Below are 115,343 nucleotides of genomic sequence, written 5' to 3' on the forward strand. Positions count from 1 at the left end.
TGAGAGCCGTGCATTTCATGTGAGGCAGGACGGCCGAACCGTCAAGAAAGCCGTTTATGTTGCTATTGGGACAAGACTGGACGGGCATCGTGAAGTCCTTGGCCTGTGGGTCGGCGGAAATGAGAGCGCCAAGTACTGGGTCGGTGTCCTTAACGAGATCCGTAATCGCGGTACCGAAGATATTTTCATTATCTCCGTCGACGGCCTGACAGGCTTTGCAGATGCGATAAGCGCCGTATATCCCAAGGCCGAAGTCCAGCGCTGCATCGTCCATCAGATCCGTTACACGACAAAATTCGTCTCTTACAAGGACATTAAGGCTTTTATGAATGATTTGAAGGGTGTCTATCAGGCTCCTACACTGGAGCAGGCCGAGGAAGGGCTTGACAGACTTGAAGAGAAGTGGGGCTCGAAATACCCGTCTTCGGTAGCGAGCTGGCGGAACAACTGGCCTCAGTTATCCGCTTATTTCAAGTATCCCTATGAGCTGCGCCGGATGATCTATACGACAAACCAGATCGAGAACTACAACCGGCAGCTCAGGAAAGTGACAAAAACACGTACGATCTTCCCCTCAGACGACGCCCTTCTCAAGCTCCTTTATCTTGCGACGATGGACATCACTGAAAAGTGGACCGGCAGGGACAGGGACTGGAGTAAAATTCTGTCACAGCTGTGCATTTACTTTGAGGAACGCATAGAACCCGGAGATCTGGAATAGCCCTAAACGCCTATAAGAAAAGTCCGGGCTGCAGTCCATTGACAGCCCGGATAGCGTATGTCATTATGGTGATACTGAAGCAGTAACGGTAACCCTTTGATGTCTTACATCGATCCAGGGGCAAGGGGTTTACACAGAATAAGTTACACTACCAAAAATCCATTCTTTTTTGCTTTTTGTCAAGGTGCGCAACTCTGTTTTCGAGAGTAATCTTCGTTAATGTCAATAAAATCGGCTCCCATTTTTAATTAAGACTGAGGTTTGCAATTTTTCTCCGCAAACTATTTTCACACCACTATTATATCGGACTCATCATTTTTAGCATAGCCCATTCTGATAATTTCACAAGTTTTTGAAAGGCGGAATATCATCACACTGTCACTCTGGGAAAATTTCGGTTCAAATTTGTGTGTGATTTCCGCCTGGATATTCGACAGTATTTTTTCGCTGTTGTCGATTTCAAAAACAGAATATTGCAGCCTGTGTCCGAACTTTGAGATATACTTGAAAAATTTTGTCCGCAGCTTGTCGTCTGAAATATCATAACTGACAAGTATCATTCTCCTTCATCCCTATCTATGTTAAAGTAAGGAAAGTCTTCCGCTTGTGATCCTTTCATAAATTTTCTGTAATAACCCTGTATGTAGAGGAATATTTCTCTTTTATGCTCAAGTATTGGTTTCATCAGAAAATAGATGTAGTCTTTATTTTTATCCCATGACAAAACATTGCGGCCGTCAATAACCTGAAAATCTTCAGCTTTGCACTGTCCAAGGTTTATTGATTTTTTTATCTGAATGTCGATCAGCGGACGCAGCGGCTCCACCAAATCGCATACAAGCGATTTTCTCATGTAAAACTGGCGGTGAAGCACCCCCTGATAGAGGTCAAAGCCATAAAGCTTTAAAAGAGATTCCACAATGCCGAATAAAATTGTGTAGCCTATATCCAGCGTGCTGTTCACGTAATCACTTTTTATGCGAGGTTTTCTCCCCTTCCATTCAACGTTATTGAAGTGGTTTTTGAAATAGATTCGTGCGGCTGAGCCTTCAAGACCGATAAGCCCAGGCAGTTCACCTTCGTATGTTCTAACTTCAGCTGTGTGTTTTTCAATTTGTTCGATCGCTTCTTTTATCTCATCGGTTTTGTTCCTCTGCCGCGCGAGAGCTGAGCGCTGATTCACTAGTTTATTTTCCACAAAGTGTTTCGCAAGCTCAAGTCCTGTATATGAATATTGCTTCCTGTGGAGTATTACATTTCCTTCCATCCTGTTTCCGATAACGTCGTACGGCCGCATCGTATACGTCATAAGGATGATAGGAAAGCCGAATTTATGCGAACGCTGCAGTATCCCGCTTGTCATCGTGAAGTTACCTATGAGGAACAAGGCAAAGATTCTGTAGCAGGTCGACTGGTGTCTGATTTCACCGTCCCTGTCTTTTACGATTATATTGTCGTTGGCAAAGGAAAGGCTTTCCCCGAAATTCAAAAATATGAACAGTATCTGCTTTTTTTCGAATTCGTTGACGTTTATCATTGCGCCAAAGCGCTCCTATCGCATGCTGGCTCGTAGATACATCTCCCGCATTTTGCCGTGTTGGTCTGAATAAAGCCCTCAGGCTGAAATTCGCGCAGAGCTTTGATCGTATTTTCAAACCTTGCAAGCATTTCGGTATCTTCATTGGGCGCTTTTACCTGAAATACTTTGTTGTCGTCAAGGCTGTAGAGGCGTATCTGCCTGATTGCATATCCTGCTTCCGTCAGAGAAAAATACTGCGCGTAAAGCTGAAAGATGTAGCCGTCGTATACAGTCGTTATTTTCTTTTTGCGTTCGGTCAGAATACCTTTGTCAATGTCGAACGTGTCGAGTTTGCCGCAGAGCCGGTAGCGTTCGCAGTACAGGGAGGCGCCTTGAAGTATCTTCTTTTTTGTGGAATATCTCCCTTTGTCTATCGCCTCATGCGCGTTTGTCCCGTTGATTTGGTCGGTGTTCTGAAAAAGCATTGTGTCCATCTTCCCGTAAAGGTTATGAAAGTATATGGAAATAGGGCAGAATATGAAGTCGTTAAGCTGAGAAAATAGGATTATATCGTCCATATTCCGCCCCACTCCGTTAAAAGTCAAATTTTCTCGTCTGCATAAATTCAAACCATTTCGGGTTGGAGACCGCCATATCCTTATAATCTATTCTTCCGTCCTCTTTCAGCTTTTCGTCTATGGCGTCGAGAACAAGTGAGCCTTTGAGCGCGATATGATACGCACCGTTTGCGTCCGCGTCGATCGGAAGCGCGGCATCTGTTTTTCTGCTGTCGAAAAAGCGGCCTTTGGCGTTAAGTACGGGCGATATTATGAAGTCTTCGCCGGTATCTCTTTTGCTGTTCCTCATCTGCAGAGTGTTTTTGAAAACGTAAAAGATTTCCGACGCAAGGCTTTTATCTCTGCTAATCACATCAGGGAGGATGTCCTCTCCGGCCTTGTAAGCGAGAGCATACTTGTTGAGAATATTTTTCATATCTTCTGTCAATAATCTATCATTCATGCGGAACTTTCCGTCTTTGTCTTTTTCTCTTACGATTCTTTTGCCGTTCGTCCACACCGCCCATTTTTTACGGTATGAGGTCTGATATGTCCTGAATTTATCGTAGTCGAATTCAAAAGTGAACATATCCCTTTTGGCGTCAAAGCGTATGCTGTCAAGCTTTCCGATAAAATCCTTCTGTTTTTCTTTTGAAGAGACGTCGTTTATGTTGAATAGATTTACAAACCCCGTAGTCGGGTCGATCTTTGAGGTGTAGCCGGCGGGTATGTAAAAAATTATTCCGCACTGCTTTCCCAACTTCGTAAAACTTTCGAACTTTTCAGTAAGCTGCAGGCCTTTCAGTATTCCGCACGGGGCGTCATACCCGGCGTCTTTGAAAACGAGATAGTTCAGCTTATCTATAAGCATCTTTTCAAATTTTTGATAAACCTGCTTTTCGACCTTGAAGCGGCCGCGCTTGAAGCCTATATTAAGGTCTTCCATGACAATCACGGCGTTGTTGTCGACCGCCAGCCTGACTATCTCATGCACGACCTGAGAGAGGTAGCCTTCTTTTAGCTCTTTTATCGTACCTATTGTTTTCCAGCTTTTGCGGGCGGTGTCGCGCTCCTTTTCCTTCTGGTTAAGCTTCGCGTGATAGTCCATTCCGCCGATAATGTTGAAGTCCTTCTGTAACTTTATGTGCCCATCCCTGTCGATAAGGGAGACATAGACGAGATTGCGCTCGCCGCGGTCGATGCCGATTATATTCACGTCTTTGTTATTCCTGAGGAAGAGGTTGACATCGCTGTTGATATTGCCCTGCCCCTGTGCCTTAAAATTTATGGTGAAGGGAACGTGGAAGAAATATTTGTCTATAGTGTAGCGCTTGTCTTTGACAAGCTCATGCTTTACTTCTGTTATGCGTACGAGGCCGCTCTCTATGAGCCCGCGCGCGCCGGCGTTCAAAGAAGCCATATCCCTTTTGCCGTTGGCATAGCCGCATATTTCGACATACGTACCCTCGTCGATAGGATTGCCGTCGATATCGCGCCTGTTGACCTTCATCGAACCTTTCGCATGCACAGCAGGCTTATCGATGCTCTTTCTGCGGAAGAAGAGCTCGGCTTCTCCGTTGAGCTTCAACACCACGTCCTTTAGATTCTCTTCCGAGAATATAGCTTTCCAGTAGAGCGTGTGCAGATTCGGGCTTCCCTGCGCGCCGTCCGCAAAATCTTTGTTGTATATCTGGAATAGGAAGAGTCTGCCTTCCTCTACCCACTTATCGATTTTCTCCGCTGAAAGACGCGTGAAGGTGAGCTTATAGCCCTGATCCTGAACTTCCATGTAAAAATCGCTGATGTCTTCATATGAATCGGTATCGGAAAAATCAAAGCCAAACGTCCTCCAGTCTTTGTGTTTATTTATGGAGTCTTTAAAAAAGTCAATCAGCTTGTGACAATCTGTTCTGTTAAAGTTTTTGTCTTTTATAAATGTCTTATTTTCTTTTATCAGAAGAATCTCACGCGATGGGTTGTAGCGCTTAGGAGCTCTTTTCGGGAGAAAGACTTTTGGCAACTCCATATGAGGAGTTGGAATAAATTTATAATTCATTTTCATATAGCCGTAGGCACTGCCGTCATCGGCCAGATCGTCCGCTCTGAGCTTATTGTTTTTGTCAATCACGCCAAGGTAATATTTTCCGTCTTTCATCAAAATTATAGCCGTGTTGTTCTGTTCTTTATTCTTGTCCCATCCTTTGGCAAGAGCCGGGTTTTCAAAGTTCAGCTTGAACTTCTCAGTACTGAATGGTTTTTGCGTTGTGTAATTTCTGACCGCGTTATAGACGGGGATCACATCCTTTACGCTGTCATATATCTCGGCAAAGGCCGAGTAGAATTCAGTATCGATATCAGAGATGTCCTCTGTCTCAAACGGCTTCAGGCAGTGAAGGATGTCGTTCAGGCTGTCCAGGTAAGCCTTTATGATTTCCGTTTTGCCGTCGTCCCCGCGAAAAGCCTTGCTTTCCGCGGCGAAGTAGCTGAATTTTCGCCCATTTTCAGCCGCCGTCTCGATTAGGTTTGTGAACTTAGCAAAGTAACTGGCTGAAGGAGCTGAAGATATATCGGCGGAAACCTGTTCGCTGTAGGATTTGACAGCAGCGTCTATATCAGCAAATGAGAAGTATTTTGACTTGAGCCATTTCTCTGCCTTCTTGCCCGCGCTTCTTGCGCCGTTAAATTCATTTTCTTTAAATTCTTTCAGCGCGTCTTCAATAAAGCTCCAGTTTTTGAACAGCTCATTGGAGAACGCGGAAATAGAGCTGTTTTTTATCCAGATTTTGTCTAAAGAATATAAATTATTTTTGCCGAAGAGCCTTTTTATTCTGTTAAAGATATCGTTGCGTTCGAGCTCCGAACGAAGGCCGTCCACGGCATTGATCGCCTGTTCGTCGTCTTTCAGCGCCTCCGGCACGAATGAGAGCGTAGTTCTGTCGCTGAGGATCTGTTTGTACAGCGGAACCATCTTAATCCGCAGACTTGCCACTTCTGGATGCTGCTGTCTGTAAAGGTTTGAGAACTCGTTAACGCCGCGGAGCTTTTTGTCTCCGGCCTTGCCTGATACGCCGCCGATTATCTGGTTGTAGTAATCGATCTTGTCCTGAGTCAGGACATTGTTGAAACTCTCAATGCTGAATATGTCATCAAGCGTTTTGCCGCCTAATATCCCGGAGAGCTCTTTCTGCGCTTTGTCTATGACCTCCGGCGCCCTTTCTTTAATTAAAGTGTACGCACGGACGTTCGCCAGGAACTTTGGAAAGTTCTGATGTACGATACGGAATGCGATAGATGTGCTGGTATCTTTCTTTGAATAAATGTTTTTCCGGTTTTCATGGAATCCTGTAAAGTACGTAGAAAATTTATCAAAAGACTTAACCGCGTCAAGCTGCGCCTGTTTTTCCAAGTCGGAGACAAGCTCGGACTTTATCATTTCCGGAAGCAGTTCGGAGAAAAGCTCTTTTTTAAACAGCTTCTTATAAACCGCCTGAGACGTAAACATACTTATAATTTTTTCGCGCATCTCTTTTTGTTCTGCCGGCAAAGCCTTGTTGTTTTTGCTACCGCTCTGAATGAGTGCCTCCGCCAAAGGATTCCAGTCAAAATGAGCGGGGTCGAGCGTCTCATGTATAAATTTCCTGTGGTAATCGTCGATGAGTTTCGTTACGCTTTTATAATCTTCACCGCGTTTTTCATCGTGCATTATGATAAGTTTCCGGTTTATATGTTCTTCCGTCTTTCCTATAGGCTTCAGTTCGAATCTCAACGTTTTGCTGAGCTGGTAAATGTTTGTGAAATCCTTGAGACTATTCGCCATATTTTCCATCCCTTCTCTGATAGGCGTTTTATCGTAAAAATTGCAATGCTGAACAAAAGAAAAAATTATCCTGTCCAACTATATCATGATTTGTCGTTTTGTGTAAAAATTTATTCGAATTGTTGACAAAAAAATTATGCCACGCTGGCTTGAAGCTCTGGCAGAGAAGGTTTTGAGGATTTCAGGCGTTTTTACAGAGGCCAGCCGCCGATATTTTTTATGTGAATTATGCGCAGCCGGTCAGTAAGGCTTTTGCTCACGCGAATACCGACTGCACGAGCCACATGTAGAGCAGCGTCCCCCCCAGCACCGAGAGGAGCATGTTGCGCTTCCACCTGTGTAGGAGGACGACCACGGCGAGCGACAGCGCCTCCGGCGCTCCGTGCGGCGCGGCGAGAAGCGAAACGTTTTTAAGGCAGTAGACGACGAGCATGCCCATTATCGCGTACGGCAGCACGCCGCTCAGGTAAATTACCGCCGGAGGCGTCTTTCTGCGAAAGAGTATGAAAGGCAGGAAGCGCGTCAGCATCGTCACCGCGGCTATCACGAGCGTCATCGAGAGGATGTATGAATCAGCCGGCATCGTGCGCCCTCCTCTCGATGAGCCGCCTCTCGGCGGAGAGCGCGGCGGCGATCAGCAGCAGCGCCGGGATGAGGAAATTCGCCGGGCCGAAGAGAAGAAGCGAGAGCAATGAAAGCGCGAGGCCGGTGAGCGCCGGGAGGTGCTCCTTCGCGCCCTCCCACTGTTCGACGAATATCACCGTGAAGAGCGCCGTCATCGCAAAGTCGACGCCCTCAGCGTTGAAGGCGAGCGCGCCGCCCAACAGGCCGCCGAGGAAGCTGCCCGCCACCCAGTAGGATATGTCGAGCAGCGTAACGAAGAGGTAGTAATCCTTCAGGTTGACTTCCTCAGGCATATCTGCGGAGCAGACGAGAGAGAAGGTCTCGTCGCAAAGCCCGAATATCAGCACGGGCTTTCGCGCGCCCGTGTTTTTATATTTTTCCAGCATCGAGACGCCGTAAAAGATGTGGCGGAAGTTCACCATCAGCGTCATAAGCGCGGCAGAAAGCAGGGAGGCGCCGCTCGCTATGAGGTCCGCCGCGACGAACTGCATCGAGCCGGCGAAGATCAGGAGGCTCATAACGCCCGGCCACGCCCAGCCGACGCCCTTGCTGCGCATCAGAACCCCGTAGCCTGCGCCGAGCACGAGAAACGCCGTCATAACGGGAAACGTGTCCCTTGACGCGTATTTAAAAGCCTTCCTTGTCCCCTCAGAAATTTCCATGATCGATCCCTTTTCGCAAATTTTCAAAATTATAATGTAACGGACGACGAAAGTAAATCTGATGCAGCAAGTAAAACTCGCGGTAGAACTCGCCGCAAAGGCTTTTTTATTTCGTGAGAAGCGCAGCCCAAAAGAAGGAACCGGCGAGGGCGCGCCGGTTCCTTACGTTGCCGCGCTGCTCAGGCGCGGCGATCCGATTGGGAGAGCTGTTTGGCAGTTTTATTCTTCGCGCATGAAGGGATACTTGAAATCATGCGGAGGAAGAAGGTTTTCCTTTACCGTCCTCGGCGAGCACCAGCGCATCAGATTGAATTTGCTGCCAGCCTTGTCGTTCGTGCCGGATCCCCTCGATCCGCCGAAGGGCTGGAGCCCTACGCTGGCGCCCGTCGTCTTGTCGTTGATGTAGAAGTTGCCGGCAGCGTACCTCAATATGTCGTCCGCCTTCGCGAGCGCCTCGCGCTCCGTGCAGAAAACGGAGCCGGTAAGGCCGTAGGGCGAAGTCTCGTTGCAAAGCTTCAGCGTCTCTTCGTATTTGTCGTCGTCGTAAACGTATAGGGTGACGATCGGGCCGAATATCTCCTCTTCCATCGTACGGAAGCGGGGATCCGTCGTCTTGATGATCGTCGGCTGCACGAAGTAGCCTACGCTCTTGTCGCCCGCGCCTCCGAAAAGTATCTCGGCGTCGTGCGCGCTCTTCGCGTAATTGAGATACTCCATGCAGTTGTCGAACGAGCTTTCGTCGATGACGGCGTTGACGAAGTTGCGGAAGTCGCGCGGGTCGCCGACCTTGACCTCGGCCATCATCGACTTGAATTCGGCGTAGAGTTCATCCCAGCGGCTCGCGGGGACGTACGCGCGCGACGTCGCGGAGCACTTCTGTCCCTGATACTCGAAGGCGCCCCTGAGTATCGCGGCCGCCGCCGCTTTGATGTCGGCGGAGTTGTGGATGAATACGAAGTCCTTGCCGCCCGTCTCGCCTACGATGCGCGGATACGAACGGTATAGCGAAAGATTATCGGCGACGCCCTTCCAGAAGCTGTTGAAAACCTGCGTCGAGCCGGTGAAGTGGATTCCCGCGAGCTCTTTGCTCGCGAGCACGACGCCGCTCCCGACGGAGCCCGGCCCCGGCATGAAGTTCAGCACGCCGGCCGGCACCCCGGCTTCCATGAATATTTTCATCAGATACCAGCTCGAGAGCAGCGAAGTCGTCGCGGGCTTCCAGACGACCGTGTTGCCCATCATCACGGGGGCCATCGGCAGGTTCGCCGCGATCGCGGTGAAGTTGAAGGGGGATACGGCGTAGACGAAGCCTTCGAGTGGCCTGTATTCGATGTGGTTGATGACGCCTTCCTCCGAACTCGGCTGCTCGCTGTATATCTCCGTCATGCAGTGCGCGCCGTAGCGTAAGTAGTCGATAGTCTCGCTCGCAGCTTCGATCTCCGCCTGCCACGCCGTCTTGCTCTGTCCCATCATCGTCGCCGCGTCCAGGATATAGCGGTACTTTTTATCGATCAATTCGGCTATTTTCAGCACTATAGCGGCGCGCTCAGTCCACGGCACTGTGCCCCAGCTTTTATGCGCGCCGTTCGCCGCCTCGACCGCGCGTCGCATATCCTTCGCTCCGGCCTTGTGGTAGACGGCCAGTACGTGCGCGTGGTCGTGAGGCATCACGACCTTCCCTTTGTCTCCGGTGAATACCATTTCGCCGTTGATTACGAGTGGGATCTCCGCGACCTCGGATTCGATCTTTTTGATAGCCTCTTTGAGCAGCTTCCTCTCGGCGCTGCCCACGCAGTAGCTCCGGGAAGGCTCGTTGCTCGGCTTGGCAAATTTCATAACTGCATTGTTCATATCAGTACCTCCGTCACTATTTTAACGCAATATTGTTGCAAATCAAGAACGACACGGTTTTCAATCGCAACTTTGTTGCATATAAAATATATCACATTATATTCGGACGGACAACACTGAAATGCGAACAAAAATATTCTTTTTACGAACAATAGTGAAAAGAATAAACGGAAAACTTTTACATTTAAAAACGGCCCTCTCTGAACGGGAAGGCCGCTGCGGTATCCGGCTGCAATTGTTTTATCGGCTTTATGCTCTGTTGAATTTCATTTTTATGTCCTCGGGCTTCCCGAAGTAGACCCATGACGTCACGAGGATGTCGGCGCCGGCCGCGGCGTACTCGGCCGCGTTCGACGCGTTTATGCCGCCGGCCGCTGCGATGATCGCACGCGGGAATTTTTCCCGCGCCTCTTTGACGAACGCCTCGAGTTCGGCCGGAGAGAAGCGCTCACACTGCACGACGTCGGCGCCGGCGCGGAGGAATGAGAGGGCTTCGTAGGCGTCCTCGGCTTCCGCTTCGATTTTTTTCTCGGGGAACGCCGCGGCCATTTGGGGGATCAGCGAGAAGAAGTCGTCGCTGAAGACGCGGTGCTGGGCGAATGCGAGAATGGAATCGGAGAGCCCGAGGCGGTGCGGCGACGCACCTCCGGCGAGGGCCGCTTTCAGCGAGAGGGCCTTAGCTCCGGGGAAATGCTTGCGCGTCACCGCGATGTGGATTTTAGGATTCACGGCGCGGGCAGCTTCGAGCATTTTGGCTGTTCGCGTCGCTATGCCGCAGGAATATTCCATCACGTTCTGCGCCAGCTTGTAGCACGCGTGGAGCGCCCCGGCTGCGCCGCGGGCCGAGAGGCAGACTTCGCCGGCGCGCAACGCGGAGCCGGAGGCTCTTTTAATTTCGGCCCTGGCGCCGCACTTTTCAAAGATGCGCGCGGCCTCCTCGACGCCCGCCGCGACGCAGTCGTTTTTTGGGGAGCATTCGACGACCCCGGGCGCGTCCTCTATCCCCATCGCCATCACCGTGAGGTCCATATGTTGAAGGTCCTCCTGTATCAGCTCTTCAAGATATCTGTCGGAAATGTAGAACATGCATCATCTCTCCTTTTGAAGTCTCTCCAGCGCGGCGTACGCGGCAAGGCCCAGCATGGCGAGTATCGCGCATAGGGAGGCAGCTTCGTCGAAATCGCCGCGCGAAACGCAGTTGAATATCTCAAGCGATAGAGTGTTCGTCCGTCCGGCGATGTTTCCTCCGAGCATCATCGTGATGCCGACCTCGCCCGCGGCGCGCGTGACGGAAAGCAGCAGCCCGCCTAAAATGCTCTTTTTCGCGAGCGGCGCCGTGACGAAGAAAAATGTTTTCACGGGACCGCAGCCGAGGACGCGCGACGCCTCCTCAAACCTTATTATAGCAGCAGAGCCGAACGCCGCCTGCACTGGGCGCACGAAAAGCGGCAGCCCCGCGACGAAGGCGGAGAGCGCGACGGCCGCGCGCGTGAAGACGAGGCGCACGCCCAGATGCTCAGCGAGCGGAGAGCCAATAACGCCGTTCCTTCCGAGCAGCACGAGCAACATATAGCCCAGCGCGATCGGCGGGAAGACGAGCGGCAGCGTGACGAGGAAGGCCGCGGCCTTCGCGGCGAAGGAACGCGAACGCGCGAACCACAGCGCGGCGGGCAGCCCGAGCAGGAGAAATAGAATGAGCGCAGCGCCGCAGCCCGCCGCGGTCAGCTTTATCGGAAAGGAAATAGCGGAGAATATATGAGCGTTGATTTTATATCTTCCTCAGCGCACCCCGTGCTTGTCCATTATTGCCTTGGCCTTCGCGCTCCCTAAGAAGCCTATGAAGTCGGCGACGGCTTCGTTCTTCTCTTCGCCGGCGACCACCGCCGCGATCATCACGATCGGCGGGTAGCCGGAGGGGATTTCGAGCGAGCCTCCTATTTTGTCGCCGCCGGCGCGCACGACGACGCGGTTCACGAAGCCGGCGTCCATTTCGCCTGAGACGAGGTAGGAAAAGACCTGCGGCACCGTCGAGAGCTGGCTGACCTTCGGCGCTATCTTTTTGCCCAACCCCGTGTTTTCAAGGTACTTCGACGCCGCACGCCCGTAGATTGCGGCCTTCGGGTCGGGGTAGGCTACAGACTTCACGCCGTCGGAGACGAGGTCGTTCGGCGACGATATTTCGACGCCTTTGCGCCAGGCGAGGACGAGAGCCGTCGCGCCGAGAGGCTGCGTCTGCGAGAATTTCACATCCGTCTTGATGCTTTTCAGCGTGCCCCTGTCGCTGATCACCACGTTGACGCCGTTCCCGGCCGAGATCTGCGCGAGCATCTGCCCGAGGTTGCCGCCGTATACCTCGGTTATCTCCTTCCCGCCGCCCCTGTAAACAAGGGCGAGCTCCCTCACCATCTTCATATAGCCGGCTCCAGTCGTGACCGAAAGCGGCGCCGCGATCGCCGCGCCGCGGCAGAGGATAAGAACGAGAAGCGCCGTCAAAAACTTTTTCATCGCACTACTTCCTTTCGTTTTTTTATAAAAAGGGCGCTAAGCGTCGCTTTTCATCATTTCAGCCGCTGAGCCGCTTTTTTCGACGCGGCCTTCCTTTACGATCACGGCTTTCTCCGCCAGGCGGAGCACCTCGTCTTTCGAATGTGTGATATAGATGATCGGGAAGCCGAAGAGCGGCGGAATTTTTTCTATATAGCCGAGCAGGTCGTCCTTCAAAGCTTCGTCGAGCGACGAGAGGGGCTCGTCCATTATGATGAAATTCTCCGCCGCGAGTATTGCGCGCGCCAGCGCGGCGCGCTGGCTCTCGCCTCCGGAGAGCGACGCCGGCTTCCTATCCAGCAGTGGCGTGATGCCGAAGACCTCCGAAATTTCTTCGACCCCGCAGCACGGCCTGCGCCCTCCGGCGACGCGCCCAAAGGATAAATTTTTATAAACGCTCATATGAGGGAAGAGCCTGTGCTCCTGAAAAAGAAAGCCGACACCGCGGCGCTCCGGCGGAAGATCCACGCCCTTCGCCGAATCGAAGAAGGCCTTATCCTCAAAGGCAATGCGCCCTCTCTCCGGCGCGCATAAGCCGGCGATTATCTTAGCAAATGTGCTCTTGCCCGCGCCGGACGGCCCGAAGAGCGCGGTAATGCCCGGGTTTTCAATTTGCAAAGAAATTTCCAGCGCAAAAATTCCCAACTTCTTTGAAACGTCGACAGAAAGCATGTCAACCCCCTCTATATTGCAACTATATTGTGTTGCAATTATAGCAGAAAAATGGGGATTATCCAAAAGCCCGGCGGATAAAAACGTTTTTGAGCGATGTAAGTTCTGATGGAGTCAGCGCCTTTTTATGACGCCACCCTCCGGCAGATATTTGATAGGATTAAGGGGCGTCCCCTTGGCGTTGCGGACCTCGAAGTGAAGATGGTATGTCGTCGCGCGTCCGGTCATGCCTACGGTCGCTATAACGTCGCCCTGTTTCACGCGCTGTCCGACCTTTACATTGTTCGTTGTGTTGTGGGAGTAGAGGGTCCACAGCTTACCGCCGTGGTTTATCAGAACGACCTTGCCGTAGCCGCGGAAGCCGGCTCCGCCGTTCGATACGATCTCGACGATGCCGTCGAGCGCCGCGAGAACGGGTGTCCCCTTCGGCGCTATAAGGTCGAGTCCCGAATGCCCTCCGCGCCTGAAACCGCGGCTCAGTGTGAAGCTTTTCAGCGGCCATTTCATATCTTTTATGATATCCGGTGCGCCGCCAGTTATCATTTCTTCCCTGTCCCAGTCGATGCCGCCCGGCGAGGCAAGCTTCTTTATCGCGGTCTCGAGCGGGTCCTCCTGAAGCTCCTGATAATCCACCGCGGCCGCGGCGGGCGGGCTGGACGAAAAGAGAATCAAGAGGATGAGAATCATCTCTGCTGCGAAAAATCTCATGTGGCTAACAGCAAGGCGAGCATTTCGTCCATGATCTTCGCGTCGCGGCGTCCGCCGCGTATCTTCAGCGAATGGTCCGCCCCCTCTATCGCAAAATATTTTTTGCGCTCAGCCGGCAACCCTATCGCATCTATCAGATCGCGACAGGCTTCGTCGGAGAATATCGCGTCGTTCGTCCCGCGAAAGAGAGTCGTGCTTTCCGCCTTGATTTCCCTCAGCATTTCGGGGGAGAGATTTTCGCGCAGCGTCGAGAGTATCGGAAGCAGGATCATATCGCGCTCGGCGTCCGGCGCTGAGACGAGCCCGGTGCCGCTCATTATTACCCTCTCCACCTCGTACTTCGCCGCGAGCGCCAGTGCTATCACGCCTCCGAGCGAAAAACCCCAGAGCCACGTCTCATGCGGCTTATGCAGCGCAACGTGCGAGAAGGCTCCCTCGCAGTCGGCGAGCTCGTCGGGGAAGCTCTTCCCGCCGAACGCGTCCGTTATCCAGCCCCGGAGGTTGTCCGGATAATCGTCGCGGCTCACCTGCCTGCGGCTCGTCTCGCAGAGCCACGGGGTTATCCCGCGCTCTGCTAAGATATGGGCGAGATGGCTGAACTTGTTGTGCGGAGAGAGGTTCGCGGAGCTGTGCACGCCGTGCAGCAACAGCACGTGTACGCCGTTCGGGACGTTGGGGAAAAGACGGCTGAGCTTTACCTCACGGCTGCCGAAAGAGCCGGGAAGGGTTATGACTTCTGAGTGAAATTCGTCCGACATGGCGAAAAGGGCGCGAAAAAAACCGGGGCCTGCCGCGCTGGGCACGGCAAACCCGGGTAATTTCACGCCGTTATTGCGTCACTTCGCCTGATGCGCCGCGAGCGTTACCGCGGAAGCGATAGAAAGGAGCTTAGTCTCCGCCGAGTCGGCGCGGCTCGTCAGGACGATCGGGGCCTTCGTGCCGAGCACGATGGCGGCCGTCTTGTTCTTGGAGAAGTAGACGATCGACTTGACGAGGATGTTGCCGGATTCGATCTCCGGAACGATGAGCACGTCGGCGCGTCCGGCGACTTCGGACTTGATGCCCTTGTGTTTCGCCGATTCTTCCGACACCGCGTTGTCGATCGCAAGAGGTCCGTCGATCGTGCAGCCCTTGATCTGCCCGCGACGGCTCATCTGAGCGAGCGCCGCGGCGTCGACCGTCGGCGGCATGTCGGGGTTCACGACTTCGACCGCCCCGAGGACTGCGACCTTGGGATTATCAAGCCCGAAGGCGTGCGTGAGAGCGACGACGTTCTTCACTATCGAAATCTTCGCCTTGAGGTCCGGATAGAGGTTGAAAACGCCGTCCGATACGAAAAAGAGATGGTCGTAGCCTTCGATCTGGTGGATATACGCGTGAGAGAGGAGCGCTTTGCCGTTGCGCAGCCCGACTTCCTTGTTGAGCACGCCGCGCAGGAAGTCCGCGGTCTCGAGCATGCCCTTCATGAGCACGTCCGCCTGCCCTGTAGAGACGAGCTCGACGGCCCTGAGCGCCGCCGCCGCGTGGCCGCGCTTTTCGTCGACGATCTCGTAATTCGCCGCGTCGAGCCCCATCTTGTCGAGCACCGCTTTGATCTTCTCTCCGTTGCCGACGAGTATCGCGTCTACGATGCCGAGTGCGCGGGCCTCTTCTACGGCCTTCATGACGACATCGTCTTCGGCGCAGGCGACGCTTAACTTCTTCGGTCCCACTTCCCTGGCGTATACGAGAAGCTGATCAAGATTACGAATCTGTTCCATCTGCAGATAACCTCCTAAATTCACGGCGCGCTGCGCCGGTGCTTACAATACCATCTTTTTTATTATACACTGAAATTTTCTGTTTGTAGCTTCTATTCGTGTAATTCATTCTCCTATTTGAAGCCGAGCGAAATTATCTTTGAAAAGGCGGCCTCCGGCGTCATATCCATATACTCCACCGCCTCCTCGGGAATGAAAAATACCAGCCCAGTCGTCGGATTCGGCGACGTCGGTACAAAAACGGAGAGCTGCGCGCTTCCGTCCGGCAGCACCTTGCGCCGCGTGACGAAGCCTATCATATAGCCCCCGGCTGCGGCTATCTTCACAGTGCCGAGATAATTTTTGCCGTCGTCGGAGGTGAAGGTCTGTATGATGTCGCGAATCGTCGTGTAAAGCCCGCCTATTATCGGAATCTTTGAGATCACGAACTGTTCCAGCAGGTTCAGCAGGGAGCGTTCGTGCCTACGGAGCTTCCTGCCTATATAGATCGTGCCGAGCACGAGGAAAACGCTTATCGCCGCGGTCCTCTCGCGCGACTGAGTGATGCCGAAGATGACGGAGCCTACCGACTCGAAGAAGACCAGGAGGTAGAAGAACAGGATGATAAAAAGCGCCAGCGGCATCAGCGCCACGCAGCCCATGAAAAAGTCACGCCCTATCGTGCCGAGGATACTTTTTCTCTTTTTACTTTCTTCGCCGTTTTTTTCTTCGCCCATCGGGATATCGCCTCCCTTGTCAATCCCGCACGTCCTGCGTTATTCTATTATACAGAAAACGAGGGGGCTTCCGCATGAAATCTCAGAGAAATATCGTCTATCAGATAACGCGCTTCATCGTCTCGATATATTTCCACATCTACCACAGAATCTCCGTTTACGGCACGGAAAAAATTCCGCGCGGGCGCGCGGTGATCGTCGCGTCCAATCACGCGAGCTACCTTGACCCGCCGCTCGTCGGCTACGCCTTCTACCCGCGCTATCTGAAGTTCATCGCGTGGGACAAATTATTTTCCTTCAAACCCTTCGGCGCCTTTCTGCGCATCATGGGCACGCTGCCGGTGTCGCAGGAAAACAAAAACAGCTCCGCAGCGCTGCTGCGCCAAGCGATAGGCTACGTCAGCGGGGGCTTCGACCTCTTCATCTGCCCCGAAGGGCACAGGACGGAGGACGGGCTGCTGCACCCGCTCGAAGGCGGCGTCGCGATCATGGCGCTCAAGACCGGCGCGCCCGTCGTCCCGGTCTACTGCGCCGGCACATACCGCGCCCTTTCACCTCATATGAAATTTCCGCGCCCCTGCAAGCTTTCGGTGACATTCGGCGACGCGATCGATCCCGCGGGGATAGACGAAAATCTGCCCGACAAGGAGAAGCGCCGCTACATTTTAGACAGGATAGAAGAATTTTATAAAGCGGAAGACGCGAAGGACAAGGAAAAATATCCGCTCAAGCCACAGCGGGCGTAAAAAGGCAAAAAAACAGCGGCCGGCGCGCTTGAAGAGACTCCTTCAAGCGCGCCGCTTTCGTCTTGCTTGCAAAAAAATTTTTACTTTAACTGTCAATGTACACGAAACGCCGCAGCTGGCTGTTATCAGCACCGACGTTTGTTCTCCTATTAGACGCTAAGGTTTACTAAAATATATTTTTTGCTACAGGCTCTATGCTCTACTGTTCTCGCAGATTTCTTCCGTTGTGTTGGTTGGAGAAGGAATAAATGGCTCCCAATTTACAGGATCGTGTCTCTGTTGATATTTCGCGTACATATACAACAGCGCGCCTATGAAAAAATAAATGCCAAGGGCAATCCATGTAGCAGCATCCATGGCAACAACACATTGATATAAACAGTAGACACAGAATAGCATGGACTCAATACCCATAAAAACCCCAAACGGGCACACATACGGCCGCTTCCACTCCGGGTGCGTTTTCCTAAGTTTAAGGAAGGAGAGGGAGACAAAGAGGTATATAATACCTGCCGCGCCTACTGTTATTGTAAAAATATAGTTTATCCATGCTTCGGGTGCCATTATGCAAAAATAGAGCGAGCATATATAGACGACTAAATTAGCGACCCATGGCTGCCCCCATCTATTTATTTCTGCAAGTTTTTTTGGAACCTGCCTTTGAACGGCAGCGCCGAAAATTGTTCTTGATGCGGCTAACCAAAATCCAGACAGAGTTGTAACGCATGTGATAGCCCCCATAATTACAATGACCAGTGCAAGCCAGTGTATTCCAATCATGTCTGCGACTCTTGGATCGACAATATCTGCCTTTGCAATCCAATCATTTGAGACAATACCCGCAACGCCTACGATTGCCAATCCATAGACTAGAAAAGTACATAACATACTACCAACGAATCCTAAAATGATTTTCTTTTTAGAAAAATTTGATTCTTCTACAAGTTGAGGTATCAGGTCAAAGCCAATAAATTTAAACATTAATAACCCTAACCCTGCTGAAAGACCGGCCAGCCCCTTGGGGAACCACGGCGAAAGGTTCTTCCAATGCCACTGCTCATTGAAGATAAAAATCAAGGATGCTAACACTGAAATAACTAATGTGCTCCAAAACATCATATTTTGGATTTTCGCCAAATGTTTTATTTCTAAATTTACCATTATAAACCACAAAGATATAATAAAACACGCTAAAATTTTTAACTCAATGAAATTCAAAGGGTATAAATAGGATATCATGGTAGATATTCCAATAGTTACATTCGGCATTGCAGATAGGTATAGTAAAAACATAAACCAGCCTACAATCCAGCCTATATCCCAATTATATGCATTGCTCGTCCAAATATTTTCCCCTCCAGCAAATGGCAACATTGCCGTCATCTCCGTATAAATTAAACAAAGCGGCATTAATATAATGCCACATGCAAGAAGGCACAGTAACGAGCTAGGACCAGTGAGTTCAAACCAGTATCTGATTTCCACCATCCACGCTGCTATCATACCTCCAGCCGCCATGGCTATAATTTGAGACAGCGTTAATTCTTTCCTTAATACGTGAGCCACTTGTATTACCTCCTTCTAATCTATAAATATTTTGAATTTACTTTATTTTTCCTTCTATAATAGCTATTGTTTCATCTGTTGAAAGAACGTTGCAATAAATTATGTTCATTATTTTCAGTTCCATATGATGCAAGGTCATATCAGGCGCCGCACAACAATCTTCCACACATATCACTTTAAAACCATGGTCAGCTAGCACCCTTACTGTTCCTGCAACACATTGATCTGTAACAACGCCGGTAACAATGATTGTGTCAATACCCATATTTCTCATCAATTCCGAATAGTTTGTACCAAGACTGACACTATCAGTTGTTTTATTCACGACGATATCGTCTCCCTGCGGAGCTATATCATCCATCATTTCAGCGCCTTCAGAGGTGATTGGAACCAAAATATTATTCCACCCAGATGTGCTCTGCACACGAGCTCTGTCAGATCCATTGGCTTTTAGTGACGCGATTCTGCCGTATGTAACTTCTATTTTATGTTTTCTACAACATTCTATTAAGCGCTTATTATTAGGAATCGTTACCTTCTCTACATAATCAAAATATGGCTCCCAACGTTCCCACTCTCCCCTTTCCTTAAAAAGAAGGGCGTCAAAACCGTCTTTTGCAAGAAAATGCTTTTGCATGTCAACAATGAGCAGTGCCGTCCTTGAGGGAATAATTTCAATCTCTGGCAACTCACTCATCTCTTGATAGTAAAAGGAAAGATATTTTGTATTGGCTTTCATTTCCATCACCTCTATTTTTAGTATAGGCTTAAAATATAACACTGTAATACACATTTTTAGCTAAAATCAAACAAGAGTATTTGATTCTTGTTGTCATTTAACCAATTGAATACCTTGTATACCTAATGTTTAACAAAAGATATTACTTTTCATAATCAACAATACCCGCGCCGAAGACATATCTCTATCTGTACTTGAAAGTGTCACTTGCAGGTCATTTGCAGACGAATCATCCTCTTAGCTATACATATAGTTCTATGGTATAACGCGCTGATTAAGATAGGTTTCTATCCGGCCTTTTAATACAACCCCGCCGTTTCGCCGCCGTCTATGCGGATGTCGGCGCCGGTGATGTATTTCGCGTCGTCGGAGGCGAGGAAGGCGTAGAGCTTGCCTATCTCTTCCGGCTCGGCGTGGCGCTTCATCGGGATGCCCTCGTTGACCTTGGCGAGCATCTCTTCGGTGTATTCCGCCTTCTGCATCGGCGTGAGAACGTAGCCGGGACAGACGCAGTTCACACGCACGGCGGGAGCGAGTTCCAGCGCCATGCTTTTCGTAAGCAGGATGACTCCGGCCTTCGAGGCGTTGTAGTCGGCGTACCAACGATGTCCTTCGGTGCCGTTCGTGGATGCGGTCATGAGGATGACGCCGCTCTTCTGCCTGGCCATGCGGCGCGCCGCTTCGCGCGCGCAGAGGAACATCCCGTTGAGGTTTATGTCTATTACCTTCTTCCACTGTTCGTAGGAGATATCGACAAAGTCGCCCCTGATGCTTATGCCGGCGTTGGAGACGAGGACGTCAACGCCGCCGAGTTCGCCGTCCATCTTCTCGAATGCTCTCCGCACCTCTTCCTCTTTACTGACATCGCAATGGCAGTATCCGGCGAAGGAGGGGTTTTCCGCCATCGCCCTCTCCGCCGCCTCTCTGTTGTAGTCGACGACAAAGACTCTCGCAGCTGCTTCCGCGAACACCTGCGCGGTCGCAAGCCCTATGCCGCTTGCGGCGCCCGTGATCATTACCCTTTTTCCTCTCAGTTCTTCGTAGCGCGCCATTGTATCGCCCCCAGGTGAAAAATAAATTATGAGATTTTAACCATTATTTTCCTTGCCCTTCCGGTGACGACGGGAAAGTATCCTTGCAGCTCCTCGTCCAATGAACTGTCTCCCGTGTCAACGATCAGGCTTTTGCCGAAAAGCTGCGCCATCTTCGCGGGCGTCGCGATGACCGTGATATTTTCTTTCGGTATCATGCGGATGACGTCGGGGCTCAACTGCTGGTTGCCGCGTCCAAAAATATGTCCCTGTCCGCCGATCACGGTGACGATCAGAGCCCTCCTTTCTCTCTCGATTCCGGCGAGCAGTTTTTTTATCTCCGCCTCCGTCAAATCCCGCCCTGCCAGCCTTCCATCCATCACGGCATCCACGCCGAGCAGCGTTCCGTCGACTTCGAGGCGTTCCAAGAGCCGCATGGTTGTCGAGCCCGAGCCGACGAGGTATAGCGTACCTGGTTCCATGCAGCCCGCCACGTACGCCGCAAGCTCCGCAGCCTCTTCCGCCGCGGTGCCGCCGCTGCCGATTTTGCGGTCCTGCATGAATTCGCGGTCGTCCGGCACCTTCATGTAGCCGTAAAGCCGCGCGCGTACGACGTTGTCGCGGAAAGCCTCTTCGTCTATGTCGACGACTTCGGCGGAGGCGAAGCGCTTCGCCAGGCCGAGCAGGAATCTGCCGACGAGTATGCCCGCCGCGCCGGGCCGTTTCGCGTAAACGGCGGAGTGTATCTTCACGCCCGCGGGGATGCCGACTACAGGCACGCTTTCGCCGACTACTGCGCAGACGTCGCGCGCCGTGCCGTCGCCGCCGGCAAATACGATAAGAGCGACTCCGCGCTCCAACATCATTTTCGCCGCGCGCTTTGTGTCTGCCGGGGTCGTATGCGCGGATGGTTCAAAGAGCGGCTCCGTCCTTATCCCGTATTTCTTAAGCAGGTCGGCCCCCATCACGCCCGAGGGGCTGTAAAAGAGGCAGTCTCCCGCGCTTTCGGCGAACGCTTTCACGGCCTCCTCGGCGCGGGCGCCGGCCGCAGGCTCAGCGCCGAGTTCAAGGGCCCGGCGGAGGATGTCTTCTCCGTCGGTACCCTTGAGGGCTACCTTGCCCCCCATTCCTGCCACAGGGTTGATGAGGAAGCCGACCTTCATAGCCTATCTGGGCTCAAAGTACCCTTTGTACTTTTTGTTATAGGCGCGCCAAGTGATAGCATACTTTGCCGGGTCGTCAAAGTAGTCATGGTCGATATGGTGCACCGTGCTGTTGACGGGGGCCCGCCTGACCGCTTCCGGTTCTTCGTAGCACATGCGCGCTATCTCGGCGAGTACGGCGGTATAATCGTCGAGGTCCTGTTTTGAGTACGATTCGCTGGGCTCGATGGTGAAGGGCTCGGGTATTACCCAAGGCTCATGGCTCGACCAGTAGTGCGTGCCGAAGTCGGCGACGCAGCGCTGCACGTCGGCGGTGCCGAAGCCTGTGTCCTCCTTGAGCTTCTGCCAGCTGTAGCGGGCCTGTTCGACGCGCGGGCGGTGGTTCGGGAAGCTGATCGAAGCGCCCCTGATCGCGAGTATCTTCTTCATACAATAGTTGTTGTTGAGGACGGCGACGCGCGAGACCTCGCGCAGTCCCTCCGCTCCGAGGGACATGATCCAGGAGTAGGCTTTTACGACGACGGGAGCGATCCCCCAGAAGGATTTGATCTTGCCGCATGATTTCGGAAGATCGAAGTCAAGGTAATAGCCCTTCTCCGGCGAATGTTCGACGAGAGGGACCGGCATGTAGGGGCGCAGCTCTTTCTTCGCCGCCACCATTCCCGTGGCCGGGCCGCCGCAGCCGTGCGGCGCGCCGAATGTTTTGTGAAGGTTGAAGAAGGACATGTCGAAGTCCGCTTCGACGGTGCGCGTGACGCCTAACAGTCCGTTGGCGTTCGCCTGGTCGTAGCAGCAGAGGATCCCTCTCTCGTGGGCTATGCGGGTGAACTCTTTGATGCGAACGTTGAATATCCCCGTATCCTCGGGGTTGGTGAAGAATATCGCCGCCGTGTGGTCGGAAACGGCCGCCTTGAAGGCCTCTATGTCGGGGTATCCCTCGGCGTCGGGCTGGATTATCGTCACTTTGTAGCCTTTGACGATAGGGACGGCGCAGTCGGCGGGGTGTGAGAAGAGAGTAGTGATTATCTCGTCGCGCTTATTTTCCTCGCCCATGTCGCGCCAGTAGGCCCGGACGATCGAAGCAAGCGCAAGGACGCCGTGCGAGCCGCCGCCGGGCTGCATCGAGAAGACGTCGAGGCCGGATATCTCCTTGAAGAGCTCGCCGGTCCTATAGAACAGCTCAAGGATGCCTTGGGCGGTCCCTTCAGGCTGCAGCGGGTGCATCTCCGACAGCTTCGCATCTCCCGCGAGACGCTCGTTTACCTTCGGGTTGTACTTCATGGTGCAGGTCCCCTGGCCGATGTCGATGTTGCCGTCTACGCCGATGTTTTCCTGCGAGAGGTGGTTGTAATGGCGCACGAGCTGGAGTTGGGCGACTTCCGGAAGCTTGGGGCTTTCCTTGCGCAGCATGGCGGACGGCAGGGAGGCGACGGCCTCTTCCGCGGACGTGCATTCGCAGCAGGGGCCGGGCACAAGTACGGCGCGCGCGCCGGGTTCGCTTATCTCGTATATGATAGGTTCGTTCCATTTGGCCTGATGAAACCGCTTCATTCTTTCCAGATTGTTCATTGAAAGAGCCTCCTTTTACGCCAGAATCTCGTCCAGTGCCGAAGCAAGGGCCTTTATGTCGTCCGCCGAGGTCTGCTCTGTAACGGCGATAAGCATGCAGCCCTCAAGCTCGGGAAAATCTTTGCCGAGGTCGTAGCCGCCGAGGATGCCCCTTTCGAGCAGCTTTTCGTTGATCTCGGCCACCGTGCGGCCGCTCTCAGAGAAATCGGCGACGGCCTCCTGAAACGGTGTGCCCGAGAATCTGTCGAAGGAGAGTCCCTTCACGCCGGAGAGCGCCTTCTTAAGACAGCCCAGACGCTGCACTACGGCCTCGCCAAGCTCCCTCATGCCCTGAGGGCCCATGGCCGCTAAGTAAACGCCGGCCGCTATGCCCCAGAGCGCCGCATGGGTCCCGACGAATTCCTTGGCGCCGTCGCGGTTGGCGAAGGAGGTGCGCTCCCAGAGGACGTCGCCGAATCCCCATTCTTTCTCGCTCGTCGGCGCTATGCCGAAGAGGCGGGAGGGATATTCGTCGACGAAGCGCGGCTCGTCCTTCGTTGCGATGAAGCCCGCCACCCCTCCGCCGTAGTTCATGTGCAGCCCCAGCGCCTGGATGTCGCCGCAGGCTATATCGGCTCCGTACTGCGAGGGAGGCGCGAGCAGGCCCAGCGTCGAGGGTTCGACATAGGCCACCATGAGCGCGCCCTTGGCGTGGGCCATGTCGGCGATCTCCTGCGCCTTCTCTTCAATGATGCCGAAAAAGTTCGGATTCATCACGAGCACGGCCGCGACCTCCTCCGTCAGCTTCTCCTTGAGGCTGTCGAGGCAGATGCGTCCCGTTTTTGAGTTATAATCGACATAGGTGATTTCAACGTCGGGCTGTAGGTACGTCCGCAGCACCGCCAGCGTGTCGGGGTTGACGTTGCGCGGCACCAGCGCCTTTTTGCGACGGGCGATGCGCGCAGCCATGCGAAGAGCCGTGCCGACCGCCTGGCCGCCGTCGTAGCTGGGGACGTTGCAGACATCCATATCGAGCAGCTCGGCCATCATCGACTGGTACTCGAACATCGCCTGAAAGCGCCCGTGGTCTTCGTAGGGCTCGCCTGCGTAGGCGGTGAGGAATTCGGAGCGCCCCGCCACCTCGTCGACGACCGCGGGGACGTAGCGGTTATAGCAGCCGGCTCCCAGAAAGCAGACGAGCTCCCGCGCGGTTTTGTTTTTACCAAGCATCGCGCCGACGTGACGGGCGAGCCCGGCCTCGTCGCAGAACGGTTCGGGCAGCTTCATCGCCCGCTTCATGCGCATATCCTCGGGTATGTCGGCGATGAGCTCTTCGATCGAATCCACGCCGATAAATTTGAGCATCTCTGCCTGAACGGACGCCTCAGAGTTGGGAATGTAGGGGTACACCTTCTTTGACATGTGGAAACTCCTCCTATGCTATGCCGCCGCCGTCGACGACGAGCGATGAGCCTGTCACCCAAGGGGCCATGCCGCTGCAGAGGAAGAATACGCACATCGCGACGTCCCGCGGCTCGCCCAGGCGCGCCATCGGGCGCCGGGCGCACTCCTCCTTGTATTTTTCATCATACACGCCGCCTAACTGTTCGCACTCGCTCTTGAGCATCGGCGTGTCGATGTCGCCAGGGCAGACACAGTTCACGTTTATATTGTCGGGGCCGTGGTCTATGGCCATCGCGCGCGTCATATTCCACACGCCGCCCTTTGCGGCGCAATACGAAACGGCACGGTCTCCGCCCTTGAGCGCCCAGCCGGAGCCTATGTTGACGATCTTGCCGCCGCCGGATCTCTTCATGTGCGGCACGACATGCTTGCTCATGAGGAATACGCTTTTGAGCGTTACATCGAGCGCGAGATCCCAGTCGCTTTCGGAGAGCGTCTCCACAGTATGGCGGCGCGCGACGCCGGCGCAGTTCACAAGGATGTCGATCCTCGAATATCTTTTGGCGACGCCGTCGGCAAGCGTCCTGCAGTCGGCCTCCTTCGTAACGTCGCAGCTGACGAATTCGGCCTTCCCTCCTGCCTCTTTGATCTCACGTTCGACCTTGCGTGCAAGTTCATCGTTGATGTCGGCGATCACCACGGAGACGCCGGCGCTCGCAAAGAAGCGTGCGATACCCGCGCCGATACCCGAGGCGGCGCCCGTCACGATCGCCGTCTTGCCCTTCATTCCGCAAAGTTCGTTCAGATCCAACATATCGTTTTCTCCTTTGCAAATTTTTCGAAATCTATATGTATCCATTGTATACACTAACATCTGCCTAATTTATATATTATTTAGAGAAGATTGTCAATACTTTTGCGCGTAATTTAGATTTGGTTGTTAATTGCAAAACTAATTTAGACTCTTTTTAGTAATAGGGGCCGCGTTAACTTTCGCAAAAGGACTATAAGAGCGTAAGCGCGTTTGTATTGTAAAAATTCTTTTTATCCGCGGGCCATGCCCCTGAGTTTTATTTTTTCACTTGCAAATATTTCGGACACTATGTATATTTTAAGCTGGAAGCAAAGCTGGGGGCTGGTTGAATATGGTTGTTTCTTCTTCCGCCATACACACTGCGGCGGAGTTCGTCTATGATCAGTTGAGAAAAAAAATATTCGAGAAAGCGCTTACCAGCGGGCAGCGGCTGCCCGAGGTAGCCATAGCGAAAGATCTGAACGTGAGCCGCACGCCGGTGCGCGAGGCGCTGAGGCGTCTGGAGAGCGAGGGGCTTGTGCAGATAATACCCGGCTGGGGCGCGTGTCTCGCGTCGCCGTCGAAGCAGGAGATAATAGACACTTACGAGGTGCGCGAGGACTTGGAGACCATGGCTATACGCAAAGCTGCGAAGCGTATCACGCCGCTGCAGCTGTGCCGCCTGCAGGAACAGATCGACGCCGAGCGGGAGACGTTCGTCAACCGCGACCTCGAATCGTATCTGAAGGTCAACGACAATTTCCATATAATCATCGCGGAGTCCTCCGGCAACAGCACACTCGTCGGCTACGTAAAAAATATCCTCTCGCGGATATTCGTGCAGATGATTTTCTTTGAATCGTTCTTCGACTTCGACACAAATCCCAGCCTCGAAGAGCATATCGCCATACTTAACGCGCTGAAGGAACACGACGAGGCCGAATGCGTGCGCCTGATGAAGGAGCATCTGCGGCTGTCGATGGAGGGGCTGAAGGCTAAGTAAAATTCAGCGAGGTTGAGAGTCGTTTTGATTCGTTGCGCCGGGCGATGCGACGCGTTATAATAGCAGGTCGTAGATGTCCGCTTTTGGGGAGGAGTTCCGCAAAGGGGGAGGCTTATATAAACGCGCTCATCAGGGCCTTCCGGCGGGAGGCCCCTGTTTTTATATCGAGGAGGATGAGTCTCTGTGTGCGAGGCAAAGAAAGAAGAAAGCAGGATAGGTGTGGCGGCCGTCATCGTCGAGGACATGGATAGCGTGCGCGAGATAAACGAAGCCCTGCACGCGTTCAGCGACCTTGTCGTCGGCCGGCTGGGGATTCCCTACCGCGAACGCGGCGTCTCCGTCATCTCCATCATACTCGACGGAGACCCCGACAGGATAAGCGCACTTACCGGCAGGCTGGGAAAGATAAAATCCGTAACGGTCAAGGCCGTGATGTCGAAAAAGTAGGGCGCAGAGAGATGACTCAGCAGGATAGAGGTTTGCCTATGGACGGAGCCGAGGCGGCGTATCCGCGGCGCGGCTTCGGCCTGCGGATCAGCAAAGCCGGCGTCAGGAGGCCCGTGCGCAGGCAGGATTTTCTGCTTGGCAACGGATCGCGGCGCACGATAATCGACGATGTCAGAAAGCTGGTGAAGTAAATGGCGCTCACCGACACTCCGCGTTCGAACAGGCTGCATATCGCCTTTTACGGAAGGCGCAACGCCGGAAAATCAAGCCTGATAAACATGGCGACGGGGCAGGAGACGGCGCTCGTCTCGGAGTACGCGGGGACGACGACGGACCCTGTCATAAAGAGCATGGAGCTGTTGCCGCTCGGCCCTATCGCCGTCATAGACACGGCGGGGCTCGACGACACAGGAGAGCTCGGCGCGCTGCGCATCGAGCGCTCGAAAGAGATGATGAAGCGCACCGACCTCGCGCTGCTCGTCGTGGGCGCCGCTCAGGAGGAATTTTCTCTCGAAAAGGGGTGGCTAGCCGAGCTGCGTGCGCGCGGCGTCACGACGGCCGGCGTGCTGAACCAGATCGACAGAATTTTGCCGGAAGCTGCGGAGGAGAAGCGCGCGCTTCTCGAAGAGGAATTCGGCATCCCCTTCGCCTCCGTCTCGGCGCTGGATAAAAAGTACCGCCCGGCCCTGCTGTCGCTGATCGTCAAAAACGCCCCGACGGATTTCGAAGCGCCGACTCTCGCCGGCGACCTCTTCGCGCCGGGATCGGCGGTCGTGCTCGTCGCGCCGCAGGATATACAGGCGCCTAAGGGACGGCTGATCCTGCCGCAGGTGCAGGTGATGCGCGACATCCTCGACCATAAGGGCATGGCGCTGACCTGTACCGCGGACAATTTCCCGCGGATGCTCGCTTCGCTCAAGGAGCCGCCGGCGCTCGTCATCACGGATTCCCAGGTCTTTGCGAAGGTGAACGCGGCGCTGTCGCGCGAGGTGCCTTTGACCTCCTTTTCGATAATAATGGCGCGCGCGAAGGGGGAGCTCTCCGTCTTCATCGACGGCGCCAAGGCCATAGGCGCGCTGAAGCCGACCGACAGGGTGCTGATCGCCGAGGCCTGCACTCACGCGCCGCTGACGGAGGACATCGGGCGCGAAAAGCTGCCGCGCTGGCTTCGCGAACGCGCCGGCGCCGGGCTCAAAACCGAGGTGAAGGCCGGCCTCGACTTCCCGAAGAATCTGAAGGATTACGCGCTGATACTGCACTGCGGCGGCTGCATGTTCAACAGGAAACAGCTGATGAGCCGCATCATAGAGGCGCAGTCGGCCGGCGTGCCGATAACGAATTACGGCATCGCCATCGCCTATCTCGGCGGCATACTCGACCGCGTAACGGAAATGTTCAAATAGTGCCCTCCGGCGCAAAGCAGTATAAAACAGCAAATGCGGCGCCGTCAGATACATGAACATGGAACTTCTGAAAGGAGACTGAGGCGAAACCGAAACGGCCTAACGGTCAAACTGACACCGGCATATCAGCACAGGCAATTTGTGCTCTGAAAAAATGTGCGCATAATTCCTGACACAACCCAAAAATCAGTTGAGGCAGAGTATTAAGCAATCAGCGAATACAAATATCAATGCCGAAAACATTAAAAGCACTTTTATAAAATTGCCATCATTACCTGAACAGCAGAAGATTGGGGACTTTTTTGCTGAATTCGGCAACCTTATCACTCTTCATCAGCGTGAGCGCAATGATGAAGAGTGATTGTTATCAAGAGAGCCCGGACAAAGACCGCATAACAAGGTCTACATCCTGATTTTCGAGTTCTTGAATTATGTGCAAATATGTTTTCTGGGTTGTCGTCATGCTGGCATGGCCAAGTCTTCTTGCCACGCTTGCGATAGATACTCCGGCGAAGAGGAGCAAAGATGCATGGGTATGCCGTAGTCCGTGTATGGTAATGACTGGGATTCCTGCTTTTTTACAATGCCGGGCTAAAATACTATTGACCGTTGAATTGTAAACACATGGCTTTTTTACAAAGATGGGCTCGTCTTCCGGAATCTTTCGTACAAGTTCTGAGAACTGAATAACAGTTTGCCAGTCGATTTGTATTTTTCTAACCGATGACCTGTTTTTCGTTGGCAAAAAGCCTCCGTTTCCTTTATAGTCCCATGTCTTGCTTATAGAAAGAGTCTGGTGAGCAAAATCAAAATCTTTGGGCGTTAAAGCCAGCGCTTCTGAGAACCTCATTCCAGTCTTTGTTACCAATAAAATGAACCAATCCCAATTAATTTCTCCCTTTAGATTGAGCGAACTAAGAAGCGTGTGGAGCTCAAATTGGTTGATGTATTTATCCTTTTTTTCGGACGGTTGCTTTCCCTTGATTATAGCTTTACGGGTAGGGTCTTTTTCAATTAGTCCGTCGTCTACTGCATCTTGAATGGCGCCTTTCAACTGATGATGGAAATCCATTGTCGTCTGCCTTTCATGGTAGCGCGCATAATTGTTCAACAGCTGCTGATATGTTACTCTGTTCAACTCACATATCTGCAACTCCGGAATTAGTTTGACAATCCATGAATGGGACATCTTATATTTGTCCATCGTGACTTTTCTTACAGCGCCCTCTTTGTACACACTTATCCATTGGGCATAATAATCGCAAAACAAGTCGTTTCCTTTGATTTTACTTAACATTTTTTCCTCCAATAAATTCTAAAAATGCTCACGCTGATGAAGAGTGATAAGGTTGTCTATACCTCTGAAAAAGCCACTAATCCGAATCTGCTCTTCATGACTCGGATAGGATAAATCTATCTTTTCCAAGTCCGTATTATGAAGGTGAACAACCGACTTTCCTTGTGCCATTTTAGCCATATCGTTATGTGGCTTTCCATTAGAAATGCTGATAGCTAAAAATGCGGAATCAATATCTGTTGGTGGAGTGATGATATTAAGGTCGCCACCAAGCAAAACCCCTGATTTTTCAACGACTGAGGCGATTGAAATATCCTCTGCTGTTTCTCCAGAAGCAGGCACGATTACCTCACCGCCACGACTAAATACCGAACCAGGTTTTTCATCGGCAAAGGTATCAACATCAGCTATTACCGTTTCATACTTTGTATAGAGCCTGCCGTATAGGATGATGGGTGTCCCGGACTCCTTCAAGTCACCTTTGGAATAGCCTGTTCCTTTCGAGAACTGTACCATCTCGCCAAGCTTACGCTGTTCCCAAGCGATTGTAAAAAACTTTTCAATGCACTTGTAAAATTGAAATGAAAATGCCATAATAAAGCTATTAATATGCATAGGAGATGCGGGATGAATCTTTCTAATGAGATTAAGATAATTCGTCAAAAGGCTTTTATGACACAAGAAGCTTTTGCAAAGGCGCTGAATGTTGCATTTTCGACGGTAAATCGTTGGGAATCAGGGAAAACGCACCCTAATATGACAGCTATGAAGCAGCTGAAAATTTTCTGTGATGTAAATAATATATCTTTTGATGAACTTCAGAATGCATGGTTGAATAAATCGAAGGAGGTAAAATGATGGCCACAAGCAAGAAACTTGAGATCATTTATCACGATGGTCAGCCTGACGGCATTCGTTCAGTTCGCCGCCATCTTTCAACTGTTACGACCTATGTCATTCCTCGCACAATGCTTTCTGATGCAAAAAACATCTCCGGTATCAATCGCCCGGGTATCTATTATCTTATAAACGAAGATGAAGACAACAATATAGCTCAGATTTATATTGGTCAGACACGAAACGGCATCAGCAGACTGGACGATCATAACCGTTCAAAAGATTTCTGGAACAAGGCAATTATGTTCTTGGCGGATAATAAGACCTTTTCTTTGGATATCATAAGCGGCCTTGAAGAATATGCCATCTCCAAAGCATGGGAGTCAAAACGCTATAAGGTTGAAAACTCTGTTAAGCCTAAATACGACATTGATGAATACGATCTTGTTTCTATTGAAGAAATATACGATGAAATCAAGTTCGTGATGGCAACATTGGGCTATAAACTGGAAAATACGCAGGAGAACACAAAAAACGCTCAAATCCTTCATACCACCCGAAACGGAATAACCGCCCTTGGCGTTTATAGCGGCGACAAGTTCGATGTTCTCGAAGGCTCTGAAATCAATATGGACAAGCCTGTTCACCTACCGAAGTATAACAAGCAGAGGCAGGAGCTTTTGGACGATGGTCATATCATTTCAGAAAACGGAAAATCAATTCTGAAAATCACCCTGACATTCAACACCCCCAGCGGAGCGAGCAACTTTGTTCTTGGAGGATCAACAAACGGTTGGGCTGAATGGAAGAACAGTGATGGAAAAACCTTAGATGAACTTTTCCGCAAATCATAGCATAGTCCGTTTTTTGGTACATAAGATAAAATATAACCGTCAAATAATATTTTGGAGGAAGCCGTATGAATAAGCAGCAACTTGCTTCTAAGATCTGGGAATCAGCAAATAAAATGCGATCCAAGATTGAAGCGAATGAGTACAAGGATTATATTTTAGGCTTTATCTTCTATAAATTTCTTTCTGACAAGGAAATAAAATATCTGAAGCAGAACGACTGGACTGATGAAGATATCAAAGGTTTTCTGAATGAAGATGACAGAGAGACCGTTGAAAGTATTCATAAGAACGTGGGCTACTTTATCGCCTATGAGAATTTGTTTTCAACCTGGCTTGAAATGGGTTCGGACTTTAATGTGTCCAACGTCCGTGATGCCCTTTCCGCGTTCAGCAGACTGATTAACGCATCGCACAAAAAAGTCTTTGACAAGATTTTTGATACCTTGCAGACCGGTCTTTCTAAGCTGGGCGACAGCTCCGGTACCCAAACCAAGGCAATCAGCGATTTGATCCATCTGATTAAGGATATCCCGATGGATAGCAAGCAGGATTATGATGTGCTGGGCTTCATTTATGAGTATCTGATTTCCAATTTTGCCGCAAACGCCGGCAAAAAAGCGGGCGAATTCTACACCCCACACGAAGTATCGCTGCTCATGTCTGAAATCGTTGCTGACCACCTCAAGGATAGAACCGAAATCAAAATTTACGACCCGACCAGCGGCTCCGGCTCCCTGCTTATCAATATCGGTAAATGCGTTGCAAAATACATGGGCGACGGCGATAAAATCAAATACTATGCGCAGGAGCTCAAGGAAAACACCTATAACCTGACGAGAATGAACTTGGTCATGCGCGGTATATTGCCGGACAATATCGCCACGCGAAACGGTGATACGCTGGAGGAAGACTGGCCGTACTTTGATGAAAGCGACCCTGTTGGTACTTATGATCCTCTTTATGTGGACGCTGTTGTTTCCAATCCGCCGTATTCACAGAACTGGAACCCCGCAAATAAGGAATCAGACCCGCGTTACAAGTCCTATGGACTTGCCCCGAAAGGAAAAGCGGATTATGCCTTCCTGCTTCATGACCTTTACCATATTAAACCCGACGGTTTAATGACCATCGTTCTTCCGCACGGTGTTTTGTTCCGTGGCGGTGAAGAAGGCGAAATCCGTAAAAATCTTATTGAAAACAACAAGATTGATGCCATTATTGGTCTGCCTGCTAATATTTTCTTCGGCACAGGTATCCCTACGATTATCATGGTGCTGAAACAGCGCCGCAGCAATACGGACGTATTGATTATCGATGCATCCAAGGGCTTTGAAAAGGTTGGAAAGACCAATAAGCTCCGCGCTTCTGATATTAAAAAGATCGTGGACGCAGTAACTTCCCGTGTGAGCATTCCCAAGTTCTCCAGGGTCGTGAGCAGAGAAGAAATCCGTCAGAACGATTACAACCTGAATATTCCCCGCTATGTGGATTCTTCTGAAAAGCCAGAAAGCTGGGATATTTATGCCTCCATGTTTGGCGGCATCCCTGCCGGTGAAGTAAATGACCTGAGTGCGTACTGGGATGCTTTTCCCACACTCAAAAAAGCTTTGTTTGACGATGCTGATGCTCCCTATCTGCATTTCAATGTTGAGGACATCAAGAAAACTGTTTCGGAACATGCTGACGTTACCGCTTTTGAGGGAAAATTCAAATCCGCCTTTGACGGCTTTGATTCTTATCTGGCTGAAGAATTAATCGGCGGAATGGATGCCATCAACATTTCCAAGGAAGAAAGCGCTCTTTCCGCGAAGATATTCGACCGTCTTGACGGTATTCCGCTTGTTGACAGATACGAAGCATATCAGCTTCTGGACAATGAATGGAGCAGAATCGCAGTTGACCTTGAAATAATCCAGACCGAAGGATTTGACGCCGCAAAGAAAGTTGACCCCAATATGGTCGTCAGGAAAAAAGACGGCAAGGATACCGAAGTTCAGGATGGCTGGATCGGCCATGTAATCCCCTTTGAACTGGTTCAGGAAAAGCATCTGTCTGAAAAGCTTTCTGCACTCAAAGCAAACGAGACCCGCCTGACGGAAATTGCCGCCGGATTTGAAGAACAGCTCGACGAGCTGCCCGAAGAGGAAAAAGAAAAGGATTTTGTCAATGATGACAAAACAGCTTTTGTTGCCGCCGCAGTAAAGAAAGCAATCAAGGCGAAAGAGGTTGAACCGGAAATCCTTGACATTCTGAAAAAGGTCGATGCACTTGTTGCAGAGGAGAAGGCCGCCAAGAAGAAAGTCAAGGACGATTCCGCGGCACTTCATCTTGAAACAAAAGCAAAGATCGAACAGCTTTCTGACGATGAGGTAAAAGAACTCTTGAGGGAAAAGTGGATCGCACCCGTTGTAAACGGTCTTTCTAAGCTGCCCGGCGGCATTGTAAACGGGTTTGTTTCAAAGCTGGAAGCTCTCGCCAAGAAGTACGAGACAACTTTCTTTGAAGTCGAAGAAGAAATCCGCAATGTAGAATCCGACTTGGCCGGTATGTTGGAACAACTCACGGGCAATGATTACGACATGCAGGGGCTTGCGGAGTTCAAAAAGCTTCTTGGAGGTGAATAACATGGCCGAAACCGCGAAAAAGCCGGCAATTCGGTTCAAGGGATTCACAGGCGCTTGGGAACAGCGTAAGTTTGGCGATATTTCTGAAATAAAAACTGGTCCATTTGGAAGTACCCTTCATGCGGGCGATTACGTTACAGACGGTGTACCAATAATAACAACTGAGCATTTTAAGACTGGAACTTTGCAGAATGACAAGGAAGGTTTGCCACAAGTTTCTCAAGAAGATTATGAACGGTTGTTGTCTTACGTGCTAAACGATGGTGATGTTGTCTTTTCTCGTGTTGGTTCAGTTGATGTAAACGCTTTAATTACGCCGTTTCAAGACGGGTGGTTGTTCTCTGGGCGAGTTTTGAGGGTTCGTCCAAGTAGAGGGAGTGATTCTCAATTCTTACATACTTTATTAGAAACCGAAGATGTTAAAAATGATATTCGAGCAAGGGCTGTTGGCCAAACTATGCCAAGTATCAACACTGAAATCTTGAAAGCTACAATACTGTTGTTGCCAACATCTGAAACGGAACAGCGCCAAATCGGGGCATGTTTCCGACAACTTGATCACCTTATCACCCTTCATCAGCGTAAGTATGACAAGCTCGTGAATGTGAAAAAATCCTGCCTCGAAAAAATGTTCCCGAAAAATGGCAGTAATGTTCCGGAAATTCGATTTTCCGGATTTACGGAAGCTTGGGAACAGCGTAAGCTTAGAAACATCGCTGATAAAGTGACGGAAAAGAATGCCGATCTGGCGGTTTTGGAAACATTTACGAACTCTGCCGAATTCGGAATTATTAGCCAACGAGACTTTTTCGATCACGATATTTCGAACGCAGAGAATATCGGCGGGTATTATGTTGTGAAAAATGAAGATTTTGTCTATAATCCGCGCATCTCTGTTACTGCTCCTGTAGGCCCTATAAATCGCAATAAATTGGGCAGAAATGGCGTAATGTCGCCACTTTATACGGTGTTCCGCACACATGATATAGACACCACTTATCTGGAATGGTTTTTCAAGAGTGCTTCTTGGCACGATTTTATGCATTACAACGGTGACTCCGGAGCAAGGTCAGACAGATTTTCAATCAAAGATGCGGTCTTTTTTGAGATGTCAATTCCCTATCCAGAGATTGCTGAACAGCGGAAAATTGGTCGATACTTAGATCAGCTTGACAACCTTATCACCCTTCATCAGCGTGAGCTTGAAAAGCTTCAAAATCTGAAGAAAGCTTGCCTTGAAAAGATGTTCGTGTAAAAGAAGACAAAACGGAAGGAAATCATTAAATATGAGTATTGAAGACAAAATCAAAAATGTAAAAGGTTCTTTCGCAATGGAAGGGATCGAAATGACAAAAACCGATGAAATGAATGCGAATGAGATTATTTCCAAAAAGAGAGACGTGGAGGAAATAATCTCTGAATTGAAGCGCAAGTATTCGGTAGCGGGGAGTTCATTATGAAAGACATAGACTATTCTTATGAGTATAAGGATGACGATAACAAGTATTGTTATCCCGGAACGAATGTGCTGAAAAACAAACTCAGCATTAAAGACTCGGAGATGCTTTATAACGCAGAAAGAGAATTTTCGATGGCGAGATACGCCGCGCTTCAGGTCAAACCGATTAACGGTGACTTTTCGTTAAAGCATCTGCGAGAGATTCATAAGTATCTTTTTCAGGATGTTTATGATTGGGCTGGTGTTCTCCGAACCGTGGACATTTCAAAAGGGACGATCTTCTGTCTTGTACAGCATATCGAGGCACAGTTTGAAATCATTCACCAATGGCTGAAGAAAAGGAACTATCTGAAAGATGTTTCGGACAGGGTTGAGATGGCAAAAGATCTTGCTTATGTTCTTGGCGAAATAAATATGATACATCCATTTAGAGAAGGAAACGGAAGAGCCCAAAGGCTATATATTGAACAATTATGCGAGAATAACGGAAGGTTTGAAGTGAATTTTTCTTTTGCTACACAAGAGGAAATGCTTAAAGCCAGTGTGGATGCCAGTGTGTGTAATTATGAGGCTATGGAGGCGCTTTTCTTGAAGTGTCTTATTGAAAGGAATTAACGATGGCTTTTACAAAAGAATCCGACTTTGAAAATGCTCTGATAAAAATGCTGACAGAGTCCTGCGGTTGGGAAAAGGAAATTCTGCAATACAAAACAGAAAAAGATCTTTTGCAAAACTGGGCAAATATCTTATTTGAAAACAACCGCAGTATTGACCGCCTGAATAATTATCCTCTTACAGACGGCGAAATGCAGCAGATCATTGAGCAAATAAAAACTTTGCGCACGCCGCTGAAACTGAACGGTTTCATCAACGGAAAAAGTGTGTCCATCACTCGTGATAATCCCGATGACAAAGAGCACTTCGGGAAAGAAGTGTCTCTGAAGATTTATGACCGTCAGGAAATCGCCGCAGGGCAAAGCCGTTATCAGATTGCACGGCAGCCGAAATTCACCGCAAAGACAAGTATGCTTCCCGGCCGTCGTGGAGATTTTATGCTCCTGATTAACGGTATGCCGCTGATTCATGTGGAACTCAAGAAGAGCGGTATACCGGTATCCCAAGCGTACAATCAGATTGAGAAATACTCCCACGAAGGCGTATTTACAGGTTTGTTTGCGCTCGTTCAGGTTTTTGTCGCAGTGAATCCGGAAGAAGCCGTTTATTTTGCCAATCCCGGGCCGGACGGCAAGTTTAACTCGGATTTCTATTTCCATTGGGCAGATTTCAACAACGAGCCAATCAATGATTGGAAGACGCTGGCATCCACATTCCTTTCGATTCCTATGGCTCATCAGCTTATCGGGTTTTACACAGTCGCAGACGATACCGATGGTATTCTAAAAGTTATGAGATCGTATCAGTATTATGCTGCCAATAAGATTTCCGATACCGTTGCAAAACACAAATGGGAAAACGGAAACCAGCTCGGAGGATACATATGGCATACAACCGGTTCCGGCAAAACTATGACATCCTTCAAATCTGCACAGCTGATCGCCAATTCAAAGGATGCCGACAAAGTAGTATTTCTCATTGACCGTATTGAGCTCGGAACGCAGAGCGCCGGTGAATATCGCGGATTTGCCGAAGCAACGGACGATATCCAGGAAACGGAAGACACTTCCGTATTGATTGCAAAACTGAAAAGCAACGACCCCGCGAATACACTGATCGTTACTTCCGTTCAGAAGATGAGCAACATCAAGGACGATACGGAAGGCAAGCTCAAAAAAGCAGATCTCGACTTGATTACATCAAAGCGCATTGTATTCATTGTTGACGAGTGCCATCGTTCCACTTTCGGCGACATGATGCGGGTCGTAAAGCAGACATTCCCAAAGGCCCTCTTCTTCGGCTTCAGTGGAACGCCTATTCAGGCTGAAAACGAAAAGAAAGGCAGCACCACCGCCGACGTATTCGGCAGCGAACTGCACCGTTACAGCATTGCTGACGGTATCAGGGATAAAAATGTTCTTGGCTTTGATCCGGATAAGGTTCTCACGTTCAAAGAAAAGGACATACGCGAGGCTGTCGCGCTTGATAAAGCAAAGGCAAAAACTGTAGCGGAAGTGTTCTCTGACGCGAAAAAGCAAAAAATCTATTATGAGTATATGCATAACGTTCCCATGGCGGGCTTTGAAGATGCCAATGGGAAATATGTGAAAGGCATTGAAGATTTCCTGCTTGAGAACGGTCAGTACCGAACAGAAGAACATCAGAAAATGGTTGTCCGGGACATCATTGATAACTGGATCACCATCAGCCATAATCATAAATTCCATGGGATTTTTGCCACTTCCAGCATTCCGGAAGCTATTCAATATTACAAGCGATTCAAGGATGCCACGCCCGATCTGAAAGTTACCGCCCTCTTTGATCCGAGTATTGACGACAACGGCTATGGTATCGAAAAAGAAGATGCGCTAATCGAGCTTATCGAAGACTACAATAAGCTCTACCATCAGACATTTACAATTCCCACATGGGGCAAGATGAAAAAAGATATTCAATATCGTCTTGCGCACAAAAAGCCTTATGAAAGAAACGAATTTGCTCCTGAAGAACAGATCGATTTGCTGATAGTGGTGGATCAGATGCTTACCGGTTATGACTCAAAGTGGCTGAACGTGTTATATCTTGATAAAATGCTGCGGTATGAAAGCATTATTCAGGCTTTCTCGCGCACAAACCGCCTCTTTGGGCCGGATAAGCCGTTTGGCTGCATAAAATACTATCGCGCTCCGTATTCCATGGAGCGAAATATAAATGCGGCGGTGAAGCTATACTCCGGTGATAAGCCGCTGGGAATGTTTGCGGTCAAGCTTGATAAAAACCTGGAAAACATGAATTCTGTGTTCACACAAATCAAGAATCTATTTGAGCAGGCAGGAATATTCAGCTTTGAACGTCTGCCTAACGAGATGACGGAGCGCAGAAAGTTTGCCAAGTTGTTTAACGAGTTCAATGAGTATCTCGAATCAGCAAAAGTTCAGGGTTTTATCTGGGACAAGCTTGATTACGACTTTGCCGATGAGACAACCGGCGAAGTGAAAACTGTGTCCCTGCTTTTGGATGAGAAGACATATTTGATTCTTGCCTTGCGTTATAAAGAGTTGTTTGTTGAAGCCCCCACAAATCCGGGTGAAGACTTTCCCTATGATTTGACGGGTTATCTGACAACGATCGATACAGATGAAATTGACGCCGATTATATGAATTCACGCTTTGAGAAATATAAGAAAGCCCTGACAAGCGGCAATGCGGAAGATATTGAAGCGGCAAAAGAGGAACTGCATAAAACATTCGCAACGCTGACACAGGAAGAGCAAAAATATGCGAATATCTTCCTGCATGATATTCAGACAGGCGATGTCAAAGCGGAAAGAGGAAAGACACTCCGCGATTATATCAACGAATATATGCAAAAAGCCAAGAAGGATCAGATACTTAGACTTGCCTCGGTTCTCGGGCTTGACAAAGATATGCTACAAAATATGATGGCACTTAAAGTTGATGATGCCACGATTAACGAGTATGGGAGATTGGACAGCCTCAAGGCAGATGTTGATAAATCAAAAGCAAAAGCATATTTCGAAGCAGTTGAAGGCATTAAAATGCCTATGCCAAAAGTAAACATTAAAGTAGATATGCTTCTGCGTAAGTTCATTATCAGCGGTGGATATGATATTAAAATGCCGGAATAACTTCTGCATACAGCATAAACTTGGTGAAGAATATAAAATTACAATGGGACAATCTCCCGACGGCACTATATATAGCGATTTCCCCTCTGATTATTCTTGTTCAGGGAAATGCTGATTTGAAAGACGGCTGGGTATGTCCGAGAGTATGGACAACGCAAAAGTCGACACCGGCCTCCCACCGCATTTTTGTGCTGCCGCTGTTGCAAATCCGCGCGATGCGCTATCATATTGCGGTAATGATTTAAAAAGAGGAGGACGTATTGTGGCAGAACCCTTTTCATTTAAATATCAGCTGAGCACGATGGCGAAGGAGCGCCTCGACCCGTCGGAGATAGGCGTGATGATAAAGCTGAGCATCGTAAACAACGCGATATCTCTCACGGCCGGAGAGCCGTCGGCCGACATCTATCCGATCGAAGAGCTGAAGAAGGCGTTTTCGACGATATTCGAAGACACGTCGCTGCTCGCCTATGCGAAGGAGGATTTCGGCCTGCTGAATCTGCGCGAATGGATAACAGACCGCATGAAGGCGGACGGCCTGGCGCCGGAGTGGGTGGAGCCGAAAAATATCCTTCTGACGAACGGCGCCGGCGAGGCGATCGACCTCGTAGCCGAGACGCTGATCGACCCGGGCTGCACGGTCCTCGTCGAAGCGCCGACCTTCACGGAGACTCTGTTGACGTTCCGCAAGCAGGGCGCGAACTGCGTCGGCGTCCCCTCGGACGACGACGGCATCATCCCCGAGGAATTCGAAAAGATAGTGAAGGAGCGCGGCGCGCGCTTCCTCTACACGATTCCGAACTTCCAGAACCCGAGCGGCAGGACGTCGCCAGTCGAGCGCCGCGTAAAGATTTTGGAGATCGCCGCGCACTACGACATTCCGGTGTTCGAGGACGACCCCTATCACTATCTGAGCTACGACGGAGAAGCGCCGGCGACATATCTGAGCCTCGCGAAGGATGACAAACGCGTGCTGCACAGCAACAGCTTTTCAAAGCTCGTAGCCCCCGGCGTGCGCTGCGGCTGGCTCGTCGTCCCCGACGCTATAATACCGCACCTCAACGCCTTGCGCATCAGCGCGGGGCTGACGCGCCCCGCGATAGTGCAGCAGGGGCTCTTCAATTACCTGAGCGCGACGGACTTCAAAGCGCGCGTCGCCTTCCTGCGCGACGTCTACAGGGTCCGCAGAAACGGCATGACGGAGGCGATCAAAAAATATCTCCGGCCGCTCGGAATCAAGACGAATTATCCGCGGGGGGGCTTCTTCCTCTGGGGGGAGGCGAGCAGCGTCGGCATCGACGACATACCGGCCTTCGCGCGCTTCGCGGTCGAAAAGAAGAAGGTCGGCATCATCCCGGGAAGCGCGTTCTATACGAGGGATGAAGCGAAGAACGGGCGCGACGCGTTCAGGATATCCTTCGCGAAGGTCGACCCGCAGACCGCCGACGAGGGCATCAGGCGGCTTGCCGAAGCGTTCCGCGAATACAAAAAATAAAAAGGCTGCCGTAATATAAAATCAGCGCTCCGAAACCGATTCTCTTCGGAGCGCTTTGATTCTCGGGGGGCGAGGGCTATAGGACCCTCCGAAAGGTCATTTTACTCCTATATCGCGCAACCACTCTTCGATATCTTCTTCGGCGTTATTCACGTCGCCGCCGTAGATCGCGAGCCCCTTGAGGAGCTTGGCTTTCGGGCAGTATTTGGCGAGGTCCTCCTCACTGCGGCCTAGGCCGCTGCCGCCGTGCGTCATCAGCACCGCCACCTTCTTCCCCGCCAAGTCGTTGGCTTCGAAGAATGTCATGAAAGCCATCGGGAAGGTCCCCCACCAGCAGGGCGACGCGAGTATCACGCTGTCGTACCGGCTCAGCTTCGGCGCCTGCTTCGTCTGAAGGGCGGGGCGCGCGTTTTCCTTCTGCTCTTTTCTGGCGACCTCCGTCGTCTCGCGATAATCGGCAGGATAGGGCCGCACGGTCTTTAATTCGAAGATGTCGCCGCCGAGGCTTTCCTGGACGATCTTCGCCGCCGCGCGCGTGTTTCCGCTGCGCGAGTAGAAGACGACGAGCGTGCCTCCGGCCGCGGCGAAAGCCTCGGAGGCGCAGAGCGCCGACGCGATGGCGAGCAGGGAGATCAGAACTTTAATTTTCATTTTCTATGCCCTCTCTTGCAGATTTTTTTCGCATTCGCGCATTTTTCCGTAAAAAACGTCTATTTTGTAATTGAGCTTATCGAGCGCTTCCTGCAGAACGGCGATCTTTCCCTTAAGCATTTCACGCTGCCCTATCAGAATATCTCTTCTTTCTTCGGCGGTATCCTCTCCCTCCTGCGCAAGGCGGATGTATCTCGTCAGCGCTTCAACGGAGAGCCCGGCGCCCCTCATGTACCTGACGAACTCGACCCATGAACACTCTTTCTCGCCGTAATCGCGCACGCCGGCAGAATTACGCGGCACGCGGGGAAGAAGTCCTATCCTCTCGTAATATCTCAGCGTGTCGGCGGAGAGCCCGTATTTTTCGCTGACCTCACTAATTTTCATGTTATCACCTCACAAACAGGATAACACTTGGAGTCTGCTTCAAGTCAACAAAGAATTCGGCGGGCGCCTCCCGCCTTTGATAAATGCGCGCCCTTTTTAATAGAGCGAGCAGGCTTTCGTTTTGTATCCACAATATCGGCGGAATCGTCTCTTCATCAAATGCGTAAAAAACTATACGGCCTCCATGATTTTTGGCAGCGCCGCCTTGACTACGTCGACGCCGCGCAAAAATTCTTTTATGGGAATCTGCTCGTCGAGGCTGTGGTCGTATTTCGAATCCCCCGGGCCGTAGGCGCCCATCGGGCAGCCCCACACGGAGAGGACGTTGAAGTCGCAGGTGCCCTGCTTAGCGAGGATGCGCGGAGGTTCGCCGGAGACTTCGCGGATCGCGGAGCGGAACGCGCGTATCACCGGGTCCGATTTATGTACCTCGTGCGGCGGCACATACTCGATTATTTTGAGCCCGACGCCGAAGGCCGCGGCCGTTTCGCCGAGCACCATTTCGAGTTCCCGCTGTTCCGCGCCTATCGGGGTGCGGAGGTCCATCGTTATCGTCGCGTAGCGCTTTCCGGCCTCGCGCCCCTCCATCTCCATCACCGCTATCGAATAGCCCTTGCCCATGTTCTTCGTTATCTGCTCCATCGACGCGGAGGCGAGCACCGCGGCCGTCATGGGCCCCGGGCTTCCGGAGCGGTGCGCGCCGCCGTCCTCCGCGAAGAAGGAGAATAGTATCCTGCCCCGGTACGACAGCGCGACGCTCTGAGAGCCCGTCGGCTCGCCCACTACGAGCGCCGCCGGCTCGTGCAGCGGCATGCGGAAGCGCGCGCCGCGCGAATCTATCTCCTCGCCGACCGCGCCGACGAAGGTGAGGCGCCAGTCGTGCGGTATTTCCACAGCCCCGCCTCCGACGGCGAGGGCGCAGCAGGGGCTCTTCGCGTCGACCGCTCCGCGTCCGACGATCCTTTCCTCGTCGACGTGGAACTCCGGCCCGCCGGGCACTGTGTCGATGTGGCTCAGAAGCACGAGCTCCTTGTCGCCGCCGCCGCGCGTCGCGATCACGGAACCGACGCCGTCCAGATGCGACGTCTCCCAGCCGAAGCGCGGCAGGCGGTCGGCGAGCATCCTCGCGGCGTCGGCCTCTTCGCGCGTCGGGCTGGGCACGGCGACCATGTCGACCAGAAGCCCCACCGATTCGGGAAGCCTCATCTGGCGCCGCCTCCCATTTCTTTCATCGTCTTTTCGAATATATCGACGGCGGCGAACGCCGTCTCCTCCGTCACCGCGAAGGAGGGTAGGAAGCGCACGACGCGCGGCCCGGCGGCCGAGGAAAGCAGGCCGCGCCACTGCAGCGCCCTGACTATCTCCTGCGACGCGCCTTTAGTCTCGGCGCCTATCAGCAGCCCCCTGCCGCGCACGGCCGCGACGCCGGGGATGTCTCTCTTTGAAATCTCAGAACAGATCAGCTCGCCCATCTTAGCGGCGTGGGCGCAGAGATTTTTTTCCTTTATGTATTTCAACGCCGCGAGCGCGACGTTCATCGCCAGTTCGTTGCCGCCGTAGGTCGAGCCGTGCGAATGAGGGGGGAAGTCGCCGAGCTCTTCGCGCCATATCGCGGCTCCTACGGCCATTCCTCCGGCGAGCCCCTTCGCGACGCAGACGACGTCCGGCGAAAGCCCCGCACCCTGCGACGCGAAGAAGGCGCCGCAGCGCCCGAGGCCGCTCTGAACTTCGTCGGCGACGAGAAAAGCCCCGTTGGCGCGGCACGCTTCGCTTATCGCGCGCCCTACTTCTGGCGGGATAGGATAGACGCCGCCTTCGCCCTGCACCGGCTCGACGAAGACGGCGAGGGTCTCTTCGGAGATTTTTGCGGGGATCTCCTCCGGAGCATAGTGTTTGACGGCCGGTATAAGCGCGGCAAACGGCGCGCGGTATTTCGGGTTGAAGGTGAGGCCGAGCGAACCGCAGCTGCGCCCGTGGAACGCGCGGCGGCAGGCGATTATCTCGCGGCGTCCACCCTTTAGCGCGGCGGCGAGCTTGAGCGCCGCCTCTATGGCCTCCGTGCCGCTGTTGCAGAAGAAGACCCGCCCTCCGCCGATTTCCTCCGCCAGAAGCCTGGCCGCCTCTTCGCGCGCCGGAGATTCGCAGCCGGCGCCGGAGCTCCATATCCCGTGAGCGGCGCGGCAGAGAGCGTCGACGAGCGCAGGGGCGCCGTGTCCGAAGAGCGCTGCACCGTGCCCGTTGAAGAAGTCGATGTAGCGGCGTCCGTTTCCGTCCCAGACGTATGCGCCTTCGCCGCGCACGAGCGAGACGCCGCGCCCGCCGTAGAGCGAGCTCAGCGCGCGAAGCATGTCGAATTCCCCCCGAATGCGTTCGCGATCGGCTCCTTGACGCGCCCGTCCGCGATGTAGACCTTCGGCACCGAGAGATCGAGCGCCTCGCGACAGGCGACGAGCTTGCGTTTCATGCCGCCCTGCGCGTAATGCTCGAGGATGTCCCAGTCGGCGAGGCGGCCGCTTTTGATAAGGGTCGACTCGTCGCCGGCGCTTTTCAGCAGCCCGGCGACGTTCGAGAGAATCACCAGCGCTTCGGCGTTCACGGCCGCCGCGATCCGGGCGGCGAGCCTGTCGCCGTCGACGTTCAGCGATATTCCGAGCTCGGCGTCGAGCGCGAGGGGCGGGACCACCGGCACAAGCCCCTTATCCAGCGCCGCGGCGAAGGGGCGTGCCTCCGTTTTCGTCACGGTGCCGCTGTAGTTGCCGCGCAGGATGCGCGTCCTCCCGTTCGCGCATTCGCGCAGAAAATCCTTGCGCTCCGCTTCGGCGTGACCCTCCCTCTCGGGGTCGAAGAGCTCCGGCTTCGCACCGCGCGCCGAAAGCTCCTCCGCGATGCTCGCGCCGTAAGAGAGCGCCGCGTCGCGAAAAACGGCGCGCTCACGTTCGCCGACGAAGCGGCTCTTGTAGCCGGATGGGCTCGTCACCATGCGGACATCTATCCCGCGTTCCGCACAGAGCGCGTCCATCGCACCGCTCGCTCCGTGTACGACGATCCAGCGCTCGCCGCCGCGCGTCCTGCGCGCTATCTCATCCGCCAGCGGCCCTACCGCGTTCCCCGCGGCGCCGCCTATCTTGACAACTCCGATCATTTCAAAAGCTTCCTCTCTATGCCGGGTAAAGGGGCATCATATCGAGCCCGCAGATCTCGGGCAGCCCCGTCATCAGATTCGCGCACTGCACGGCGGAGCCGGCCGCGCCCTTCATCAAATTGTCTATAGCCGAGGCGGCGATCATGCGGCGCCCGTCTTCGGCGAGCATAAAGCCCGTCAGGACGCGGTTGCTGCCGAGCACGAAGCGTGGGTCGGGTATGCGGAAGTGCGTCGGCTTCGCCGGAGTGAATGAGACGAAGGGCTCGTCGTTCCAGGCGCTCCTGTAAAGCTTCCAGAGGTCTGCTTCGCGCAGCCGCTCCTTCAGCGTCACGTGCGCGAGGCACTGGATGCCGCGCACGAGCTCGACGGCGGTGACGCCGAGCGTGAACGACGAGAGCGGCAGCGAAAGCTCCTGCGTCACCTCGGCCGCGTGGCGGTGTACGAACGGCGTCACGACGCGCAGCGCGCGGCTGCGCACGGAATGGGCCGAGCCTTCGTCGGCTACGGCGCCGCTCTCCGAAGAGCCCACGCGGCACTCGACGCGCGCCTCCTCTATCGCCCCGGCGCGGGCTACCGGGAGCAGTGCCGTTATCGTAGCCGCGGCGTTGCAACCGACGCCGGAGACGAGGCGCGCCTGCGCTATTTCGGCCCTGTGCAGTTCGGGCAGCCCGTAGGCCGCCTCCGCGAGATACTGCGGTGCGGGATGCTCTACGCCGTACCATTTTTTGTATTCCTCGGCGCTCTTCAGGCGGAAGTCCGCCGATAAATCGACGACCTTCTGGCCGGCTTCGAGCAGCCGCGCCGCGATCTGCGCCGACGCGCGGTGCGGCAGCGCGAGGAAGGCGACGGCCGGAGAGAGAGAAACCGCGTCGTCCGGCGAAATAAAATCCATCCCGTTGTAGACGTGGCGCAGATGCGGATGCGCCGCGCCGACCGCCGTGCCGGCCTTCGAGCGCGACACGGCGCCCACGGCCTCGAAGCGCGGATGGCGCGCGATGATGCGAAGCAGCTCGGCGCCGGCATAGCCAGTCGCGCCCCATATCGTTACCGGAATCTTTTCGTTCATATCTCAACACCCCTCAAAAATTCTGCAATAAAAAAACCCGCTTCCTCTCGGATGCGGGCCGCGCTTTTGCCATATCCACCAGGTCACGTCAGACCGGCACGGCAGAAACCCACGACCCATCCTGCAGGCGCTTTATTCCGCGCTTGCATTTGTTCCCGAGCTTTATTGCCGCAAAAACCGTTTCACGATGCAGCATGATTCACTTTTCCCTCAAGCTCCAAGCCGTCTCGACCACCGCGCCGGGTATGTCGACCCCCGTCGGCTCTATCGAGTTGCGGAACTCCCCGCCGTCGTTGACCTCGTTCACGAGCCAGCGCCCCTGCGATCTGAAAAGATCCGCCGCGAGGAAGCCTCCGCCTATGGCGGCGTGCACCGAGCGCAGCAGGGAAGTCATCTCGCCGTCGAGCGGAAGGTTGGAGGCCGACGCGCCGCGCGCGGTGTTAGTGATCCAATGTTCGCTCGCGCGCGCGATGGCGCATATCGGTTCGCCTCCGACGACGAAAGCGCGCGCGTCGAAGCTCCCCTTGTCGACGAATTCCTGGATGTAAAAGGTGTTGTGTATCGCCCCGAGCATGGATTTATGCTCGAATACCGCCTCGGCGCATTCGCGGTCGTTGATTTTGGCGAGCAGCCTCCCCCAGCTGCCGGAGACCGGCTTGCAGACGACCGGGTAGCCCATCGCTTCGGCCGCGGCGAGAGCCCCCTCCTGCGAAAAGGCTACAGAAAATTTCGGCTGCGGGACGCCCGCCTCCGCCAGCACGACGGAAGTCGTGAGCTTGTTGCCGCACACCTCCGCCACGCGCGAAGGATTTACGAGCGTGACGCCCTGCATCTCCAGCATCCTTGTGACGCCTTCGTTCTGGTTGTGCGAAACGCAGCGCGCGAGCACGACGTCCCCCTCGGAGCAGAAGCGTTCGCTCCCGAAGAGCGCGTCGCTCACGTTGCGCAGCTCGCAGGGTATGCCTCTGCGGTCGGCCGCCTCCTTGAGCAGCTTCTCTTCCGCGCGCAGGCGCGTGAAAAGGATTCTCAGCGCCGGCACGCTACTCTCCCCAGTCTTCCTGCACCTGCGGCGCCTCTTCGACCGCCGGCGGCTCCAGCGATACGACTTCGAGCTCGGTGCCGCAGTCCTGGCAGACGACCAATTCGCCCTCGCAGCAATTTTCCGGAAGGGACACATCCGCCTCGCATACTACGCATTTCACGTTCATTGAAAATACCCCCATTAAAATATATTTTTTAAATCAAATAATATAAACTTTTAATCTTATATATTCTGACTAAATTGCTTTTTAGGGACCCCAAGAACGGCTAAAAGTAAATATCGTTCAAAAATGTCACCAAATAAAGCGAATAATCGCAGATAAATAATTAAAAGTTTATTTATCATGTTTCGGTATGATACTCCGAACTTTTGATTTGTCAATAGCCGAAAATTAAGGCAAAGTGGATCGCCTCCGCTCTCCGGCAAAAAAATTCCGGCGGGGCTTGCCGAAGCGCCTCCGCCGGAACGTTGTCCGCCATATTTCCGTCGTGCCGGAGCGCGCGGCTTTTAAAAGACCGCGTAGTCCACGTCCTTCGGGTCGCCGATGAACATGTGTCCGGGTGCGTGCGTGATAGCGAAGGGCGGCTTGCTCTTCATGAGCACCGCCTGCGGCGTCACCCCGCAGGCCCAGAAGACCGGCGCCTCTCCTTCGCGAATCTCCACCGGCTCGCCGAAGTCCGGCTTGTCCACGTCTTTGATGCCTATCGCCGCCGGCTCTCCGATCTGCACCGGCGCGCCGTGGACGGCGGGGAATCTTCCCGTCGCCAGCACGGCCTTGGGAATCTGCTCGTATTTGATCGGCCTCATGCTGACGACCATCGGCCCGCTCAAGCGTCCGGCCGGCCTGTTCTGGATGTTGGTTATGTACATCGGGACGTTGCGGTTCATGTCGATGTGGCGTATCGGTATGCCGGCTTCGAGCAGCGCGCCCTCGAAGCTGAAGGAGCAGCCGAGCAGAAAGGCGACGAGATCCTCTCTCCAATATTTTTTTACGTCGGCCGGCTCGTCCGTGAGTTCGCCGTCCACCCATACGCGGTACTTGGGGATGTCTGTGCGCACGTCCGAGCCGGGCGCGATGAGCCTGGCTTCCCAGTCGCCCGGCTCGGTGACGTCGAGTATCGGGCACGGCTTAGGGTTGCGCTGCGCGAAGACGAGGAAGTCGTAAGCCCATTCCTTCGGCAGGACTATCATGTTGGCCTGCACGTTGCAGTGACAGAGCCCCGACGTCGGGTAAGTCCATTCGTTTTCGCGGATCAATCTGCGCATCTCTTTCGGTTGTGTTGAATAAAAAGGCGTTACGTCAAATGGCAGCGTCATCCCCATACTACCTCCTTCAGATTTGTCACCTTGACTCCCGCGCGCTCGAGCGCCGCGCGCACGGCTTTCGCCATTTCCACCGCTTCCGGCGTGTCGCCGTGCATGCATATGGAGTGCGGGCGGAATTTTATCACCGAACCGTCGATGGCTTCGACCGTTCCCTCGACGACCATGCGCACGACCCGCGCGGCCGCGGCCTTCACGTCGCGGATGAGCGCGCCGGGCTGAGAACGCGGCACGAGCGAGCCGTCCGGCAGGTAGCCGCGGTCGGCGAAGGCTTCGGCGGCAAATGGCACGCCGAGCTCCGCGGCGGCCTTTTCAAATTCCGAGTTCGCAAGCCCCATGAGGATTACCCCCTCTCCCGAATCCTTCACGGCCTGCGCGATCGCCTTCGCGAGCGCGGCGTCCTTCGCGCCCTGGTTGTACATCGCGCCGTGCGGCTTCACGTGCTGAAGGACGAGGCCGTTCGCGCGGCAGAAGGCTTTGAGCGCGCCTATCTGGTACAGGCAGTCCGCGTACTCTTCGTCCGGCGTGCATTTCATATTCCTGCGCCCGAAGCCGACGAGGTCCGGATAGCCCGGATGGGCTCCGGCCGCGACTCCCCTCCGGGCGCAGGCTGTCAGCGTCTTTTGCATCACGAGCGGGTCTCCGGCGTGAAAGCCGCAGGCCACGTTAGCCGAGGTCACAGCCTCCAATATCGCCGCGTCGTCGCCCATCTTATAGGCGCCGAAGCTCTCTCCGATGTCGCTGTTCAGATCTACCTTATACATTTTTGCCTCACTCCTTTAATATTTCTTCACAGCTTATATCGTACGTCTTTCCCTCCAGCGTGAGCCTGAAACTGCCGGAAAGAGGGCGCGCCGCGCCCGGGCCGCAGGAGACGTACGACAGGCGAAGCTCGCCCGCCCTATTCACGGCCGCGGCTATCCTCCTCTGCTCAAGGGCGCCCTCTTCGACGGATGCCGCGCGGAAGCGCACCTTAGTCCCCGGTACCTTCTGAACGAGAGACGCTATCGAGAGCGGAGTAAGGACGCCGATCTTAGTGTAGCCTCCGGTGGTCTGGCGGTCTGCGAGCATGATTATCGGCATGCCGTGCCCCGGTATCTGCACGGCGCCGAGCGGTATCGCGTCAGATACGATGTCCGCCCCCCTTTCCGTGTGCTCGACCTTCGGCCCCTCGAGGCGGCAGCCCATGCGGTCGGACTGCGCCGTCACGATATATTCCGATTCGAAGAGTACCTGCTTACCTTTATCGGTAAAAGCTTCCTCCTGCAGGCCGGTCATTATCGCAAGCGGCTCGCCGGCGGTATAGGCCGGGATCGCTTCCTCCGGCAGGCGGAAACCGTCTAGGCGCCGCCACAGTGGTGCCGGCTCGCCGCTATTTATCACGTCCCCGGCCTTGAGCGCGCGCCCTTCGATGCCTCCGATTTTCGCGCGCATGTAGGTCGAGCGGCTGCCCATAACGACAGGCGCCTCCACGCCTCCCGCGAGGCAGAGATAGCCGCGGCAGCCCTCTCCCTTCGAGCCGGAAAAGGATACCACGTCGCCCTTCGTCAGCACGACCGCCCGCCATGAGCCGACGGTGCGCTCATTCACGGAAAAGCCGAGGTCGGCGCCGGTGAAGACCGCCGCGCCGCAGCCTATGACCTCCAACTCCGGCCCGATGAGCGTAACTTCGAGCGCGGCCGCCTCCTGCGGGTTGCCGAGCATCGCGTTGCCGAGCCTGAGCGCGGGGAGGTCCATAGCGCCGGCCACGGGCACGCCGCTGGACTGATATCCCCAGCGTCCAAGGTCCTGCACCGAGGTCAGCATGCCGGGCTTTTTCACGACCAGTTCCATCATCTTATTTCGCCTCCGTTATAAGCGCTTCGTAGCCGCCGACGGCCGTTTCGGCTGCGATTTTTTTATACTCTTCCTCCGTCACCGGAAGGAAGCGCACCTCGTAGCCGGCCTCTATCAGCGTCGGCCGCGCGGCCTCGGGTGTGAAGAGGCGCAGCGGCGTGCGGCCGATCAGCTGCCAGCCGCCGGGGCTGTCTATCGGGTATATACCCGTCTGCTTTCCGGCGATGCCGACGCTGCCGCCCTTGATGACGGTGCGGGGATTCGCGAGGCGCGGCGTCGCGATCGTCTCGTCCATGCCTCCGAGGTAGGCAAAGCCGGGCAGAAAGCCTATCATGTAGCAGTGGCAGGTCCTCGCGCTGTGGCGTTTTATCACCTCTTCTTCGGATATGCCGGCGTGCCGCGCGACGTTCGCTATATCCGGCCCGTACTCGCCGCCGTAGCATACGGGAATCGAAATCGACATATGCGCGCCGGCCTCTTCGCCTGCTGCTTTCGGCGCCGACCTTGCCTCCGCTATGACCTCCTGCGCACTGACGGCTGTCGAATCGAAATAGATCGCCAGCGACCTGTAGGTCGGGAGGCACTCGACTATTGGGATGTTTTTCTGATTCAGAAGATGCTTCTTAAGATTCATCACCGCGTCGTTCGCACCGCGGTCTATTTCATCCGCGAACTCCGCGACCACGCAGGATTCTCCGGCGTTCAGATATTTGGGGTCGTCAATATATATCGCCACCGACATCACTCCTTATACGCAAAAGCACAGCGCGCCCTTTTTTCCCTTTTAATTCTACACCGAAACGCCGAAGCCCACATTTATCCGAAGAGCTTCATTATCCCCGCGAGCGACTTGACTCCCATCCATGCGGTGAAAGCGACCATGATCCAGCCGCAGACACGGCCGAGGCGCGCTGGAGTATGGCGCTTAATACGCCGCCGGCCTGCCTCCTGGACGCCGCAGGCGGCGCATACAAAAAACAGGCTGCTCGGCGGCAGCCTGTTTTAATCGTCACTTTCGGCAGCGAAGGCGAAATCCATCGCGCGCCGCTTTGATTTCCGCGCTTACGGCTTGATCAGCGGCAGTTCGGGGTTGCCCGCCCAGGCCTGGAAGCCGGCGTCGTAGCTCTGGCTCTTTTTGAAGCCGCATCCGCGCAGAAGCATCGTTACGAATGCCGAGCGCACGCCGGCCGTGTCGTAAACGACTATCTCGCAGTCCGGCGTGACGCCCTTCGACGCAAGCAGAGCCTGCAGGTCAGCTTCCGTCTTTACGCCGCTGTTTTCGCCTAAGAAAGCTTCCCTCGGGATGTTTATCGCGCCCGGAAGATGTCCGCGGCGTTTCTCCTGGAAGGGGGCGATCTTGCCGAGGAACTCGGAATCGGTGCGCACATCGAGGAGAACGAGTCCCGGCTTGCCAAGATTGTTGTTTATCCATTCCGTCGTCGCCCTGTAATTGGGTGAGTACTCCTTTATCGTGAAGGCGACGTTTTTATTCGTGTTCTTGTTCTTCGTTATCTGGCCGCCGATCGCCTTCCAGGCGCCGATGCCGCCGTCGAGCATCTTGGCGTTTTTGATTCCCGCCTGACGGAGGATCCAGAGGGTCCAGCCGCTCTGTCCCCAGCCCCCGGCGTCGCAGTACGCGACGACCGTCTTCTTGCCGTTGATCCCGAGCGCGCCGATGCGCTTCGCCATCGTCGCCGCCGGCCATATCGTTCCCCATTTTTCGCTGCCCTGCTGGGCGTTGGTGTTCGCAAAATATGTCCACGGCGCGTTCACGGCGCCGGGGATGTGCCCTCCGGCGTAGAGGCTCTCGGGGCGCGAATCGACGAGTATTACGTTGCCGCGGTTCGCTTTGAGCCACTCGGCGGAGACAAGGAGGGTCTCTTTGGTCTCATGCGCGCCTTCCTTCATCGGAGAGGGGTTCAGCGGGCGCCCGGCGGGAATTTCTCCGGCGCTCGCCTGGGGGGCCGGCTGAACCGCAGGGGCTGCGGCTTCCTCCTGCTTAGCTTCGCCGCTCTCGGCGGGCTTGGCCTCGGGAGCCGGAGCGGCGTCCTTCGCCTCTCCCTGTTTGGCGCCCTTCTCTTCGGCGGGGGCGGGCTGCGCCTCAGGAGCCGAGGCCGGCGCTTCCTCTTTTACTTCTTTCTTCTCGTCGGCCGGAGCGGGTTTCGCCTCTTCGGGCTTCGCTTCTTCCGGCTTTACGTCGTCGGAGGGCGCTGCGCTCTCTGCTTTCTGGGGTTCGACGACGCCTCTGTTGTTCTCGGCCTCTTCCTGAGCTTTAGCGGCTTTTTCGGCCTCTTCCTTAACTATTTTGTCCATCTCGGAAGCGCTCGGATTCTTTTTCTGCGCGCTCCCTTCGGCCGGAGCGGCTTCGCTCTTCTCTTCGGGAGCCTTGTTCTCTTCTTCCTTCACCGCGGCGGCCTCGCCCTCCGCGGGCTTTGCTTCGTTGGTCGAAGCGTCCGCCGGCTCGGCGTCCTGCTGAGGCTTATTCTCGCCGCCGTCCTGCTGCTGCGCGGGAGCCGTGTCTTCCGACACGCCAGTATTCGCCTTTTTGAATGCCTGTACCTGTGCCAGCAGGGACGCATAGGCGTCGCTGTTCTCTTTCTGATCCTCGGAGGTCGCCGCCGTTACCGGGACGGCTCCGCCGATAAGCGCGGCTGCTAGCGCCAGCATGATTATTTTTTTCAAATTAACATCTCCTTAATCCTCAGTTTCCGTCGCCGCATACTTTTGCGGCCTGTCGCTTACTGTCGACGCGCGAATTATAGCACAAATCTCCCGATAATCTCTTTATCGGCGCGTCATTTCCAATTGTCGTATATCCATTTCGCGGCGCGCTTCGCCTCGTTGAATTCCTCCGCGGGTCCGTCCCCTTCGCCCCGCGGCTCCGCGCTTTCCCTGCGCAGCCGCATCCAGTCGCTGTATTCGACGAGGGAGCCGTTTCTTGCGAAGTGGTCGAAGACAAGGTCGAATTTCGGGATTCCCCACAGAGCGGAGGGCGGCAGAGCTCCGGCGTTGACGAGAGCCGCGGTCGCCCTCTGGAGCAGCCCCTTGACTCCTCCTTTGTGGTCGACGCGCAGCAGCACCGCGCGGTGCCCGCCGGTTATCGTCTCCGAGACCATGTTGACCGAGTCCTCCGTGCAGAAGACCTCGGTGGAGAAGCCGAGCATCGCGGGGATCGGGTTGAATTCGTCCTCCGACGCGACGAGCAGATATTTCACCGCGTGCGAGTGCTGTGCGAGCGTCCTGACGACCTTCTCGGCCGCGGCGCTCGTGCGGCGCGACGTCGTGATGAAGATGTCGGCTCCGGAGTGCTGTGCTAAGTTCAAAATCTGCCCGAGGCGCCTTTTCACCCACTGCGGCGTCACCGAGTAGTTCGCGTCGTCGCCGCCGACGAGGATCGACCACTTTTCGCGCGCGGCGGAAGGATGCTCGGAAAGCAGAGCCTGCGCTTCCTTCTTCAGCCTTTCTTTTATGACGTAGTTCGGAGAGCCGAGGGTCACGAATATGTTCGGCTTTCTCTCTGGGCAGTCGTGCTCGGGAACGATCGCGAAATCGAAGGGTTCCGTGCCTATCGCGCTCGGCGTCATAACGGTGGCGCACGCGCAGCGCCAGATGTAGCCGAGAGCGATGTTGTAAGGGGCCGCGGTGCTGCCGGCCGATATTATCAACACGCTGCCCGCGCCCTCCTGCACGTTGCGCTCGGCGAACCACTGGCCGACGCGGCGTATCAGCGCGTCTCCGTCCGACGCGGCGAGCCAGTCGCGCGCGTCTCGTCTCGTGCCTCCGGCGAGCACTCGGCTTGCGGCCTTCGCGCGGGCCTTGGCCGCGCCCGTGAGCAGAGGCACCTCGCTTTCGAGTATCTCGGCGCCCGTGAGGCGCGAGAGCCAGTAGGCGACGCCGCGGCTCTGATTGACGTGCCCGCGTATGCCGTCGCTCAATATTATGATCACCCTCAGCGCGTCTCCGGAGTTCATCTTTCTTCGTTTTTCCTGCGCGCGAATATGCGCCGCACCTCTTCGAGGTCCTCCGGCGTGTTGACGTTCGGCCCCTCCGAGGGATATTTCGTCGCTATGACGGCCATCGAATAGCCGTGCTCGAGTATGCGCAGCTGCTCGAGACTCTCCGTCTTCATCAGCGGCGTCGCCGGAAGCTTTACGAACTTGAGCAGGAATTCTTTCGTGAAGGCGTATATGCCGAGATGCTCCCATACCGCGCAGCCTGCGTCGCTGCGGCGGAATGGTATCGGCGAACGGCTGAAGTAGAGCGCGCGCCCGTTCAGCGCGCGGACGACTTTCACGATGTTGGGGTTGAGGAAGTCCTCTTCTTTTTTTATCGGCACGCACACCGTAGCGGAATCGGCGCTACCGTCGCCGGAGATTCCGCAGGCGAGCTCGCGCAGCATGCGCGGGTCTAGCAGAGGCTCGTCCCCCTGTATGTTTATCACGTAGTCCGCGTCCACCTTCGCCGCTATTTCGGCGACGCGACTCGAGCCGTCGGGGTGGTCGGTGCGCGTCATCAGCACGTCGGCGCCGAATTTTTCAGCCGCGTCGTATATTCTGCTGTCGTCCGTGGCTATCACGACGCGGAAAAATACGTCGGACGCCAGCGCGCGACGGTACACCTGTTCGATCATCGTCCTGCCGCCTATTTCGAGAAGGGGCTTCCCGGGCAGCCGCGACGACGCGTAGCGTGCCGGAATCACCCCCAAAAATTTTTTAGCCTTCATCCGCGCGCCTCCTGCCATTCGCGGAATTTGGCGAGCATCCTGCCGCGGTCGAGCGGACGCACGTTTTTCACTATCCACTCGCGCATCGCCTTTCCATCGTCGGTCTCCTGCTTATAGCTCATGAAGTCGAGCCCTATGCCGAGCGCGTCGGCTATTTTCAGCGCGAAAGCCGGCCATATCATGCCGATGTCGCCAATGACGGGCAGGCTTCCCTCGTGGCGCGCGAAGGCGGACATTTCCATGCGGAAGGGGATCTTCGATATTTTCGTCTTGGGCAGCCCCTTGTCGATGGCCTCCTGAATCATCGCGCTCGACCTCTGAAGGTCCTGGGCGCGGCGGAGGTTTTCGTCGAGGTCGAAGCGGATCAGCGTCTTCCCCCTGAGGCTGTAGACGGGCTGCCCCTGCCACCACGACCAGATGCCGTGCCCGGTATAGGTCTCGAAGGGGCCGTCGTGTATCTCCTGGGTCAGGGCCACGGCGGATTCTATTATCACGTCCGAGGAGCCGAGCATCGCCGATATGCGGCGCGAGCGCTCAGTGACGGGTATGCTGTCGCCGACCGCCATGCCGACGTGTCCGCCGCCGACGAGCTGCGGGATCGTTACGAGCACGGGCACGCCCTTTTCCGCGCCGGCGCCGAGCATAGTGCGCCTGTCGCACCCCCAGCCCGCGACCGCCTCGAAGGGCAGGCCGGACTGGCGGCAGAGCGAATGGATTTCCTCGGCCAGCTTTTCCGTGCGCAGCCCCATCGGGTACGCCATGTTCGCGGCCGCCTTTATCACGAAATGCCCCTCCGCGTCATGGCGTTTCGCTAAAAGCTCCCTGTCGAGAATCATCTCTTTTGAAAGCTCGTCGAGCTCTTCGTCCGTCATGTCGGTAAATTCGAAGACGTTCCCGCGGGGCATGAATTTCTCGTCGAGCCCAAGCTGCGCGGCGCCGCACATCTTCACGCGGTCTAAGGCGCCGCCCATCTCGTGGCTTATCACGGCCGAGCTCGTCGTCACTCCGTCGACGACGCCCTTTTCGATAAGCTCCGCTATCAGCGTCGTAACGCCTTCGTGGAGATTCGGGCCGCTTCCGGTCACCACCGCGACTTTCCCGCCGCGTTTCTTCACCGCGGCGACCCTTTCGGCCGCGGCGTCGAGCGTCTCTTTAGAGCGCTCGTCGAGTTCGCCGTAGAATTTTTGAATAAGCTCGCGGTTTATCTTTGCCGTCATCTATTTTCCTCCCGTGCCAACGAATTTTTTATTATTTTCCACGCGCGCGCCGAAGCGCCGCGCGATTTTTCAAAGTATCGGCGGCTGAGCTCAAGCCGCTTCGCGCCCTCTTCCGCGGCCGCGACCCTGAGCCAGGCGTCGGCGAGCTCTTTTTCGTCCGCTACCTGATCCGCCGCCCCCATCGCGAGGAAGGCCCGCGAGGCCTGGGCGAAATCCTCCATATGGGGGCCGTACTGTACCGGCACGCCCCACGAGAAGGGCTCCAGGATGTTCTGCCCGCCGTCGTCGGTGAAGCTGCCGCCGACGAAGGCCGCGCGCGCCGTGCCGTACAGCTCGAAGAGCACGCCTATTTTGTCTACGATAAGTATATCCCACTCCGGCGTAAGTTGTGACAATTTTGCGAAAACGTATTTTGGAGGAATCAGACGGCAGACCGCGTCGGACCTTTCCGGATGGCGCGGGGCTATTATGAGCCGCGCGTCCGGAAGCGCGCCGCGCAGGCTTTCGAAGGCGGCGAGCGCCTTTTCGTCCTCGCCCGCGTGCGTGCTCCCGGCCATGAATATCGGGCGCTCCGCGCCGAATTTTTCGAGCCATTCGTCCCGCGCGGAAAAGTCTTTGCGCGCGAGCAGGGCGTCGACCTTCCCGTCACCGGTGACGTGCAGCTTGGCCGCGTCTACGCCGATCGACGAAAGGCGGCGCGCGTCCTCTTCGTCGCGCAGCAGGATCTTGTCGAAAAGGGAGTACGCCCGCGCGGCGATACGCTTAGAGAGGGCGCCGCTTATGCGCCTCCATGTCCTGTCCGATATCCTCCCGTTGACGAGGAAGGCCGGCACGCCGCGCTCCCTGCATTCGCCGAGCATGTTGGGCCACAGCTCCGTCTCGGCCGCGACGAAAGCGGCGGGGCGCAGCGAATCGAGGGCGCGCCGGACGAATTTCGTCTTGTCCCACGGGTAATAGATGTGGAAATCGTAGAGCCCTGAGCAGAGGCGCTCCGCCATCGCGCGTCCGGTCTGGGTCGTCGTCGAAAGGACGATTTTGCCGCCGTATCCCTCCTCGCGCGCCGCCTTTATGAAGGGCGCCGCGGCCTGCGCCTCGCCGACCGAGACGGCGTGTACCCAAAGAGGGCGCTCTCCGCGGAGCAGCGAAATTTTTTCCGCAGGGATGATCCCCTGCCGTTCGTCGTTGCCCTCGCTGTACTTCGCTTTGAGGGAATCCTGCGACAGCGCGAAGAAGGCGTCTATCGAAAGTCCGTAGAGGGCGCGCAGCAGAGACAGTTACGCCACCCCCGCCTTTAGTATTTCGTGTATGTGCACCATGCCGACGGGCTTGCCCTCCTGGACGACTATCAGAGCGGAGACCTCCCACTGCTCGACGATGCGCACGGCCTCCGCCGCGAGGCGGTCAGGCGCTATCACGCGCGGATGGGTCGTCATCGCGCGCGAGACAGGGAGATCGAGCCCCTCGAGCCCCTCTTTTTCGATGAAGCGGCGCAGGTCTCCGTCGGTGAAGACGCCGACGAGCTTTCCTTCGTCGTCCACCACCGCGGTCGCGCCGTAGCCCTTGCTCGTTATGTCGAAGAGCGCGTCGCGCACTCTCGCCCCTTGGTTCGTGATCGGCATCCTCTCGCCCGTGCCCATGAGGTCGGAGACGCGCAGCAGCAGCCGCTTGCCGAGGGAGCCTCCCGGATGGAAGAGCGCGAAGTCTTCCTTCTGCAGCCCGAGCAGCAGTGTGGCCGTGCCGGCGACGGCGTCGCCGAGCGCCATCTGCAGCGTCGTGCTGCTCGTGGGCGCGAGTTTCAGCGGGTCCGCCTCGCTCTCGACGTGGCAGTTCAAAACGATGTCGGCCTCGCGCGCGAGCGTCGAACCGGCGTTGCCCGTGACAGCGATTATCGGTGCCCCCAGGCGCTTGAAGTAGGGGATCAGCGCGATGAGCTCCTGCGTTTCGCCGCTGTTGCTGAGGAAATAGCCGACGTCCTCGCGGCAGACCATTCCCAGGTCGCCGTGCGCGCCCTCCGTCGCGTGCAGGAAAAAGGCCGGCACTCCGAGCGACGCGAAGGTCGCTGCGGTCTTGCGCCCGACGTGCCCGGACTTTCCCAGCCCCGAGACGACGACGCGCCCACGGCAGCGGCTCACGAGATGCGCCGCGGCGGCCATCTCTTCGCCTATCCTTTCAGTCGCGGCCTTGAGCGCTGCGGCCTCTTTGTTCAGAATGCCCCTCCCCTCCGCCACCAGCTCTTCGACGGTATAGTTCTTCTCTTCTCTTTCGTACGGCAGATTCATTTTTATTACCTCGCGCTTATTTTACGTCCGTGAAGCCTATCTTCCCGCGGACGACCTTGTCTATCTCGTAAACCTGGCGCAGCGCCCCGCGCACGTCGGCCATCGGAATGGAATTCGGGCCGTCGCATTTGGCGCGCTCCGGGTCGGGATGCACCTCCATGAAGAGCGCGTCGACGCCTATCGCAACGGCCGCGCGCATCAGGGGCAGTGCGAAGGCGCGGTCGCCTCCGCTGCATGTCCCCATGCCGCCGGGCTTCTGCACGCTGTGCGTCGCGTCGAACATCACCGGACAGCCGAGCGCGCGCATCACAGGCAGAGAGCGGAAGTCGACCGAGAGCTCGTGATAGCCGAAGGACGTCCCGCGCTCGCAGAGAATCACGTCGCGGCAGCCGCTTTCGCGACACTTTCCGACGACGGAGGCCATGTCCTCCGGCGCCATGAACTGCGCCTTCTTGACGTTAAGCGGCCTGCCGGTCCTGCTCGCGGCCGCCAAAAGGTCCGTCTGGCGGCAGAGGAAGGCCGGTATCTGAAGCAGGTCGACGTGCTTCGCGGCGATCTCGGCCTGATATGGCTCGTGTATGTCGGTCACCACCGGCACGCCGGCCTCTTTCCCTATCTCCGAGAGCCATTCGAGCCCCCTTTCAAGCCCGGGGCCGCGGTAGCTCTTTATCGACGTCCTGTTAGCCTTGTCGAAGGACGCCTTGAATATGTAATTGAAGCCGAACTCCGCACAGTATTTTTTCATTTCGCGGGCGATCGAAAGCGCCTCGTCGAAGGTGTCGAGCACGCAGGGGCCCGCGGCGACCGTAAGTTTTTCGCCGCCGACCTCTATGTCGCGCACCTTTACTCTCTTAACGTCCATCATTCACAGCTCCTTTTTTGTCGTCTATAGCATCAAGATATTTCGTATACTTTTCGTAAACGCGGCACCGCGTCTCCCAGCCGAGCTCCTTCGCGCAGTACTCAGTCACCCTTTCGAGCGCGCCGGTGCGTCCGAGGTTTTTTATCCCCGCCTCCTGCATGAAGCGGCGCAGCCCGCTGTTCGAGAGCACGCGGAAAGCCGCCGAGGAGAGCTCCTCGGCGGTGGGGGGCACGAGGATTTCGGCGTCGCGCAGCAGCTTCTTCTGGCGCAGCTTGCCGCGCTCTATTATCGAAACGACCGGGATGCCTATGCCGGCGCAGAGCTGGTTCGCGGTGCCGCCGAGCCCTATCAGCAGCTCCGCGCCGTATGCCGCGGCCGCGACCGGCTCGCGGCATATGTTGACCGTCACATCGCCCGACGAGAGCCTCGACATATCCTCAGAGAGCGTCCAGCCGCTGAGATTCTCCGCCAGCTTTTTTATCTCTATCGTCGGCGCCGGCACCATCACAAAGCTGCATTCGATCCTGCGCGAGAGCAGCGCCGCCGCGTCGAGGATCAATTTTACATCCTCATAGGCGCGCGGGCGGCTGCCGGGAAGCAGCAGCACCTTCGCGCCTCGCTCGTCCCATGCGAAGGCCGGCGCCTTCGCCTCGTCGAGCAGGTCCATTATCGGGTTGCCGTAAAAGACAGCCGGCACTCCGCCGGCCGCGAGCTCTTTCGCCGTCTCCTCGTCTCGCGTGAAGACGAGCACGCAGCGTCTGCGCAGAAAGAATTTTTCTATCCAGAGATGCCCCGAGAGGTGGATCGTCTTGGCGGTCGCGACGAGCAGGGGCTTCATGCCCTGCCCCCATAGGACGCTCGACGCAAGATATACGTCGCCGACGCAGAGCGGCGTGCGGTAGCTGCCGATAAAGCCGCGCATCGCGTCGCGCTGCTCCTTTATCGCGACGCCGAGCCCGCAGCGCACGTCGCGCAGAAAGTCTCCTATGTGATACTTGACGACGCCGCCGCTCGGCATATCGGCCGGCGGGGATACGACGCGGATGCCGCTTTCCTCGTATGGTTTGCCGGAGCCGACGAAGGTGAAGGCGTCGATTTTCGCGCATCTGAAGCGCTCGGCCAGCTTTTTTGCAAGGACCACGCCGATCGCGTCCTCGCCGTGCCCGTTCGAGGCCACGAGGAAGGAGGGGCGCAGCCTTTCGGCTATCTTCCTGCGGAAGGCGAGAGAATCCCTGATCGCGACGGATATCGAAGGCACGTAGAGGGGGCGGTCGAAAAAGAGCCCGTGTGGAATGTTCGTCAGGTCCTTTTCTGTGCAGACGAAGCCGTCCGCTCCGACCTCGCCGGCGAAATTTTCGAGCTCCGCGACATCCTCCTCCGTCAGAAAGTGGTGGTCCCTGAAGGTGCGGCGCCCCGCAAGCTCTACTCCGAGCTCCCCGAGAAAGCTGTAAAAGCCTTCGGGGTTCCCTATCGCCGAGAGCGCGATATATCTGCCGCGCGGCGAGAAGTCCCGCGGAAGTTTTTTTTCGTCGCCGGCGGAGATGGAAAGCCAGCGGTCGAGCTTTATATCGGCGGTAAAAATTTTATCTTCGGAGACGTAAGGAGCGAGTTTTTTCTTTATCGCGGCGACGGCCTCCGGCGTAGTCTGATTCGCCTTCGTCAGCACGACTATATCGGCGCGGCGGAAGGCGGACATCGGCTCGCGCATCAGCCCGGCCGGCATTATATTGCCGTTGCCGAAGGGACAGGTGGAGTCCACGAGGACTATGTCGACGTCGCGCGCCATCTTCCTGTGCTGAAAGGTGTCGTCGGTCACGGCGACCTCAGCGCCGAGCGCGGCGAGCAGCTTGACCCCTTCGAGGCGGTTGCGCGAGACGACTATCTTCGCATCAGGCAGCCGCTTCGCGAGCATCAACGGCTCGTCCCCCGCAAAGTCGCGCCCCGTGCTCTTTTCGTCCTGCCCGATCCAGAGGGGCGGGTGCTCCTTCGTGCGGTAGCCGCGGCTCACGACGCCGGCTCTTATGCCGCTTTCGGCGAACTGCCTGACTATATATTCCGCCACCGGCGTCTTGTTCGTACCGCCGAAGCTGTTGTTGCCTATGCTCACGGTAGGGAGCGCCGGGTCGGTAACGGAAAAGATCCCGCGATTGAAAAGCTCTATGCGCAGCTTCATCCACGCCGACGCGATAAGCTGGCACGGATATAAAACGCTCCAGGGGGAAAGCCCGCTTTCGCCCCGCACGTATCTCAGATAGCTGCGCAGAAGCTTCGACATGCTACGCCTCTTCCGGCGTATGCCTGCCGTTGCCCGCCGCGTACATTTTATAGTACTGCCCTCCGGCCGCGATCAGCTCGTCGTGAGTTCCCATTTCGGCGATAGCGCCTTCCCTCAGCACGAATATCCTGTCGGCGTCGCGTATCGTCGAAAGGCGGTGGGCTATGACGATGGCGGTGCGCCCCTCCATCGCGTTGTTCATCGCTTCCTGCACCTGCTGCTCTACGAGCGTATCGAGCGAAGACGTGGCCTCGTCCATTATCAAAATCTTCGGGTCGCGCACGACGGCGCGCGCGATAGCGACGCGCTGGCGCTGCCCTCCGGAAAGAGTCACGCCGCGCTCTCCGACCTCCGTATCGAAGCCGCGCGGCAGAGTCTTGATGAAATCATAGATTCCGGCCATCTCGGCCGCCCTGACGAGGGCCTCCTTCGTCACGTTCTTGCAGCCGTAGCCGATGTTATAAGCGAGCGTGCCCTTCATAAGCACGGGGTCCTGCGGCACGACGCCGATCTGGCGGCGGTAGGATTTTATTTCGACGGCGCGTATGTCCACGCCGTCGACCTTGACCGCGCCGCCCTGCGGGTCGTAGAAGCGCATTATCAGATCCGCGATCGTCGACTTGCCGGCGCCTGTCGGGCCGACTATCGCGACCTTCTCGCCGCGCTTTATATCGAACGAAAGGCCGTTCAGAACCATTTTCGAATCGTTATAGCCGAAGCGCACGTTCTCAAAGGAGACGCGCCCCTCCATCGGCGAAAGAATCTGCGGGTTTTCTGCGACGGGGACCTCGTTCTTTTCGTCCAAAATCTCAAATATGCGATCCGCCGACGCGGCGCCCTGCTGTATCGAGCTGACGACGCGGCTCAGAGTGCGCACCGGCTGCACGAGCAGACCGATATAGGTGCAGAATGCGATGAGCCCGCCGGCCGTCAGCCTGCCGGCGATGACGCTGCGCCCGCCGCTCCAGAGGATTATCGCGAGCGCCGAAATGAGGATGACCTCGACGATTCCCTCAAGCACGCCGCGCACCTGCGTGCCCTTCATCACCGCCTTGAAGTGAAGGTCGCTCTCCTCCTTGAAGCGCTTGTATTCCTCCTCTTCGGTGGCGAAGGAGCGGACTATCTTTATCGACGAGACCGCCTCCTGCGCGATCGCCGCGACCATCGCGAGCCTGTCCTGTATCACCGCGCCGACGGAGCGCAGCTTCGACGAAGCCCTGTCTATCGCGAGCGCCGCCACGGGAATTATCAGAGATGTTACCAGCGTCAGCCGCCAGTTGAGAAAGATCAGGAAGCCTATGATGCCGACGAAAGTGACGCCCTGCACGACAAAATCTATGACGGCCGACGCAAGGATGTTCTGAAGCGTCGCGACGTCGTTCGTGATGCGCGAGAGGAATTCGCCGGAGCGCCTGCTGTAGAGGGTCGCGAGCGAGAGCCTCTGCGTGCGGTCGTAGAGCTCGAGGCGGATATCTATCACGACCTTCTGCCCGACCCACGTCATAAGATAGAGGTTCGCATAGGCGAACGCCGCCTTCAGTATATAAAGAAACACCACGCTGACGCAGAGTATGTTCAGCAGCTGCGTCTGTTTTCTTATCAGGACGTCGTCGACGACGTTCTTTATCAGCCACGGCGGGATGATCGACGCGACGGCGGAAAGTATCATGCAGACGACCGCGTAGATCAGCCGCTTTTTATACGGTACGCAGTACTTAAGGACGCGGAAGTACGACGTCCACTCCTCTTTTTTTGCGAGCTTCAGCATTTTCCCGTTCCCTTCATTATCTCTTCGCTCCAGAAATCGTAGACGCCCTCTTCGCCGAGCGTCCTGCGCGCGCGTTCCATCGTCTCTTCTATCCCGCCGCGGAACGCTTCATCGCCGTTCAGCCACGCAAGCGCGCTCTTCGTGATGTTCTCCGCGGTGGCGCTCTCCTGTAGCAGCTCCGGGAACATATCGCACCCCGCTAAGATGTTCGCCATCGCGTAATGCCGCGTCTTTATCACGCGGCGCGCCACAAAGGCCGACAGCGGATTCAGCCTGTAGGTCACTACCATGTAGCAGCCGAGAATCAGAGATTCGACCGTGATCGTGCCGCTCGCGCCTATCGCGCAGCGGGCCCGCGCCATCAGATCGCGCCCCTGGCCGGCGTAAAAGCGCACGCCGGAGCGCGTGAATTCCGAGATCATGTCGTCGTGTGCCGCCGGGTTGAGGCCGGGGGCGACGGAAAATACGGGGAGCCACCCCTCGCCGGCAAGGGCCTCCGCGCTCTCGCGCATTATCGGAAGAAGCTTTTTGATCTCGTTCCTCCTGCTGCCCGGCAGAAACGCGACCATTTTTTCAGAATCAGGAAGAGAATCGGCCGCCGCGGAGCCCGGCGCCTCTTTTCTGAACTCCTCGACGAGCGGATGCCCCATCCATTTGCTTTTGCATCCGCGCGAGAGCAGATATTCGTGCTCGAACTTAAAGAGAGGCAGACATTCGTCGACATAGCGGCGCAGAGCTTCGGCGCGGCCGCCGCGCCACGCCCACACCGAAGGCGGGGATATGTAAAATATCCGCCCACGGTAGCCGCGCCTGCGCAGCTTCGCTATAAGGTGCAGATGGAAGTCGGGGCTGTCGCAGACGACGACGGCCTCGGGCGCACGCTCGATGATGCGGCCGGACATCTCGGAGAGCAGCGAAAGTATCGACGGTATCGCCGACAGCACCTCGGTCAGCCCGAGCAGCTGAAGGCGCTCGCCCGGCCAACAAACGTCTATGCCGGCTTCGCGCGGCTCGATTCCGCCCATACCCCATATTTCGCCGTCGTAGCCTACTGCGCGCAGCTTTTTGGCGAGCGCCGCCGTATAGTGGTCGCCGGACGCTTCGCCGGAGCTTATAAAGAGCGACAAACTTCCACCCCGATCACCGAAATGTTTTTTTCCTCAGCGGCCTTGCGAAACTTTTCCGGCTCGACTATCAGAGTCCAGCCGGCGTGGAGCGCGAGGCAGGTCAGCTTCGCCTGCGCCATATGGTAAAGGGTCTCGGGGCCGACGGTCGGAATGTCGTAGCGCTCGTCCTGGTCGAGGCGCATCATCTTGGCGACGACGCCGCCCTTGCAGAGAGAGCCGGCGCGCAGAAGAGTGGCGTCCGTCCCCTCCATCGCCTCTACGGCGACGACGGAGCGCTTGTGCGTTATCACGGTCTGCCCGAAGGAGAGCGGCACGACCGCCTTGCATATCGAAAATCCGTACTCCGCGTCGTCAAGCTCTTCCTTGGTCGGCCTGCGCCCCGCTATGTGGCCGCTTTTGGCGAGCAGGTCCGGCACTATATCGCGGTAGCTGAGGACGTGAAAGCCCTCCTTTTCAAGAAAATCTACTATCGCGCCGAGGAGCGAATGGTCGTCGCGGAAGAGCAGCCCTGCGAGGAAGCGCTGCGTCGTGAGGTCGAAAAGCGACGGCTTGAATATCAGCGTCTTCGAGACTGTGCCCGCCATAATAACGTTCTTCACGCCGTGCTTCCTCATATCCTTTATCGTGAAGCCGAAATCGGGCTTTGTTATATTGACGACGTCAAGGGCATAACGCGAGAGCGCCCCGACGTTTTCCCTTATGGAATAGACGACGGGCGGCCTCCCCCTATCGGTGAGCCTGCTTGCTATCTCCACGGGAAGCGAGCCTTCCCCCGCAATAAGCGCCGTCTGCTCTTCCAAAACGATTCCTCCCAAGCCGCCGGAGCGCTCCGGCGAAGGTTTCCGAATAATATTCTCACAGAAATAAACCATCTTAGGCATTTCAATAAAAAATGCCGCTCGCGCCAACTAAGTATAGCATAAAGGAGGTTGAAAAACGCGAAGCCGAGCGGCTCCGCGCGTCATAAGAAAGGGAAGGGCGGCTACGGAAAAGGCCGGTCCGTTGAACCGGCCGTCATCACGAAGGGCGCCTCGCTTAATCCAAGACAGAAAATTCCGCGCTCATATTTCGATGCGCTCGTTCCTGCCATTAACAGCTTATGCAGTTCGTATCTTCAAAGCCGCTTCAGTATCGTTCCTTCGAAAAATTCACGGGCGGACTCGGGGGATACGCTGTATATCTTTCCGTCCACCTCCACGGAGACGCCGTTTTCACAGTGCCCCATGCAGAAGGAGCCGCTGATCTCTATTTTGTCGTGCAGATCCCTCTCTTCAATTTCGTGCTGGAATAGCTGGAGCACGTTATATGCGCCTCTCAGGTGGCAGTAGGTTCCTATGCATATTTTGACGGCTACGGACATAATTTACGCCTCCCTTTCAGCGCTGTAGCGGACATGAAGAAGGTCGTGGACGCGCCCCTTCAGCACGCCGCTGTAGAGCGAGAGCATGAGCGGATTCTCCTCCGAACGTTTTATGCTCGACATCCTGTCGGCGGAGTAGAGCCCGTGGGCGCGGCTCTCCCTGCCCTCTCTAAGGACGAAGGGCTGTCCGGCGCCGCAGACGCAGCCGCCCGGGCAAGCCATCACTTCGACGAAGTCGTAGCGCTCGCCGTCCTTGATGCGCCTTATTATCTCACGCGCGTTGCCGAGCCCGCTGACGACGGCTATCTTAATTTCGCGCTCCCCGTATTTCACCGCGGCTTCTTTGATGCCTTCGCTGCCGCGGACGCCTCTGAAGGCTATCGACTGGAGCGCCGCCGGCGATTTGTTGCTGATTATTCTGCGCAGCACCGCCTCCGCCACGCCGCCTGTCACGCCGAAGATGACCCCGGCGCCGCTCATCGTGCCGAAAGGCATATCGACGGCCTCCGGTTCGAGTTCGGAGAAGACGAGGCCGGATTCTTTTATCATCTGTATAAGCTCCTGTGTCGTGATGACGTAGTCGACGTTAGGGCCGCCCGCGCCGCGGAATTCTTCGCGCGCGGCTTCGCCCTTTTTCGCCGTGCAGGGCATGACGGCGACATGTACGTGTTTTCTCGACGAATGTCGGTGGTGTTCTTTTATAACGGAGGCGAACATCTGCATAGGCGAATGGCAGGTAGAGAGGTTTTCCACCACCTCCGGCTCGTTTTTCTCGGCGTAGCTTACCCATGCGGGGCAGCAGGAGGTGAAGAGCGGCATTCTGTGTTCGCCTTCGCCGAGGCGGGCTATGAATTCAGCAGACTCTTCAAGCACCGTAAGGTCGGCGCCTGTGGATGTGTCGAACACCTCGTTGAAGCCCATGCGGCGCAGCGCCGCTACGATGCGCCCCATGGCGTTTTCGCCGTCGCCGATGCCGAGTTCTTTTCCCAGGGCCACGCGAACGGCGGGAGCTATCTGCACGGAGACGCGCGTGTCCTTTTCGTCGAGCGCCTTCCAGACTTTATCGCAGTCGTTCTTCACCATTATCGCGCCGGTAGGGCAGACGGCGGCGCATTGGCCGCAGCCTACGCAGCAGCTTTCGCTAATGGGGATGTCGAATACGGTGCTTATCGTCATCTTCGCGCCGCGCCGAGCGAAATCGATGGCGCCCACCTGCTGTATCTCGTTGCACATCCTCACGCAGTCGCCGCAGAGTATGCATCTATTGTGATCCCTCGTGATACACAGAGACGATTCGTCGCGTCGCGGCGTCTTCGCGCCGTTCGGGAAACGCACGTCCTCTATGTTGAAGCGCATTGCAAGTTCCTGCAGCCTGCACTTTCCGCTGTTGCCGCAGGTGGTGCAGTCGCGGCAGTGATCGGCAAGCAGCAATTCGAGTATCATTTTACGGTACTTACGCAGGCGTTCTGTGTTCGTCCATATCTCCATGCCCTCCTTCGGTGGGGTCGAGCAGGCCGCGTCGAGAGAGCCCCGTTTGTTTTCCACCATGCACATGCGGCATGCTCCGTAGATGGACAGCTCCGAATAGTAACAGAACGTGGGTAGGCTTATCCCGGCCTTGCGTATGACCTCAAGTATGTTTTTTTCGCCGTTTATCTCGACGGGAATGCCGTCTATAGTCATATATTTTTTTGTTTCCATCTTCGCTCAGACCTCCTTGACCGCGTGGAAGGGACATGCGGCGACGCAGGCGCCGCATTTGACGCACTTTTCTTTATCTATCGCGAAAGGCTCCTTTATCTTGCCGACGATGGCTTTGACCGGGCAGCCGCGCGCGCACTTCGAGCAGCCTTTGCAGAGCGCCGGGTCTATCTCGAAGCTCTTGAGCTTGCTGCAGGCGCCCACCGGACAGTACTTTTTATTTATGTGCGCCTCGTATTCGCCGCGGAACTTTTTGACGGTGCTGACGACCGGCAGCGCCGCCGTTTTACCCAAGCCGCAGAGCGCGGTATGCGAGATCATGTCGGCCAGCTCGAGCAGCAGGTCAATGTCGCCGGCGCGCCCCTCTCCGGCGACTATGCGCTCGAGTATGGCGAGCATCTGCTTTGTGCCGCCGCGGCACGGAACGCACTTGCCGCAGGATTCGTTCTGCGTGAAGTTCATAAAGAAGCGCGCCACCTCGACCATGCAGGTCCTGTTATCCATAACTACGAGCCCGCCCGAGCCGATCATCGCGCCGGCGGCCGCGAGCGAATCAAAGTCCAGCGGCAGGTCGAGGTCTCCCGCAGTGAGGCAGCCGCCGGAAGGGCCGCCTATCTGCACGGCTTTGAAGTCCGCGCCGCCGCGCATGCCGCCGCCGACCTCAAAGACGACATCCCGCAGCGTAGTGCCCATAGGGACCTCTATGAGCCCGGTGTTCTCTATATTTCCCGTGAGGGCGAAGGCCTTCGTGCCGGGGCTCTTCTCCGGCCCGAGCGACCTGAACCAGGCGACCCCTCTCTCGATTATGAGCGGTACGTTAGCGAAGGTTTCGACGTTGTTGAGCACTGTGGGGCTGTCAAAAAGGCCGTGTTCGACTGTGCGCGGCGGCTTGACGCGCGGCATGCCGCGCCTGCCTTCTATCGAGGCGGTTAGGGCGCTGCCCTCGCCGCAGACGAACGCTCCCGCGCCGCGGTTGATATGCAGATGGAAAGAAAAGCCGCTGCCGAGGATGTCGTCGCCGAGCAGCCCTATTTCCTCGGCCTGCGCTATCGCGGCGCGCAGCCGCGAGACCGCTATAGGGTATTCGGCGCGGACGTATACATAGCCGTTCCGCGCACCGCAGGCGATGCCCGCGATCATCATGCCTTCAAGCATGCGGTGCGGGTCGCCCTCCATGATACTTCTATCCATGAACGCGCCCGGGTCGCCCTCGTCTCCGTTGCAGACAATGTACTTCTGCGCCGCTTTTTGGCGCTTCACCTGGCTCCACTTGCGCCCGGTCGGAAAGCCGCCGCCGCCGCGGCCGCGCAGCCCCGATTGCTCTATCATCTCGACGATCTCTTCCGCCGTCATCTCAAAAAGCGCGCGCTCCAGAGCCTGATAGCCGCCGATCGCAAGATATTCATTTATCGAGGTTGCGTCGATGTGCCCGCAATGTTCGAGGACGCGGCGTGTCTGCTTCCTATAGAAGGGGATATCGTCCTGCCTGCTGAAGCTTTGTCCTTCCTTCGTATAGGCTAAGCGCGCGATCGGTTCGCCGCCGATTATCGTCTTCTCCACGATCTCCTCGCAGTCTTCCACGCCGACCTTGACGTAGAGCCACCCCTGGGGGTCGATGCGTACGAGCGGCCCCATCTCGCAGAAACCGTGGCAGCCGGATTTTTTAAGGCCGACGGAGCGTCCGTGCGGCTCCTCGCGGAGTTCGACCGCGACGTTGAGGCCGCGCGCCTCCATTATCTTTTTCAATTCGTCGTATATCTCCAGCGATCCGCTTGAGATACAGCCTGTCCCGGCGCAGACGAGTATCCTCTTTTTCTCCCCCGCAAGGCTTGCCGCGCACATCCGGCGCAGCTCACGAAGTTCTTCGCGGTTTCCCGTCATCTTAAAATTCCTCCTTAAGCGCCGCGACTAGTCTCGCGGCTTTGTCGGGGGTCATCGCAGGGTAAACCTTGTCGTTGACCGTGAGCACCGGCGCGAGGCCACAGGCTCCGAGACATGACACCGTCTCCAGGGTGAAGCTGAGATCGTCGGTCGTCACCTTACTGTCCGAGAGCGCGAGCTCCCGGCGCAGCCGCTCGAGTATGGGGATAGACCCGCGCACGTGGCAGGCCGTGCCGTCGCATACTTTTATTACGAACTTACCCTTAGGAGTGAGAGAAAAGTTTTCATAAAAGGTGGCGACGCTGTAGATGTGTGCTTGCGGGACTCCCAGCTGTTTCGAAATGTAGGGGAAAACCCACCTTGGCAGGTAACGGTAATGTTCCTGAATACCCTGCAACACCGCGATGACGGCCGTGCTCGACCTTCCGTGTTTGCCAATTAAATCGTCGATTAGAGCGTAGTCGAAACCTTCTGTCACAATGCATCCCTCTTCTTTTTTATATGCCATTTTTCAGACAAAGCAAAATCGTTATCCCTGCAAATGTAGCGGGCCCCTGGATTGCCCCTTCCCGACGTTTCGGCTGCTAAAGCTTCGGAGCGTCTCTCTGCTGCCGCAGCCTTCCGGAGAGCGCTGCAAAAGAAGCGGCAAGGTTTTCGTTCGTTATTATTATGTCGTCCGGTATGTTGAGGTGTAGCGGCGCGAAGTTCCAAATAGCCTTGATGCCGCCTAAAAGCATCGCATCGCACACTTCCTGTGCAGACGACGCCGGCGTCGTGATTATCCCGATGTGGACGCCGAATCGTCCGCAAAGCTCGGTGATCCGTGAAGCGCTGAAAATCTCCTTGCCGTGCACCGTGGTGCCCGCGACGGCGGGGTCGCTGTCAAATCCCGCTATGATGGACAAGCCGTAGCCGGCGAAATTTTTGTAAGAGAGCAGGGCGCGTCCGAGGTTGCCAACGCCGACCACCACAGCCTCATTAGCATTGTTGCAGCCGAGGAAATCCTCCATATCCTCTATAAGGCCCGCAAGCGCGAAGCCGATGCGCGGGTTCCCGTCGACGCTGGAGACGGCGGCGAGGTCTTTTCTTACCTGCACGGGATGGAGCCCCAGCTCTCCTGCGAGGAAGGCTGCGGAGACATGGCTCTTCCCCGCGGCGCGGAGTTTTTTGAGATTCTCAAGATAAATGGGCATGCGCTGAAGAGACTGCCTCGATATGCTGAGCGGTTTCGCATCGTCCATCGTCATCAAATTACCCCCTTTGCAGAAATAAATATTCTATTATCGATAATGATATATCGATATTAATATTTTGCAACCCCTGTTTTAGAAAATATTTTATTCAACATATTATCAAGATTGATTTGTGTCACAACAACGAGAGAAGGGGCCCGGCATCGCCGGGCCCCTTCTCTCGTTTTATTCGTCTGCGCGGATACGCTTTACTCCGCGACGTTTTCCCTTCTCCACAGGCAGACGGCGTAGCGCGGACATTCGGGGCAGAGCGAGCCGACCCTCTTATTTGCGTAATCCGGTCCTACGCCGATAATAAGAGAATCGGAAATGTGCGGGACGAGCATCGAGGACTCGTTGATCGAAAGCCCGAGCTGCTCGCCTTGGCAGAGGGCGAAGAGAGTCTTTTGTCCGGTCACAGCCCATCCCTCTACCGAGCCGGGCTGCATCAGCGGGCCGACGCCCCAGCCCCTCTCCTTCGCGCCCTCTTCGACATGCGCGCTTACCTTCGCGGCGAGCTCGTCAAGCGCCTTGACCGCGAAAATGTCGAGGTAATACATCAAAATGTTTTCGCCTTCGGCGCCGTATTGATGAATTTTATCGGCGACCCTTCCGCCGGCCGTGCAGAGGGCGGCCGCTATCTCCTTAGCAGGCATGAGGAGCCCGGCAACGCGGGGGCCGACGTGGAACCTTTCGCCTACGCTTCCCCTTGCGATTTCCACAGACTCTCCCGATATGTCCCTTATAGGAAAAGTTTCGACGATGGCCTTCAATTCGACCAGACGCAGCGCTTCTTCGAAAGCCGCGTACGCGCCATTTTCCATGGCTTCGGGAAGCTTTTTCCCTTTGCGTTTTTCTTTTTCCTTCGCCAGAACCTCTTCGCAGCTGAAGCTGACTTTGTAGAGAGTGATGATTGCCATGTTGCCGCCCCCTTCGTTTTTATTTTAATTACCCGCCGCAGAATTTTTATTTGCTAAAACTATCTCGGCGTCAGCATGTTGCGCATGAATTCCCACAGGACCCCGCCGTACTCCTTCCGCGGATCGAAGGAGCCGCGGCTCATGAACCATCTTTCGTCTATGCCGTTTGAGAAGAGCGCGACCGTAGAGAAGAGCTCCTCTACGCTCCTGTCGCGGCGGATCTCGCCCTTCTCCTGCCCCTCCGCTATAAGTTTTTTGCAGATGCGCGCGAAGGCCCTCTCTGGCGAAAGCATATACTCATAAGCGGGACGGGCGCTGTCGGCCCTCAGAATATAGGCCATCGCGATGCGCTGGAATTCTTCGCCTCCGGCGTCGGATATGTCGAGCGAAAAGAGAAGGAAGTCGTAAAGGCGGTCCATCGCCGGTTTGTCTTTTTCTTGAACGAGCTTGCCCCGTTCATAATCTTCGTAATATTTATTGGTGTAAGTGCTGAGGAACATTATTATCAGCTCCTCCTTGCACTTGAAATAATGATAAAAGGTTCCGACCGACGTTTTTGAAGCCTCGACTATATCGTCGACCGAAACGCTGTGGTAGCCGTACTGCTGAAACAGCCTTATGGCGTAGTCGAATATCGTTTGTTTGGTTTTCTCCGCCTTGATCTGCCTCGGGCTCTTTTTTGATACCATAATCCCATCTCCTTATATGGCGCCTGCGCTGCGGCCAGCTTAAGCCGCAAAATAAATATAACCGTTTTTTGTCAGCATACTAATAGAACAGCCTCTGTGATTATAATATTGTTTCATCGCCTCCGTAAATATACAGTCTAAATTTAAATGGCTTAAATAAATCGAAACATTTCGCTCTATAACGCGCGGCTCGCTTTCATATCGCGGAGCGGGGGCGGCGGCGCCGAGTTTACGCTGCGCTTTCTTTCAAATCGGCGGTAATTTTTGCGTTAATTACGCTTGCAAGTTGCCAACCCTGATGGTAAAATCTAAAATGGTTTCAAATAAAAACAGCAGGCGCCTATACTCTCATCCGACGGAACAAGAGGACGGGAGGCCCGGCGCGGCAGCTAAAACGCCTGTTCAAGGCAAAAAAATCGCAGGGGGGATATCTATATGGAAGCATACACGGAGCCTTACGGCCTGCTCGGCAAGCAGACCGTCGACGCGGCCCAGGCGCTCAAAAGCCTGCAGGAGGAGCTGGAGGCGATCAATTTTTACAACCAGCGCGCCGGCACCTGCACGAACGAAGATCTCAAGCGCATTATGGCGCACAACCGCGACGAGGAGATAGAGCACGCTGCGATGCTCATCGGCTGGCTGAAGGTCTATATGGACGGCTGGGACAAAGAGATCGGCGACTATGTCGTCAACGCTCAGGCGGGGAATATGGGCGTCGACGGCGGAGAGGACGTCCCCGAAGAGAGCTCCGGCGATCAGGGGCTCGGCATAGGAAAGCTGTAATACATAAAGCGAAGGGAGAATGAACATGGATATACTCAAAAGATCATTGGCGCCCGTCACAGGCGAGGCTTGGGCGGAGATAGACGCTCAGGCGGCGGACGTGCTTCGCGGCGTGCTTACGGGGCGCCGGGTGGCGGACGTATCCGACCCCAAGGGATGGCGCTGCGACTCTGTTTCCTCGGGAACGCTTTCTCTCGCGGAAGGCTCGCCGGTCGAAGGCGTAAACTACGGTATACGCGAAGTGCTGCCGCTCGTGGAAGTTCGCGTCCCCTTCTCTCTGCCGATGTGGGATCTTGACGACATCTCGCGCGGATGCAGGACGACTGACTTCACGCCGCTGCAGGCGGCGGCGCGCCGGGCGGCCCTCTTTGAAGACACCGCGATATTCAAGGGGCTTGAAGAGGCCGGGATCCTCGGTATAGAGGCGGAAACCGACAACAGTCCCGTCGAAGCGGGGCTTGACGACGATTCGCTCATCAAAGCCGTCTACGCGGCGACGCATGTACTCTCGTCGCGCAACGTCGGTGGCCCATACGCGCTTGTCTGCTCAAAAAGAGTCTGGGAGAAAATCGCTACCTCCAACGCCGCCTACCCGCTGCGCAAGAGCCTGGGGAAGATCGTCGACAAGATCATAATTTCCAGGCAGTACGACGCCGACTTCGTCGCCTCGCTGCGCGGCGGCGACAGCGAGCTCGTGATCGGCCAGGATTTTTCCGTCGGCTACCAGTCGCATTCGACTACGGAGGTAAACTTCTACATCACCGAGACTTTCACCTTCCGCGTCGTCACGCCCGAGGCTTTCGTGCCGCTCGCAATAAGCGAATAACGCACAAGATAATTGATAATTATGCGGGGAGATTCCACCTCCCCTCTTGCGCCGCCGTATGCCAGCATGGATACGGCGACCCTGTTTACATCCCAAACCGTGAAATTTAAGCGGGGCCCCATATGTGCGTATGGAAGCCCCTGTGCATGGAGGTAAGTAAGGTCTCGGAGCGCGCCGATGTGTGGGGTCGGCGCGTTCCGCCTGTGAAGAGATCGCCGCGTTTGCGAGGTCAGCGGATTCCTATCCGGTTTTCAAAAGCCGGAGGCAGAGCTTTTCCGCCGCCTTAAGCCATTCAGGCGCTTTTAATTTTTATCTCGCCCGGCTGATGCGCTCCGGGGATGCATATCTCCACAAGCGTCCCCCTTTAAGGTATTTCAGTGACCGCTAACTAGAGAAGCTATAATTTTTTGCTTATAACTTTTTCTACGACGTCCATGCCGCGCTTCACGAGTTCGGCGTTTGCCTGGCTGCCCATGTGTCCGATGCGGAAGACTTTTCCCGCGAGCTTTCCCCAGCTTCCCCCGACAGCGAGCCCCTCTTTGCGGAACTCGGCGTCGAGCTCCTCCCACGTCCAACCGTCTGGAATCATTATCGCCGTTACCGTCGGCGACGAGAGCTTTTCATCCTTCGCGTAGAGCGAAAGCCCCATCTCCTTCGCGCGGCGGCGGCAGAGCGCCGCGGCTTCCTCGTGGCGCCTGAATCCATTTTCCAGCCCCTCTTCGAGCGAATCTTTGAGAGAGAGGTTCATGGCCTTGTTGGCATGCCAGTTGTGCGTGTAGGGCATCGCTTTGGTTTTGAGGACGTTTTTCCACGGCAGGAGCGCGTCGTAGCCCGCGTAGTTTACCCTGGCCGCCCGTTTCCACGCGCGTTCGCTTACCGTGGTCGCGTGGATGTCCGGCAGGATCGAGAGGCATTTCTGACTGCCCAGGAGTCCTATGTCTATCCCCCATTCGTCGACGCGGACGTCCGCGCCGAGCGCGCTCGCGACGAAGTCGACTATGAATATCGCTCCGCTTTCGGCGACGGCCGGCGCTATTTCGGCGAGAGGGTTGAGCAGTCCCGACGGCGTCTCGCAGTGGACCGCGGATATGAAGTCCGGCCCGAATTCGGAAATTTTTCTGCGCGTCTGTTCCGCCGTTACGAATTCGCCGTCCGGCGCTTCGAGGTATTCGACGCGGGCTCCGAGCGCTTCCGCCATTTCGCCGAAGCCGTGCCCGAAGAGGCCGTTCGAGATCGTCAGGAATTTGTCGCCGGGCCCGACGAGGCTCTTCATGGCGCCCCACAGCGCCGACATCGCCTCGCCGGAGCCTATCGCGACGTCGTTTTTCGTTTTGAGCACGCGCCGCAGCAGCGAGATGTTATCGGAAAGCAGAGCGAAGAATTCGTCTTCGACGTCGCTGCTCCCGTAGTCCGTCAGATATGCTTCGCGGTATTTCTGCGGGACCGATACCGGCCCCGGGACGAGTGGAATTTTGTATGTCTGCATTTATTTGCCTCCTTGCGCGAAAAACGCCGGAGAAGCGTTGACCTCCGGCGTTTCTTGTTGCTTTCTGCTTTGAGTCTAATGCGCCGACTGTTCCAGATACTTCTGGACCGCGGCCTTGACTCTGTTTCCGTCGGCTAGGCCTTTTACTGCCGCCATCGTTCTGCCCATCATTTTTCCCATGTCTTTCATGCCCGCGGCATGCACTTCCGCGGCCGCTCTCTCGACCGCCTTCATTATTTCTTCGTCGGAAAGCTGCGTGGGCTGATATGCCTCGAGCACCTTGGCTTCTTCGAGCTCCCTCTGCGCCCGCTCCTCTGCGCCGCCCTTCCTGTATACTTCGGCGGCTTCGCTCCTTTGCTTGATGAGCCTTTTGACGAGCGTCAGGATGTCGTCGTCGGTCAGCTGCTTTTGCCTGCCCTTCTCCACCTGCGATAGCTGCATCGCGGCTTTGAGCATACGGAGGACGGAGAGCTTGAGCTCATCTTTATTTTTCATGGCGGCGACGAGATCGCTTTGGATTTTGCCTGCAAGATCGGACATGATCAATAATCGCCCCTCCTGCCTCTGTTACGTGCCATCTCGGCCTTCTTACGCTTCTTGATTTCGCTGGGTTTTTCGTAATGTTCATGCCTCTTGGCCTCACGAAGCACACCAACCTTACGAATCTCTCTCTTGAAACGTTTAAGGGCGTCTTCGATCGACTCATTGTCGCGTCTGGTTACGGTGGTCATCAACATTCCCCCCTTTCAACCGGGGATAACACCTAAGCGAAAATTTCTTCACACTTTTGGAATATGCACTCCGCCTGATGTCATTCGATATATTACTATCATTGTATTATGGGGGATAGGAAGCCGTTTTGTCAATAACGGTAAACGCGACAATTCAATCAAATCACTGAAATATCTGAGCAAAGCGATGAACTCGCGGAGACGCCCTCAGTCGTGAGCCCTTCGCCGGCGTATCTCGACGGGACGACTGAAATCGTTTCGTTTACCGCTGCCGCCGCCTTCGCCGTTACGCGGATGTAGTTGCCGCTCAGTCCCTTGGCCGCGGCGCCGTCCGTTTCCTCAACGAGTATCGCAAGCTCCCTGCCTATCCAGCGCGAGCAGAATTTTTTATGCAGCTCCGAGGCGAGCGCGAGCGCCTCGGCGACGCGCGGACGGACTTCCGATTCTTCAAGCTGGGGCATCGCGGCCGCGTCGGTGCCTTCGCGCGGCGAGTATGGGAATACGTGGACCTTGCCGAACTCCTGTCCGCGCACGAATTCCATGCTGCGGCGGAACGCGCTTTCATCCTCCGATGGGAAGCCGACCATCAGGTCCGTGCTGACGTGCAGTTCGTCGCCGAGCATCGCGCGCGCACACTCGGCGGTCTTTGCGAAGTCGGCGGCCTTATAGCCGCGCCGCATCGCCGAAAGCACACCGTCGTCCCCCGACTGCAGCGGCATGTGCAGATGCCTGCAGAATGCCGGACATTCGACGAGCGCGGCGAGTAGCTTTTCGTCCACCGCGAAGGGCTCGATGGATCCGAAGCGGAGGCGCTTTATGTTCGGCAGAGCGCCGATGCGCCGCACGAGCAGCGGGAGGTCCTCGTAGAGGCCGAGGTGCACGCCGGTCAGCACGATCTCCGGGCAGCCGCCGTCGGTGACGCGCCGCGCCTCTTCTACGGCCTCCTCCATCGGGCGCGAGACGGGCCTGCCGCGCACCGACGGCACGATGCAGTAGGAGCAGCAGTGACTGCAGCCCTCCTGCACCTTTAGAAAAGCCCGCGTGTGGAGGCGCGGCCTGTCGAGCGACAGCGCGTCCCACGAGCCGTCCCTTCCGACGTCCGCGTTGGCCTCTACCGTCGGCGCGCCGCCGGCGAGCCTTGCCGCTATCAGGCGCGGCAGCTTGTGTTTGAGCCTGTTCCCGAGCGCTATGTCGACATCAAGCAGCGCGCGCTCCTCTTCGGAGAGCTTTTGCGCGTAGCATCCGCACAAGGCTATGACGGCGCACGGATTTTCGCGTCTCGCGCGGCGGATGATTTTTCTGCATTTGCGGTCGGCCGTCGCGGTGACGGTGCAGCTGACTATCACGATTATGTCGGGCGCGTCGCCGCGGCGAAGCGCGCCCGCCGCTTCGAGCGCGGCGGCTATCGCTTCGCCTTCGTATTGGTTGGTGCGGCATCCCTGAACGTATATCGAAAATTTTTTGCCCTTTAATATTCCCATTTATCGGCTGCGCGGGGGCGAAGCGCCCCGCGCAGCTTAAACTCCGTTTCGTTAGATGTTTCTGACCTTCGCGAGCCCGGCGAAGAGCTCTTTCATCGGTCCCGCAAGAAGGCGCTGGCGCTCGGCGAAAACTTTGCCGTATATTTCAGCGCTCTTAGCGTCCGGCTCGAAGCGCGCTCGGAAGGTTACCCACCGCCGCATCGTCTCTTTGATGTCCTTTATGTCGCCGACGGCGTGCGCCGCGACGGCGACGTCGGCCATAAGCCCGCCCTCGCTCCTCGTCGGTATGTTGTAAGCGCCACCTAAGATGTCGGCCTTTATCTGCGTCCACAGCGGGCTCTTGCTGCCGCCTTCGGTGCCGATTATCTCGTTCAGCGGGATCCCGCATTCGCGGTAAATTTTTATCATCTGAGCGTATTCGAAGGCTATCGCTTCGAGTATCGAGCGCCACATCGCGGCCCTGTCGCTGACGCCGAAAAGCCCGGCGAAGACGCCGCAGGCGCCCGGCATGTCGGGACCTGCGCCCTGCAGGTACGGATAGAAGAGCAGTCCGCGCGAGCCGGCCGGAACGTCCCCCGCGAGCGTGTCCATCTCCGCGTAAAACATCGGGTCTCCGGCGCGGTTCGCGACGTTGTCGCGGAACCAGCGCAGCGAAAGCCCGCCCGCGCGTATCATGCTCCAATAGAAATAAGCGTCCCGCAGCGTGCCCATCGCGAACATCATCCCGGGAGCCGCGGTTATCCTGCTGTCCGCCTCTTTGACGGCGACCGCGAATATCGACGCGGTGCCGGCGACATCCGTAGCGAGGCCAGGTTCGAGAAGCCCCGAGGCGAGCGCCGACTGCATCGTGTCGCCGGCGCCAGCGGCGATCGGGATGCCCGGCGGAAGTCCCATCTTCTCGGCCTCGGCTTTGCAGAGATATCCGACCACATCCCACGGCTTTACTACGCGCGGCAGCATCTCCATCGGGATGCCGAGCGCTTCTATCTGTTTGTGCGACCAGTCGCGCTTCTTGGCGTCGTAGCCTATCAGCCAGCCGGACATCGTTGCCCAGTCGAGGAAGGCGTCCTTCGCGGAGAGCCCCGCGAGCGTGCCGAGCACGAATGGGCCGTTGTTGACCACCTTGACCGCGCTTTCGCGGAAACCTTTATATTCGTTGAGGAACCAGCGGAGTATCATCGGCGGCATAAATTCGTCTACGATGGCGTTGCCGCTCTCTTCGGTCCATACGGGCTCTACGTTTTCGCGCACCCACGCGGCTTCCCCGCTTGCGCGGTTGTCTAGGTAGGGGACGAAGGGCGTTACGGGGCGCCATTTTTCGTCTATCCCGACGATGCCGCATATTATGCCGCTCGCGGCTACGGCGCGCACCTCGGCCGGATTTATCCCGGATTTCGCGAGGCATTCGCGCACGCCGTCGCGCACGTTTTCGACGAAGCAGTTGGCGTCCATCTCGGCCCAGCCCGGGCGCGGATAGGAAATTTTATTTTCCCTGTAAGCCTCGGCGACGCGCGCCGAGTCGATGCCGTAGAGCGCCGTCTTCGTCCCCATCGTGCCGCAGTCGAACGCGATATAATACTTGCCCATTTGAATCAGTCCTCCCTAGGCTTCAGAATCGACTTCATATCGATTTGAGTCCATTCCTGCTCTTCGGGTATCTTGAACCAGAGCTCATATCTTTCCGGCACGGCCACGAGCTGGTAGAGGGTCTGCTCCGTCGTGGCGCCGAGCTCGTCGATCTTCGTGTCCATGATGTTTTTCATGACGGTCTCGTTTATCGTGCCTTTGAAGTGCTTCGCGAGGTTGAGGAGATTCTGGCGGCGCGTCCGCGTCATCCAGTATGTTTTGTCGTCGGGGCGCGGAAGCCCCCATGAAAATTCCGTAAAATGGTTCGTCAGAACGGTGAGCCCGGGGCGCGAATGGGAGAGGCGCAGCTTTACGTCGAAGACCGGCCACTCGAAGCAGCGCGCGGTCTGGCCGTCCGCTACGCCGACTATGTAGGCGAAGTTCGCCCTCGTCGTCTGGAAGGCGCTTTCGATCTCGTCGAGCGTGGAACAGTCGAACATAAAGCCGAAGAGCGCGGCGACGGCCGGTACGCGGCTGTCGTACCAGAGGGCGCCGCCCGACGGCATACCGTTGTTCAGCTCGAGGAAGAGCCCAGTTTCGTTCATCGCGTTCACGGCGTATATCTCTCCCGCGTAGCCGAGCGCCGCCACCGAAAGCGAGCCGTCGGCGGGGTGGAAGGCGACGAGGGCGAGGTCTTCGCTGAGCTCCTTGAACCACGGCAAATAATCGTAATTGCGCCCGTAGACGAGGGGGCCGGCAGAGTAGTCGCCCCACGCGGCGATGCCGGAGCACTGCGGCGAAACGAGCTCGGATGAGGCGATGACCTCCAGCGCGTTTATAAGATTCAGATCTTCTGGAGAGAGCCCCGACGTCTCCGCCATGCCCCGCAGAATCTCTTTGAAGCGGAACGGGTAATTAGCGACGAATTTTTCGGCTTTCTGGCAGACGAGTTGCCGGTCGGGCGCGTCGTTCAAAAGCTTCGTCATCGCGGCGTCGTAGATGTGGCGCAGCTCCGGCCGGGCGAGCGCGCCGTACTGGCGTCCCATCTCGCGCCATGTGCCGTACAGATCCAGTATGTTCAGTTTGCCGTTTTTTATCTTCGAGCCCTTTTCAAAAGTTTCCATAAGCCAGCCTCCCGTCGGTGCCTCTCGTGCTATTATTATACACGCGCGCTGTCATTTTATTATTATCACGCGAACGGGGAAATTTTATGATGGAAAGCATCGGCGTTGAAAAAATAAAGAAAATAGTTTCTGAAAACGAGGGGAAGCTGAGGCGCTACGTCGAACTTTTGATAAAGGCCAACGAGCTGGCGCGCCTCACGGGGCCCTCCGACGAGGAGACGCTTTGGAACGCCCATATAATAGACTGCGCCTACGCCCTTCCGCTGCTGCCGGAGCGCGGCAGTGCGATAGACGTGGGCACCGGCGGCGGGCTGCCGGGAATCGTCTGGGCCGTCTGCCGGAAAGAGCTTAAAGTGACGCTGCTCGACAGCATATCGCGCAAATGCGCGCAGCTGGAGAGGATCGCCGGGCTTATGGCTCTGGGGAACGTGACCGTCGTCTGCTCGCGCTCGGAGGACTACGCGAAAAAGAGCGGCGCCAATTACGATGTCGCCGCGGCGCGCGCCCTCTGCTCCGCCGGGATACTTGCGGAGTATCTCGCGCCGTTCGTGAAGCGGAAGGGGCGTCTGATAGCGTTCAAGGGGCCCAAGGCCCGGGAAGAGCTCGATGCCGTCGGCGGAAAGTGGGGCAGGCTTGGGCTGTCGCAGCCGGAGCCCGTCCACTACAGGCTCGCCGACATGGACAGATATTTCGTGATATGGGAGAAAGCTTCGCCTATGCCGAAAGGCTACCCGAGGCGCCCCGGCATGGCCGAAAAGTTCCCCTGGTATCTCGCCGGGAAAAAGTGAACGTTTCAGGCCTCGAGAGGCTGCCGTGCGGAGGGCTGAGCGCTCGGGGCGCTTATTATCTTATTTTCATCACGGCGCCCTCCGCCGCCGAGGAGGCGAGCTTCGCGTAGATCTCAAGCCAGCCGTGCGGAACGTCACGCGCGGGCGCGCGGCGCCCCCTGAGCCTTTCGGCGGTCTCCGCCGCGCTCAGCGCCGCCGATATTTCCTTCTTATCGATATCTATCGTGATCACGTCCCCGTCGCGCAGCGCGGCAAGCGGGCCGCCTTCCGCCGCCTCGGGAGATATGTGCCCCACGTAGCAGCCGCCGTTCGTACCGGAGAAGCGCCCGTCCGTTATCAGGGCGACCTTTTTCGCGAGCCCCATGCCGTAGAGGAATTTCATGGCGTGGAACATCTCGCGCATCCCCGGGCCGCCCTTAGGCCCCTCGTAACGCACGACGACGACGCAGCCCGGCTCGACCTCTCCGGCGAGTATCGCGTGGTTGGCCGCTTCCTCGCCGTCGAAGACGCGCGCCGGCCCCGTGAAGCGGAACATCGACGGGTCCATCGCGGCCGGCTTAGCGACGGCTCCCTCCGGAGCCAAGTTGCCGTGCAGTATGCACAGCCCCTTCTCTCTGCTGAACGGCTCCTTCGCGCTTTTTATCACGCGCCTGTCTACGCCGTAAGGGTTTTTGAATTTTTCAAGGTTTTTCGCAAGCGGCTCGCCGCTTACGGTGAGGGTGCCGGCGTTCAGGAATTTTATTATCTCCTTCATGACCTGCGGTACCCCTCCGGCGCGGTAAAACGCCTCCATGTCGTATTCGGACGCCGGGTTGACCTTGGCGACGAGCGGGATTTTTTCACTCAGCGCGTCGATCGCGGCGAAAATTTTCTGCGGATCGAGCCCGGCCGCGTAAGCTATCGCGCAGAGGTGCATCACGCAGTTAGTCGACGCCCCCGTCGCGAGCATCACAGCGGCCGCGTTTTCGAGCGCCTCCTCCGTGATTATCTTCCGCGCCGTTATCCCTTTGTTTACGAGCTCGACGATTTTACGGCCGGTACTTTCGGAAGAACGAAGCCGCTCGGCGTACACCGCCGGGATGAGCGCCGAGCCGGAGAGGGACATGCCCATGGCTTCGGAGAGCGCGCCCATGGAGTTAGCGGTGCCGTAAAAGGAGCAGGAGCCGCAAGTCGGACACGCCGTATCTTCGAGCCTTTCGAGCTCCTCCATCCCGCACCTTCCCGCCTCGTACATTCCGACCGCTTCCGCCAGCGACGTGGAGTCGCTTTTGCGTCCGTCGAACTCCGCGCCGCCGAGCATAGGGCCGCTTACGGCCATTATCGCCGGAATGTCGAGACGCGCCGCCGCCATAAGCATGCCGGGCACTATCTTGTCGCAGGCTCCGAGCATCACGAGGCCGTCCAAGTTGTGCGCGCGCGCCATCGTCTCTATGTCGCTCGCGATGAGCTCGCGCGAAGGCAGGATATACTTCATGCCGTCGTGCCCGGAGGCGAGGCCGTCGCACGCGCCTATAACGCCGAATTCGACGGCCGTGCCTCCGGCCCTGTAAACGCCCCTCTTTACGAATTCTGAGAGCTGTCTCAGGTTGAAATGCCCAGTTACGAGTTCGCTCCACGAATTCGCGACGCCGATCATCGGTCCCTTGAGGTCCGCGTCCGAGCGCCCCATCGATTTGTACAGCGCGCGCGTCTCTTTGAAGCTTAGTTCCTCTAAGAACTCGGCGCTTTTATATTTCATCTTTCGCGCTCTGCGCCGATGACCCGTGATGGAGGAAATAATCCCTTATTATATATCCCTCGCTGTTCACGATATGCTCGTAAAGGCAGCTGCGGAGTTCCTCCGGATTCCTGCGCTTCATGCACTCTATTATCGCGAGATGCTGCTTTATCGAGTTCTGTATGTCCGCCAGGGACTGCACCGAAAGGTGCTGAAAGCGCTTTATCTGTACGTGGTAATTCATGAGTATTTCGCCGATACGCTTGTTTGTCGCGTATTTCGCGACGGTGAAGTGCAGCTTCAGGTCGCTGTCCGCAATAGAAGAGGAATCCAGAGCGCCCTTTTTCTTCGCCGCCTTTGCGAAGAGCTCCCACTCCTCCGACATCTCCGCGATCTCGCCGCCGGGGATCCTCTTCGCCGCTGTGAGCGCCGCGAAGGGTTCGAGCAGCTTTCTTATTTCGCAGATCTCGTGCACGTCCTCCATCGATATTTCCGACACGAACGCGCCCTTCGACGGCACGATCTTCACATAGCCGTCCTGTTCGAGCATGCGCAGCGCCTCGCGCACGGGCGTGCGGCTCACGCCTATCTCCTCCGCGAGAAAAGTCTCGGGCAGAGTTTCTCCCATTTTTAACTCGCCGGAATCGATTTTCTCCGCTATCCAGCGATAGGCCTTCATCCAGCTCGCCCGATCCTTATTTGAGCGCATCTCTTTACCCCCGCATTCGAAATTCCCATGCCGAAAAACGGCCGTACCGTATGTATACAGAAACTATAACGCAAAATAAAAATTTGTCCACATATTTTCATACGCGGGCGCAAATTGTTTTTCGCGGCTCTTTTTGCCGGGCAAGCGCCGTTTTTTGCGAGATTTTCCTTTCGCCGTCTTTTCGGCGGGCATAAAACGGTGGTTTTTGCGAGATCTCAACGGCAAAATGAGAACTTAAATATATAATATACTAATTTTATCACTTTTATTTATATTATTGCAGATTAATTTTCTAACAGTATACTGCAACGCATACGCCGCCGTGCTGCGAGCCGACGCGCGCCGGATGAGCCGAGTCCCCGATTTATCGCTTATTGACAACAATTTGAAAAGGTATTATCATTGCACACGTAAGAAATAAAGGGGTTTTGTCCGGGCGCCGGCCGAGGATTTTGGCAGCAGAGATATTATTTTTTATTATACTGTATACATAATACATACTTAGCCTTGCCATCGCGGAGAGATATAGATGCCGTTGCTATTGAAAGAAGATATGGAAAGAAAGCTCCCGAAAATGTATGAGGTCCGTCAGATGTTCGAGCGCGAGAGGCTCGAAGATGTCGGCGGAGCCGTGCTAGACGAATTAAAAAAGCCGGAGATTCGAAACGCCGTCGCGCGCGGAGAAAAAATCGCGGTCGCGGTCGGGAGCCGCGGGATAAGGAATCTTCCCGTCATCGTCGGCGCCGTCGTCGACGGGCTTAAGGCGGCGGGGGCCGAGCCGTTCATCGTCTCCGCGATGGGCAGCCACGGTGGCGGCAGCGAAGAGGGGCAGCGCGACGTGCTTTACGGCTACGGCGTCACGCCGGAGGCGATGGGCGCGCCGGTCGTGACCTCTGTGGATTCTCTTTTGATAGGACGGACCGAAAACGGCGTCCCCATCTATTTCGACGCTGCGGCGCTCAGCGCGGACGGGATCGTTCCCGTCAACCGAGTCAAGCTCCACACGGACTTCGTCGGGCCGATACAGAGTGGCCTCTGCAAGATGCTGACCGTCGGTCTCGGGAACCAGCGGGGCTGCTCGGCTATACACGAGGTCGCCTCCGAAGATATGTCCTTTACGATCGAAAGCGCGGCTCGCGCGATAATTGAAAAGGCGCCGCTCCGCTTCGGCGTCGCGGTGCTGGAAAACGCCTACGACGAAACGGCCGCGGTCGAAGCGATAGCCGCGGAGAAAATTATTTCGCGCGAGAAGGAGCTACTGGAAATCGCGGCGAAGAATATGCCTTACATCATGCTGCCGGAGGCGGACGTAATAGTCTGCGAAAATATCGGCAAGGATATATCCGGCGCCGGCTTCGACCCGAATATCTTAGGCAGGAGCTCGGTGCTGAAGACGTTCGTCCTTCCGATCCCGCGCTATCAGCGCCTCGTGCTGCTCGGCGTGACGCCGGCGAGCCACGGCAACGGGATCGGGATAGGGCTCTTCGACGTGGTGACGAAAAAGGCGGTCTCCGCGCTCGACCTCGAGTCGATGTACGCGAACGCGATCGCGTGCCGCTGCATCGGCGACGCGAGCATCCCCTGCACCGCTGATGACGAAGAGACAGCCGTGCGGGTCGCCCTCAAATGCTGCCGCGGAATCGACAGGGATCATCCAAAGATCATAAAAATAAAAGACACCCTGCATCTGGAGACTATCGAAGTTTCCGAAGCTCTGCTCGACGAAGTTAAAGCAAATCCGAAAATGCAAATCACACAACAGAAAGGCGGACGGTCATGTTCTTAACAGATGAAGAAAAAAGTATCCTCGACGGCGAGAGGGGCGCGGGATACCAGAAGGCTATGGAGCTCATCTACGCCCTCGGCCTCACCTTCGACGCCGAAAAGCTGATTCCCATCAAGCGCGCGCACGTCGCGCTGAGCGGGCAGGAGGGGGACACATACTGGTGCGAGCTCCTCGTGAACGGCGGAGCCGTCTGCGCCGTACCCCCGACGACGAACCCTTATTGGGACACGGCGTATCTGACGAAGTTCTTCGACGTGACGCGGGAAGAGCTCGAGCTCGCGGAGCGCACCGGCGACGCCTACCGCAGGATAGGCGCGAAGCTGACCTATCACTGCGCGCCGGGGCTCGGCACAAACGTGCCCTTCTTCGGCGAGCACGTCGCCTTCTCGGAATCGAGCGCCACCCCCTACGTGAACGGTGCTCTCGGCGCCCGCTCGAACAGAGAGTCCTCCGTCAGCGCGCTGGCCGCGGCCGTCATAGGTAAGACGCCGCTCTACGGCTATCACCTCGACGAATGCCGCAGGGGGGATTTCCTCATCGACGTCGACGCCGATATGCCGGAGTGCTACGATTGGGGCATCCTCGGCCACTGCGTCGGAAAGATCGCCGGCTCGCGCAACCCGGTCCTCCGCTTTAAAAACACCCCGCGCCCCGGGCAGGAGGATTTTCTCTACTTCGGAGCCGAGGCGGCGACGAGCGGGGCGGTCGCGATGTACCACATGGTGGGCGTCACGCCCGAAGCTCCGACGCTTGAAGCGGCGTTCGGAGGTAGAAAGATACCTTCCGCTGAGTGCGTCATAACGAACAAAGAGCTGAAGGCCGAGGAAGATTCGCTGACGCCGGCAACAGGAGAGATAAACCTCGTGATGCTCGGCTGTCCGCACTATACTTACAACCAGCTCCTCGAAGTTGAAAGGCTCTTCGCAGGCAGGCGCGTGAACGGCAGCACGGCCTTCTGGATACTCGCCGAGGCCGGCGCCGTAGAGCTCGCCGAGCGCTCGCATCTGCGCCAGCGCCTCGAGCTCCTCGGCGTGCGCATGGTCGGCGACACCTGCATCGACGAGCCGTGCTGGAAATCCTTCGAAGGGAGCCTCGGCGTCACCGACTCGCCGAAGTGCGCCTACTACAGAGAGCGCCGCGGGCAGCCCTTCGCGATACGCAGGCTGTCCGTGTGCGTCGAAGCGGCGGTCAAAGGGAGGCTTGACTGATGGACAACGTGAAGGTTTACAAATGCCGTTCGATAGTCCGCGGCAGGGGAGAGGGAGAGGCGGTCGTTTCCAAAGACGCGATGTGCTTCTACCTGACGGACCCGAAAACGGGAACGGTCATCGAGAGAAATCACGCGATACAGGGGAAGAGCATAGCCGGAAAGGTCCTCGTGGTGCAGTCCGGCAAAGGCAGCTCGGTCGTCCAGGTCGACGGCTTTTACCAGCTTTGGGTGAAGAACAACCTGCCTAAAGCCATCATCCTCAAAGAGACAGAGCCGGTGATAGTTTCATCCGCGGTCATGACGGGCTGTACGATGGTGGACCAGATGGAAGTCGATCCCTACGAGGCAATCCACGACGGAGACTACGTCGAAGTCGACGCCGACAAGGGCGAGGTTAGGGTTAAAAAGAAGAAGCGCGAGTAGCTATTTTCTTCTGTGACAACATTGTCTTAAAACGATGATCATATAGAAAAGCGGAGGAATGAGCATGGAAGAGGTCTTCAAACCAATCTGCGTGGAAGTGAACGACGTTTCTTATCACCGTATGGTAAAAACATCTGTCTCTCTATTGGACTTTATTCGAGAGGAACTTAAGCTAAAGGGAACAAAAAAAAGCTGTGACAACGGCGAATGCGGTGCTTGTACTGTTATCATGAACGATGAACTAGTGTACTCCTGCCAGATTTTAGCGGTGCAAGCTAATGGCGCCAAAATCACCACAATCGAAGGGATCGCCACTAATGCGAAATTGCATCCGATCCAAGAGGCCTTGATAGACGAAGGTGCCGTTCAGTGCGGTTTTTGCACGCCAGGCATGGTGCTGGCCATTAAGAAACTGCTTGAAGAATATCCTAACCCTACGGACGAGCAAATTCGTTATGGGTTGGCAGGAAACGTTTGCCGTTGCACTGGCTATGTGGCAATCGAGAAGGCAGTGAAAAAGGCAGCGGCTGTTCTTAGGGGGTAATGAAATGATGGATATTAATAAATTAAGAGATCAGAAGAACGCCATCCGTCGTCTGGAATCTATCTCTAAAGTAACAGGCAGCACTTCTTACCTTGATGATATGGAGATGCAGGGTATGTCTTTTGGCAGTATTATAAGAAGTCCATACCCGCATGCGAAAGTATTATCCATAGATATCGAAGCGGCAAAAAAAATCCCTGGTGTTCTGGGCATTCTTTGTCCCAAAGACGTGTCTCATGTCAAATTCAACTGCTGCGGCTTCTTACCGGCCGACTCCCTGATTAAGGACGAGGAGATCCTGACAATGCATCCGCGCCATGAAGGGGATCGTATCGCAGCAGTAGTCGCTGAATCATATGAAATCTGTAAGAAAGCCATGAATGCTATCAAAATTGAATATGAAGTGCTGCCGGCTCAGATGACAATTGACGAAGCGATGAAGGAAGGTGCCCCGTTAGTTAATCCTGACGTTTACGATACGAACTGCTTTTATCACAAGATCGGTGAAAGAGGCAAAATTGACGACGGGTTTGAAAAGAGCGATTACATTTTTGAAGGTACTTACCGTACCCAGACGGTTCATCCAATTCCTATGGAGCCGATCTCCTGCATTGCCCACTGGACGCGCGATGAAAAACTGCTGATATGGGCAAATTCGCAGACTCCGTATCAAGATCGTCGTATATTAGCAGAAGAATTTGGTCTGCCAGAGTGTGATATTATCCTTCATAGAGCGACTATCGGCGGCGGTTTTGGCCAAAGGGAAGAGCTGCACAATCAGGATGTAGCCTCTGCCCTTTCGCATCTGATTTACCGTCCGGTTAAGATTGTTAACGAGAGAAATGACGAGATGATCTCCACCGCTACAAGACACGCCTCTCTCTCCAAGGTTAAGATGGGCGTTAGTAAGGATGGCAAATTGATTGCCTATCAGCATACCATGTATACTAACGCAGGGGCTTACTGTACACACACTCCTCTTGTAACAGGCGCTCCGGACAGAAAGTGCCCATACCACATGCCGTATCTACGTTTCGATGGCATTGGCGTCCTCACCAACGGCCCCGTCTCAGGTGCTTTCAGAGGTTATGGGAACCCACAGGTCAGCTTTGCCAGGGAGTCTCTTATCAACGACTTATGCCGTAAAATGGGTTGGGATTCCGTTAAATTCCGCTACGATAACGTTTGCAAGCCAGGCGAAAAGATGCACGCGAACAAAATTCTTAGCACCTTCCCTGCTGATCAATGTTTTGAAAACGGGCTGCGCATTCGTAAAGAGATAGACGCAAATGAAGGGCTTCGCGACGACGATGAAGTAAAAGAAGCCTGGGGTATGTCGCTTATCAGTCACACAAGCGCCGTTTCCTCTCTAGAGACGCTCTGTGCCTCCAGCATCATCTGCAATCCGGACGGCACGGTCAATCTGATGTCCGGTACCGTAGATATGGGACAAGGAATCGAAACAGCTCTTGTGCAGGTAGTTGCTGAGAAATTTGGCATTAATGTAAAAGACATAACACATGCAGCACTGGACACCACTTCAAGCCCCTATAACTACGGTAGTTTTTCCAGCGGGCAGGCCTTCCACTCCGGCAACGCCGTAGCCGCGGCTTGTGAGGACGTCATAAGCAGGATTAGGACAGAGCTGGCAAATTTCTATCATGTCGACGAAGAAGACGTCAATTTTAGAGACAAAAAATTCCAGATCGTATGCAGAGGGCAGAACCTCGGTTTCAAAGAAGCGATTCAGATAATCGCCAACCGATGCCGAGGCACATTTATCATGGGCAACGCCGTAGTTGGACTGCAGGATGCACCAGAACCATTCAGCCTTTGCTGGGCCAAGGTCGCCTACTACAAGAAAGAAAAAGCAATTAAAGTTACTCATGTTATCGAGAGCGTCGACATAGGTCGCGTAATCAACCCAATGATTGTAAAGGGGCAACTCGAAGGCGCCATCCAGATGGGCGTTGGGTTTTCTCTCATTGAAGACCTTGAAATAGACAAGTTAAGCAAGAAGGTTATCACCGCCGACCTGTTGAATTACAGGAACCCGTTAATCGTCGACATGCCGAAGATTCACTTATTTGTAGCTGACAGTTACGAACCTTACAGCGCCAACGGCTGCAAGAGCGTAGGCGAACTTGGTGTCATCCCGGTCGCAGGGGCTATTGGCGATGCTGTAAGCAACGCTTGCGGGTGGGAAATTACCGAGATACCGTTAAGTCGTCAATTCTACGTCAAAAACTCCCGTTGCGACGGCTTTTTTGAAGGAGGGATACAGAAATGCTAATCTTGACAAATTTTGCCTACTATCAACCTACAACGACGGCCGATGTGCTGCCGTTAATAAAAGACGGAAATATAATCATTGCCGGTGGTTCGGACCTGATTCCCCAGCTGAAATGTGCTTCGATCCCCGCGCCGGAAGGCCTTGTCGATCTATCTGGCGTGGAAGAACTTCAAAAAATAGAAGAAAAAAATGACGGTATCCATATTGGAGCGATGACGACTTTAGCTCATGCAGCTAAAAACGAGACAATTTCAGAGAAACTCCCGGCTGTCGCTCAGGCGGCAAGAAATGTTGCCGCGCCGCAAATCAGGAACAGGGGTACCATCGGCGGCAATGTCCTTCAGTCCAGACGTTGCTTCTATTATAACCAAACCAAGGAATGGCGGCAGGGTATCCCACGCTGTTACAAAGTCGGAGGCGACCGTTGTCTCCAGATCCAGAACTCACCCATATGCCGCGCTATCTACTATTCAGATATGGCTCCGGCATTGCTGGCATATAATGCTCAGGCTGTCGTCAATATCGACGGCAAAGACCAGACGCTTAGCTGCAAGGATCTCATTGAAGCACATTGTCAGGACCATGACGAAAAGAAAATGCTCATTAAGGAGTTCCTATTCTCCAAAAACAGTTTCAGCGGCGTTTTTTCATCATTTGTCAAATACAGCCTCAGAGGCAGTATTGATTTTCCGGTCATCAATTTTGCCTATGTATGCGGGCCTGATACTTTGCGCATTTTTGTAGGAGGCATTGCCACACAAGTGATCGAACTTGCGGATACGGAAGCTTATCTGAAGGAACATGGGAAAGGTTTCACGGAATCGGCGGCTTTGGAAATTGCACTCTCAGAAATGAACAAAAAGAATCAAGTTATACGTGAATCCGGAATCTCTGTGCAGGTAAAACGTGGGACGTTCCGTTACATTGAAACAATATTGGCGGACATCAAACGTCATATCTAATATGGGATTCCGGTTTGCGATAAATAAGGGAGGTTCTATCATGAAAAAACTATTCGTACTGGTCGGTTTACTGGTTTGTCTTGTGTTGGCAATAAGTGGCGTTTCCTATGCCGCCGATATGCCGAAGGTGTCCGCAACGTTCTGCAATATGCTGGCACCTGATCACCCGCAGAGCGCCGCAGCGAAGATTCTGGCTAATGAGGTTGCCAAGGAGACGAACGGCAATTTTACGATTGGGCTCCAGTTTAACGGCGCCCTTGGTTCGGACGCTGAAACTGTAGAGGCAACGATTATGGGAACAATGAATATGACTGGCCCGTCGGCTGCTACGCTCGCCACAGTTGATCCTAACTGGTATATCCTTGACGTACCTTATGTATTCCTTTCCAAGGAACAGGCAAGAAGAGCTCTTGACGGCGATTTGGGCAAATATCTGTCTGACAGCCTTGAGAAGTCTCACGGTCTTATCTGCCTCGGCATCGGCGAATCAGGAATGCGCAACCTGTCGAACAACAAGAAAGGAATCAAGGCGGTATCCGATCTGTCAGGCATGAAAATCCGTGTGCTTGAGAACAAATACCACATTGCCACATTCAAAGCTCTAGGTGCCAATCCTACGGCTATGGCTTTTGCAGAGGTCTATACGGCATTGCAGACGCACCAAATTGACGGTCAGGATAACCCAATTACCATCACTTGTACGAATAAGTTCTACGAAGTCCAGAAATTCTACACATTGACGCAGCATATGTTCTGTGCTAACACTGTCTGCGTTAATGCGAAATGGTTCCACTCTCTTCCGGCGTCCTATCAGAAGATCCTCCGCGACGCAGTAAAGCATATGATAGCAGAGCAGAGGAAACTGGTTGATAAGTCTGAATTAGCCAATATTAAAGAGATGCAATCCCACGGTTGCGAAATCAACGAGCTGACACCTGCTCAGAAGACACAATTTGTAAACGCCACAAAAAAAGTCAGGGATGCTTTCGTAACTGAATATGGCAAAAAGGGACAAACGATGCTTGACCTCGCCGCAAAATACAAGAAATAACTAAGGATTATTAGTTTGTATTACGGTGTTGAGGAAGATTTTCTCATATCTTCCTCAACACTGATGAAATTAGGTTCATTATGATGAAGGTAGGCATTTTTTGCGTTGATGCGTTGAGACGAATATGTATTTTTTATAGTTATGCGATCTATACATACGAGGTGTTTGTCTATGAAAAGATTACTGACCTTTCTTAACAAATACATGGAAGAGACGATATTAGTATTTGGCATTACCGTTATGATACTGGCCATTTTCTTCCAAGTAGTTACAAGATATTTCTTCAATTATTCTCTTGCCTGGTCCGAAGAACTAGCTAGATATATATTTATTTGGCAGGTCTGGCTCGCCGTACCCTATGCTGTAATCAAAGGACGCCACATTCGTCTTGATCTGCTTCCTGATATCGTAGGATCTACAGGCAAGTTCGTCCTTCATATGATATTCTTTGCGGTTAGCGTAGGCTTTTTCGCGTTTCTGTCGTGGCAGTCGATATCCGTAGTTAAGGGGGTAATGGCAATGAACCAGTTGACGCCTGTAATCCACATACCAAAATGGATCTGTTATTTATCCGTTCCTGTGGGAAGTCTCCTTGCCGTGCTTCGTTTCATTCAGTACGGAGCATTGCGCGTAATGCGCTTTATAAAGGATCCTAATGACTCAGCCTTATTTGTATTAGACGCAGAGGATAAAGAACTGATTGAGGAAGGAAGTTGTTAATAAATGGACTTTTTGATTCTGTTTGGCTGTCTCTTTGGCCTTTTGGTTCTAGGTGTTCCTATCGGCGTTTGCCTCGGATGTGGCACACTTGCCGTTATGTTGCTAACAACTGATATGTCCGCTATGCTGTTGGCGCAAGCGTGTTTTACAGGTCTGGATTCCTTCACCCTGCTTGCAATCCCGTTCTTCGTCGTTGCCGGAGACTTCATGATGTATGGAGGAATTTCCCGTCGTTTGCTGAACCTTTTCAATGCTCTCATTGGACATGTTACCGGTGGACTTGCCGACGTTACTACTGTCGCCTGCATGTTTTTTGCCGCCATTTCTGGTTCAGGGCCCGCGACCGTGTCGGCCATAGGTACCTTTATGATTCCTGAAATGGAAAACAAGAAATACGACCCTGCTTTTGCTGCGGCTTTGACCGCGTGTGCCGGAGCAATTGGAGTAATTATTCCTCCAAGCATACCTTTCATCATTTACGCCGTTGCTGTCGGCAGTTCTGTCAGTGATTTGTTCTTGGCAGGCGCTATTCCCGGAATATTAATTGGTGTTCTGCTAATGGTAGTCAGTTATCTTATGGCGAAAAAAAATGGTTGGCATGGCAATGATAAAAGGGGCACCCGTCAAGAAGTATGGAAGGCCTTCAAGGATTCTATCCTGGCAATCCTTTCTCCTATTATCATCCTTGGTAGCATCTACGCAGGTGTTTGCTCACCTACTGAGGCCGCCGTAACTGGTGTTGTGTATTCCTTCATCATAGGAGCCTTCGTATATCGTGAACTCAAATGGAAGCACATAGTCAAATCGATGATCGACGCAGCGCTTATCGACGGTTCCACTATTTTTATGGTCGGTATTACAACATGCCTTGGCAGGGTGCTCACGCTTAAGGCGATACCCATCCGCCTCTGCGATTGGCTAGCGACCTTCACCAACAGTAACGCCGTTATCCTCTTGATGGTCGCAGCACTGTTGCTGATAGTCGGATGTTTTATGGATAACATCTCAGCTACTATCATCCTAGCGCCTATCCTGTTGCCGACAGCTGTTAAGTGCGGGCTAACTCCTGTGCAGTTCGGCGTCGTTATGACAATGCTACTGGCAATCGGATTCATCACTCCACCTTATGGAATCAACCTCTTTGTGGCGAGTCAATTAAGCGGGGTGCCATTACTGAGAATAGCGAAACGGGCAGTGCCGTTGATGTTGGCTATGCTGGTGGCGTCTCTGTTCACTATATTCATTCCACAGATATCCATGGCTCTGGTATATCTAGCACATTAGTGTTAGGGGATTCATATGGTCTATGAGAGAGTATGGCATTCCTTATTCAGATAAAATAATTCCAATTTCTTTGCCAGAAAATCAGGTAGACTTTGTAGGTGTCTTGCCAACTGTCATGGAGATGCGTGGTTGGAATAAAGTACTCTCTCATATGCTGGATGAACCTACTGCTGGACCTGCTCTAAGTACGATGCTTCATCGTGGGAAACATATCGTCATCCTGGTTGAGGATAATACTAGGCATACTCCAGTGAAGGAGATCCTTCCGATTTTATGTCAATACCTTATTGCTAACGGATGTTCTTTGGAGCAAATAGAGATTCTTGTTGCTCCAGGTACTCACCGTATCCTCACAAATGAAGAACTATGGGATAAATTGGGAGCTTATGTACTGACCCAATTAAAAGTCAGCCAACATAACTACCTGGATGCAAATCAACTCAAACAGCTTGATGATGTTTTTATCGGTGACATGCGAGTTCCTATATTAGTCAACAAGATCGCCGTTGAAGCTGATTTACTTATCGGTCTAGGCAACATAATTCCCCATCCCAACGCAGGATATTCCGGCGGAGCTAAAATACTTGTCCCGGGCTGCTGCGGCGGGGAAACTGTGTCAGCAATGCATACTGCGGCGGCATTGATGGGGTTTCTTCCTCTAGGTATGGAGAAAAATGCTTGCAGAGAGGGTCTGGAGAAAGTTGCAGACAAAGTTGGGTTGGATTTTATTATTAACGTGGTACTGAATGAAAAGAATCAGGTAGCCGACATAGTCACAGGACATTTTATTGCAGCTCATCGGGTCGGGGCCAAGAAAGCCCGCTACATTTTCGGCGTCCCCGTCAAAGAACCCGTTGATATCGTCATCAGCTGTTCCTATCCGTATGACATAGATTATTGGCAGTGTGAGAAAGCCGTCATTTCAGGATCTTTTGCCATAAAAAAGGGCGGCATCATGATTCTTGTGGCTCCGTGCTTGGAAGGCGTTGCACATAACCATGATGAGCTGTTGCAATGGATGAATTTCGATAGTAATGATTTGGAATGCCGTATCCGAAGAATCTGGGAAAATCATAGTTCAGGCGACCTAGTTGCAGCGGGCATTGCAATGGGGGCTGTACTGGCAAGAGAAAGAGCCAGCACCTATATGTACAGTAGTGGGCTTTCGATTACAGAAATCACCGGACTCGGCTATAAATGTTTTAATAATTTACAAGACGCCGTAGATACTGCCTTAAATATGATTCCCAATGGAAGAATTGGTATTTTGCCGCGCGGCGGAGATTGTTTGCCTTTTACTTTATAACTGTTTACATACAGATCGCAGGTGTATTTTTTACGTGAAGAGAAATAATCTTGTAATCGTTCGTGGAGGAGGGGACCTGGCTACAGGCGTAATTTATCGCCTGTGGAAGGCAGGATTTGAGGTACTTTCCCTTGAAACAGCAAACCCTCTCGTAGTGCGCAGGACCGTATCCGTTGCTGAAGCTGTCTTTGAAGGACAATACGAAATAGAAGATATGTGTGCTATGAAAATAAATTCCATAGATGAATGGAAAGACCGACACAAAGTAGCGGTATTGGTAGACCCTCACGGCGACTCTATAAAGGAACAATCTCCTATAATCGTTGTAGACGCAACTATGATGAAGCATTATACCGGCACGTACAAGGATATGGCTCCTTTAGTGCTTGCGCTTGGCCCCGGTTTCTCTGCGCCCGATCAAGTACATGGAGTAATAGAGACCAAAAGAGGACATTATTTAGGCAGATTGATAACTAACGGGTCAGCAATACCAAATACAGGAATCCCGGGCATGGAAATGGGGTACACAATGGAGAGGCTATTGCGGGCCCCGGCTAACGGCTACGTGAAACATATTCATGAGATTGGAGATCACGTGGAGCAGGAAGAACTTGTTGCAACCGTTGGCAAAGCTGAAGTGCGCGCTCAGATAAGTGGTATGCTGCGTGGCCTGATACATCCTAGCGTTAAGGTCCAGACGGGCTGCAAGATTGGTGACGTTGACCCGCGAAATATCAGAGACCATTGTTTTACTATTACAGACAAAGCATTAGCTATAGCGGGCGGTGTTCTCGAAGCAATTATGAGTTTTGGGTGCCGCTAAACACAGTTGCCTGCTGCTATTCACATACTTCCCGATATTCACGATGGGGCTGCTGGACCTGCTGAGATAGCCGCCCGCAAGAGGGGCTGACGCGCCAGACGAGATTATGTATCCCGATGGGGCCACGGCGTCAGAACGCCGTCAGCCCTCTCGCGCGTCCGACTCGCCGCCTTTGCCGACGGCGTCCGGCTCGCTCTCTTCCAGCAGACGCAGACCAGCCATGCCGGAGACGGGCAGCGAAAAGGCTATAGCGTTGGCCTTCGTGCCTATCCCCGCCTTGCGCATAATAGACCCCATGATCGCGTTTTTCTGGGAAGTTTTTGTGACGATGAAAATGATCTCCTTCTCAGATGCGAGTGAAACGCCGAGAAACTTCTCGGCGTTCTTCATGCCGGTGCCTCGCGCATGGAGAACGGTGCCGCCGGCGGCCCCGGATTCCCGCGCGGCATTCATTACGGCCTCGTTATATCCCGGGTCGCTGATGACGACAAGCAGCTCGTGCGCAGTTCCCTTCATCGTATGCTCTTCCCCCTTTTCAAATCCCTGCCCTTCGGTGAGAAAGGCCAGCTCGCGCTTCCCGCCGATGCTGCTCATCGGGATGATGAAAGCGATTCCCGTTCCCGGCACGTCTATGTGGACCTTATATTCCAGCCCTTTCTTGGCCGCCCTCCAGACCTCGCCCGTAACGACCGAGAAACACACGGCTTTTTCAGGCCGGTCGAGCCCGAAATAATTCAGCATCTCGCCTGTAGCCGTCCCGCGCCCGAGGGCTATCATATTGATATTGATGGAGACGTCACGGTACAGGGATATGATCTCCGGCAGCCTCGCCCTGTTCGCGATCGTCACCATGAAATACAGATCACTCATCTAAGCACGTCCCCTTACAGCTCGATAATCGCGTAGTCGTCGAGGTGCGCAAACGCGTCCCGCGGCGCCGCGACGATCGCCGCTTCCCGCGACTTCAGCTTATAGGCCATGCCGAGGCCCTGTATCGTGATAAGAGGCGTCATGGCGACCATCGCCACAACGCCGAATGCATCGGTGACGATATTGCCTCCGACGGCAAGGCAGGCGCCCATAGCAAACGGCAGAAGGAATGTGGCGGTCATCGGGCCGGAGGCGACGCCGCCCGAGTCAAAGGCGATGGCCGTGAAAATCTTCGGCACGAAAAACGACATTATCATAGCCAGCGCATAGCCGGGAAGCAGCAGCCACAAAATAGGGAGCCCTGTCAGCACGCGCATCATCGCAAGCCCTACGGAGAGCGCCACGCCGACGGAAAGGCTGTTCTGCATGGCCTTTCCGGAAATAGCACCGTTCGTCAGCTCCTCGACCTGCCTCATCAGGACATAGACCGCCGGTTCCGCCCTGATGATGAAAAAGCCTATCGTCATGCCTATCGGAATAATAATCCAGCTGAAATCCAGGACCGCCAGCATCTGGCCGAGCGCCGCTCCCGCCGGCATGAATCCCACATTAGCGCCGGTCAGGAAGAGCACGAGGCCGACATACGTGTAAAGAAGCCCTACGGCTATACGTATCAGCATCTCCGCGCCGAGTCTCAGCCTGACGATCTGGAAGAGTGCAAAAAAGAGCGCTATGGGCACAAGAGACGCCGCCATCTCATGCAGATACTTCGGAAAAGCGCTGAAAAAGAATCCGCCCATCTCCACGGAATGTTCAACTTTCAAAAGCCACGTGCTCGCATAATCTGTATTGTCCGGAGCGTAGATAAGCCCCAAAAGCAACACGGCTAAAATCGGGCCTATCGAACAAAGCGCCACCAGTCCGAAGCTGTCGTCGGCGGCGCGGCGGTCGCTGCGTATAGCTGAAATGCCTATGCCGAAAGCCATAATGAAGGGCACAGTCATAGGGCCCGTCGTGACTCCGCCGGAATCAAAAGCTACGGCCATAAAGCCGCTTGGCGTGAAATACGCCAGCACAAAAACGAGAATATAAAAACCGATAAGCATGATCTGCAAGGGTATGCCGAGAAACATGCGCAAAAGGGCCGCGACGAGGAAAACGCCGACCCCTGCGGCTACGGAGCTGATGAGGATAATGTTCGGTATAGACTGAACCTGATTTGCCAGTACCTGAAGGTCGGGCTCTGAAACCGTGATCATAAAGCCCAGTAAAAAGCCTGCGAACAGCACTATACACAGATTGCGCGTCTTCGTTATGCCTGCGCCCAGACGCTCGCCGATTATCTCCATAGAGAGCTCCGCCCCGAGAGAGAAAAACATCATACCAAAAACAAGCAGCACGCTGCCCAGAAGGAACGCAAGAAGAGTCTCGAGCGTCATCGGCACTACGGTCAGAGAGAGCGTCATCACGATGAGAATAGTAGGCAAGACCGCGTTCGCAGACTCAGAAAGCTTTTTGCGCAGTTCCATCCAATAATACACCGCTCAGATCCTCTCCGTAATTCATTTCACTATCCCAGCCAAGAGCATAGCACAGAACAGGCCCATGCGCCACGTAAAAAACGCGCGCCGTTCTGCGCGGATATACCTCCGGCGCCTCTCGCCGATTTGTGCGCGTGGGCGAACGGCGGAGCTGAATGCTGTTTTGCAGAAATTGATGCAGTCTTTATGACCCAGGAAGCCCGGCTCAGCTTTACGGCCAGGACCCCGCTAAGGCGCCCCGGCAATGGGTTATACGTGGAAAAGCGTGATATAACGTTCCTCATAAATATATAGATTTCATTCTATACTAAATAGATGTTGCGGAGATGAGCATGAATTACCGTACGGTCAAAGAAACAGCTCTGCGCTGGCGGGTATCCGCCAGCTTATGTTTGCAGGCGCCGCATTTAAATTGGGGTAAGACGAGAATAGCAGAAAGCATCTGCTTTCGGCTGTACGCCTTGCAAAGCCATACGGTATTTTGACACCATTTGCCGAGACTGACATATACTACGGTGAAACGCCGGAGTTTCTGCTCGGGAGGGAACGGCTCTCCGTGATGCCGCGCTTTCACACGATGGCGCAGACGATCACCGCCAGCTGGATCTGCGTGCATAATCACTACACAAGCGAAAACCTTACAACCATCCTCTCCCTGCCGGAATACCGGCTCGCCATCCTTTTGGTTTCGGGGTACACTTACAGTAAGATATCTGAGGAGCTGCACCTCTCCTTCGGCCGTGTGAAGAATATGATTTCCGAGCTGTACGGCAAGCTGCATATCGGCGGGCGCAGGGAGCTGAAGGCCCTTCTTTGGTGAGGAAGCATCTTTTTTGAGATCGATTCGGCACTTGCGAGGCATCAGCCGATTCAATAAAATAACGTATAGCAATCGATCCGACGGAAGGAGATGACGGATGAAGAAGAGCCAAAGGCTTCCCTACGTCAATAACGCGCTCGCGGTCGGAATCACCACGCTGATCGCGGCGGTCTCTGTATTTGTTTTTCATCGCCGGGACGTTGTCTCGCTGCATGATATGCTCGTCGACGGCGCCATTTTTGGAATTACGACCATGTTGATCGATACGGCGATAATCTATCCACAGATGAAGAGCAGGTATCAAAAGGGAATTCTTCCCGCAGAGGCGCCGCGTTCCGTCATCCTGAAGCGTATGCCCCGCAATCCGGCGCTTTTCGCGCTGCTCGTGGGCTTATTTTTTGCCGCCCTAATGCCTGCGTTCAACTATATTTTTATGCGGTTTTACGAGCTTGACGCGCTGGCTTTTGCCTCCTTCCTGTTTTGGCGCGTTGTTTACGCTGTGCCGGCGTCGGTTTATATGGCCCGCCTCATCATCTTCCGTTATGTTCAGCCGGGAGCCTTCGCGGGTGAAGTAGCACAGCACGGCGACGCGAAGGTGAGCGCGGTGTTGCCGCGGATCTCGACGCTCAAAGAGCAGTACCGCGCGGCGCTTTCAGATTTTGGCATGAACATGGTCCTGGGGGTTATTTTAGGCGGCGCCCGCGTCGGCATGGATTTGGGGCTGCAAGCCGACGAGAGCAAGTGGCTCTTCATTTTTCCGGCTTATCGCTCCGGCCTGCCTCTATCCTCGCTGATTTACGCGGTCATTGTCTTCTTTATGATGGCGGTGCCGGTTGCGCAAAACATCCTTCGGTTGCGCGAGGGGGGGACCCTCCCACAGGCGGAGAAAGAGAACCGCTTCTTCTCTCATCTGCCGTGGAATCCGTGGCTCTTCAGCGCTGTCTGGTTTGTCCCGATGCTGTTGTGCACCTACGCTTTTCTGTGGGGCATAATGACCGTAATGCGCTTTGAGGTCCTCAACTTTTTCCAGTACTTTGTGCTCAGGCTGATTCTGATCACGCTGCTGTCCAAAGGAATGGCCGCGCTGTCCGCCATTCGATATATACAGCCCATATAAAATACAACAGGAGGAGAGGAAAATGTCTGATATGTTTGAAGGAAAAGTCGCGCTTGTCACTGGCGCCGCATCAGGATTCGGCTTGGGGATATGCAAACGGCTTTTACTTGAAGGCGCCAAAGCGGTGTGGATCACCGACTATATTCAGCGGGATTTGGATTTGGCCGCGCGCGAACTGGAAGCGGAATATCCCGGCAGGGTGTTTTCCATGCTGGTGGACGTAGGCGAAAAAGGCGCCATAGAGAAAGCTATCGAAAATGCCGCTGCTGACAGCGGCAGGCTGGACTTCCTTTTTAATAACGCCGGCAGGCCGATGACGAAGCCGGCTCTGGATATCGAACCGGAGGATTTCCGAAGGCTTATCGATGTGAACTATGTCGGCGTGGTAATGGGAACGCTTGCCGCGCTTAAGGTAATGGAAGGGCAGGGCGGCGGATACGTCGTCAACGCCGCTTCGCTCGCCGGACTTGTCCCCGCTCCCTTCCAGTGCGCCTACGCCTCCACGAAGGCGGCCGTGATCGCCTTTACCAGGAGCCTCGCGTACGAGTATGCGGATACGGACATTCATTTCTCCCAGTATGCTCCGGCGAATGTCGCCACCAGCATCTTCTCGGCGGAATACTCTGAGTCGCTGAGGAAAAAGGGTCTCTCCGAAGAGGAGATCGCCGAGAAGATAAAGGACGTCAAGCCTCCGAAGGGCGCTGTGCCTCTTGAGAAAGCTCTGGACATTCTTTTTGAGGGAATCGAAAATTATCGGACGGATATCCCCGTGGGAGATGACGCGCTGTTCTTGGACGAAATGTTTTGCAAGGACCGGAAAGCCTTTGAAAAAACCGTGCTGGAGCTCGGAGCCAAGAGAAGGGCGTTTTATCGGACAGTCAGGGAACTTGAGTCCCGCGGAGAATCCGCGGCGGGTGTCCCCTTTCCGGGCTGATCGCTTGGGGTATGGAAATGGAAGAGGAGATTTCTTTATGAGAGGTCAATTTAGATTCAAGGATGGTTATACCTATCGCATGCCGGCAGTATTCAGGAATTATCCTTTTAAGCGGGATGTGCGGGTGGTTTACGACGATTGTCGTATGATCTGCGTCGAGCAGCGGACGGAAGAAGAAGCGCTGGCTCAATATATACCGGAGGATTTTGAAATCGCCGCGCCGGTCGTCAACTGGTCGTATACGAACTGCCGCGGGGTAGACTTCATGATGGGCGGCGAGTACCGGATCATGCAGGCGTCGGCGCCCGTCAGGTACTGCGGCGGAAAAGAGAGCATTGACGGCTGTTATCCGCTGGTTATTTTCGAAAACAACGCCGTGCCGGTGCTGGGCGGCAGGGAAGAGGACGGCATGCCTAAGGTCGTCTGCGATATTTCGTTGGACAGGCACTTCGAAAACCACTGGTTCGCCGCGCTCTCATCCGATTGTGAAACGATTATGCGGATGAATTTCCGTCAGGAAGCCGAAATGGCCCCGTCGGCTGTAGAAGCTTACAACAAAGGCGCCAAGATGGCGGCTTTTGGTAATCGCTGCCTCCCCTCCGTGGATCGCGCGGGTTGCGATTATCAAGATTATATCCTCTACCCGCAGGAGATCGCGGCGGAACGGATCTTTACGGGGAGGGGCAGCGTCGAAGTGATAGCGCCCGCCGAGTGGTATATACAGCCCTATTTTTCTCAGACGCTTTATGCGCTGAGCGGATTGCCGAACCTTGGGTTTGAAAATGCGCTGCGCATCGAAGGGCGCCTTCGTCTATACGTTTCCGAATCGCGTCCGCTCTGAACCTGCTACGCTCTCTGAGCTCACCGCGGCGTGGGCGGGCGGGGCGCAGGGCCCGCCGATGCGGGCCCTCGCCATGCGCTTCACGCCCTTCTTTCTTTAATAATCCGCCGCGTTATGTTAAAATCCACACTATGCTGAATAACTTGCGACTGGGAGTGGCGGATAATGAGAGCTTGTTTTTCTTCTTCTGATATAATGCTTCCGCGGAAAGCCACGGCTGAGGACGCGTGGGCCGTGGTCGCCTGCGACCAGTATACGAGCCAGCCTGAGTACTGGGAGGACGTCGAGCGCATCGTGGAGGGGAAGCCGTCGACTCTCAATATAATTTTCCCCGAGGTCTGCCTTCCTGAGATAGACGAGCGCATCACCAGGATACGCGCAAACATGGAGGATTATCTGAAAGAAAACATCCTTTCCGAAGCGGTGCACGACGGCTTCGTGCTCGTCGAGAGGACGACGGAATCCGGCACGCGCCTCGGGCTCGTCGGCAAGGTAGACCTTGAGAGCTACGACTTCACGCCGGGCAACGGCGCTCTGATACGCGCGACGGAGGGCACGGTCACGTCGCGCATCCCGCCGCGCGTGCGCATACGCAGCGGCGCGATAATAGAATCTCCGCACGTCATGATGCTGATAGACGACCGCGAGAAAAAGCTCATAGAGCCGCTTTATGAGAAAAGAAGCGGATTTGCGGCGCTCTACGACGCGACGCTGATGAAGGGCGGCGGCAGGGTAAGGGGGTACGCGATAGAGGGCGAAGAGGCGGAGGCTGTGAACGCGCTGCTGCTCGACATGCAGCGCGCTTCCGGGGGCTTCTTCATCTCTGTGGGCGACGGCAACCACTCTCTCGTAACGGCGAAGAGCTGGTGGGACGAGCTGAAAGAACGCCTGAGCCCCGAGGAGAGGGAAGGCCATCCGGCAAGATACGCCCTCGCGGAGCTGGTGAATCTTCACAGCCCGGCGCTCCGCTTCGAGCCGGTGCACCGCGTGCTCTTCGGAGTCGACGCCGGCGCGCTTTACCGCGGCTTTATAGCGTACTGCGGGGGGCTCGGCGTAAAGGCCGTCGGCGGAGACGACCTGACCTTCAAAGGACGCGGCCTGAACGAGAGCTTCTCTCTCGAAGGCGCGAAGGGGCGTCTGCCCGTCGACATACTGCAGGGCTATCTCGACGGCTTCCTCGCTGAGAATGAAAAAGCCTGCGTCGACTATATCCACGGAGAAGAGACCCCGCTTGTGCTCTCGGAAGAAAGAGGCAACTGCGCGATATTCCTCAAGAGCTTAGACAAAAGGGCGCTCTTCCCGGCGATCGCGGCGGGCGGCGTGCTTCCGCGCAAAACCTTCTCGATGGGAGAGGCGCACGAGAAGCGTTACTACATGGAGTGCAGAAAGATTCGATAGCCCGAAGGAATCGTCGTAAGAACATACCGAAGAGGCCGCCGCGCGGCAGGATTCTCGCAGCACGGCGGCCCTTTTTATAACCTATTCCCGGCGCGACGCGCCTTCTTTTTTAGTCAAATGAATAATTATTTTTATATTTCACAAATTGTAACAGGGCATAAACTTATCGACGTTTTTTTGCTCTAAAAATGGCTGTACCAATAAAGTTTTGGATAGAACAGCAAAAATGATTTTTCCCGCTTGCGCTGATGATAAATTTACGATATTGTGCAGCTGTTGAAAAACAATCTCGCCTTACGGAGAAAGGTCTGATATTTTTATGAACGAAAATAAAGTAAGTTGGGGCAACGTTTTGAAATTCGCCGGCGCGTTCATCGCCTACCTTATAGGCGCGGGCTTCGCGACGGGGCAGGAAGTGCTTCAGTACTTCGCCTCATACGGCTATCAGGGGCTTCTCGTCGCCGCCTTCGTGCTTTTGTGCTTCGTCTATGTCGGATACGAGTTCATCGTGACCGGCTACAGCGAGCGCTTTGCCAACACGAACGACATCTACAGGCATTACTGCGGAAAATACATCGGCGGCTTCTATGATTACTTTTCTATCGCGTTTATCTTCATGTCGTATATCGTAATGCTCGGCGGAGCCGGCGCGACCGTCAACCAGTATTATCATCTCTCTCCCGTGATCGGATCGATAGTCATGATGATTCTTTCCGTCGTAACGGTCGTTTGCGGGCTCGGCAGAATCGTCGAGGTCATAGGCTCGATAGGCCCGCTGATCGTCGTGATAGCGATAGGCGTGGGCCTCGGCGGCATCGTCAAGAACCCGGCCGGGATATCCGAAGGCGCCGCGCTCGTCTCCTCGGGCGCGCTTGAAATAACCAAGGTCGGCAGCAACTGGCTGATGTCCGGCACCTCCTACGTAGGCTTTTGCATGCTGTGGCTCGCCGCGTTCCTCGCGGCCATGGGCACGAAGGCGAATAGCAAAGAAGAAGCGGCGCTCGGCACGACCTTCGGAGCGATAGCCTTCGTCGGCGGCGCGGTCGTCCTCATGTTCGGGCTGCTTACCTGCTTCAAAGACCTCTACGCGTCGGACATCCCCTCGCTGATAATTGCGGAAAAGCTTTGGCCGCCGCTCGCGTCGGTCTTCTCGGCGATAATTTTGGCCGGCATCTATACCACGGCTGTGCCGCTCCTCTGGTCCGTGTCGGCGCGCTTCGCGCAGGAAAAGACGACGAAATTCTACGGCCTGACGGCCGCGCTGGCCGCCGTCGCCTGCTTCGTCGCGCTTAAGCTGCCCTTCCGCCAGATCGTCAACGTCATCTACGGGATAAACGGCTACGTCGGCATACTGCTGATACTCTTCATGCTCGCGAAGACCTTCAGGCTGGCGAAGAAAATGAGGTAAATCCATACAAAGGCCGAATGAACGACGACGCGGCGGAAGCTCAAGCGGCTCCGCCGCGCGCTTCGTTCAGAAACATTCGTAGAAGTTTTTCAGCGTCCAATAGAAAATATTGGGCTCTTCGAGATACGAGGTCTGCGACGCGTCTGGGATGACCGCGATGCGCGCCCCCGGTATCAGCGAGCGGTAATATTCGCAGGTGCTCTGGCGCACCTGGTCGAATTCGCCGCAGATCAGCAGCACCGATATCTTTATCTCGTGCAGCCTGTCCGTTATGTCTATGTCCTTAAGATTCCCGCGGCAGGTGAACTCGCTCGGTCCCCACATGTGGCGGTAGACCGCCATGCCGGATGCGGTCTTCGGCTTCAGCGGCGTCGCGAAATGCCCCTCGCGCTTCACGGTCGCGACGCGGTAGCGGAAATTGTCGTTGTATCTTTCGATTATCTCTTTGTACCAGCGCCCGTCGAAGTGATTGTCGCGCTCGCACTGCTCGACCATTTCAAGACAGTCTTTGCCTAATTCCGCGACGCGGCTCTTCGCGTCGTCGATCCACCGCTTCGTGCTGAGGAACGGGCTTATCATCGTGACGGAGATCGCCGGGGATTTCGGCGTGCCGAGAAGGTGCTCCGCCGCGAGATACGCGCCCCACGAACGCCCGATGAGGTGAATCTTCGGCGCCCCTATCGCCGAGATGACGCCGTCGAGCGCTTCGACATAGCGTTCCGGCGTCCACAGCGACTCTTCGCCGGTGTGCGAACTTTCGTCGCAGCCGAGCTGGTTGTAAAGATAAACGGCGTGATCCGCGGCGAGCCTTTCTGCCATCGGACGGAAAGATTCGATATTTCCGCCGGGGCCTCCGTGGATGTAGAGGATGGGTATAGCCGATTTGTTGTTCGCTCCGTAAATGTTGAGGCAGACAAATCCGCCGGGTACGTTGACATACTCCTGCTTCAGGCTGACGGTCATTAGAATCGCCCCTTTCTAGCTTTATCCTTACAAAAATTATAGCATAATATTCCGCTAATATTAAACTAAAATTTTACAATAATAAATTAAATATGAATAAAATAATTTTATAACGCTATTTGACAAGGCCGGAATGTTTCAGGGCGAAAACGAGGGGGACGCCGAGGCAGAAGCATACGGCCGCCTGTCCGGCGCCGATGTAGAATACGGAAAAAACCATCGGGGTCGAAGAGAGGAGCGAGATGTAGCAGCCGACGACGAGCGCGTTTATAACGACGGGGGGAAGGGCCGCCAGCCAGACGTTCGGCATCTTCGCCGTGGCGCGCGCGGCGGCGTAGGTCGCCGCGCTTCCGAAAATTATATCTACCGGACCGTAGCCTCCCATCACATTCGAGATGAAACAGCCGACGAAGAGCCCCGGCGCGGTCTGCGGCAGGCAGAAGGGCAGCAACGCAAGCGCCTCCGATACGCGGAACTGCACGGGGCCGAAAGATACCGGCGCGAACGCGAAAGCGAGCACCGCATAAAGCGCGGCGACCATCGCCGAAAGAGTGACGTCGCGGACGCTGAAAGAAGATATGCTTTTCATGGGTATATATTATACTATTAAAGAAGTGCGCCGCGCGTCCGCGAAGGCTTCTGCGCGCTATAATAAAAAAGCCCGCCGCGGCGGCAAAGAAATCTGACGGGGGGAAGACGATTTGAAGATAACGATCCTGGGGGCCGGCAGCTTCGGAACGGCTTTTGCCGCGCACCTCGCCCTCTTTGGCCACGAAGTGAAGATGTGGACGAGGAACTGCGAGCGCGCGGAATACATAAACAAATTCCACAAAAACAGATCCTGCTTCAGCGAGACGGATCTGCCCCACGCCGTCAGCGCGGCGTCCGACATAGCGGAGGCGCTCGCCTTTTCGCAGCACGTCGTGATGGCGATACCGACGCAGTCGCAGCGGGAGGTCTGCGGAAAAATCGCGCCGCTCGCAAAAGAGGGCGTTCATATGCTGAACCTTGCGAAGGGCATAGAAATATCGACGGGCTCCCTGCTGCACCAGCTCCACAAAGAGCTCTGCCCGCAGATCGTTTACTCAGCGCTGTCCGGCCCGAGCCACGCCGAGGAACTCCTTCTCGACATGCCCACGACGGTCGTCGTCGCGTCGAAGGAGGAGAGCGAAGCGCGCATGTGGCAGAAGATCGTCAGCGCCGGCAGCTTCCGGGTATACGCGGGGACGGACGTTATAGGGCTTGAAGTCGGGGGCGCGACGAAAAACATCTACGCGATAGCGGCCGGCATCTCGAGAGCGCTGAAGCTCGGAGACAACGCGTCGGCCGCGCTCGCCTGCCGCGGCCTCGCGGAGATCATGCGCTTCGGCGCGAAGCTCGGAGCCAATCCCCTCACGCTCTCGGGGCTCGCCGGAGTAGGGGACCTCATAGTCACCTGCTACAGCATCCATTCGCGCAACTTCAGGCTCGGCCTTGGCATCGGAAGCGGCAAAACGCTTAAAGAAGCGTCCGAAGAGCTCGGCCAGGTCGCCGAAGGCGCATACACCGTGCGCGCCGTCGTGGAAAACGCGCAGAAATTCGACGTGGAAATGCCGCTCGCGGAAGCCGTCTACAGAGTCCTCTACAAAAACGAGAGCCCCACGAAGCTGATAAAAGAGCTTTTCGCCAGGCCGCTCAAAGCTGAGATGAGGTTTTGAAATAATAGACTGGGATCGTTCGCTTCGATCATAAAGCCTGAAAAGGAACTTATTGCGCGATAAGGCCGTGCGTTTTTCAGCGCGCGGCCTTATCGTTAGTGTGCCGTATCTGAAATCGCCGGCGGTCCTTACTGCTGTCGCATATATTTTTCGGTATCCGAGAGGAAAGCGCCTATTCCTTCGTGCACCGTTATGTCGGCGATGCCGTCGAGCGGCGTCTCCTCAAGGTTGACGATCGCGAGCTTGGCGCCGTGCATCTTGGCCTGCCTCGGGAAGTAGTTGGCCGGCGAGACGACGAGCGAAGAGCCGAGCACGATGAAGGTCTTGCAGGAGCCGGAAAGCTCGTCCGCCGCTTCGAGCGCCCTCTGCGGCAGCATTTCGCCGAAGAGGACGACGCTCGGGCGCAGATGTCCGCCGCAGTATTTGCACGGCGTTCCGGCGAGGAAGTCCTCATTGCTGCCGGGCTTGCCGCAGCTGTGGCATTTTATCGGCTCGAGGCTCCCGTGCAGCTCCCAAACGTTCACGGAGCCGGCCCGCTGGTGCAGCCGATCGATGTTCTGGGTTATGACGCCCTTGACGCAGCCTTCCTTTTCCCACTTAGCGACTATCTTGTGCCCTATGTTCGGCTTGACCTCGTCAGGCACGTAGAGGCGCGCTTTATAGAATTCGAGAAATTCGTCGTAGTTGCATTCGAGCGCTCCTACCGACGCGAGGCGCGCGGGGTCGGCGTGCGCCCATATGCCGTTCTTCGAGCGGAAGTCCTGAAGTCCCGACTCGGTGCTCAGTCCCGCTCCGCTGAATATCACAACGTCTCCGGCGCGCACGAGGCGCGCGAGCTCTTTGGCTTTTTCTTCGTAGTTCACCTTTATTCCTCCTTCTTTCTCCCGGCGAATCAAGAAATTCCGCGTTCGTCTGCTTTCTTGTTAATTATACTCCGGCCGGCGGCGGGGCCGCGTCGGCGCGCTGAGATTTTTCGTCCTCTTCGGCGCCCTTTCTGATTTCGCCTGTCGGCAGCCCTGTCTCGCGTGAAATTTTTTTTATGTCGTCGAACTCGGGCATCGATTTTATGACGCGCCCTCCGAGAAGGCCCTCTTTGAATCGCACCGGGCCGAAGCGCGTTTCAACGTTTTTTACGCGCCTCTCGAGCGTCGCGCGCTCCACTTCGCGCATGCGCACGCCGAGCGTCGTCGTATGGCGGAGCATGAGCTCCGCCATACGACCTTTCTCTTCGGGGCGCGCGAGCAGAGACAATTTTACTGCGGGGCGATTCTTCTTCATCTGTATATGTTCGAACCAGACGTCGAGCGCGCCTGCGCCGAGAAGGACGTCCATCGCGGCGCTCAGGTCCTCGGCAGTCATATCGTCGATGTTCGCGCACATTTCCAGCGCTTTTTCGGAGGCGCCCGCGCCGTTTTTTCCTTCGAAGCCGCACATTATAAATTCCTCCCGCTTGTTTTCGGCGTTTTCGCCTTTATTGTAGCGCAAAAATGTAATAAAATATGGTCGGTGACAAAATACATTGTCCAAGGGGTGTAACGTAAAAATGAAGAAATTTGCAGCAGTTCTTTCAATATTCGCGGCGGCGTTTCTATTTCTCTGCCCGTCCGCGGACGCGGCGCTGACGCTGAAGGCCGAGTCTCTCGTCTTCAACGGCGCGCAGGAGGATCTGAGGGGGGCTGGAACGGCTGCGACGCCCGACGGCAAGCAGGACGCCGTCTTCACACTCTACCTGACGGGCGCCCAGGCTATTCGCGACATAACTCTGAAGAACGAGACGACCGGCGTGACGTGGAGCGCTTCGAGCCAGTCGAACTTCCTCGCCGTAAAATCATCCAGCGGGGAGCTCGTCAACGCCTCCGGCAGGATGCCGATAACGCCGGTGCTTCTCGCGGGGCAGTTCACGCTTATTTTGAACGACGCGGCGAACGCGATTCCCAAGGATTCGAAATTCACCGCCACGGCCATCCTGATCGATGGAGCGACGACTTCGGCGTCGACGACGGCCGCGGCGGAGAAGAAGGCGCCCGCACCCGAAGAAAAGAAGCCCGCGGGCGCGGCCCCCGCGGGAGGCGCTGCGAAGGATGAGATCGTCCTCTTCGAGAGCCGCAGCGAGTCCGATCTCGACCTCGCCGGCGCTGGCGAGGCGGTCGGCGCCAACTCTCACAGGGACTTCCGCTTCGACGCGGTCATCCGCCTTACAAAGGGCATGCAGGCGAGAGGCGTCAAGATAACGGCCGAGAACGGCGGCGATAGGGCGCAGTGGGATACGGTGCCCGGCAACGGAACGCCGGTCGTCGTGCTCGTCGATCCGGCGAAGACCATCATCAACAAATCCGACGGCAGCGTCGTATTCACGGACGAAATCAGATGCGCGATGCTCGTAGACGACAAGACCGGCATCTTGAGCAGGCAGGGAACGAAGGCGAGGCTCACCATCACGCTTTCCGACGGAAAGATGATGGAGAAGGAGGCGACGGCCGGCAAGAGGATCGTCGCTCGGAACTCCGTTGCCGTCGAATTCAGGGGGACCGGCAGCTACGACTTCGTCGGACAGAACAAAAAACTACAGTCCAACATGAACCCCGACAGCTTTGTCAAGGCCACGGTCAACGCGAAGGGCAGGATCACCGGAGTCCGCGTGACTAACACGAAGAACGGCGCCAGCTGGGACACGGCGCCCGGCAGCGGCAGCCCTCTCGCGGCCATCATCGCTCCGGACAGAAAGAAACTCAACAACTCGGACGGCTCCGTAGCCTTCGATATCGACGGGACGGAGGAGTTCAATGTCGCCTTCGACGAAGCGAAGGATGTCGGCACGGGCCCCTACAAAATCACGATAGTCTTCTCTGACGGCAGGTTGCTGGAAGGCCTGACGGCCGGCAAGGCGGCGGCCGAGCCCGCGACGACGGCGGCCCCGGCGGAGCGCGCGCTGCTCTTCGTTTCAGCGAAGCCCGAGTCCGTTCCAGTCGACCTCGTAGGCAAGAACAAGAACTGCAAGCCCGACGGCACGAAGGATATGTCTCTCATCGTCAGGGCGACCGTCAAAGACGTGATCCGCGCGCTCGTCCTAACCGACGACTCCGGCAAGGGGTGGGATACTATCCCGTCGAACAACGGCAGATGGCTGATCGGCGTGCGCGACGGCGGCAAGCTGCTGAACAGCGCGAAGAACGGCTCGGTCAGGATAGAGACGGCGCCGGGCAAGGAATACCAGCTTCTCGTGCAGAACAACGGCAAGCTGAACCTCGGCTACGGAAAGCTCCTCCTCAGCGTGACGTGGGGCGACGGCTCGGTGACGGAAACGACGCTCAAGTGGTAGGCGGCGCGGAAGCTTAAAGGGTTAAGACGGAAAAGGGCGGGGCGGACTTTCCATCCGTCCCGCCCTTTCATACCGCCGATATTTTTACTGCGACAGGCCGGCGTCGAAGGCTTTTAAATTAAGATCGAGCAGCTTAGCGGGAACCGTTTCCTTTATCACGGACTTCCAGTCCGGCCCTTCGAGTCCCAGCGCCTTGACGAGGGCGCCGAGAAGCACGACGTTCTGCGCCCTTATGTTGCCGAGCTCTTCGGCGAGGCGCGCGGCGTCCACGCATTTTATCTTTTGGACTTTCTCCTTGAGCCTCTCGATGATTCCTTCGGGGTATTCGGCCGCGCCGGTCAGCACCGGCAGCGAGTAGATCTCGAAGTCGTTGACGACGAGGGCGCCGTCCTTTTTGAGGTAGTGCAGCCAGCGCGCCGCTTCGGCCTTTTCGAAGGCGACGAGCACGTCCGCGCAGCCCTCGGGCACGACTGGGGAAGCCACCTTTTCGCCGTAGCGTACGTGCGTGCTTACGCTGCCGCCGCGCTGGCTCATGCCGTGTATCTCCGACATCTTGACGTCGTAGCCCCTGCGGAGCAGCCCCTCGGAGAGAATCTTCGACGCGAGTATCGTTCCCTGCCCGCCGACTCCGACGAGCAGGATGTTTTTCGTTCCGTTGTCTCTCATCTCATTCGCCCTCCCTCAAAATCGCCTTTTTCGGGCATATCTGCATGCAGACGGCGCAGCCGTTGCACGTCGCTCGGTCGATGTAGACGCGCCCGCCGCGGAAGTTGAGCGCGGGGCAGCCGGCCTTCAAACAGAGCTTGCATTTGACGCACTTATCCTCGTCGACCCTGCATTTCATATTCGCGCGGCACTTCATGACTTCCTTTATTAGCGCGCAGGGGCGCGTCGTTATGATTACGAAGGGCTCCGCCGCGTCGTGCCCGGCGCGGATCGCCTCGCGCGTTGCGGTCAAGTCGTAGGGGTCGATCGTACGGATGTTTTCTTCCTTCACGCCGCACGCGGCGCAGAGCGCCCTTAGGTCCACCTGATGCGTCGGCTCACCCATAAGCGTGCGCCCGGTGCCCGGGTTCTCCTGATGTCCGGTCATAGCCGTTATCCTGTTGTCCAATATGTTCACGACGATCGGCGCCTTGTTGACTATCGCGTCGATGAGCCCGGTGATGCCGGAGTGGAAGAAGGTAGAGTCGCCTATCACGGCGAAGACCTTTTCGCCGCGCCCCGCCCTCTCGGCCGCTTTGCTGAAGCCGACGCCCATCGAAACGCTCGCGCCCATGCAGACGACTGAATCGGTTACGGAAAGCGGCGGCACCGTGCCGAGGGTGTAGCAGCCGATGTCCCCCGTCACGACGACGTCCCCGTACTTGCCGAGCTCATAGAAGAAGCCTCTGTGGGTGCAGCCGGCGCAGAGCACGGGCGGGCGCGGCGGCACGTTTATATCAGCTCCGCCGCTGGGCTCCCCCTCTTCGCCGAAGAAGGCGCGCCGCACGCGTTCGGGCGTCAGCTCGTCTATCCACGGCAGCTTCTCGCGCCCAGTGCAGGCTATGCCGAGAGACTTGACGAAGTCCTCAAGGTAGGGCTCGTTTTCTTCGATGACGTAAAGCGTCTTCACCGACGCGGCGAAGGCGCGTATCTTTTTCTCTGGCATAGGCCAGCTGAAGCCGAGCTTGAGGTAAGATGCGCCGTCGCCGAATACCTCCCTGGCGTGGCAATAGGAGACGCCGCTCGTGATGATGCCGATGTCGCCGCTGCCGCGCTCTACTCTGTTGAGAGGCGTCTCTTCGGAGAATTCCTTCATCGCGGCGATCCTCTCCGTCATCACGCCCTTGCGCTTTTTCGCGTTGGCCGGTGCCATGACGTACTTCGCACAATCCTTCGAGTAGGGCCTGACGGCGACCTCCCTGCGCTCCCCTTCCACGACGAGGGTCTTGCTGTGGCATATGCGCGTCGAGACGCGGAAGAGCAGCGGCGTGTCGAAGCGCTCGGAAAGCTCGAAGGCCTCCTTAACGAAGTCAAGGCACTCCTGGCTGTCCGATGGCTCTATCATCGGCAGCTTCGCGTGCGAAGCGTAGAATCTGTTGTCCTGTTCGTTCTGCGAGCTGAAGAGCCCCGGGTCGTCCGCCGTAACGACGACGAGCCCGCCGCCGACGCCGGTGTAGGCGAGAGTGAAGAGCGGGTCCGCCGCGACGTTGAGCCCGACGTGCTTCATCGCGCAGAGCGCGCGGGCGCCTCCCATCGAAGCGCCCGCTGCCACTTCGAGGGCTACCTTTTCGTTCGTCGCCCATTCGGAGTAGACCTCTTTGTATGCCGCCAGATTTTCAAGAATCTCGGTCGACGGCGTCCCGGGGTAGGCGGCCGCGACGTGCAGCCCTGCCTCCCAGGCGCCGCGGGCGATGGCCTCGTTGCCTGTCATAAGTTTTTTCATCGAATTTCCCCTTTGCCTCAAAAAGTGTATATTTTGAATTTCCGTTTCGCGCTGCTATTAAAAAAACCGGCTTTGCAAAACAGCGAAGCCGGTCCTTTCTTTCATTTTGCAGGCTGTGCGCTGCCGCCTATTCTTTTTCCTCCGCGGGGCTTTCTCCGCCCTCGTCGAGCATCACCCATTCGGCCGCGTCAAACCTTACGAGGCCGCTTACTATATAAATCGCGGCGAACGCGAGAAAGGCCTTCTCGCGCATGATGATGAAGCATAAGCATACGAACGCCATAAGGCTGTAAAACTTCACGCGGTTGACGTTCGTTTTTTTCAGCCTTTTGGCGTTGCAGTAAGGCACCGAGCTTACCATCAGAGCGCCGGTGAAGCACATCGCCGCCATGGCGGCAAGCGGCGTCATCGGCAGGCGCGCTATTACGATGGAGACGAGCGCCAGGCCGCCGGCGGGAATCGGGAGCCCCTGGAAGGGGCCCGTCGGAACGTGCGTGACGTTGAAGCGCGCGAGGCGCAGCACGCCGCAGAGCGTGAAGAAGGCCGCGCTCACCGGGCCGAACAATCCGGCCTCGGGGCCTATGTAGGCGTTATATATAAGGAAAGCCGGCGCGACTCCAAAACTTATCGCGTCGGCAAGGCTGTCGAGCTCTTCACCGAACGCGCTGCCGCCGCCCAGGCTGCGAGCGACGCGCCCGTCCATCACGTCGAAAAATACCGCAAAGCAGACCAGTAGCGCCGCGGGGATAAAGCGTTCATGAGCCGTGAGTATCAGCGACGAAACTCCGCAGAAGACGCTGCCGCTCGTTATCATGTTGGGGATTATCGTTCTGAGCGGAATGCCGTTCATCTTCTTTTTCGTATTCTTCATACTTTTCTGTACACTCCTATTATCGTATGTCCGGCAAGGACCCTGTCTCCTATCTTGACATTCGGCGCTATATCCGGCGGAAGGTAAATATCGACCTTCGAGCCAAGCTTAATCATACCATATCTTTCGCCTGTTGACACTACGTCGTTTATTTTCACGCGCGGCGCTATCCTCCGCGCCATGATGCCGGCTATCTGCACGAGGAGGAAGCGCCCGTAACCACTCCTCGCCCCGACGTAGAAGCGTTCGTTTATCTCAGAGGCCTTCGGCGCTATCGCGAACCATTTTTTGCCTGGGATGTACTCCGTGAACTCGACGGTGCCCCTCATAGGGAAGCGGTTGACGTGTACATCGAAGCCGCTCATGAAGATGCCGATCTTCGCCGCGCGCCCAGTGTACGGATGCTCGGCCTCTTCTATCTCGACGACCCTGCCGTCGGCGGGGCTCAGAAAATCGCCGGGCTTCATTTCGCGCTCCGGCTCCCTCTCCGGGTCGCGGAAAAACCAGAGCGCGAAGCAGAGCGGAAAGGCCAGGCAGAGGGATATCCATGGCGATATGAAGGCACCGCCCGCCGTCATGAAGAGCAACGCGGCGATCGTCGGATAGCCGTCACGCGCTACGCCCATTTTTTATCCCTCCGCGCCCTCATCGTCTTTTTTGACGATGCTGATGTCCGCCACCGTGTCGCCGTCGTCCAGCGTGACTATCATATAGCCCGTGGCGGAGCGCGATAGCGAGGAAATTTCCTTCGCGCCGATCCTGACCATGCGTCCCTTGCCGGTGATCACAATTATCTCTTCGTCCTCCTGTACGCCCCACGCTCCGACGAGCGGCCCAGTCTTTTCTGAGAGCTTCATGGCGCGCACGCCGTAGCCCCCTCTGTGGTGCTGCGTGAATTCGTCGTAGGAGGTGCGCTTGCCGATGCCGCCTTCGCTGATGAAGAGCACCTGGCGTCCCTCGGCCACGACGTCGCAGCCGACGACCGCGTCCCCGTCGTCGAGGCGTATGCCACGCATTCCCTGGGCCTGGCGCCCCTGAGGGCGGAACTCTTCTTCATTCACGCGCAGCGTCTGCCCCGTCGCGGTCGTCAAAAGCAGGTCGCAGCCGCCGCTCGTGAAGCGGACGCGCGCTATGTCGTCCCCTTCGGATATTCCGAGCACGCGCCGGCCGGCCCGCGTGAGCCCTTCGAGCTCTTCAACCGGCAGGCGCTTCGCGGTGCCCTGCTTCGTGACGAAGAATACGAACTTCTCGCCGCCCAGGTTGCTGTCCTTTATCGCGACGGCCTTTTCGTCCTTTTCGAGCGTTATTATCGTGCCGACGAGCTTTCCCTTGCCGGTCTTCGGCTCCGGCAGCGAAAAGCCGCGCACGCCGAAAACGCGACCCTTGTTAGTGAATAGGTAGAGGGTCCTGTGCGTCGTCGTCGTCGCGATGATGGCTATCTCGTCCTCGGCCTTCGTGGCGACTCCCTTCACGCCTTTGCCGCCGCGCTGCTGCACGCGGTAATCCTGGAGCGGCATGCGGCGGATGTAGCCGTCGCGCGACAGCGCCACGACGATATCCTCCTCGGGGATCAGGTCCTCGTCCGCGACCTCGCCGACGGCTTCTTCTATGTCCGTGCGGCGCTTGTCCGCGAAGCTCTTCTTCACCTCGATCAGTTCGTCTTTGACTACGGAGTCGAGGATCAGCGGGCTGGAGAGTATGCTGTTGTAGCGTTCGAT

Annotated in this window: 111 protein-coding genes (1 of these 111 running past the window's edge); 38 read left to right on the top strand and 73 right to left on the bottom strand. The window is 55.6% G+C overall.

The genetic code is table 11. The features are described from left to right. On the top strand, positions 1-721 hold a 721-nt coding region (locus EH55_RS06350; protein ID WP_037975882.1), incomplete at its 5' end, for an IS256 family transposase. 287 nt (positions 722-1,008) lie between these two features. Here the strand turns inward: EH55_RS06350 and cas2 are convergent. The 9 genes from cas2 to EH55_RS06395 form a co-directional block, all read right to left on the bottom strand. Next, positions 1,009-1,281, bottom strand: a complete 273-nt coding sequence (gene cas2, locus EH55_RS06355) for a CRISPR-associated endonuclease Cas2 (RefSeq protein ID WP_037975884.1) — start codon at positions 1,279-1,281, stop codon at positions 1,009-1,011. Continuing rightward, positions 1,278-2,258: a type V CRISPR-associated endonuclease Cas1 gene (gene cas1 / locus EH55_RS06360; RefSeq protein WP_037975885.1), complete on the bottom strand. Its 981-nt coding sequence runs from the start codon at positions 2,256-2,258 to the stop codon at positions 1,278-1,280. Before cas1 ends, cas2 begins: the two co-directional genes overlap by 4 nt. Further along, on the bottom strand, positions 2,255-2,818 hold the full coding sequence (cas4, locus tag EH55_RS06365; RefSeq protein WP_051682705.1) for a type V CRISPR-associated protein Cas4: 564 nt from the start codon (positions 2,816-2,818) through the stop codon (positions 2,255-2,257). Before cas4 ends, cas1 begins: the two co-directional genes overlap by 4 nt. A 16-nt stretch (positions 2,819-2,834) precedes the next feature. Continuing rightward, complete coding sequence (gene cas12a, locus EH55_RS06370) at positions 2,835-6,614, bottom strand: type V CRISPR-associated protein Cas12a/Cpf1 (protein ID WP_037975888.1); 3,780 nt, start codon at positions 6,612-6,614, stop codon at positions 2,835-2,837. A gap of 256 nt (positions 6,615-6,870) precedes the next feature. Further along, a complete protein-coding gene (locus EH55_RS06375) occupies positions 6,871-7,197 on the bottom strand; it encodes a branched-chain amino acid transporter permease (RefSeq protein ID WP_037975889.1) in 327 nt (108 codons plus the stop codon). After that, positions 7,187-7,900, bottom strand: coding sequence for an AzlC family ABC transporter permease (locus EH55_RS06380; protein WP_037975892.1), 714 nt, complete (start codon positions 7,898-7,900; stop codon positions 7,187-7,189). The genes EH55_RS06375 and EH55_RS06380 overlap by 11 nt, the downstream gene beginning before the upstream one ends. A gap of 219 nt (positions 7,901-8,119) precedes the next feature. Beyond that, positions 8,120-9,751: an L-glutamate gamma-semialdehyde dehydrogenase gene (pruA, locus tag EH55_RS06385; RefSeq protein WP_037975895.1), complete on the bottom strand. Its 1,632-nt coding sequence runs from the start codon at positions 9,749-9,751 to the stop codon at positions 8,120-8,122. A gap of 249 nt (positions 9,752-10,000) precedes the next feature. Then, positions 10,001-10,837: a ModD protein gene (modD, locus tag EH55_RS06390; protein WP_037975896.1), complete on the bottom strand. Its 837-nt coding sequence runs from the start codon at positions 10,835-10,837 to the stop codon at positions 10,001-10,003. Positions 10,838-10,840: 3 nt separating this feature from the next. Then, positions 10,841-11,425 (bottom strand): molybdate ABC transporter permease subunit, encoded by a 585-nt coding sequence (locus tag EH55_RS06395; RefSeq protein WP_320645771.1) that lies wholly within the window; start codon positions 11,423-11,425, stop codon positions 10,841-10,843. On the opposite strand from EH55_RS06395, the gene EH55_RS14730 reads away from it, so the two are divergent. Continuing rightward, positions 11,358-11,510, top strand: coding sequence for a hypothetical protein (locus EH55_RS14730; protein WP_236617090.1), 153 nt, complete (start codon positions 11,358-11,360; stop codon positions 11,508-11,510). The two genes, EH55_RS06395 and EH55_RS14730, sit on opposite strands and share 68 nt — an antisense overlap. 20 nt (positions 11,511-11,530) lie before the next feature. On the opposite strand, the gene modA is transcribed toward EH55_RS14730, so the two are convergent. The 6 genes from modA to EH55_RS06425 form a co-directional block, all read right to left on the bottom strand. After that, positions 11,531-12,256, bottom strand: a complete 726-nt coding sequence (gene modA / locus EH55_RS06400) for a molybdate ABC transporter substrate-binding protein (protein WP_037975899.1) — start codon at positions 12,254-12,256, stop codon at positions 11,531-11,533. A gap of 36 nt (positions 12,257-12,292) precedes the next feature. Then, positions 12,293-12,967 carry an ATP-binding cassette domain-containing protein gene (locus EH55_RS06405; RefSeq protein ID WP_037975901.1) on the bottom strand — a complete coding sequence of 225 codons (675 nt, stop codon included), beginning with the start codon at positions 12,965-12,967 and terminating at the stop codon, positions 12,293-12,295. Positions 12,968-13,081: 114 nt separating this feature from the next. Then, the gene (locus EH55_RS06410) at positions 13,082-13,675 is read right to left on the bottom strand and encodes a M23 family metallopeptidase (RefSeq protein ID WP_051682707.1); all 594 of its coding nucleotides are present in this window, start codon (positions 13,673-13,675) and stop codon (positions 13,082-13,084) included. Beyond that, positions 13,672-14,433, bottom strand: coding sequence for an alpha/beta hydrolase (locus EH55_RS06415; RefSeq protein WP_037975904.1), 762 nt, complete (start codon positions 14,431-14,433; stop codon positions 13,672-13,674). The genes EH55_RS06410 and EH55_RS06415 overlap by 4 nt, the downstream gene beginning before the upstream one ends. 78 nt (positions 14,434-14,511) lie before the next feature. Then, positions 14,512-15,435 (bottom strand): phosphate butyryltransferase, encoded by a 924-nt coding sequence (locus EH55_RS06420; RefSeq protein WP_037975905.1) that lies wholly within the window; start codon positions 15,433-15,435, stop codon positions 14,512-14,514. A 113-nt stretch (positions 15,436-15,548) separates the two neighbouring features. Next, entirely contained in the window at positions 15,549-16,151 is a 603-nt protein-coding gene (locus EH55_RS06425) for a DUF502 domain-containing protein (RefSeq protein ID WP_037975907.1), read from the bottom strand. A 74-nt stretch (positions 16,152-16,225) separates the two neighbouring features. Between EH55_RS06425 and EH55_RS06430 the strand changes: the two genes are divergently transcribed. Further along, a complete protein-coding gene (locus EH55_RS06430) occupies positions 16,226-16,897 on the top strand; it encodes a lysophospholipid acyltransferase family protein (protein ID WP_051682708.1) in 672 nt (223 codons plus the stop codon). A 192-nt stretch (positions 16,898-17,089) separates the two neighbouring features. Here the strand turns inward: EH55_RS06430 and EH55_RS06435 are convergent, their stop codons facing one another. The 7 genes from EH55_RS06435 to EH55_RS06465 all read right to left on the bottom strand — a co-directional run bounded on the left by EH55_RS06435 (position 17,090) and on the right by EH55_RS06465 (position 25,162). Then, positions 17,090-18,463: an APC family permease gene (locus tag EH55_RS06435; RefSeq protein WP_037975908.1), complete on the bottom strand. Its 1,374-nt coding sequence runs from the start codon at positions 18,461-18,463 to the stop codon at positions 17,090-17,092. Between the two features lie 37 nt (positions 18,464-18,500). Continuing rightward, positions 18,501-19,202, bottom strand: a complete 702-nt coding sequence (locus tag EH55_RS06440; RefSeq protein ID WP_037975909.1) for a cysteine hydrolase family protein — start codon at positions 19,200-19,202, stop codon at positions 18,501-18,503. Positions 19,203-19,501: 299 nt separating this feature from the next. Continuing rightward, on the bottom strand, positions 19,502-20,254 hold the full coding sequence (locus EH55_RS06445; RefSeq protein ID WP_037975911.1) for an SDR family NAD(P)-dependent oxidoreductase: 753 nt from the start codon (positions 20,252-20,254) through the stop codon (positions 19,502-19,504). Between the two features lie 26 nt (positions 20,255-20,280). After that, a complete protein-coding gene (locus EH55_RS06450) occupies positions 20,281-21,396 on the bottom strand; it encodes an ATP-NAD kinase family protein (RefSeq protein ID WP_037975913.1) in 1,116 nt (371 codons plus the stop codon). A 3-nt stretch (positions 21,397-21,399) separates the two neighbouring features. Then, a complete protein-coding gene (gcvPB, locus tag EH55_RS06455) occupies positions 21,400-22,965 on the bottom strand; it encodes an aminomethyl-transferring glycine dehydrogenase subunit GcvPB (protein ID WP_037975916.1) in 1,566 nt (521 codons plus the stop codon). A gap of 15 nt (positions 22,966-22,980) precedes the next feature. After that, a complete protein-coding gene (gcvPA, locus tag EH55_RS06460; protein ID WP_037975918.1) occupies positions 22,981-24,366 on the bottom strand; it encodes an aminomethyl-transferring glycine dehydrogenase subunit GcvPA in 1,386 nt (461 codons plus the stop codon). 13 nt (positions 24,367-24,379) lie between these two features. Further along, positions 24,380-25,162, bottom strand: coding sequence for an SDR family NAD(P)-dependent oxidoreductase (locus EH55_RS06465; RefSeq protein ID WP_037975920.1), 783 nt, complete (start codon positions 25,160-25,162; stop codon positions 24,380-24,382). 331 nt (positions 25,163-25,493) lie between these two features. Between EH55_RS06465 and EH55_RS06470 the strand changes: the two genes are divergently transcribed. From EH55_RS06470 to EH55_RS14880, 5 genes are all read left to right on the top strand, one after another. After that, positions 25,494-26,144 (top strand): GntR family transcriptional regulator, encoded by a 651-nt coding sequence (locus tag EH55_RS06470; protein ID WP_037975921.1) that lies wholly within the window; start codon positions 25,494-25,496, stop codon positions 26,142-26,144. Positions 26,145-26,327: 183 nt separating this feature from the next. Continuing rightward, the gene (locus tag EH55_RS06475; protein ID WP_037975924.1) at positions 26,328-26,591 is read left to right on the top strand and encodes a TM1266 family iron-only hydrogenase system putative regulator; all 264 of its coding nucleotides are present in this window, start codon (positions 26,328-26,330) and stop codon (positions 26,589-26,591) included. Positions 26,592-26,602: 11 nt separating this feature from the next. After that, positions 26,603-26,782: a hypothetical protein gene (locus EH55_RS14165; RefSeq protein WP_152550723.1), complete on the top strand. Its 180-nt coding sequence runs from the start codon at positions 26,603-26,605 to the stop codon at positions 26,780-26,782. Beyond that, entirely contained in the window at positions 26,783-27,994 is a 1,212-nt protein-coding gene (gene hydF, locus EH55_RS06480) for a [FeFe] hydrogenase H-cluster maturation GTPase HydF (RefSeq protein WP_037975926.1), read from the top strand. It begins immediately after the preceding gene. 169 nt (positions 27,995-28,163) lie between these two features. After that, entirely contained in the window at positions 28,164-28,355 is a 192-nt protein-coding gene (locus EH55_RS14880; RefSeq protein ID WP_081839472.1) for a restriction endonuclease subunit S, read from the top strand. A 6-nt stretch (positions 28,356-28,361) separates the two neighbouring features. On the opposite strand, the gene EH55_RS06485 is transcribed toward EH55_RS14880, so the two are convergent. Together EH55_RS06485 and EH55_RS06490 are read right to left on the bottom strand one after the other, a co-directional pair. Further along, the gene (locus EH55_RS06485) at positions 28,362-29,291 is read right to left on the bottom strand and encodes a site-specific integrase (RefSeq protein ID WP_037975927.1); all 930 of its coding nucleotides are present in this window, start codon (positions 29,289-29,291) and stop codon (positions 28,362-28,364) included. An 18-nt stretch (positions 29,292-29,309) separates the two neighbouring features. Continuing rightward, positions 29,310-29,885, bottom strand: coding sequence for a restriction endonuclease subunit S (locus tag EH55_RS06490; RefSeq protein ID WP_051682738.1), 576 nt, complete (start codon positions 29,883-29,885; stop codon positions 29,310-29,312). A 33-nt stretch (positions 29,886-29,918) separates the two neighbouring features. Between EH55_RS06490 and EH55_RS06495 the strand changes: the two genes are divergently transcribed. The 8 genes from EH55_RS06495 (at position 29,919) to EH55_RS06525 (ending at position 40,324) form a co-directional block, all read left to right on the top strand. Further along, complete coding sequence (locus tag EH55_RS06495) at positions 29,919-30,149, top strand: helix-turn-helix domain-containing protein (protein WP_037975928.1); 231 nt, start codon at positions 29,919-29,921, stop codon at positions 30,147-30,149. Then, a complete protein-coding gene (locus EH55_RS06500; protein ID WP_037975930.1) occupies positions 30,149-30,982 on the top strand; it encodes a GIY-YIG nuclease family protein in 834 nt (277 codons plus the stop codon). The genes EH55_RS06495 and EH55_RS06500 overlap by 1 nt, the downstream gene beginning before the upstream one ends. Positions 30,983-31,047: 65 nt before the next feature. Next, positions 31,048-33,606, top strand: a complete 2,559-nt coding sequence (locus EH55_RS06505) for a type I restriction-modification system subunit M (RefSeq protein WP_037975931.1) — start codon at positions 31,048-31,050, stop codon at positions 33,604-33,606. Position 33,607: 1 nt separating this feature from the next. After that, positions 33,608-34,861 (top strand): restriction endonuclease subunit S, encoded by a 1,254-nt coding sequence (locus EH55_RS06510; RefSeq protein ID WP_037975934.1) that lies wholly within the window; start codon positions 33,608-33,610, stop codon positions 34,859-34,861. Positions 34,862-34,892: 31 nt separating this feature from the next. Beyond that, positions 34,893-35,066: a hypothetical protein gene (locus EH55_RS14420; RefSeq protein ID WP_160170732.1), complete on the top strand. Its 174-nt coding sequence runs from the start codon at positions 34,893-34,895 to the stop codon at positions 35,064-35,066. Beyond that, positions 35,063-35,680: a Fic/DOC family protein gene (locus EH55_RS06515; RefSeq protein ID WP_037975936.1), complete on the top strand. Its 618-nt coding sequence runs from the start codon at positions 35,063-35,065 to the stop codon at positions 35,678-35,680. Before EH55_RS14420 ends, EH55_RS06515 begins: the two co-directional genes overlap by 4 nt. 2 nt (positions 35,681-35,682) lie before the next feature. Then, on the top strand, positions 35,683-38,829 hold the full coding sequence (locus EH55_RS06520; protein ID WP_037975938.1) for a type I restriction endonuclease subunit R, EcoR124 family: 3,147 nt from the start codon (positions 35,683-35,685) through the stop codon (positions 38,827-38,829). A 262-nt stretch (positions 38,830-39,091) separates the two neighbouring features. Next, positions 39,092-40,324: an aminotransferase-like domain-containing protein gene (locus EH55_RS06525; protein WP_051682709.1), complete on the top strand. Its 1,233-nt coding sequence runs from the start codon at positions 39,092-39,094 to the stop codon at positions 40,322-40,324. Positions 40,325-40,420: 96 nt separating this feature from the next. On the opposite strand, the gene EH55_RS06530 is transcribed toward EH55_RS06525, so the two are convergent. The 30 genes from EH55_RS06530 to EH55_RS13470 all read right to left on the bottom strand — a co-directional run bounded on the left by EH55_RS06530 (position 40,421) and on the right by EH55_RS13470 (position 71,805). After that, positions 40,421-40,975 (bottom strand): flavodoxin, encoded by a 555-nt coding sequence (locus tag EH55_RS06530; protein ID WP_051682710.1) that lies wholly within the window; start codon positions 40,973-40,975, stop codon positions 40,421-40,423. Positions 40,976-40,978: 3 nt separating this feature from the next. Beyond that, positions 40,979-41,362 (bottom strand): MerR family transcriptional regulator, encoded by a 384-nt coding sequence (locus EH55_RS06535; RefSeq protein ID WP_037975939.1) that lies wholly within the window; start codon positions 41,360-41,362, stop codon positions 40,979-40,981. A gap of 171 nt (positions 41,363-41,533) precedes the next feature. Then, positions 41,534-42,568: a M20/M25/M40 family metallo-hydrolase gene (locus EH55_RS06540; protein WP_037975941.1), complete on the bottom strand. Its 1,035-nt coding sequence runs from the start codon at positions 42,566-42,568 to the stop codon at positions 41,534-41,536. Then, positions 42,565-43,710, bottom strand: coding sequence for an aspartate aminotransferase family protein (locus EH55_RS06545; protein WP_037975942.1), 1,146 nt, complete (start codon positions 43,708-43,710; stop codon positions 42,565-42,567). Before EH55_RS06545 ends, EH55_RS06540 begins: the two co-directional genes overlap by 4 nt. Further along, positions 43,695-44,504 carry an amino acid kinase family protein gene (locus tag EH55_RS06550; protein WP_037975944.1) on the bottom strand — a complete coding sequence of 270 codons (810 nt, stop codon included), beginning with the start codon at positions 44,502-44,504 and terminating at the stop codon, positions 43,695-43,697. Before EH55_RS06550 ends, EH55_RS06545 begins: the two co-directional genes overlap by 16 nt. A gap of 16 nt (positions 44,505-44,520) precedes the next feature. Next, positions 44,521-45,570: an N-acetyl-gamma-glutamyl-phosphate reductase gene (gene argC / locus EH55_RS06555; protein ID WP_037975951.1), complete on the bottom strand. Its 1,050-nt coding sequence runs from the start codon at positions 45,568-45,570 to the stop codon at positions 44,521-44,523. Between the two features lie 199 nt (positions 45,571-45,769). After that, a complete protein-coding gene (gene lysX, locus EH55_RS06560) occupies positions 45,770-46,609 on the bottom strand; it encodes a lysine biosynthesis protein LysX (protein ID WP_169738446.1) in 840 nt (279 codons plus the stop codon). Position 46,610: 1 nt separating this feature from the next. Further along, complete coding sequence (lysW, locus tag EH55_RS06565) at positions 46,611-46,778, bottom strand: lysine biosynthesis protein LysW (RefSeq protein WP_037975953.1); 168 nt, start codon at positions 46,776-46,778, stop codon at positions 46,611-46,613. Between the two features lie 341 nt (positions 46,779-47,119). Next, positions 47,120-47,929 carry a putative hydro-lyase gene (locus tag EH55_RS06570; RefSeq protein ID WP_037975954.1) on the bottom strand — a complete coding sequence of 270 codons (810 nt, stop codon included), beginning with the start codon at positions 47,927-47,929 and terminating at the stop codon, positions 47,120-47,122. After that, a complete protein-coding gene (locus EH55_RS06575; protein ID WP_037975956.1) occupies positions 47,926-48,699 on the bottom strand; it encodes a LamB/YcsF family protein in 774 nt (257 codons plus the stop codon). The genes EH55_RS06570 and EH55_RS06575 overlap by 4 nt, the downstream gene beginning before the upstream one ends. Positions 48,700-48,706: 7 nt before the next feature. Further along, entirely contained in the window at positions 48,707-49,771 is a 1,065-nt protein-coding gene (locus tag EH55_RS06580; protein WP_236617091.1) for a 5-oxoprolinase subunit C family protein, read from the bottom strand. Between the two features lies 1 nt (position 49,772). Continuing rightward, positions 49,773-50,513 carry a 5-oxoprolinase subunit PxpB gene (pxpB, locus tag EH55_RS06585; protein WP_037975958.1) on the bottom strand — a complete coding sequence of 247 codons (741 nt, stop codon included), beginning with the start codon at positions 50,511-50,513 and terminating at the stop codon, positions 49,773-49,775. Positions 50,514-50,833: 320 nt separating this feature from the next. Further along, complete coding sequence (locus EH55_RS13460) at positions 50,834-52,453, bottom strand: rhodanese-like domain-containing protein (protein WP_051682711.1); 1,620 nt, start codon at positions 52,451-52,453, stop codon at positions 50,834-50,836. A 113-nt stretch (positions 52,454-52,566) separates the two neighbouring features. After that, a complete protein-coding gene (locus tag EH55_RS06600) occupies positions 52,567-53,742 on the bottom strand; it encodes an ELM1/GtrOC1 family putative glycosyltransferase (RefSeq protein ID WP_037975960.1) in 1,176 nt (391 codons plus the stop codon). Next, entirely contained in the window at positions 53,739-54,494 is a 756-nt protein-coding gene (gene kdsB, locus EH55_RS06605; RefSeq protein ID WP_037975962.1) for a 3-deoxy-manno-octulosonate cytidylyltransferase, read from the bottom strand. The genes EH55_RS06600 and kdsB overlap by 4 nt, the downstream gene beginning before the upstream one ends. Then, positions 54,491-55,711: a hypothetical protein gene (locus EH55_RS06610; protein WP_037975963.1), complete on the bottom strand. Its 1,221-nt coding sequence runs from the start codon at positions 55,709-55,711 to the stop codon at positions 54,491-54,493. Before EH55_RS06610 ends, kdsB begins: the two co-directional genes overlap by 4 nt. Next, positions 55,708-56,985, bottom strand: coding sequence for a 3-deoxy-D-manno-octulosonic acid transferase (locus EH55_RS06615; RefSeq protein WP_081839474.1), 1,278 nt, complete (start codon positions 56,983-56,985; stop codon positions 55,708-55,710). Before EH55_RS06615 ends, EH55_RS06610 begins: the two co-directional genes overlap by 4 nt. Further along, positions 56,986-57,990 (bottom strand): KpsF/GutQ family sugar-phosphate isomerase, encoded by a 1,005-nt coding sequence (locus EH55_RS06620; protein ID WP_037975965.1) that lies wholly within the window; start codon positions 57,988-57,990, stop codon positions 56,986-56,988. 16 nt (positions 57,991-58,006) lie between these two features. Then, positions 58,007-58,855 carry a 3-deoxy-8-phosphooctulonate synthase gene (gene kdsA, locus EH55_RS06625; protein ID WP_037975966.1) on the bottom strand — a complete coding sequence of 283 codons (849 nt, stop codon included), beginning with the start codon at positions 58,853-58,855 and terminating at the stop codon, positions 58,007-58,009. Then, a complete protein-coding gene (lpxK, locus tag EH55_RS06630) occupies positions 58,842-61,127 on the bottom strand; it encodes a tetraacyldisaccharide 4'-kinase (RefSeq protein WP_037975967.1) in 2,286 nt (761 codons plus the stop codon). Before lpxK ends, kdsA begins: the two co-directional genes overlap by 14 nt. A gap of 1 nt (position 61,128) precedes the next feature. Then, positions 61,129-62,895, bottom strand: coding sequence for an ABC transporter ATP-binding protein (locus EH55_RS06635; RefSeq protein ID WP_037975969.1), 1,767 nt, complete (start codon positions 62,893-62,895; stop codon positions 61,129-61,131). Next, the gene (gene lpxB, locus EH55_RS06640; protein WP_037975970.1) at positions 62,889-64,022 is read right to left on the bottom strand and encodes a lipid-A-disaccharide synthase; all 1,134 of its coding nucleotides are present in this window, start codon (positions 64,020-64,022) and stop codon (positions 62,889-62,891) included. The genes EH55_RS06635 and lpxB overlap by 7 nt, the downstream gene beginning before the upstream one ends. Beyond that, complete coding sequence (locus EH55_RS06645) at positions 64,007-64,822, bottom strand: LpxI family protein (RefSeq protein WP_037975972.1); 816 nt, start codon at positions 64,820-64,822, stop codon at positions 64,007-64,009. Before EH55_RS06645 ends, lpxB begins: the two co-directional genes overlap by 16 nt. A 314-nt stretch (positions 64,823-65,136) precedes the next feature. Beyond that, a complete protein-coding gene (locus tag EH55_RS06650; protein ID WP_037975973.1) occupies positions 65,137-65,382 on the bottom strand; it encodes a (2Fe-2S) ferredoxin domain-containing protein in 246 nt (81 codons plus the stop codon). A gap of 3 nt (positions 65,383-65,385) precedes the next feature. After that, positions 65,386-67,083 carry a [FeFe] hydrogenase, group A gene (locus EH55_RS06655; protein ID WP_037975974.1) on the bottom strand — a complete coding sequence of 566 codons (1,698 nt, stop codon included), beginning with the start codon at positions 67,081-67,083 and terminating at the stop codon, positions 65,386-65,388. Positions 67,084-67,089: 6 nt separating this feature from the next. Further along, complete coding sequence (locus EH55_RS06660) at positions 67,090-68,964, bottom strand: NADH-ubiquinone oxidoreductase-F iron-sulfur binding region domain-containing protein (protein WP_037975980.1); 1,875 nt, start codon at positions 68,962-68,964, stop codon at positions 67,090-67,092. A 1-nt stretch (position 68,965) separates the two neighbouring features. Further along, the gene (locus EH55_RS06665; RefSeq protein WP_037975981.1) at positions 68,966-69,442 is read right to left on the bottom strand and encodes an NADH-quinone oxidoreductase subunit NuoE family protein; all 477 of its coding nucleotides are present in this window, start codon (positions 69,440-69,442) and stop codon (positions 68,966-68,968) included. 106 nt (positions 69,443-69,548) lie between these two features. Continuing rightward, complete coding sequence (locus tag EH55_RS06670; RefSeq protein WP_236617092.1) at positions 69,549-70,211, bottom strand: redox-sensing transcriptional repressor Rex; 663 nt, start codon at positions 70,209-70,211, stop codon at positions 69,549-69,551. A gap of 194 nt (positions 70,212-70,405) precedes the next feature. Beyond that, positions 70,406-71,116 carry a hypothetical protein gene (locus EH55_RS06675; RefSeq protein ID WP_037975983.1) on the bottom strand — a complete coding sequence of 237 codons (711 nt, stop codon included), beginning with the start codon at positions 71,114-71,116 and terminating at the stop codon, positions 70,406-70,408. A 59-nt stretch (positions 71,117-71,175) separates the two neighbouring features. Further along, positions 71,176-71,805 (bottom strand): TetR/AcrR family transcriptional regulator, encoded by a 630-nt coding sequence (locus EH55_RS13470; RefSeq protein ID WP_051682715.1) that lies wholly within the window; start codon positions 71,803-71,805, stop codon positions 71,176-71,178. A 435-nt stretch (positions 71,806-72,240) separates the two neighbouring features. Between EH55_RS13470 and EH55_RS06685 the strand changes: the two genes are divergently transcribed. Both EH55_RS06685 and EH55_RS06690 read left to right on the top strand, forming a co-directional pair. Beyond that, positions 72,241-72,588: a ferritin family protein gene (locus EH55_RS06685; protein WP_037975984.1), complete on the top strand. Its 348-nt coding sequence runs from the start codon at positions 72,241-72,243 to the stop codon at positions 72,586-72,588. Positions 72,589-72,613: 25 nt separating this feature from the next. After that, positions 72,614-73,414, top strand: coding sequence for a family 1 encapsulin nanocompartment shell protein (locus EH55_RS06690; RefSeq protein ID WP_037975987.1), 801 nt, complete (start codon positions 72,614-72,616; stop codon positions 73,412-73,414). Between the two features lie 397 nt (positions 73,415-73,811). Here the strand turns inward: EH55_RS06690 and EH55_RS06695 are convergent, their stop codons facing one another. The 6 genes from EH55_RS06695 to EH55_RS06720 all read right to left on the bottom strand — a co-directional run bounded on the left by EH55_RS06695 (position 73,812) and on the right by EH55_RS06720 (position 79,802). Next, complete coding sequence (locus EH55_RS06695) at positions 73,812-74,900, bottom strand: pyridoxal-phosphate-dependent aminotransferase family protein (RefSeq protein WP_037975988.1); 1,089 nt, start codon at positions 74,898-74,900, stop codon at positions 73,812-73,814. Between the two features lie 75 nt (positions 74,901-74,975). Beyond that, complete coding sequence (locus EH55_RS06700; protein ID WP_037976241.1) at positions 74,976-75,440, bottom strand: GatB/YqeY domain-containing protein; 465 nt, start codon at positions 75,438-75,440, stop codon at positions 74,976-74,978. Between the two features lie 2 nt (positions 75,441-75,442). Further along, positions 75,443-75,631 (bottom strand): 30S ribosomal protein S21, encoded by a 189-nt coding sequence (gene rpsU / locus EH55_RS06705; protein ID WP_037975989.1) that lies wholly within the window; start codon positions 75,629-75,631, stop codon positions 75,443-75,445. 158 nt (positions 75,632-75,789) lie between these two features. After that, positions 75,790-77,112 carry a MiaB/RimO family radical SAM methylthiotransferase gene (locus EH55_RS06710; protein ID WP_051682716.1) on the bottom strand — a complete coding sequence of 441 codons (1,323 nt, stop codon included), beginning with the start codon at positions 77,110-77,112 and terminating at the stop codon, positions 75,790-75,792. 51 nt (positions 77,113-77,163) lie between these two features. Then, positions 77,164-78,699, bottom strand: a complete 1,536-nt coding sequence (locus EH55_RS06715; RefSeq protein ID WP_037975990.1) for an FGGY-family carbohydrate kinase — start codon at positions 78,697-78,699, stop codon at positions 77,164-77,166. Between the two features lie 5 nt (positions 78,700-78,704). Next, positions 78,705-79,802 (bottom strand): C45 family autoproteolytic acyltransferase/hydolase, encoded by a 1,098-nt coding sequence (locus EH55_RS06720; RefSeq protein ID WP_037975993.1) that lies wholly within the window; start codon positions 79,800-79,802, stop codon positions 78,705-78,707. An 86-nt stretch (positions 79,803-79,888) separates the two neighbouring features. On the opposite strand from EH55_RS06720, the gene rsmG reads away from it, so the two are divergent. Continuing rightward, on the top strand, positions 79,889-80,590 hold the full coding sequence (gene rsmG, locus EH55_RS06725) for a 16S rRNA (guanine(527)-N(7))-methyltransferase RsmG (RefSeq protein WP_070110109.1): 702 nt from the start codon (positions 79,889-79,891) through the stop codon (positions 80,588-80,590). A gap of 55 nt (positions 80,591-80,645) precedes the next feature. Here the strand turns inward: rsmG and ilvD are convergent, their stop codons facing one another. After that, positions 80,646-82,328, bottom strand: coding sequence for a dihydroxy-acid dehydratase (gene ilvD / locus EH55_RS06730; protein WP_037975995.1), 1,683 nt, complete (start codon positions 82,326-82,328; stop codon positions 80,646-80,648). Then, complete coding sequence (locus tag EH55_RS06735; protein WP_051682717.1) at positions 82,318-83,016, bottom strand: GntR family transcriptional regulator; 699 nt, start codon at positions 83,014-83,016, stop codon at positions 82,318-82,320. Before EH55_RS06735 ends, ilvD begins: the two co-directional genes overlap by 11 nt. Before the next feature lie 529 nt (positions 83,017-83,545). Here EH55_RS06735 and EH55_RS06740 point away from each other — a divergent pair. From EH55_RS06740 to yqeB, 11 genes are all read left to right on the top strand, one after another. Next, complete coding sequence (locus EH55_RS06740; protein WP_037975998.1) at positions 83,546-84,802, top strand: nickel pincer cofactor-dependent isomerase, group 22; 1,257 nt, start codon at positions 83,546-83,548, stop codon at positions 84,800-84,802. After that, the gene (locus tag EH55_RS06745) at positions 84,793-86,010 is read left to right on the top strand and encodes an aconitase X catalytic domain-containing protein (RefSeq protein WP_037976000.1); all 1,218 of its coding nucleotides are present in this window, start codon (positions 84,793-84,795) and stop codon (positions 86,008-86,010) included. Before EH55_RS06740 ends, EH55_RS06745 begins: the two co-directional genes overlap by 10 nt. Beyond that, on the top strand, positions 86,010-86,435 hold the full coding sequence (locus EH55_RS06750) for an aconitase X swivel domain-containing protein (protein WP_037976003.1): 426 nt from the start codon (positions 86,010-86,012) through the stop codon (positions 86,433-86,435). The genes EH55_RS06745 and EH55_RS06750 overlap by 1 nt, the downstream gene beginning before the upstream one ends. A 64-nt stretch (positions 86,436-86,499) precedes the next feature. Continuing rightward, entirely contained in the window at positions 86,500-86,979 is a 480-nt protein-coding gene (locus tag EH55_RS06755) for a (2Fe-2S)-binding protein (RefSeq protein ID WP_201769353.1), read from the top strand. A 4-nt stretch (positions 86,980-86,983) separates the two neighbouring features. Further along, positions 86,984-89,272: a xanthine dehydrogenase family protein molybdopterin-binding subunit gene (locus EH55_RS06760; RefSeq protein ID WP_037976006.1), complete on the top strand. Its 2,289-nt coding sequence runs from the start codon at positions 86,984-86,986 to the stop codon at positions 89,270-89,272. Then, the gene (locus tag EH55_RS06765; protein ID WP_037976007.1) at positions 89,266-90,234 is read left to right on the top strand and encodes an FAD binding domain-containing protein; all 969 of its coding nucleotides are present in this window, start codon (positions 89,266-89,268) and stop codon (positions 90,232-90,234) included. Before EH55_RS06760 ends, EH55_RS06765 begins: the two co-directional genes overlap by 7 nt. A gap of 40 nt (positions 90,235-90,274) precedes the next feature. After that, the gene (locus EH55_RS06770; protein WP_051682718.1) at positions 90,275-91,285 is read left to right on the top strand and encodes a TRAP transporter substrate-binding protein; all 1,011 of its coding nucleotides are present in this window, start codon (positions 90,275-90,277) and stop codon (positions 91,283-91,285) included. Between the two features lie 171 nt (positions 91,286-91,456). Beyond that, entirely contained in the window at positions 91,457-92,005 is a 549-nt protein-coding gene (locus EH55_RS06775) for a TRAP transporter small permease (protein ID WP_051682719.1), read from the top strand. Positions 92,006-92,008: 3 nt separating this feature from the next. Beyond that, entirely contained in the window at positions 92,009-93,289 is a 1,281-nt protein-coding gene (locus EH55_RS06780; RefSeq protein ID WP_037976010.1) for a TRAP transporter large permease, read from the top strand. A 22-nt stretch (positions 93,290-93,311) separates the two neighbouring features. Then, positions 93,312-94,595, top strand: a complete 1,284-nt coding sequence (locus EH55_RS06785) for a lactate racemase domain-containing protein (RefSeq protein WP_051682720.1) — start codon at positions 93,312-93,314, stop codon at positions 94,593-94,595. A gap of 34 nt (positions 94,596-94,629) precedes the next feature. Beyond that, positions 94,630-95,418 (top strand): selenium-dependent molybdenum cofactor biosynthesis protein YqeB, encoded by a 789-nt coding sequence (yqeB, locus tag EH55_RS06790; protein ID WP_037976013.1) that lies wholly within the window; start codon positions 94,630-94,632, stop codon positions 95,416-95,418. Between the two features lie 141 nt (positions 95,419-95,559). Here yqeB and EH55_RS06795 read toward each other — a convergent pair whose 3' ends face one another. Further along, the gene (locus EH55_RS06795) at positions 95,560-96,288 is read right to left on the bottom strand and encodes a transcriptional regulator (protein WP_051682721.1); all 729 of its coding nucleotides are present in this window, start codon (positions 96,286-96,288) and stop codon (positions 95,560-95,562) included. Positions 96,289-96,302: 14 nt separating this feature from the next. Then, the gene (locus EH55_RS06800) at positions 96,303-97,817 is read right to left on the bottom strand and encodes a DUF1538 domain-containing protein (protein WP_037976260.1); all 1,515 of its coding nucleotides are present in this window, start codon (positions 97,815-97,817) and stop codon (positions 96,303-96,305) included. A gap of 568 nt (positions 97,818-98,385) precedes the next feature. On the opposite strand from EH55_RS06800, the gene EH55_RS06805 reads away from it, so the two are divergent. From EH55_RS06805 to EH55_RS14425, 6 genes are all read left to right on the top strand, one after another. Continuing rightward, positions 98,386-98,649 (top strand): helix-turn-helix domain-containing protein, encoded by a 264-nt coding sequence (locus EH55_RS06805; RefSeq protein WP_070113564.1) that lies wholly within the window; start codon positions 98,386-98,388, stop codon positions 98,647-98,649. Between the two features lie 97 nt (positions 98,650-98,746). Continuing rightward, positions 98,747-99,766: a hypothetical protein gene (locus tag EH55_RS06810; RefSeq protein WP_037976019.1), complete on the top strand. Its 1,020-nt coding sequence runs from the start codon at positions 98,747-98,749 to the stop codon at positions 99,764-99,766. A 22-nt stretch (positions 99,767-99,788) separates the two neighbouring features. After that, positions 99,789-100,700 (top strand): SDR family oxidoreductase, encoded by a 912-nt coding sequence (locus tag EH55_RS13475; protein ID WP_051682722.1) that lies wholly within the window; start codon positions 99,789-99,791, stop codon positions 100,698-100,700. Positions 100,701-100,737: 37 nt separating this feature from the next. After that, positions 100,738-101,541 carry an acetoacetate decarboxylase family protein gene (locus EH55_RS06820; RefSeq protein WP_037976021.1) on the top strand — a complete coding sequence of 268 codons (804 nt, stop codon included), beginning with the start codon at positions 100,738-100,740 and terminating at the stop codon, positions 101,539-101,541. Positions 101,542-101,706: 165 nt separating this feature from the next. After that, positions 101,707-102,939, top strand: coding sequence for a DUF1015 domain-containing protein (locus tag EH55_RS06825; RefSeq protein ID WP_037976023.1), 1,233 nt, complete (start codon positions 101,707-101,709; stop codon positions 102,937-102,939). 319 nt (positions 102,940-103,258) lie between these two features. Beyond that, a complete protein-coding gene (locus tag EH55_RS14425) occupies positions 103,259-104,347 on the top strand; it encodes a YkvI family membrane protein (protein ID WP_037976025.1) in 1,089 nt (362 codons plus the stop codon). A 66-nt stretch (positions 104,348-104,413) separates the two neighbouring features. On the opposite strand, the gene EH55_RS06835 is transcribed toward EH55_RS14425, so the two are convergent. Both EH55_RS06835 and EH55_RS06840 read right to left on the bottom strand, forming a co-directional pair. Further along, a complete protein-coding gene (locus EH55_RS06835; protein ID WP_037976026.1) occupies positions 104,414-105,310 on the bottom strand; it encodes a proline iminopeptidase-family hydrolase in 897 nt (298 codons plus the stop codon). Between the two features lie 115 nt (positions 105,311-105,425). Beyond that, a complete protein-coding gene (locus tag EH55_RS06840; RefSeq protein ID WP_037976027.1) occupies positions 105,426-105,899 on the bottom strand; it encodes a QueT transporter family protein in 474 nt (157 codons plus the stop codon). Between the two features lie 112 nt (positions 105,900-106,011). Between EH55_RS06840 and EH55_RS06845 the strand changes: the two genes are divergently transcribed. After that, entirely contained in the window at positions 106,012-107,007 is a 996-nt protein-coding gene (locus EH55_RS06845; RefSeq protein ID WP_037976028.1) for an NAD(P)H-dependent glycerol-3-phosphate dehydrogenase, read from the top strand. Between the two features lie 128 nt (positions 107,008-107,135). Here EH55_RS06845 and EH55_RS06850 read toward each other — a convergent pair whose 3' ends face one another. Together EH55_RS06850 and larC2 are read right to left on the bottom strand one after the other, a co-directional pair. Then, the gene (locus EH55_RS06850; RefSeq protein ID WP_037976030.1) at positions 107,136-107,870 is read right to left on the bottom strand and encodes an SIR2 family NAD-dependent protein deacylase; all 735 of its coding nucleotides are present in this window, start codon (positions 107,868-107,870) and stop codon (positions 107,136-107,138) included. Between the two features lie 64 nt (positions 107,871-107,934). Then, positions 107,935-108,441: a nickel pincer cofactor biosynthesis protein LarC2 gene (gene larC2, locus EH55_RS13840; RefSeq protein ID WP_051682724.1), complete on the bottom strand. Its 507-nt coding sequence runs from the start codon at positions 108,439-108,441 to the stop codon at positions 107,935-107,937. A 109-nt stretch (positions 108,442-108,550) separates the two neighbouring features. On the opposite strand from larC2, the gene EH55_RS06860 reads away from it, so the two are divergent. Next, positions 108,551-110,326 (top strand): hypothetical protein, encoded by a 1,776-nt coding sequence (locus EH55_RS06860; RefSeq protein ID WP_037976032.1) that lies wholly within the window; start codon positions 108,551-108,553, stop codon positions 110,324-110,326. Positions 110,327-110,410: 84 nt separating this feature from the next. Here EH55_RS06860 and EH55_RS06865 read toward each other — a convergent pair whose 3' ends face one another. From EH55_RS06865 to gyrA, 5 genes are all read right to left on the bottom strand, one after another. Beyond that, positions 110,411-110,992, bottom strand: a complete 582-nt coding sequence (locus tag EH55_RS06865) for an indolepyruvate oxidoreductase subunit beta (protein ID WP_037976034.1) — start codon at positions 110,990-110,992, stop codon at positions 110,411-110,413. Position 110,993: 1 nt separating this feature from the next. Continuing rightward, on the bottom strand, positions 110,994-112,754 hold the full coding sequence (gene iorA / locus EH55_RS06870) for an indolepyruvate ferredoxin oxidoreductase subunit alpha (RefSeq protein ID WP_037976036.1): 1,761 nt from the start codon (positions 112,752-112,754) through the stop codon (positions 110,994-110,996). Between the two features lie 127 nt (positions 112,755-112,881). Further along, positions 112,882-113,625 (bottom strand): CDP-diacylglycerol--serine O-phosphatidyltransferase, encoded by a 744-nt coding sequence (pssA, locus tag EH55_RS06875; protein ID WP_037976037.1) that lies wholly within the window; start codon positions 113,623-113,625, stop codon positions 112,882-112,884. Next, positions 113,622-114,251: a phosphatidylserine decarboxylase gene (locus EH55_RS06880; protein ID WP_037976039.1), complete on the bottom strand. Its 630-nt coding sequence runs from the start codon at positions 114,249-114,251 to the stop codon at positions 113,622-113,624. Before EH55_RS06880 ends, pssA begins: the two co-directional genes overlap by 4 nt. A gap of 3 nt (positions 114,252-114,254) precedes the next feature. Then, positions 114,255-115,343 carry the 3' end of a DNA gyrase subunit A gene (gene gyrA / locus EH55_RS06885; protein ID WP_051682725.1) on the bottom strand. The gene runs 1,371 nt beyond the window's last position, so 1,089 of the gene's 2,460 nt are visible here — the last part of the coding sequence; its start codon lies beyond the right edge, outside the window; the stop codon is at positions 114,255-114,257.

Origin of the sequence: Synergistes jonesii (genome assembly GCF_000712295.1) — a bacterium.
Classification (GTDB): Bacteria; Synergistota; Synergistia; order Synergistales; family Synergistaceae; genus Synergistes; species Synergistes jonesii.

Bases quoted from the DNA above. Each gene is read 5' to 3' on its own strand.
- EH55_RS06670 (WP_236617092.1), bottom strand. From the start codon at position 70,211: ATGACGATGGACGATGCGAAACCGCTCAGCATATCGAGGCAGTCTCTT.
- EH55_RS14425 (WP_037976025.1), top strand. From the start codon at position 103,259: ATGAACGAAAATAAAGTAAGTTGGGGCAACGTTTTGAAATTCGCCGGC.
- EH55_RS06865 (WP_037976034.1), bottom strand. From the start codon at position 110,992: ATGAGAGACAACGGAACGAAAAACATCCTGCTCGTCGGAGTCGGCGGG.
- EH55_RS06760 (WP_037976006.1), top strand. From the start codon at position 86,984: ATGATGGATATTAATAAATTAAGAGATCAGAAGAACGCCATCCGTCGT.
- pxpB (WP_037975958.1), bottom strand. From the start codon at position 50,513: ATGTCGGTGGCGATATATATTGACGACCCCAAATATCTGAACGCCGGA.
- EH55_RS06405 (WP_037975901.1), bottom strand. From the start codon at position 12,967: ATGCTTTCTGTCGACGTTTCAAAGAAGTTGGGAATTTTTGCGCTGGAA.
- iorA (WP_037976036.1), bottom strand. From the start codon at position 112,754: ATGAAAAAACTTATGACAGGCAACGAGGCCATCGCCCGCGGCGCCTGG.
- cas4 (WP_051682705.1), bottom strand. From the start codon at position 2,818: ATGGACGATATAATCCTATTTTCTCAGCTTAACGACTTCATATTCTGC.
- EH55_RS06755 (WP_201769353.1), top strand. From the start codon at position 86,500: ATGGAAGAGGTCTTCAAACCAATCTGCGTGGAAGTGAACGACGTTTCT.
- EH55_RS06530 (WP_051682710.1), bottom strand. From the start codon at position 40,975: ATGAAAATTAAAGTTCTGATCTCCCTGCTCGCCATCGCGTCGGCGCTC.
- EH55_RS06505 (WP_037975931.1), top strand. From the start codon at position 31,048: ATGAATAAGCAGCAACTTGCTTCTAAGATCTGGGAATCAGCAAATAAA.
- EH55_RS06520 (WP_037975938.1), top strand. From the start codon at position 35,683: ATGGCTTTTACAAAAGAATCCGACTTTGAAAATGCTCTGATAAAAATG.
- EH55_RS06700 (WP_037976241.1), bottom strand. From the start codon at position 75,440: ATGTCCGATCTTGCAGGCAAAATCCAAAGCGATCTCGTCGCCGCCATG.
- EH55_RS06515 (WP_037975936.1), top strand. From the start codon at position 35,063: ATGAAAGACATAGACTATTCTTATGAGTATAAGGATGACGATAACAAG.
- cas12a (WP_037975888.1), bottom strand. From the start codon at position 6,614: ATGGCGAATAGTCTCAAGGATTTCACAAACATTTACCAGCTCAGCAAA.
- EH55_RS06415 (WP_037975904.1), bottom strand. From the start codon at position 14,433: ATGTCGGACGAATTTCACTCAGAAGTCATAACCCTTCCCGGCTCTTTC.
- modD (WP_037975896.1), bottom strand. From the start codon at position 10,837: ATGTTCTACATTTCCGACAGATATCTTGAAGAGCTGATACAGGAGGAC.
- EH55_RS06655 (WP_037975974.1), bottom strand. From the start codon at position 67,083: ATGGAAACAAAAAAATATATGACTATAGACGGCATTCCCGTCGAGATA.
- pruA (WP_037975895.1), bottom strand. From the start codon at position 9,751: ATGAACAATGCAGTTATGAAATTTGCCAAGCCGAGCAACGAGCCTTCC.
- modA (WP_037975899.1), bottom strand. From the start codon at position 12,256: ATGAAAAAGTTTTTGACGGCGCTTCTCGTTCTTATCCTCTGCCGCGGC.
- EH55_RS06715 (WP_037975990.1), bottom strand. From the start codon at position 78,699: ATGGGCAAGTATTATATCGCGTTCGACTGCGGCACGATGGGGACGAAG.
- EH55_RS06770 (WP_051682718.1), top strand. From the start codon at position 90,275: ATGAAAAAACTATTCGTACTGGTCGGTTTACTGGTTTGTCTTGTGTTG.
- EH55_RS06685 (WP_037975984.1), top strand. From the start codon at position 72,241: ATGGAAGCATACACGGAGCCTTACGGCCTGCTCGGCAAGCAGACCGTC.
- EH55_RS06425 (WP_037975907.1), bottom strand. From the start codon at position 16,151: ATGGGCGAAGAAAAAAACGGCGAAGAAAGTAAAAAGAGAAAAAGTATC.
- argC (WP_037975951.1), bottom strand. From the start codon at position 45,570: ATGAACGAAAAGATTCCGGTAACGATATGGGGCGCGACTGGCTATGCC.
- EH55_RS06795 (WP_051682721.1), bottom strand. From the start codon at position 96,288: ATGAGTGATCTGTATTTCATGGTGACGATCGCGAACAGGGCGAGGCTG.
- EH55_RS13470 (WP_051682715.1), bottom strand. From the start codon at position 71,805: ATGGTATCAAAAAAGAGCCCGAGGCAGATCAAGGCGGAGAAAACCAAA.
- EH55_RS06375 (WP_037975889.1), bottom strand. From the start codon at position 7,197: ATGCCGGCTGATTCATACATCCTCTCGATGACGCTCGTGATAGCCGCG.
- EH55_RS06540 (WP_037975941.1), bottom strand. From the start codon at position 42,568: ATGAGGCTTCCCGAATCGGTGGGGCTTCTGGTCGACATGGTCGCCGTG.
- ilvD (WP_037975995.1), bottom strand. From the start codon at position 82,328: ATGAAATATAAAAGCGCCGAGTTCTTAGAGGAACTAAGCTTCAAAGAG.
- rpsU (WP_037975989.1), bottom strand. From the start codon at position 75,631: ATGACCACCGTAACCAGACGCGACAATGAGTCGATCGAAGACGCCCTT.
- EH55_RS06510 (WP_037975934.1), top strand. From the start codon at position 33,608: ATGGCCGAAACCGCGAAAAAGCCGGCAATTCGGTTCAAGGGATTCACA.
- gcvPB (WP_037975916.1), bottom strand. From the start codon at position 22,965: ATGAACAATCTGGAAAGAATGAAGCGGTTTCATCAGGCCAAATGGAAC.
- EH55_RS06740 (WP_037975998.1), top strand. From the start codon at position 83,546: ATGCCGTTGCTATTGAAAGAAGATATGGAAAGAAAGCTCCCGAAAATG.
- EH55_RS06820 (WP_037976021.1), top strand. From the start codon at position 100,738: ATGAGAGGTCAATTTAGATTCAAGGATGGTTATACCTATCGCATGCCG.
- EH55_RS06880 (WP_037976039.1), bottom strand. From the start codon at position 114,251: ATGGGCGTAGCGCGTGACGGCTATCCGACGATCGCCGCGTTGCTCTTC.
- kdsA (WP_037975966.1), bottom strand. From the start codon at position 58,855: ATGATGGACGTTAAGAGAGTAAAGGTGCGCGACATAGAGGTCGGCGGC.
- EH55_RS06835 (WP_037976026.1), bottom strand. From the start codon at position 105,310: ATGACCGTCAGCCTGAAGCAGGAGTATGTCAACGTACCCGGCGGATTT.
- EH55_RS06420 (WP_037975905.1), bottom strand. From the start codon at position 15,435: ATGGAACAGATTCGTAATCTTGATCAGCTTCTCGTATACGCCAGGGAA.
- EH55_RS06765 (WP_037976007.1), top strand. From the start codon at position 89,266: ATGCTAATCTTGACAAATTTTGCCTACTATCAACCTACAACGACGGCC.
- EH55_RS06745 (WP_037976000.1), top strand. From the start codon at position 84,793: ATGTTCTTAACAGATGAAGAAAAAAGTATCCTCGACGGCGAGAGGGGC.
- kdsB (WP_037975962.1), bottom strand. From the start codon at position 54,494: ATGAAGGCTAAAAAATTTTTGGGGGTGATTCCGGCACGCTACGCGTCG.
- EH55_RS06410 (WP_051682707.1), bottom strand. From the start codon at position 13,675: ATGAGATTTTTCGCAGCAGAGATGATTCTCATCCTCTTGATTCTCTTT.
- EH55_RS06785 (WP_051682720.1), top strand. From the start codon at position 93,312: ATGAGAGAGTATGGCATTCCTTATTCAGATAAAATAATTCCAATTTCT.
- EH55_RS06535 (WP_037975939.1), bottom strand. From the start codon at position 41,362: ATGAAAATTAGTGAGGTCAGCGAAAAATACGGGCTCTCCGCCGACACG.
- larC2 (WP_051682724.1), bottom strand. From the start codon at position 108,441: ATGTGCGGCTTCGAAGGAAAAAACGGCGCGGGCGCCTCCGAAAAAGCG.
- EH55_RS06610 (WP_037975963.1), bottom strand. From the start codon at position 55,711: ATGACGGCAAAGATAAACCGCGAGCTTATTCAAAAATTCTACGGCGAA.
- EH55_RS06545 (WP_037975942.1), bottom strand. From the start codon at position 43,710: ATGCTTCGCGCGCTGAGCTCGCTCTACGGCGGGCGCGGCGTCTCGCTC.
- EH55_RS06695 (WP_037975988.1), bottom strand. From the start codon at position 74,900: ATGCAGACATACAAAATTCCACTCGTCCCGGGGCCGGTATCGGTCCCG.
- EH55_RS06620 (WP_037975965.1), bottom strand. From the start codon at position 57,990: ATGAATCTGCCGTACGAAAGAGAAGAGAAGAACTATACCGTCGAAGAG.
- rsmG (WP_070110109.1), top strand. From the start codon at position 79,889: ATGATGGAAAGCATCGGCGTTGAAAAAATAAAGAAAATAGTTTCTGAA.
- EH55_RS06470 (WP_037975921.1), top strand. From the start codon at position 25,494: ATGGTTGTTTCTTCTTCCGCCATACACACTGCGGCGGAGTTCGTCTAT.
- EH55_RS06430 (WP_051682708.1), top strand. From the start codon at position 16,226: ATGAAATCTCAGAGAAATATCGTCTATCAGATAACGCGCTTCATCGTC.
- lysW (WP_037975953.1), bottom strand. From the start codon at position 46,778: ATGAACGTGAAATGCGTAGTATGCGAGGCGGATGTGTCCCTTCCGGAA.
- pssA (WP_037976037.1), bottom strand. From the start codon at position 113,625: ATGAAGAATACGAAAAAGAAGATGAACGGCATTCCGCTCAGAACGATA.
- EH55_RS06780 (WP_037976010.1), top strand. From the start codon at position 92,009: ATGGACTTTTTGATTCTGTTTGGCTGTCTCTTTGGCCTTTTGGTTCTA.
- cas2 (WP_037975884.1), bottom strand. From the start codon at position 1,281: ATGATACTTGTCAGTTATGATATTTCAGACGACAAGCTGCGGACAAAA.
- EH55_RS06675 (WP_037975983.1), bottom strand. From the start codon at position 71,116: ATGGCAATCATCACTCTCTACAAAGTCAGCTTCAGCTGCGAAGAGGTT.
- EH55_RS06635 (WP_037975969.1), bottom strand. From the start codon at position 62,895: ATGCTGAAGCTCGCAAAAAAAGAGGAGTGGACGTCGTACTTCCGCGTC.
- EH55_RS06495 (WP_037975928.1), top strand. From the start codon at position 29,919: ATGAATCTTTCTAATGAGATTAAGATAATTCGTCAAAAGGCTTTTATG.
- EH55_RS06810 (WP_037976019.1), top strand. From the start codon at position 98,747: ATGAAGAAGAGCCAAAGGCTTCCCTACGTCAATAACGCGCTCGCGGTC.
- EH55_RS06440 (WP_037975909.1), bottom strand. From the start codon at position 19,202: ATGAAAGCCAATACAAAATATCTTTCCTTTTACTATCAAGAGATGAGT.
- EH55_RS06775 (WP_051682719.1), top strand. From the start codon at position 91,457: ATGAAAAGATTACTGACCTTTCTTAACAAATACATGGAAGAGACGATA.
- EH55_RS06825 (WP_037976023.1), top strand. From the start codon at position 101,707: ATGAGAGCTTGTTTTTCTTCTTCTGATATAATGCTTCCGCGGAAAGCC.
- EH55_RS06840 (WP_037976027.1), bottom strand. From the start codon at position 105,899: ATGAAAAGCATATCTTCTTTCAGCGTCCGCGACGTCACTCTTTCGGCG.
- EH55_RS06660 (WP_037975980.1), bottom strand. From the start codon at position 68,964: ATGACGGGAAACCGCGAAGAACTTCGTGAGCTGCGCCGGATGTGCGCG.
- EH55_RS06600 (WP_037975960.1), bottom strand. From the start codon at position 53,742: ATGAACTCCGGAGACGCGCTGAGGGTGATCATAATATTGAGCGACGGC.
- EH55_RS06465 (WP_037975920.1), bottom strand. From the start codon at position 25,162: ATGTTGGATCTGAACGAACTTTGCGGAATGAAGGGCAAGACGGCGATC.
- EH55_RS06690 (WP_037975987.1), top strand. From the start codon at position 72,614: ATGGATATACTCAAAAGATCATTGGCGCCCGTCACAGGCGAGGCTTGG.
- EH55_RS06710 (WP_051682716.1), bottom strand. From the start codon at position 77,112: ATGGGAATATTAAAGGGCAAAAAATTTTCGATATACGTTCAGGGATGC.
- EH55_RS06800 (WP_037976260.1), bottom strand. From the start codon at position 97,817: ATGGAACTGCGCAAAAAGCTTTCTGAGTCTGCGAACGCGGTCTTGCCT.
- cas1 (WP_037975885.1), bottom strand. From the start codon at position 2,258: ATGATAAACGTCAACGAATTCGAAAAAAAGCAGATACTGTTCATATTT.
- EH55_RS06380 (WP_037975892.1), bottom strand. From the start codon at position 7,900: ATGGAAATTTCTGAGGGGACAAGGAAGGCTTTTAAATACGCGTCAAGG.
- EH55_RS13475 (WP_051682722.1), top strand. From the start codon at position 99,789: ATGTCTGATATGTTTGAAGGAAAAGTCGCGCTTGTCACTGGCGCCGCA.
- EH55_RS06490 (WP_051682738.1), bottom strand. From the start codon at position 29,885: ATGGCATTTTCATTTCAATTTTACAAGTGCATTGAAAAGTTTTTTACA.
- EH55_RS06750 (WP_037976003.1), top strand. From the start codon at position 86,010: ATGGACAACGTGAAGGTTTACAAATGCCGTTCGATAGTCCGCGGCAGG.
- EH55_RS06500 (WP_037975930.1), top strand. From the start codon at position 30,149: ATGGCCACAAGCAAGAAACTTGAGATCATTTATCACGATGGTCAGCCT.
- lpxK (WP_037975967.1), bottom strand. From the start codon at position 61,127: ATGTCGAAGCTTCTGCGCAGCTATCTGAGATACGTGCGGGGCGAAAGC.
- EH55_RS06550 (WP_037975944.1), bottom strand. From the start codon at position 44,504: ATGATCGGAGTTGTCAAGATAGGCGGCGCCGCGGGGAACGCGGTAGGG.
- EH55_RS06580 (WP_236617091.1), bottom strand. From the start codon at position 49,771: ATGATGGAACTGGTCGTGAAAAAGCCCGGCATGCTGACCTCGGTGCAG.
- EH55_RS06720 (WP_037975993.1), bottom strand. From the start codon at position 79,802: ATGGAAACTTTTGAAAAGGGCTCGAAGATAAAAAACGGCAAACTGAAC.
- EH55_RS06485 (WP_037975927.1), bottom strand. From the start codon at position 29,291: ATGTTAAGTAAAATCAAAGGAAACGACTTGTTTTGCGATTATTATGCC.
- EH55_RS06445 (WP_037975911.1), bottom strand. From the start codon at position 20,254: ATGGCGCGCTACGAAGAACTGAGAGGAAAAAGGGTAATGATCACGGGC.
- EH55_RS14420 (WP_160170732.1), top strand. From the start codon at position 34,893: ATGAGTATTGAAGACAAAATCAAAAATGTAAAAGGTTCTTTCGCAATG.
- EH55_RS14165 (WP_152550723.1), top strand. From the start codon at position 26,603: ATGACTCAGCAGGATAGAGGTTTGCCTATGGACGGAGCCGAGGCGGCG.
- EH55_RS06735 (WP_051682717.1), bottom strand. From the start codon at position 83,016: ATGCGCTCAAATAAGGATCGGGCGAGCTGGATGAAGGCCTATCGCTGG.
- EH55_RS06570 (WP_037975954.1), bottom strand. From the start codon at position 47,929: ATGACGCTGCCATTTGACGTAACGCCTTTTTATTCAACACAACCGAAA.
- EH55_RS06650 (WP_037975973.1), bottom strand. From the start codon at position 65,382: ATGTCCGTAGCCGTCAAAATATGCATAGGAACCTACTGCCACCTGAGA.
- EH55_RS06450 (WP_037975913.1), bottom strand. From the start codon at position 21,396: ATGAAGGTCGGCTTCCTCATCAACCCTGTGGCAGGAATGGGGGGCAAG.
- EH55_RS06575 (WP_037975956.1), bottom strand. From the start codon at position 48,699: ATGTATAAGGTAGATCTGAACAGCGACATCGGAGAGAGCTTCGGCGCC.
- EH55_RS06860 (WP_037976032.1), top strand. From the start codon at position 108,551: ATGAAGAAATTTGCAGCAGTTCTTTCAATATTCGCGGCGGCGTTTCTA.
- hydF (WP_037975926.1), top strand. From the start codon at position 26,783: ATGGCGCTCACCGACACTCCGCGTTCGAACAGGCTGCATATCGCCTTT.
- gcvPA (WP_037975918.1), bottom strand. From the start codon at position 24,366: ATGTCAAAGAAGGTGTACCCCTACATTCCCAACTCTGAGGCGTCCGTT.